Source organism: Caballeronia sp. dw_276, assembly GCF_018449635.1.
Lineage (GTDB): Bacteria > Pseudomonadota > Gammaproteobacteria > Burkholderiales > Burkholderiaceae > Caballeronia.
Genome location: NZ_JAAVUV010000011.1, coordinates 171,943 through 281,437 on the forward strand (window position 1 = coordinate 171,943; position 109,495 = coordinate 281,437).

The following is a 109,495-nucleotide window of genomic DNA, read 5'->3' on the forward strand; positions in this document are numbered from 1 at the left end:
TACATTCGACTTTCGCTCGGCCGAATCGCCTTGCTACGCCTGCGTGTTCCCGCCAGACGACGCGTTCGAGGAGGTCGCGTGCTCGACCATGGGCGTCTTCTCGCCGACAGTTGGGATCATCGGCACGATGCAGGCGGCCGAGGCGCTGCGCCTGATTGGCGGTTTCGGGACAACATTGCAAGGACGCCTGATGATGCTCGACTCGCTGCGCATGGAGTGGAACACGATGCGCATTGCACGGCAGACAGATTGTCCGGTCTGTGCAAGCGGAAGAGGCGCCTGATTTAAAAGCCACTGTCTCGATTAAGAGTTATCCAGTTCAGTTGAGTGGGTAACGGGTCTATGCTTTGCGCCCGTTTTTATCGAGAACACGTAGGTGAGCGAAGACACGAGATCAAGCAACCGCGGCAGGCCCGAAATGGACGAAGGACCTTCGATCCCGGTATTTAGCGCCCCGGAAGGTATTCTTTTCGATTTCAACTATGGCTGTCGTGTGCAGGTTCCTGTCAGCGGTTGGCGCGTCAAGATGATCGACCTGGACACGTTCAATATCCTGCTGAACGAACGGGTGGAAGCTGACGTTGTTATCGCGAGCAAGCGCAAGTACTACGTGCGCTTTCTTCTCGAAGTATTTGACGGTGACAGACTCGTTTTTTCGCACGCCTTCGATGCAACCGGCAAGCGCGTCCTGCTACGAATGGAACCGTGGGCACTAGGCGACTCATTAGCATGGATTCCAGTGATCGATGCATTCAGAAAACAGCACGATTGCGAGCTTTACCTGCCAATGGACGAAGACTTGCAGTCGCTTTTTCGGGCTGGCTATCCACGACTCCATTTCGCGACCGAGGAACAACTCGCGACTCGACCCGGTTCGTATTACGCAACTTACTATTGTGGCCTGACCTACCCATTCTCCGAGCGAGACCATCAACCTTCCGATCCACGCGTCAGCAGCCTTCAGGATACCGTCGCATATTTGCTTGGCGTTCCACGCGAGGAGCGCAGACCTGATGTGATTGTTGCCGACACAGCGCGCGTCATCGCCGAGAAGTATGTGTGTATCGCAACGCAAGCAACGGCACAGCATAAGTACTGGAATAACCCGGACGGTTGGCCAGCGCTCATTAATTATTTGCGGGCGCTTGGTTACCGTGTGTTGTGCATTGATCGCTATTGGAGGTTTGGCAACGATTCTCACGTCAATTACATGCCGGCCGAAGCGGAGGATTTCACCGGCAATCACACGTTGCAGCAGCGCGCCAGTCTTTTGCGGCATGCGGAGTTTTTCATTGGCCTGTCCAGCGGATTATCGTGGCTCGCATGGGCCGTAGGCGTCCCGGTAGTCATGATCAGCGGTTTCTCTCATCCTTCGAATGAGTTCCATACGCCGTATCGCGTGATCAACTTTCACGCCTGCAATAGCTGCCTCAACGACACCGCCGTACAAATCTACGCCGATGTATTCGTTCAATGCCCGCGCCGGGAGAACAACCCACAACCGTTTCAATGCACTGCATCGATCACACCGCAGTTTGTGATGCGTGTCGTTGACCGGCTGATTCGTGACCAACGTCAGGCGTCAACCGCGTCTCAAATTTAAGACTTCTCCAATTTTGCTGAGCGTTCGGCCGCTTTATCGTGGGCGCTGAACTTTAAAAGCGATTGGAGCAACACGTGAGCGAGACAGTAAACCGAAGCACGCAGCGCGGCCGGACCGAAACCGAATTTGCACATCCTGGCCCATTGGCATTGAACGGAGCCGAAGGAATCCGTTTCGATTTCAACTATGGATGCCGCGTGCAAGTGCCGGTGGATGGCTGGCGCGTTCGCATGACGGACCTCGATACGTTCAACGTGCTGCTGGACGAAGCTGTTGAAGCCAACACGGTGGTCACGAGTCGGCGCAAGTACTTCGTGCGCTTTCTGCTCGAAGTGTTCGACGGCCAGCGCCTCGTGTTCTCCCATGCCTTCAATGCAGCGAACAAGAAAGTTGCGCTACGCATGGCGCCGCTCGCGCTTGGTGATTCGCTGGCGTGGATGCCAATCATCGACGCGTTCCGCGAGCAGCACAATTGCGAACTCCACATGCCGCTGGCGGCGCATCTGCAGCCGCTTTTCCGCGAGGGTTATCCGCATCTGCATATCGAGACCGAGGCCGAACTCAATGGCCAGGCCGATACATTCTATGCAACGTACTACATCGGTTTGTTGAAACCGTTCTCGGAACGCGATCATCAACCCACCGATCCACGCGTGAGCAACATGCAGGACATGATTGCCTACCTGCTCGGTGTGCCTTGCGCGGAACGCCGCCCGAACGTTGTCATCGCCGATAAAACCCGCGCGATCAAGGACCGCTATGTTTGCATCGCGACGCAATCGACCGCGCAATGCAAGTACTGGAACAATCCACGCGGCTGGTCAACGTTGATTGCGCATTTGAAAACGCTCGGTTACCGCGTGCTGTGCATCGATAAAGAAAAGGCCTACGGCAACGCCGAATACACGAACACGATGCCCGAAGGCGCCGAGGATTTCACCGGCAACCGGCCGCTGCAGGAGCGCCTGAGCCTTCTGCTTCACGCGGATTTTTTTATTGGATTAGGAAGCGGCTTGTCGTGGCTCGCGTGGGCCGCCGGAACGCCCGTCGTTATGATCAGCGGGTTCTCGCATCCATCGACTGAATTTCGCACGCCGTATCGCGTAATCAACTTTCACGGCTGCAATAGCTGCTTCAACGACACGACCGCCGAGTTCGAAGCATCGGACTTCGCGTGGTGTCCGCGCCGGTCCGACCCGGCGCAGCGCTTCCAGTGCACGGCGATCATCACGCCGGAATTCGTGATGCGCGTCGTCGATAACCTGATCGCCGACCGGAAGCTGCTTGCTCAAGCCTTCTGAAGCACCGCCAAGGCAGCGAGCAACTCTGCGGGTTCATAAGCTGCAAGCACGTCCGCGACGGGCTTGTGCAAGGCCTTCAAATCAGCGCGCAAAATCTCCTGCTTCACGACCAGCAACTGGCTTGGGTGCATCGAGAACTCGGTCAGTCCCATGCCGAGAAGCAGGCGTGTCACGCTCGGGTCGCCGGCCATCTCGCCACATACCGAAACCGGCACCCCCGCCGCCTTCGCCTCGCGCAATGTGAACGCAATCAGGTGCAGCACTGCGGGATGCAGCGGGTCGTAAAGATGCGCGACCGCGTTATCGGCTCGATCGATGGCAAGCGTGTACTGGATCAAATCATTCGTGCCGATCGACAGAAAGTCGAGCCGCTTCAAGAACAGGCGCACCGCAATCGCCGCCGCCGGAATCTCGATCATCGCGCCGACCTGCACGTTGCGGTCGTAATCGATACCCGCATCGTCGAGCTGACGTTTTGCTTCGTGAATCAGGTCGAGCGTCTGATCGATTTCCTGCGCGTGCGCGAGCATGGGGATCAGGATCTTCGCCCGGCCAAACGCCGATGCGCGCAAGATTGCCCGCAATTGCGTCATGAACATCTGCGGCTCGGACAAGCTCCAGCGGATCGCGCGCAAGCCCAGCGCCGGGTTTTGCGCGGTCTCGTAGCCGTCGCCGCCGCTCATCGATTCAAGCGGTTTGTCGGCGCCCACATCGATTGTCCGGATGGTCACCGGGCGGCCGTTCATCAGTTCGATCGCCCGCTTGTACGCCTCGAATTGCTCTTCTTCTTCCGGCAGCTCGTCCTTGTGATTCATGAACAGGAATTCGCTGCGGAACAAGCCGACGCCCATCGCGCCGGCATCGAGCGCGGTCTTCGCGTCGTCGGGCAATTCGATGTTCGCGCACAAGTCGATCTTCGTGCCGTCGAGCGTCTGCGTGGGCGAGAACTTGAGGCGCTGCAGCTTGCGCTGCTCGAGCACCTTCTCGCTTTGCCGGTACGAATACTCTTCCAGCACGATCGGCGCGGGGTCCACGATCACAATGCCGTGATCGCCATCCACGATGATCAGGTCGTTCTGCCGGATCAGAGCGCTCGCCTGCTGCACGCCGACCGATGCCGGAATGCCCAGACTGCGCGCGACGATCGCCGTGTGCGATGTGCGCCCGCCCAGATCGGTGACAAAGCCCTTGAACGCCTGCGTCTTGAATTGCAGCATGTCGGCGGGCGCGATGTCATGCGCGACCACGATCATGTCGTTGTGACCATTGCTCGCGGCGCCATCGACCACGAGCGTCGCCGTGGACGGCGCGCCGGCGAGCGCCTTCAACACGCGCTCGACCACTTGCTGGATATCGGCCTTGCGCTCGCGCAAATATTCGTCTTCGATATCGTCGAAATGGCGGCTCAGGATTTCGAGTTGCTCGGTCAGCGCCCACTCCACGTTGTATCGGCGGGTACGCACGAGATCGATGGTTTCATGAACGAGCATGGCGTCGTTCAGGATCATCGAATGGACGTTGATGAACGCGCCCATTTCACTGGGAGCGTCGGCGGCAAGATCTTCACGCAGCGCGTCTAGCTCTGCGTGGACCTGCGCCTGGGCTGCGTGAAAGCGTTCGATTTCACCGTCGATACGATCTGGCTCGACCAGATAATGATCGACATCGAGCGCGGCGGCCGCGATCAGATAAGCACGGCCAATGGCAATGCCGCGGGAGACTGGAATTCCATGCAGCGTGAACGACACGCGCACCTCTCTGGTTATGGTGGATCGCGGTTGGTCGCATCCCGGCTGCTGATACTCCAAACACGGCCCGGCAATGCGATTGCGCGCCTCATTATAAATTCGAACGCGGTCCCTCACCGTTTGCGCTGCAGCAACGCATAAAAAAAGCCGCGTACGAACGCGGCTCTCTTCAAAATATTCACGACGGCAAGGTCATTGTCCTTCGCCGAATTTGTCGGCGATCAAGGCGAGGATGGCCTTCATGGCTTCGGCTTCGTCTGCGCCTTCGGTCTCGATGGTCACCGTACTGCCAATACCCGCTGCCAGCATCATCACGCCCATGATGCTTTTTGCGTTGATCCGGCGGCCGTTGCGGCTCATCCAGATCTCGCATTGAAAACTGCCTGCCAGTTGTGTGAGCTTCGCTGATGCACGTGCGTGCAGGCCCAGCTTGTTCACAATCGTTGTTTCTTGTTGCAGCATGATGCTCCGGGCGCTAGGTGAAAAGGGCTGACTCGTGCAAGTACTATGTTTTTAATGACTGACTACTTTCTCGGGTTCGCTGGCTGCCGCAGCCGTTTTTACCGCACAGCTCGCCGCCGCAGCGGCAGCAGCGCTGGCCATGGCGCAAGGATTGGCAGGCGTCGACGCATCCAGTTCCTGAATGCCCTTCGACCCACCCTGCAGCGACTTTTCAGCAAGCGTTTCGAGCGGCGTGGTCCGGTAACACACGGCGCGCACGAGCATGGGCAGGTTGACGCCGGCCAGAACGCGGACCGTATCGCTTGCCAGGCTCTGCGCAATATTCGCAGGCGTTGCACCGAAAACGTCAGTGAGAACGACGGCGCCGTTCTCTTCCTTCAGACGATCGATTTCGGAGCGTGCGAACGCACGGACCTCGACGGGATCGCAATCCGGCATCACATCGATTACGCCGATGCGCGCGGGCAAACCGCCGTAGATGTGGGAAATACACTCACGTAGCGCCGAAGCGAAAGGTGCGTGAGCAATGATCAGAATGCCAGCCATATCAGAGTGTGCTGCCCCAAAACGACGAGATACGTCGGAAATCGTGGGAACCTGCTTTATATGCGTGCGCTCAAAAACACGCCCGCAAACATCGATCCGGATGCGAAAACGCCAATAAACCGCATATTGCAAGCTTAGTCGGATTTCGCACGTCTTGCGCAACGCAATATGAAACACGTTGCGGCAAGTTCTCACTTTCAGTTTCGGGGCCGGATCGCGCCACGAAACGAATCTCATGAGTGGCAGATTGTAGCAGTCCGGACGGATTCAACAGCCCGGTTGCAACTCCGAACGGCGCCTCTAATTTCCGGCCGCGCGCTCCAGTGCATCGATAAACATGCCCGCCACATCAAAACCGGTCTGATCCATGATTTCGCGGAAGCATGTGGGGCTCGTCACGTTCACTTCGGTCAGATAGTCCCCGATGGCATCGAGTCCAACGAGCAACAAACCGCGATCGAAAAGCGTCTGCCCAAGCGTTTCCGCGATCTTGCGATCGTTTTCCGTAAGCGGCTGTGCGCGTCCCAAGCCACCGGCAGCCAGATTGCCGCGTACTTCGTTGCCCTGCGGAATTCGCGCGAGCGAATACGGCACCGGCTGGCCGCCGATGATCAAGATGCGTTTGTCGCCATCGGCGATTTGCGGGATGAACTTTTGCGCCATGACGCTGCGCGCGCCGTTGTCGCTCAGCATTTCCACGATCGTGCCCAGGTTCATGCCATCGGCCTTCACGCGGAACACACCCATGCCGCCCATGCCGTCGAGCGGCTTCAGGATCACATCGCCATGTTCTGCGTGGAATGCGCGGAGACGGCCGGCGTCGCGAGTCACCAGCGTCGGCACGACGAATTGCGGCCATTCGCCGATCGCCAGTTTTTCCGAGTGATCGCGGATCGCTTGCGGCTTGTTGAAGATGCGCGCGCCCGTGCGCTCGGCCAGTTCGAGCAGCCATGTGGACGTCACATATTCCATGTCGAACGGCGGGTCTTTGCGCATCAGGACGGCATCGAATTGCTTCAGGTCGCGCAGTTCAGGCGTTTCAGCCGCATACCAGGGCGAGCGTGCCGAATCGGCCACGTCGCCGACGATGGACACGCGCTGCACCAGCCCCTCGACCTTGCCCGACACCCATGCCAGGTGCTGCGGCTCGCACGCGTAAAGCGTGTGTCCGCGGCGTGCAGCTTCGGCCATCATCGCGTAGGTCGTGTCTTTGTAGATCTTGAAGTGATCGAGCGGATCAGCGATAAAAAGGATGTCCATAAGCGTCCAGAACGGCCGTTCGGCCTTGGTTTATTCGATATAAAGCGCAGCGACCTGCAACAGGCGATTTTTAACACGTTGCGTGCGTTCGCGCCTGACGTGCAAACGGCCGCAACTTCGTGCGGCCGTTGTCTTCCAGATTCAAAGCTTAAACCTGAATGGCTTCCGGATCTGTCTTTTCCAGTTCCACCGATGCCGCCAGCAACCCCAGCCGCGCCACCACGCCATACATGTAAAAGCGGTTCGGCGGCGCCGCTCCGGGTTTCGCGTGCGCGTCGGGCAGCGCGGTGTGCTCGAAGCCGAGCGGCACGAAATGCATGCCGGGCGCGTTCAGGTTCTGGTCGCGATCCCGCGAATCATGCACACGATAAAACCCGCCCACCACATACCGGTCGATCATATACACCACCGGCTCGGCGACCGCGTTTTCCACGCGCTCGAAGGTATGCACGCCTTCCTGGACGATCACGTCGTGCACTTCCAGGCCGTCCTTGGCGTCGTTCATCTTGACGCGTTCGCGCTTGGTCAGCGCGGCGACTTCGCTTGCGTCGTGCACGGTCATCACGCCCTTGCCGTAGGTGCCGGCATCGGCCTTGATCACCACGTACGGCTTCTCGCTGATTCCATACTCACGATACTTCTTCGCGATCTTCTTCAGCACGCCGTCGATTGCATCCGCCAATTCCTGTTCGCCCGTGCGCGCCTCGTAATCCACGCCTTCAACGTGCGCAAAATACGGGTTGATCATCCACGGATCGATTTCGACGAGCTTGGAAAATTTCTTCGCGACGTCGTCGTAGCAGGAAAAGTGATTCGATTTACGCCGTACCGCCCAGCCTGCGTGCAGCGGCGGAAGCAAATATTGCTCGTGCAAATTCTCGAGCACCGGCGGAATGCCGCCCGACAAATCGTTATTCAGCAGAATGGAACACGGATCGAAATTCTTCAGACCCAGGCGGCGCGGCGTGCGTTCGAGCGGCTCGAGCACGATCTTTTGCCCATCGGCCAACGCGATGGTGACAGGACCATGGATGTTTTCATCGAGCGTGCCGAAACGGATGTTCAACCCGGCCTGACGCATGATGGTCGCAAGCCGCGCAACATTTTCCAGATAAAACGCGTTGCGCGTATGGCGCTCGGGAATCACCAGAAGGTTCTTTGCGTCCGGACAGATCTTTTCGATCGATGCCATGGCCGCCTGCACGGCAAGCGGCAATACTTCAACCGGCAGGTTGTTGAATCCGCCGGGGAACAGGTTGGTATCGACCGGAGCGAGCTTGAAACCCGCATTGCGCAGGTCCACCGAGCAGTAAAACGGCGGCGTGTGTTCTTGCCACTCCAGCCGGAACCAGCGTTCAATGGACGGCGTCGCGTCGAGTATCTTCCGCTCGAGGTCGAGCAGGGGGCCGTTTAACGCCGTTACGAGATGCGGAACCATTGATGACTCGCGGACTTAAGAGGAAAGATTGTAGAGCAAATGCCTCATCTATTTGGGTATGAACTCCCTTTTCCCAAGCCTATTCGCACGGTTCATGCCGCCTTTCGCGAACATTTCAACTGATTTCGATCCTTCGTCGTGCACAAAAACGAGACAAAAAAATGCCCGCCTTAGGACGGGCGGGCAAAATCGCTGCGCTTATCTCGAAGCCATGCTGCTATTGCTTTCCACGTATTCGGATTGAAGCCACGGCCTCTCGCGCCCGGCCCCAACCCTTCTAAGACACTTTTATTCGACGTGTTCGCCATGCAGCGTTACGTCGAGGCCTTCGCGTTCCTCTTCTTCCGTGACACGCAGACCCATGACCATGTCGATGATCTTCAGCAGGACAAAGCTCATCACGCCGCTGTAGACCAGCGTGGTCAGAACGCCCTTGGCTTGCAGCAGGACGCTGCCGTCGAAGCCGCCGATGTCCTTCACCGCGAAGATACCCGTCAGCAACGCGCCGAGAATACCGCCCACGCCATGGACGCCGAACGCGTCGAGCGAGTCGTCGTAGCCGAGTTTCGTCTTGAGCCACGTTGCCGACCAGAAGCAGACCACACCGGCCAGAATGCCGATCACGATTGCACCGGTCACACCAACGAAGCCCGAAGCCGGCGTAATCGCCACCAGGCCAGCCACTGCGCCCGAGATGATGCCGAGCACCGAAGGCTTACCCTTCGCGAGCCACTCTGCGAACATCCAGCCGAATGCGGCGAACGCCGTTGCGATTTGCGTGGTGAGCATTGCGAAACCGGCACGGCCGTCAGCCGCCACTGCCGAACCCGCGTTGAAGCCGAACCAGCCGACCCACAGCATCGAAGCACCAATCAGCGAGAGCACCAGGTTGTGCGGCGCCATGACTTCACGGCCATAGCCAACACGCTTGCCAAGTACCAGACAGCAAACCAGACCAGCAATACCGGCGTTGATGTGAACCACCGTGCCGCCTGCGAAGTCCAGGATACCGGCCGTTGCCAGCCAGCCCGTCGGTTCCCACACCATGTGTGCGACCGGCGAGTAGACGATGATCGACCACAAGCCCATGAACACGAGCATCGCGGAGAACTTCATGCGGTCAGCGAACGCGCCGGCGATCAGCGCCGGGGTGATGATCGCGAACGTCATCTGATAGACGAAGTAGACCGATTCCGGGATCGTCGGAGCGAGGTGGCTGACGGTCAGCGTCGTGGCTTTGTCGCCCTTGATGTAGTTCATGCCGTGCAGGAACACGCGCGAGAATCCGCCGATGAACGAGTTACCCGGCGTGAACGCCAGCGAGTAGCCGACGACCGTCCAGATGATCGTGACCAGGCAGCAGATTGCGAACGACTGCATCACGGTTGCGAGCACGTTCTTCTTGCGCACCATGCCGGCGTAGAAAAGCGCGAGGCCCGGGACCGTCATGAACAGCACGAGGGCGGTTGAGGTCAGCATCCAGGCGGTATCGCCGGAACTGATCTTCGATGAATCCACAGAGAACGGTTCTGTCGGTGCGGCCGGCGCTGCTGCTGCGTCCGATGCGCCCGAAGCGGGTGCTGCCGCCGATGCTGCTTCCGTGCCGGAAGCCAGTGCCGTGTTGGCGCTGACCGGGGACGCGGAATCAGGCGCGCTTGCAGGCGCTGCCGCAGCGGATGCAGCCGCTGGCGCCGATGCATCCTGCGCCATCACGGTGCCGGCGCTCACTCCCAGCAGCGACCCCGCCATCAACAAGGACATCAATAATTTACGCATTCTTCTGTTTCCTCTTATCGCCGTTTCGTTTTTTCTTAGAGAGCGTCCGCGCCGGTCTCACCGGTGCGAATGCGAATGACTTGTTCAATCGGGGTGACGAAAATCTTGCCGTCGCCGATCTTGCCCGTGCGTGCCGCGCGCTCGACCGCTTCGATCGCCTGGTCGACGATATCGTCCGACACCGCTGCTTCAATCTTCACTTTCGGCAGAAAGTCGACCACGTACTCGGCGCCGCGATACAGCTCCGTGTGGCCCTTCTGGCGGCCGAAGCCTTTTACCTCGGTCACGGTGATGCCCGAGACGCCGATTGCCGACAACGCTTCGCGTGCTTCGTCGAGCTTGAACGGCTTGATGATTGCGGTAATGAGCTTCATGTATCCCTCGCGTGTGTGTCGAGCAGAGTGGGCGGGTTAGCGCCTTGCCCTGGTCCCATGCCTGATCCTGTGTTGCCTCGTGCCCATCGCGAGCGGCGTCTGACGCGCCACGCCGCATTGCCCATCGCCCGGAAAAGCGCGTGCGGACAAGGCCCGGGCCACATATGCAACTCGTATGCCATGCGAGCGTCCAGCATGCTCATCAGGGCTTTGCGGGGTGCTGGCCCAATCCCTAGACCGGATGGCTAACGGCGCTTCCATGTGCTGGCGTGCACCGTGGATCGTTGCTAGAGTGCACGCAAGGTCCGGCGAGAAGTTCAGGTTTTCGAGGCGCGGCGAAACGCCGCGTCGAGGTGCGATCCAGACGTTTCAGCTGTCAACTACCGGGGCGAAACGCACCAACTTGGATCATCGCGAATGCCGGGGCACTGAGCTAACAATGAATGCACTTTTATGGTGCGCAAGAGGAAAGACCGTATGAAACAACCGAACGACGTATTCAATGACTTCCAGGCCAAGATGAGCGAGTTGCTCAAGAATTCGCCGGCAAAGGACATTGAAAAGAATATGAAAGCGATGCTTTCACAGGGTTTCTCGAAGCTGGATCTGGTCACCCGCGAAGAATTCGATACCCAGACGCAAGTACTCGTACGCACGCGTACGCGGCTCGAAGAACTCGAACGCCGCGTGGCGCAACTGGAAGCGAAGCTGGGTGGCGCAACGTCATCGAGTGCCCAGGACTGACGTCTGAAGATTAAAAGCGTGTCATCGGCCAAGCGAGCCGTGATGTTGAATCAATAAACCAGCGTCCGCGTTTGCGTTTGCAATCACGAGGCGCGGGAAGCGGGGAAAAATCATGTCGCTTGCCGTGGTGCGCAGCCGCGCGCCCGCGCCTGGGCGCGCGCCCGAGGTGACCGTCGAGGTTCATCTCGCCAATGGATTACCTTCGTTTTCAATCGTCGGCTTGCCCGACCTCGAAGTCCGCGAAAGCCGTGAGCGCGTCCGCGCTGCGCTTCAGAACTGCGGCTTCGAATTCCCGGTCCGCCGGATCACCGTCAATCTGGCTCCCGCCGATCTGCCGAAGGAAAGCGGCCGGTTCGACCTGCCTATTGCGCTGGGCATACTGGCGGCGAGTGGCCAGATTCCTGTTGAAGCGCTGCTGCATCGCGAGTTCGCGGGCGAATTGTCGTTGACGGGTTCGATTCGTTCAATGCGCGGCGCGTTTGCAATGGCATGCGGCGCTGCGCGGCAATATGCGGCCGCCGTGACGCCGAAAGCTGCGTTCATTCGGGACGCCGACCTGCGTATGCCCGAAATGTATCTTCCGGCGGCAAGTGCTTCGGAAGCGGCGCTCGTGCCGGGAATCGAAGTGTATGGCGCGTCTGATTTGCCCACTTTATGTGCACATTTGTGCGGCTCGGAGGATGGCCGGCTTACGCCCGTTCGTGCCGCCGCACTCGACTCGCGGTCGGATCGTCGAACGCCGTTGCCCGATCTCGTCGATGTGATCGGCCATCCTGGCGCACGACGCGCGCTGGAAGTTGCGGCTGCCGGTGGGCATCATCTTCTGATGGTCGGACCGCCGGGCGCAGGCAAATCGATGCTCGCAGCGCGCTTGCCCAGCCTCCTACCGCCAATGACCGACGACGAAGCCTTGTCATCCGCCGCGATACTTTCCGCGAGCATGCTCGGATTCACCCCGGCTCAATGGCGTCAGCGGCCGTTCCGGGCGCCGCATCATTCATCGAGTTCGGTGGCGCTCGTTGGCGGGCGCAATCCTCCGCAGCCAGGCGAGATTACGCTGGCGCATCTGGGCGTGCTGTTTCTGGACGAGTTGCCGGAATTCGACCGGAAGGTGCTCGAAACGCTACGCGAACCGCTGGAAGCTGGCCGGATCACCATCTCACGCGCTGCGCATCAGGCGGACTTTCCGGCGGCGTGTCAATTGGTCGCAGCCATGAACCCGTGTCCGTGCGGCTGGCGCGGCGACCCAAATGGCCGTTGCCGCTGTACCCCGGAAATCGCGGCTCGATACCTACGCAAACTGTCCGGGCCTCTGCTGGATCGAATCGATATCCAGATCGAGCTGCCGGCATTGTCGCCGGCGGAGTTATCGGCGAGAAGCGCGTCGGTGGGTGAGACAAGCGCGGTCGTTGCGCGTCGTGTCGCCGCGGCTCGCGAGCGTCAGATTCAGCGCCAAGGCAAGACGAATCGCGAACTCGACGGACGTGAAGTCGATGCGGTATGCCGCCCCGACACGGCCGGCGAAACTCTGCTGCGCGAAGCGGGCGAACGCTTCGGCTGGTCGGCGCGCGCTTACTACCGCGTACTCAAGGTCGCGCGCACGATCGCGGATCTGGCGGCGGTTGAGTCACCTACGGCCGGGCATCTTGCTGAGGCGATTCAGTATCGGCGGGCTTTTGCCGCGGTATAGGGCTGCGAGGACGTTCGTTTGGAAAGAAAATCACGTGTCAAGACTTGACTTATACACACCGGAACGTTCCTTGTTTCCCTACCATCAGACCAAACCCTGTATTTCGCAATAATTCGCAGGCTCTTGATTTTATTGCAAATTTTCCAGTGCCGCGAATCAAGGCAAAGTAAGGAAAGCCGCGTCGGACGGGCACTTCCGGCTCACCAGCCGATCTTTTCCACAAAGTTATCCACAGCCTCTGTGGATAGTTCGAAAAAGTGAGATAAATCCTAGTTTTAGGCTCAAATCCTTGCCCAGATTCTCAGCCGTGAAACGTTGTCGTGGCGTCATTCGACTAATGAAATGGCGACTAAAGCGGAGTGACAAAGGCCTGCAAATACTTAATAAAGTTTGAATGACGAAAAAAACTGATCGACTTGCTCCGCCGGCGGCGCCTTGGTCGAGACGATCGCAACTTGGTACGCGTGCATGCCCTTCGCAATGAAACGTGCACGAATCTGGCGAGTCTCACGGTTCTGGCCGTCATCACCCGTGCCGTTCACTGCGATTTCGGAACCGGGCAGCCGGCCGCCTGCGGCAACTTCGATCTGAACCGGATGCGCAGCCGGCGCTGCATTCACGTTGCGCGCCAAACCGTGCTGGAGGAAGTCGAGGGCGGCTTGCTGCGTGGCGGCGTCGCTGTTGGGCAAGTCCACCGTTCCCACGGCGAAAACCGCGTCACCGGCTTCGGCGGTCTGCATTTTCATGTGCATCGGCTTGCCGGCGATGTCCATGTCACGCGCGTCCGAGCGGGGTTTCGCCGGGAATGTGACTTCGTAGGCGTCGTCGTTGTTCTGGATCGTGCGCCAGTCGTACGCAGGCGTGCAGGCGAGCAGCGCGGTAGCTGTAAACACCACTGACAAGGAAATGAGCAAAGATCGATTCATGGGTAATGCAGAAGGGAGAAAATGTAATTATCCGCTGCCCGGCCCGATGGCGCTGTAAGCCGCATCAGGAGCGGCTCCTCAGCAAAACGCTTTTCTGAGATTAGGGCTAAAATGCGCAGCATCCGGCCACGCCGACGCATTTGTCTTCAATCGAGCACGCTCGAGGTCTTCATGTCAGAGAATTCACAGGTTTCATCGGGGCGCAAAAGCCCGCTGCGCTATATCGTCATGGCGATCGTGGCGGGCGTGATTGCGTGTACCGGCTACTTCGCCTTCGGCGGCCAGCAACGCGTGCCGGATGCGACGTTCACCTTGTTGTCGGGGCAGAAGGTTTCGACATCGACGGATCTCAAGGGCAAGGTCTACCTGATCAACTTCTGGGCGACGAGCTGCGAAACGTGCATGAAAGAGATGCCGGAGATGATCAACACGTACAACCGCTTCAAGGGCCGTGGCCTGGAATTCGTGGCCGTTGCCATGAACTACGACGCGCCAATGTACGTGAACAACTACGCGCAGACGCGCAACTTGCCGTTCAAGGTCGCGATGGACGACGGCAGTGCGGCCAAGCAATTCGGCAATGTGCAACTCACACCGACCACCTTCGTGGTGGACAAGAACGGCAAGATCCTGAAGCGCTACGTGGGTGAGCCGACGTTCGCGGAACTCGATGCATTGCTCGACAAGGCATTGAACGCCGCCTGACATTCCCGCCTTCAAAGAAAACGCCCGGTCAGTTCCAAGCCGGGCGTTTTTTGTTGCTCAATCTCCCTTCGCTGCAAGCCCGTATCGTTTGATCTTCTCGTAGAGCGTGGCTTTGCCCAGTTGCAGCCGGTCTGCCGCCGCGGCCACCACGCCGCCGCATTGCTCGAGCGCCTCGCCAATCACCGCGCGTTCGAACTGCTCGGTGCGTTCCTTGAGCGATTGCGTGGCGGCATCGATAGGAACGCCGGTTTCATCAACGATCCCGAGCACCATCCGGTCCGCCGCGTTCCGTAATTCCCGCACGTTCCCCGGCCAATCGCGCTGCATGAGCTCTGCCCGCTGCCGGTCGCTCAGCAGCGGCGCGGCGCGCTCGTAGCGCACGGCGGCATCGAGAAGAAAATGTTCGAAGAGCGGCACCACGTCTTCGCGGCGTTCGGCGAGCGGCGGCAGCGTGATCGTCACCACATTCAGCCGATACATCAAATCGCGCCGGAATGTGCCCGCGGCAATGTGCTCCTCCATGTCGCCTTTCGCCGCGGCGATCACGCGGCAATTTGCACGGATCGGCTGGTTCGAGCCAAGCCGTTCGAGCACGCCGTCCTGCAGCACGCGCAAGAGTTTCACTTGCAACGCGAGCGGCATGCTTTCGATTTCATCGAGGAAAAGCGTGCCGCCCGACGCGTGTTCCAGCTTGCCGATACGCCGTTTCTGCGCGCCCGTGAACGCGCCGGCTTCGTAGCCGAACATCTCGGATTCGAACATCTGCTCGGGCAACGCGCCGCAATTGACTGCAATAAACGGCTTGTCGCGGCGCGGCGAAAGATCGTGGAGACTGCGCGCGATCAGTTCCTTGCCCGCGCCGGTGTCGCCGTTGATCAGCACGGAGGCATCGGTCGGCGCCACGTTTGCGATGAGTTTGCGAACCTGCTCGATCGCGGGGCTGCGGCCGATGATCCTCGGCGCCACACTGCTTTGTCCCGCGAGCTCACGACGCAACGCGCGATTTTCAAGCACCAGCTTGCGCCGTTCCAGCGCGCGGCGAACGGCTTCGATCAACCGTTCGGACGCAAACGGCTTTTCGATGAAATCGTAGGCGCCGTCGCGCATTGCCTGGACGGCCATGGATATATCGCCGTGTCCCGTGACGAGGATCACCGGCACTTCCGGCGCGCGTTCGTGACATTGCGCGAGCAGGTCAAGGCCGCTTGCGCCCGGCAAGCGGATGTCGCTGACGATCACGCCGGGAAAGCTGGCATCGATTGCACGCGCGGCGCCTTCCACGCTGCCGAACGCGGCGACATCGAAACCGGCGAGCTGGAGACTCTGCACGCTCGCGCGCCGCACCAGTTCGTCATCTTCGATAAAGATCACTTGAAGTCCTGCTGTCATGAATTCCTGCTCCTGCTTGATTCGCTCGGCCAGCACCCGGCCGGCGCTTAAGCGCGCAATAACGTGATCACGAATTCTGCGCCGTGCGATCGGTCCGCGTCGGCTTGCGTGCCGCCTTCGGGGCCATCGACTTCGATTTGCGGCGCCACGTTGCGCGCGACCAACGTACCACCATAATCGCGCGCGATCGCCGATGAAATCGCCAATCCAAGCCCCAACCCGTGCCCCATCTCCTTCGTCGTGAAAAACGGCTCGAACAGGCGCGGGAGGATATCGGGCGGAATGCCGGGACCGTTGTCGCGCACGACGATCTCGACCGTCGTCTCGTTCGTGACCAACTCGATCTCGATACGCGGAACATCGCAAGACACCACCGCGTCCAGCGCATTGCCGACCAGGTTGATCAGGATCTGCTCGAGCCGCAGATCCTCGCAGCGCACGTGGAGCGGCGGTTCATCCTGCGCGCTCAAAGCAACGATCACGTTCTTCATGCGCGGCTGGAGCATGGCGAGCACGTTGCGAAGCGCGCGGCGGACATCGGTACGCGCGTTTTTCGGCCGCGCCTTCGCCACGAACAACTTGAGCTGATTCGTGATCTTGCCCATGCGTTCGGTGAGCGCGGCGATCGCTTCGAGATTCTCGTTCGCCGCCACATGATCCCCACGTTCGATAAACACACGCGTGTTGTCCGAAAAACTGCGCAGCGCGGCAAGCGGCTGATTGAGCTCGTGCGTAATGCCCGCGGCCATTTGCCCCAAAGCGGCGAGTTTGCTCGCCTGGATGAGTTCATCATGGGCGGCGCGCAGGTCCTGCTCGGCGCGCGTGCGCTCGCTGACTTCCCTGGTCAACAACGCGTTCGCCTGCGATAAATCCGCCGTCCGCTCGGCCACGCGTTCGTTGAGTTCGGCATAAGCGGTCTGCAACAACGCGCGGCTGCGGATCATTTCGCGCACGCGCGCGCGCCGCATGCGCCAGTAGAAAGCCACCGAACACAGCGAGATGAACACCAGCGCCGTGACGATCGTGGCGCTGCGGGCGGCATCCACGGCGGGTGCAAGCGACACCATCGTCATCAAATGCCAGTCCGGTTCGCCGAGCGCGCGCTGGGTTGCGAGATAACTCGGCGCATCGCGGCCGCCGCCCACGCGCACGATTTGCGCGCCGCCTTCGAGCGTGCGCACTATCGTCATTGGCAACGGCGTCACCGGATGCTGGGCGTACTGGCGCGCCGTATAAACCGATGCTTCGATATCCTTCGGCAACGGCCGCAGCGTGTGATATTTCCACTCCGGCACGGAGGACAGGAAGATCACGCCGTGGTCATCGGTGACGAGAAGCGGTTCCGTGGAATCAACGCCTTGCAGCCATTCCAGATTCAGCTTCACGACCGCCACGCCGATGATCTCCCTGGTCCCCTCACGAAAAACCGGCTGCGAAATGAAATATCCCGGCTCCCGCGAGATGGTTCCCAGCCCGAAGAAGCGGCCGGTCCCGCCTTTGACGGCATCGACAAAATACGGGCGGAACAGATACTCCGCGCCCACGAAACTGTCCGGGCCGTTCCAGTTGCTCGCCGCCACGCAGCGCCCGTTCGCCTGGATGATGTAAGTCGCGGTCGCGCGTGCGTGCGTATTCAGGTCTTCCAGATAACGGTCGGCGCGCGCAGCGTAACGCGGGTTGGGATCGGCGAGAACTTCCTGGACGAACGGATGGCGCGAAAGCAGATACGGAAGATATTCGTAGCGGTCGAGCGTACTTTTCAGCTCTGCGGTCGTCCGGTCGACGCGCGTGGCCGCGTTCTGGCGCAGATCGTCGAGCCCGCGCTGCCACGCAATGCTCCACGTGAGCGCACACACGCCGCAAAGCGCCGCGAGAAGAACGATAAAAACCAGCAAACGCCGCGTCACGTGAACGGGTTCCAGTCGTTGAGATCCCCCGATTGTGGCACGCGCGGCTTCGAACGACGCCTCCGTTAACGCACGCGGCGAAGCATCCGCCAGAGAATGCTTCGCCGCTTTCATTGCCGTTGGTTCCTTTGTGCGATCGGTTGAATCGCTTCAGTGCTCGATCAGGAAACCGTCTCGGCTTCGGTATCGACCGCGCCGTGCTTGAGCTGGTCGCGCAGCTTGTCGCGGTCCAGTTCCTTTTCCCATGCCGACACAACCACCGTCGCCACGCCGTTACCCACGATGTTCGTCAGCGCACGGCACTCGCTCATGAACCGGTCAATGCCGAGAATCAGCACCATGCCCGACAGCGGAATGGTCGGCACCACGGCGAGCGTTGCGGCCAGTGTGATGAAACCCGCGCCGGTCACGCCGCTTGCGCCCTTCGACGTCAGCATGGTCACCGCGAGGAGCGTCAGTTGCTGCGTCCAGGTGAGATCCGTGTTGGTCGCCTGCGCGATGAACAGCACGGCCATCGTCATGTAGATGTTCGTGCCATCCAGGTTGAACGAGTAGCCGGTCGGCACCACGAGGCCCACCACCGAACGCGAGCAGCCGAGCTTTTCGAGCTTGAGCATCAGTTGCGGCAACGCAGCTTCAGACGAGCTCGTGCCCAGCACGATCAGCATCTCTTCCTTGATGTACGCGACAAAGCGCAGGATATTGAAGCCCACCATGCGCGCGATCAGGCCCAGCACCACGACCACGAAGATCACCGACGTCAGATAGAACGTGCCGATCAGCTTGAGCATGGGAATCAGCGAACCGATGCCGTACTTGCCAATGGTGAACGCCATCGCGCCGAACGCGCCGATCGGCGCCAGCTTCGTGATGATGCGCACGATGCCGAACAGGATGTGCGACAGCCCTTCGATGAAACCCGTCACCACGCGGCCCTTCTCGCCCGCCGTAGCCAGCACCGCGCCGAACAGCAGCGCGATCAGCAGGATCTGCAGAATCTCGCCTTGCGCGAACGCGGACGACATCGTGTCAGGGATGATGTGCAGCAGGAAGTCGGTCGTCGTCTGGCCGTGCGCCTTCGCGGCGTACGAAGCGACCGCCTTGCCGTCGAGCGTGGCCGGATCGATATTGAAGCCCACTCCCGGTTTCAAGATGTGCGTGGCGGCGAGGCCGAGCACGAGCGCGAACGTCGAGACGATTTCGAAGTACAGCAGCGCCTTGCCGCCCACGCGCCCGACCTTCTTCATGTCTTCCATGCCGGCAATCCCGGTCACGACCGTACAGAAGATGATCGGCCCGATCACCATTTTGATGAGCTTGATGAACGCGTCGCCGAGCGGCTTCATGTCGGTGGCGAGCGCGGGATAGTAATGCCCGAGCGCAATGCCAATGGCGATAGCCACAAGCACCTGCACATACAGGACTTTATAAAAAGGTTTCTTGACGGTTGTCACAGTTGTTCCGGGCATGGTCGGCGAGTAGCTAAAGGGTGAGACAAAAACGCGCCGGCGCTTGACTGCGGCGATGCGCGTCTGGCGTCGGCAAAATCAGGTCAGGCTGGATGGAATGGGCTTCATTTGAATCGTCTCCTGTTATTTTTCGGCTTTGTTGGCCTGCCTCTTACATTGCAAGGTCGATGCCAGTTTTTGGCACGCCTTGACCGTTGATTCCTATACGTTTTTTGTTACCTAGAAGCAGCGAGAGTCCGTGTTTCCGGAAAACCGGATAAACACAGTCCGACGATCCGGACGACATTCGGGTAATCCCTTAGAGGCTTTATCTACGGGCTTTCCCGAGGTTTTAGGCGGTTTCGGATTGCGGATCTTGCGCTCGGGAATTCCGGGCAAACAGACGTCGCCGGACATAAAAAAACCCACGTTTCCGTGGGTTCTATGCAGACGCTCGGGAGAAGCTTGAAAGCCTCAGACTGCCCCGACAAGTCCCGCGTCGTGCGCTTGTTGATCCGCGTGATAGCTCGAACGAACCATTGCGCCGACGGCCGCGTGCGTGAAGCCCATCTTGTACGCTTCTTCCTCGTACATCTTGAAGGTATCGGGATGAACGTACGAGCGCACCGGCAAGTGATGCTCGGAAGGCTGCAGATACTGGCCAATGGTCAACATATCCACGTCATGCGCACGCAGATCGCGCATTACCTGGAGAATTTCTTCTTCAGTCTCGCCCAAACCGACCATGAGGCCCGACTTGGTCGCGACTTCCGGATGCAGCGCCTTGAAGTCCTTCAGCAACTTCAGCGAATGCGCGTAATCCGAACCCGGACGCGCTTCCTTGTAAAGACGCGGCACGGTTTCGAGATTGTGGTTCATCACGTCGGGCGGCGCGGCGGTCAGGATTCCGATCGCGCGATCAAGGCGGCCGCGAAAATCCGGCGTCAAAATTTCGATACGCGTCAGCGGCGAATGCTCGCGCACCTGACGGATACATTCCACAAAATGCGCAGCGCCGCCGTCACGCAGATCATCGCGATCCACGCTCGTGATCACCACGTACTTCAACTTCAAAGCACCGATAGTGCGCGCCAGGTTCAGCGGTTCGTCGGCATCGAGCGGATCCGGGCGGCCGTGGCCCACGTCGCAGAACGGGCAGCGGCGCGTGCATTTGTCGCCCATGATCATGAACGTGGCCGTGCCCTTGCCGAAGCACTCGCCAATGTTCGGGCAGCTCGCTTCTTCACACACCGTATGCAGGTTGTGCTCGCGCAGGATCTGCTTGATTTCTGTGAAGCGCGAACTGCCGGTCGCGGCTTTCACGCGAATCCATTCCGGCTTCTTCAGCTTTTCAATGGGGATGATCTTGATCGGGATGCGCGCCGTTTTCGCTTGCGCCTTTTGCTTGGCGGTGGCGTCGTAGGGAACGGCGGGCGTTGCGCCCTGTGCAGCGATATTTCCGGTTACGTCAGTCATTCGGTCGGTCCATTCAGACGGCTTGCGTAGCCGTTCTGCGGTTGGGCGGCGGGAGCGCTTTGTCCGCCGATGTGGTGAGTAAGGTTTTCAGCCAGCGTTTGAGCCACGTCGTTCCAGCCGGCCATCACGCCGAGCGTGGCCATATCGACGGTTTCCAGTCCCGCGTAACCGCAAGGATTGATCGCGAGAAACGGTTGCAGATCCATCCTCACGTTGAGGCTCACGCCGTGATAACTGCAGCCGTTGCGGATTTTCAGGCCAAGCGCCGCGATTTTCGCGCCCGCGTGAGAATGCTGAGCGGGCGTCTCGGCGACATAAATGCCGGGCGCGCCCGCCTTGCGTTCCGTTTCCAGATTATACGATGCAAGGGTTTCGATCACGCCCTGCTCGATCCGTTGCACGAGTTCGCGGACCATCAGCTTGCGCCGGCGCAGGTCCAGCATCAGATACGCCACGACCTGGCCCGGCCCGTGATACGTAATCTGGCCGCCGCGATCGACTTTTACAAGGGGGATGTCGCTGTCGGGATTCAGGAGATGCGCGGGGTTACCGGCCAGACCGAGCGTGAAAACCGGCGGGTGCTCGACGAGCCAGATTTCATCGGCGGTTTCCGGCGTGCGGGCTTCCGTGAACGCGCGCATGGCGTCGAAGATTTCTGTGTACGGCTGGATGCCAAGCCAATTGACGTTGACCTTGGGCGTCGGCGCGCTTGAAACGCGTTCGAGGACAGCAGCGGGGGAAGTTGTTACCGGCGTGGCGGACATGATCCCGTTAGTTTACCGAAATCCCGCCGCCCTCGCCGGGGGACGAATCAAAGCGCAATCGCCCAACCTGATTTAAACCGTCCGCCAGCCCGACCGGAACCGCGCTGCGAGCCGCTCGATACCCCGAGCCAGCCAGCCAATTGCGGCTTGATCCGGGCGCGGCGCCAGCGTGAAGATCACTTGCGCCGTGCGGCCCTTTTCCGTGCTGAGCCAAAGCCGTTCACGCTGGCGCAGCTTCAGGGAATCGCCGGGAACGAGCCAGTAATCTTCAATATCGTTGCTCCGCGTGGCCCACACCGGCGCGCCTTGCACCGACAGCTTGACACTGTGACCGATGAGCATGGGCACCGTTTCGCCATCCGCTATTTCGAAAGTGATGCTTGTGGATATTTCTCGCATGACAGCCTCCGCCAAAAATCGTGTTGATGAGTAGAAGATAGACTCAGCAAGGCTTTAAGCAAAACGAGCAATTTTCTCCGGTATGTGAGTTATATTCACACATACACACATTTGAGCCGATGATCGTGGACCTACGCCAACTCCCCGCTCTCAATGCACTGCGCGCTTTCGAAGCCGCCGCGCGACACGAAAGTTTCTCTCGCGCCGCTGACGAACTCTTCGTCACGCACGGCGCCGTGAGCCATCAGATCCGGGCGCTCGAGGCGGATCTCGGCGTCACGCTCTTTGCCCGCGATGGAAAACGCGTGCGGCTGTCGGATATCGGCCGGCAGTACGCCACCGAGGTCCGCACGACGCTCGCCACGCTCGCCGAGGCCACGCGCCGCGTGCGTGCCGGGGATCGCGACCGGCGGCTGGTGGTATCGATGCTGTCGTCGTTTTCCGCACGCTGGGTGACGCCGCGCATTGGCGGGTTTATCGAGGAGCATCCGGAAATCAATCTCGAATTGCTGTCGACAAACGAGTTGACGGATTTCACGCGCGAAGATGTCGATGTCGCCATTCGTTTCGCCAGCATCGGGAAATACGCCGGATTGCATTCCGAAGAGCTGCTCGATGAAGTCTTTTTCCCCGCGTGTTCGCCGAACTTTCGTGGCGGGAAGTTACCGCGCACGCCCGCCGACATGGCCGACGCGCCCTTGCTGCGCTCGCACGACGAACTCTGGCGGCCATGGTTCGACGCAGCCGGGCTTGTGGACTTGCCCGAACCCAAGCGCGGAGTGCTGTACGAGGATTCGTCGAATTTGCTGCAGGCGGCCATTCAGGGCCAGGGGATTGCGCTCGTGCGCCGATCGCTCGCCATGCATGAAATCGTGGCGGGACGGCTTGTGAGGCTGTTCAATATTGATGGGCCGAGCCCGTGGAATTACTACTTTGTTTGTCCGCCGGCGCTGCTCGGGACGCAGCGCGTGCAGACGTTTCGTACGTGGCTGCTGGACGAAATCATGCAATTCAAACAGCTTTACGAACGCACGCCAGCCGTGTGCGACGGGCCCCGACGCACGCCCAAACCGCCGGGGGAACCGTCGCTGCAAGCGCTTAAAGCACCACTTTGACCATTGGGTGGCCGGTGAGCGCGCGATAAATATCGTCGAGATGCGCGCGGCTTTGAGCGCGCACGGTAAGCGTCAGGCCGGTGTATTTGCCACCCGACGACGGACGGGTTTCAATGCGCTCGATGTCGAACTGGTCGTCGAATTCGCGGATCACGGTGACGACGGCATCGCGGAATTCCGGATGCGTCGCGCCCATCACCTTGATCGGAAAATCGCAGGGGAAATCGAACAGGGCGTCGATATCAGGTGAGCTCATGGTGTTCTCCATCACAGGACGCCCGGGCCGTCCGGGCGTCTTACAGCAAGCATAGATGGAGCCGGATTCACCGATTCCAACTTGCCCGCTTCCCCGTTTACTTCTTCTTTTGCCACATCATCAACAGCGAATCCCACGTCCGGCCGACGAAACCGGCTTGCGGAACGTCCTGCAACGCGACCAGCGGGAATTGTGCGACTTCCTTGCCGTCGGCCATCATCTTGACGGTGCCGATCTGCTGGCCCTTCTTGATAGGCGCAACGATGCTGTCGTTGTGCGTGACGGTCGGCTTCACCTTTTCGCCCATGCCCTTCGGCACGGTGATGTACTGGTCCGTTTCCACGCCGGCCTTGAGCGCGTTTTCCGTGCCCTTGTACACGCGCGGCGAGTCGATCACCTGACCCGCCTTATAGAGACGCACCGCGTCGTAAGCCGTGTAGCCGTAGTTCAGCATCTTCAGGCTGTCCTGCACGCGGTTATGCTCTTTCGGCTCGCCCATCATAACGGCGACGAGACGGCGGCTGGCGTCGGGCACGCCTTCCAGCGGGCGCTTGGCCGTTGCGATCAGGCAATAACCTGCCGCCTTGGTATGGCCGGTCTTCAGGCCGTCGACGGTTGAATCGATCCACAGCAGGCGGTTGCGGTTCGGCTGCTTGATCTTGTTATAGGTGAAATCCTTCACCGAGAAGATGCTGTAGTACTCGGGGAAGTCGCGGATCAGGCGCGTGGACAGCACGGCCAGATCGCCCGCCGTGGTGTAGTGCTGCGGGTCGGGCATGCCGTTCACATCGGCGAAATGGGTATTTTTCATACCAATTTGCTTGGCCGCCGCGTTCATCAGCGTGACGAAGTTCCCTTCGCTTCCACCCACCAACTCGGCCAGCGCAATGGCGGCGTCGTTACCCGACTGGATGATCATGCCGTACACCAGATCGTGCACGGTCACCGGCTTGTTTGCCTCGATGAACATGCGCGACTCGTCCGTGCCCACGCGGCGCACGGCCTCGCTCGGCATGACGGTCTGGTCCATGTTGATCTTCTTCGACTTCAACGCGTCGAAGACGAGATACGCGGTCATCAGCTTGGTCAGCGACGCCGGTTCCGAGCGTTCGTCCGGGTTGCCGGAAGCGAGCACCTGGTTGCTGGTTGCATCGACGAGAACCCACGAGCGGGCCGTGACATCGGGCGGCGGAACCTGGGCGAACGCAGTTGCCGCGACGAGCGTCGCGGGCAATACGATCGCAGCAGTAACGGCACGATGAACGAGGGAGGGAGCAACGAAGGGCAAGCCGGAAGGGGAAAAGCGCATAAGTTCGGATCGGCAGAAAAGGCATCGGCGAGTCGGCGTTTTCCGGGTGTCCGAGGGAAAACGCGACTCGCGGGTTGTACAGGCGGAGGGTCAGTCCGGCGGAGCGCTTTGCTTCGATGCACGGCGCGACGATTCGTTCGGACCGACCTCCGCGCGCTTCGATACTCGAGCGGCGCATGAGCTGGACGCGATCATCGACTCAAACGGTGAATCGCGTGCTTCATGCGCAACGGCCAAGCGCCGGCCGACCAGGCGGCCGCGCAAAAGTCTGCGCCATTATACGCGTGCGCAAAGTTGCTTTTGCCGTGGAAGTGGCTTGATTTGCCGGGGATTCTTGAAAGCGAGTGTAAAAACGGACGCGGCGCAAAGCCGTTGAAAGCCTTGGCGCCGCGCGTTGAAACTGCAGAAGGTGACGGCTGGTTGAAACGTGGGCCTCAGTGGGCCTCAGTTGGCCTTAGCGCCACGCATCGACAATGATCTTCTTCAGCACATGCAGCTTTCGATGGAAGAAATGCTCGCCGCCCGGAATCACGACCACGGGCAATTCCTGCGGGCGCGCCCATTCGTAGACAGACGTGATCGGGACGGTATCGTCGACTTCGCCGTGGATCACGAGCGTGTTGTCCGGCACCTCGGCGACGGGCCAGTTGCTCGCCGCCGTGCCGACCATCACCATGCGCTCGATTGTTTCGCCCGACTCGCGCAATTGCTTCGCGACGTGCGACAGCACGAAGGTGCCGAACGAGAAACCGGCGAGCACGAGCGGGACATCGGCCTGGCCCGGCTGCGCGCGCATATGGGCGACGACTGCAAGCAGGTCGTCACGCTCGCCCGTGCCGTTGTCGTGTTCGCCTTGCGTTTGTCCCACGCCGCGAAAATTCGAGCGATACGTGATGTAGCCAAGCTGGACCATGGTGCGCGCAAGCGTCTGCGCAACCTTGTTGTCCATGGTGCCGCCATAGAGAGGATGCGGATGCGCGACGAGTGCAATGCCGCGCGAGGCGGTGCCTTCCGCCGGCCGATCCAGCGCGACGTCGATCTTGCCCACGGGGCCGTCGATCAGAAACTTTTCGGTCTGTGCGTTCATTCCCTGAGCCTCAGGCCGCCGGCTGATCGATGAGCAAACGCTCCACGATCTTGCCGTTCACCAGATGTGAATCGACGATTTCATCGATATCCGCTTCATCCACATACGTGTACCAGGTCCCTTCCGGATACACGACGATCACGGGTCCGAGTTCGCATCGTTCGAGGCATCCTGCCTTGTTTATGCGCACTTTTCCGTCGCCCGCAAGGCCGAGCTGCTTCACGCGTTTCTTCGCGTACTCCTGCATGGCCTGCGCGCCGCATTTCGCGCAGCTCGGGCGCGGGGCGTCGGGCGCGCGTTCGTTGAGGCAGAAGAACACGTGATACTTGTAGAAAGGGTCCATGTGCTTGGCCGGGGAATTGTGTGGGGGTTTGATTCGATTATAACGACCGGTGGCAACCTCAGCTTTTGACGCCGCCCCCGCGCCGCCGCGCAATAAACGCCCTCTCCGCCGTCGATGCCAGCCATCCAAGTGCGGCATACGGCCACACCCAGGCGAGCCAGTGCGCCAGACCGTTGAAATGCAGATACCGCCCCTGCCGCCAGTCCGCGACGACGATATCGAAATAAGGATTCACCGGCAGCAAGTTGACCAGCACGAGCGCGACGATCAGCGCAATGCCGGCGAGTGTTGCGCGCCACGCCCGCGAGCGCCGCAGGGAAAACAGGCCCACCGCCGTGCCTGCCGCGATGCCGTATACGGCGCCATCGGTGGCCCAGTCGAAGGTCAAACCCGAGCGCGATTGCAAGAAGGTCGCGCCGGCTTTCGCGCATAGCGTCGCGATCACGAGGCCAAGCAAAAGACGCACGCGCGGCGCGCGGGGACGCATGGGCAACGTGGTCAGCACCAGCGCCGCGAACAAGTTCAGCGATGTGATGAGCATTTCCCAGGCGTCATCGGGAAGCAGGTCGCCAAGACGCAGCGGCCATGCGGTCACGTTCCAAGCGACGGGTATCCACGAGAGCAGCGCGTCCTGCATGACGGGGTCGAGTTGCTGCCACAGCAAGCGCGGCAAATCGCCGACGGCAAAAAGAAAAGGTGCGGGGTACATTGTGGCGAAAGGCCAGAGCGCCGATAACCCCAGCATGTACGCCGCGTCACGCTCGAACCACATGAAGCGCAGGCGCCGCAACGCGCCGCGATCAAGCAGCATGCTCGTGGCCGGCGCGGTCAGCGCGGCGCCGAGCAGCGCGCCGAGCGCGTTCGCGGCGAGATCCAGATTCGACGAAACCCGCGTCGGCAAATACGTCTGCACCGCTTCCATTGCGCCCGACAACATCGCCCCGCCGATGAACGCGAAGCCCGCAGCCAGCACGCCGCGGTATCGCGGATACAACGCCAGCACGGCCAGCGCGCCAAACGGCATATAACCGAGCACGTTGGTGATGACATCGAACGCGGTGAGGTATTGCGGCAGCGGGTCGGTGAGATACGCGAACGGCCCGATGCCGAGCGAGCGCCAGCCGGAAAACGGATATAGCGAGCCGTAGACAATCAGCAGCGTATAAACGGCAAGCGCCTGCCGCGACAACGCCGACGGCCGGCGTTGCCAGTGCTTGACGATCATGCAGGCCGCCTTGAAAAATGCAGCGCTGCATTGTTCGCCCTCGACATCATTTCGATGCAACCAGCGGCTGCACGCCCAGCCACGCAGCCATTTGCGCGATCAGGTCATCGGACGCGGCGGCCAGCGCCCGGGCGCCGCCGGCGGCATCGGGCGTATAGGAAGGCGCACGCGCAATGAACGTGCGCTGGCTGACCACCTGGCCATGCTGCGACAACGTCACGCGCGCCGATACCTCGCCGTGACTCTTCTCGGGGGCATCGAAGACTTGTTCGAAGTCCGTCAGATCGACCTGCAACATGGGGGCGCGCACGGGATCGGAACCCGTCAGCACGGGACCGCGCGAGGCCAGCGCGACACGCAAACGCTGCGTCAAAAGATCGGCCGGCGACATGGTCCAGTGACTGTCGGAATAACGGCCGATGCGCTGTGCATCGGCGTATTTCAGGCGATACAGGAACGCATCCGTATCCAGATTCTTCGATGCGCTCACCGCCAACACCTTCACCGGCGGCATGGGCATGGTGTTGCCGAGCGGCGCGGGGTCGCCGAGGTCGTATCGAATATTCGATATCGCTGCAGGCGGCCCCGAAGCGCAACCGGCAAGCACTGCGGCCAGGGAAACAACAATAAAACCGGAGCGCGCTCGCGGCAGCGGGCGCACAGCGCGCTTGACCAAGCGCTTCGCCTGCAAGATCGTGTGTGGCATCTCAGTTTCCTGATTCAATTTGCAATAAAGCCCGGATGCCGAATGCAAGGTGCTGCGGCATCGGACACGAGGTTTACTTCGACGGCGCCGACGGCCATTTGAAACCCGGCTCACCCGGACCCGGCTCGGGCTGCGGCGAGCCGAACAGCACGCTGCGCGGGTTGCGGTTGAACGTGTCCGCAGCGCGATCCACAGAACGCGCCGCACTGCCCACGTCATCGGCCAGCGAATTCACGCGCGGCAAGGTTTCATAGCCGACTCGCGCCGACATCTCCTGTAACGACTCGCTCACTTCGTTCAGCACGCGGCCAGCGCGTTCAGCCGCGTCGCCCGCCTTGTTCATGTTGGTGACAAACGGACCGTCGGCGCGGCTCAGGTTGTTCGCCAGCGCGTTCGTGGAAGCGAGCGTGCGGTCCAGTTGAGTCAGCGTGCGCGGCAATTGTTCCGCCACCGGCGCCACTTGCTTGCTCAACAACGCAATGCCGTCCGCCGCGCCTTGCAGGCTTTTGGTGGTTTGCATCACCTGATCGCGCATGTCGTCGGACAGGAATCTGTCAGCGTCGTCGGCAATGCGTTCAAACTTTTTGATCAGGATGTCACCGCGCTGCTGCAACTGGTCGAACAAACCGGGACGCAAGGGCAGCGAAGCCACCTGAGCCGCCGATGACGGCAGCGGCGCGGGGTCCTTGCCGGTATCGTCGAGTTGCACGAACGCAATGCCTGTCACGCCCTGGAACCCGAGCGTGGCAAATGTGGATTGCGTGATCGGCGCGGTTTTGTCGACCATGATGCGAATCCGGATCTGGCCCGGATGGCCCTGATCGAACTTGATGGACTGCACCTTGCCTACTCCCAGGCCGCGATAGCGCACGTCGGCGTCGGTATAGAGCCCCGTCACGTTGGTCCGCGCGACCAGGTCGTACGGCACGCGCACCGTGCGGTCGACGTTGAAGAAGAACACCGCAACGCCGATCGCGACCATCAGTCCGATAGTGAATAGACCGGCCAAAAACGCATGGGATTTGTTTTCCATCAGCAGGTTCCTTTGTTACTGCTTACTGCCTGAGCGCAATACGAAGCCGCTCATGAGAACGCCTAGAGCGTCGGGCCGCATGGCACATCTTCGAGCGCGACCGCCGGTAACCTTTTGCGTCGTTCGGGTGGGAGCGCCTGCAACGCGCGCCTGCCGCGCCGCCCGAGAAAATACTCGCGGATAAACGGGTGATCGACCGCTACCGCTTCTTCGACCGGCGCCGCCACCAGCACGCGCCGGTCGGCGAGCACCGCAACGCGCGTGGAAAGCGCGACCATGGTGTCCAGATCGTGCGTGACAAGAACCACGGTCAACCCCAGCGCGCGATGCAGCGTGGCGATCAGGTCGACAAATTCATCCGATGCCTTCGGGTCGAGCCCGGCCGTGGGTTCATCGAGAAAAAGCAGTTCAGGTTCGAGCGCGATTGCCCGCGCAATGCCCACGCGCTTCACCATTCCGCCCGATAACGCCGAGGGCATCTTGCTCATGTTCTTGCAGGAAAGCCCGACCATCTCGAGCTTGAGCATGACAAACTCGCGGATCAGGTCTTCCGGGATCTTGCCGAGTTCGCGAAACGGCTGCGCGATGTTGTCGTACACCGACAGCGACGAGAACAACGCGCCCTGCTGGAACATCATGCCGGAGCGGGTGCGCAGCATCCGCGCGGTTTCCTCGTCCATCTTCGCCCACTCTTCGCTGAGCACGCGGATCGTGCCGGACGTGGGGGATTCGAGTCCCAGCATCTGCCGCACGAGCGTGGTCTTGCCGGAACCCGAACCGCCGAGCAGCGCGAGGATTTCGCCGCGCCTCACTTCGAGGTTCAGATGCTCGTGAATCACCGTGCTGCCGTAGCGCTTGGTCACGTCCACGACTTCGATGACAGGCTCCGCCGTCACCGGAGTCGGCTTGTCGCGAACGGCCGAAGCAAGCGTTGCCGACATCAGATTCCCACCCTCTGGAAAAGGATCGCGAACACGGCATCCGCCAATATCACGATGGTGATGGACGACACCACCGAGGTCGTCGTGCCTTCGCCGAGACTTTGCGAATTCGCCTTGATACGAAAGCCGAAATGACACGCGGCCAGCGCGATCAGCATGCCGAAAACCACGCCCTTGCCAAGCCCGATCCACAAGTTAGCAATGGGCACGACCGACGGCAGCGAGCGCGCAAAAAACGACAAATCGATACCCAACACCAGCTTCGCCGCCAGCGCGCCGCCAAGCAGCGAAACCATGTTGGTCCACATCACCAGCAACGGCATGGCAATACCCAGCGCCAGCACCCGCGGCAGCACGATGCGCAAGCCGTGCGGAATGCCCATGACCTGCATGGCGTCGAGTTCCTCCGTCACACGCATCACGCCGATCTGCGCGGTGATCGCAGACCCCGAGCGCCCGGCGACCAGAATGGCCGACAGCACCGGCCCCAGTTCGCGTATCACCGACAACCCCAGAATATTCACGATGTACTGGTTCGCGCCGAACATGCGCAATTGTTGCGCGGACAAATAACTCAGCACGATACCGATCAAGAACGCGACCAGCGCCGTAATGCCCAGCGCCTGCGTACCGGCGCTATAGATGTTCGCGGAAATCTCGGTCCACGGAATCCGTTTCGGACGACGCACCAGGCCGATCAGATCCAGCACGAAGCCGCCGAACATCGCAAGGCCACCGGCAAGATGCTCGAAGAACGAAAACAGGATCAGCCCGAAACGCGTGATGGGATCCGTTCGATCCACAACCTCGGGCTCTTCGCGATTTGCATCGAGCAGAGCGACGCGTTCAAAAATTTCCCGCTGCGTAGCTGAAAGCGAAACTTGCTCCGGCAGCTTCCTGCCCCAGACGCGCCACAACGCCTGTCCGCCCACGTGATCGAGCCGTTCGACCGGGAGCAGATCCCATTGCTTGATTGCCTCCTGACCAACGCCGCGCAACCGCTCCACCACGCCGCGCTTGGTCGTTGCGTGATCGCGCGCCAGTGCGAGCGCCGTCCACTGGCCGGAAAGCCGGACAACCTTGCCCTGCTGGCCGGCCTCGACCTTGAGGCCAGGCGGAGTATCGAAGTTCAAGGCTCTAAAACGCTCGCAGTAGGGTTTCAGGGAGCACTCATTGTAGCGAAGCTATTCTGGAATCTCGCGAAAGGCGACCGCGTTAGCCATTCGTCCGGGTTTTCCGCGCTCTGCCCCGTGCAACAACCGTCGCGAAGGTTTCCGGCGGCGCGCCCGGGTCCGCCACATCGCTACAATGCGCATATGAACTCATCCAATTCGTCTTTTCCTCTCGATGCCGCCTGGCGTATCGACCGCGAGCGGCTCACGCAGCTGGCCGCGCGGCCGGTGCGCGACTGGTCGATCGAGATCGTCGATGAAACGGGCTCCACGAACGCCGACCTCATGGCGCAGCTCAAGGCGCAGCCGCGCAACCAGACGTCTGCATCAGTGCCGGACTCGTTCTCGGCACGTTCCACGCTGAAGGCGGCCAATGGCGCCCCGTTCGTGCGCGTCGCGTACTTGCAGACCGCCGGGCGCGGCCGGCGCGGGCGCGCGTGGATTGCGCAGCCGGGCAACGCGCTGACGTTTTCCGTCGGCTGCGTGTTGCCGCGGCCGCTGGAAGGGCTGGCGGGTTTGAGCCTCGCGGTCGGCACCGCCGTGCTTGACGCGCTGAACACGTTGCCGCTGTCGGCATCGGCGAGACTTGCGCTGAAATGGCCGAACGACATATTGCTCGATGACGGCAAGCTCGCCGGCATCCTGATAGAAACCGCGTGGAACACGCCACGGGCGAGCGCCGTGGTGATCGGCATTGGAATCAACCTCCACGGCGCGGCGGAACTGGCGGCCGAACTGAACGAAGCTCAGCGCCGCAACGCGCTTCCCACGCCGGGGAATACACCAGCATCGTTGTCACGGGCCTGGGCCGACGCAAACCTCACCGATACCCTCGCCGCTGTCCTGAACGCGCTGGACGTTACGCTCGCGCGATTCGCCGCCGAGGGCTTCCGCCCATTCCGCCAGCAATGGCTGGCGGCGCACGCGTATGCAGGGCGCGAGGTCGTATTGCTTGAGCAGGGCGTGGAGGTCGCGCGCGGTCTGGCAGTGGGTATCGACGATAACGGCCAGTTGCAGATCGATACCGCCACCGGACTCAGGACCGCCAGCAACGGCGACGTCTCGTTGCGGCTTGCGGAGCAACGTCCGTGAACGAAGCGCCGTTTTTGCTTATCGATGCCGGCAACAGCCGGATCAAGTGGTCGATCGTGACGGCCATTGGCGAGACGCTGCATGAAGGCGCCTTCGAGCACAGCGACCAGAGCCTGCCGGACTGGCCGGGTGCCGTGACGCCGGCAAGTGCGTGGATTTCGAACGTGGCGGGAGCGGCTGTCACTGCGCGGATATCCGGTTTGATTGATGCAGTCTGGCCCGGCTTGCCGCATAAGCTCGTCCGCGCCCAGGCGCAACAATCGGGCGTGACGAACAGCTATTCGGAACCGTCATCGCTTGGCAGCGACCGCTGGTGCGGCATGATCGGCGCGCACGCCGCGTATCCCGGCGAAAACCTGTTGATCGCGACCTTCGGCACGGCGACAACGCTGGAAGCGCTGCTCGCGGACGGCACCTTCACCGGCGGCCTGATCGCGCCCGGCTGGCAATTGATGATGCAATCGCTCGGCAGTCATACGGCGCAGTTGCCCACCCTTCTCCCCGATACCGCCCGCCACGCGCTCGCGTCATCCGGAAGCGTTTTCGCAACGGATACGCGCGCGGCTTTATCGACGGGATGTTTGCTGGCGCAGGCCGGATTGATCGAGCGCGCGTGGCATGATCTGCGCGCGCAATGGAGCGTCGATTTTCGCCTGATCCTCGGCGGCGGCGCAGCCAGCGAAGTGGCGGGCGCGTTAAAGGTGCCGCATACTCGACACGACTCGCTGGTGCTCGCCGGACTCGCATTGATTGCGCGCGAGAGCGTTGCGCCTTCTGCACCAAACCGTTCAACCAACTGATGGAGCGCTATCAATGTTGCGCTGGCTGATCGCCCTATTGTTTCTCGCAAACCTGCTGATGTTCGTGGTCGTGCAAGGCGTGTTCGGACCGTTGCCGTCGGCCGGCGGACGCGAACCGCAACATCTCGACCGGCAGATTCATCCGGAACTCGTCCGCGTACGTCCGATCAGCCCTGAAGAAGCGGCTGATCAGGCTGTGGTTGGCGGTCCAGCGCCGGCGGCGGCGGTTCAGGCCGCGCCGCTTTCGCAGTAAAACGCCAGGCGCTCAACCCTGCGTGCGCACTTTCTTGAGCAGCGCGGTTGTTGAGCGATCATGCTCGAAGGGAATGGCGAGCGCCTTGCCGCCCCAACTACGTACCAACGCGGATTCGGCGAGCGTGTCCATGTCGTAATCGCCGCCTTTCACGAGCACATCCGGATGCAGTTCGCCGATCAGTTCAAGCGGCGTGAACTCTTCGAACTTCACCACCCAATCCACGCTTTCCAGCGCAGCCAGCAGCGCCATCCGGTCATCTTCGCGATTGATCGGACGGTCGTCGCCTTTGCCGAGCAAACGCACCGACGCGTCGCTATTCACGCCCACGATCAAGGTTGCGCCCAGCGCTTTGGCATCGGCGAGATAAGTCACATGTCCGCGATGCAGGATATCGAAGACGCCGTTCGTGAAGACCACGGGCGCGGTCAGTTGCGGGCGCAACGCGGCAAGCGCTTCGCGCGTCATGATCTTGCGTTCGAAAGGAGCGGCCATGGCAGGAACAATGAGGAATCGGGAAGGTGCGTAGTGTGCCACGCACCCGGTCGCGCTTCGAAAACAAAACAGCCCGCGGGTCGTCGACCAGCGGGCTGTTTATTCACCGATTAAGCAAAGCTCAGGCGGGCTGTTCCGACGGACCTTTCGCCGCCTGCAGCCGCAACACCACTTCCTTGCGATACCGGTTCAGTTCCTGAGCCGTCAGGAAGGAACGCTCGAACAAGATGGACAGGTTGTGCAGAATCCGTTCGACAACCTTCTTCTCCCAGCTGTCGTCGAAGCGAATCTGGTCGTCGAGCCAGCGTTCGAGCCATTCCGGATCAGGCAGGCGCGACTGGATGGTATCGCGCGGAAAGAGCGCCTGATTCACGTGGAGATTGGTCGGATGCAACGGCTTTTCCGTGCGTCGCGCCGACGCCATCAGAACACCGATCTTCGCAAAAGCCGCACGCGCGATGTCGCCGGTCTGCACCATCGCCTTTTTCATGTAGCGCAGATACGCGCCGCCGTGACGGGCTTCATCGCGGGAAATGGTTTCGTAGATATGCTTGATGACCGGCTCGGTATGCCATTCAGCCGCGCGCCGGTACCAGTGGTTCAGGCGGATCTCGCCGCAAAAATGCAGCATCAGCGTTTCAAGCGGCGGCGCCGGATCGAACTCGAAGCGCACTGCGTCGAGTTCAGCTTCGGTGGGCACCATTTCCGGCTTGAAGCGGCGCAGATATTCCATGAGGACGAGCGAATGTTTCTGCTCTTCGAAGAACCACACGCTGATGAACGCGGAGAAGTCGCTGTCATTGTGGTTGTCGCGCAGGAACATTTCCGTGGCGGGCAACGCAGACCATTCGGTGATGGCGTTCATCTTGATGGTCTTGGCTTGTTCGTCGGTCAAGAGCGCCGAGTCAAACTTGTCCCAGGGAATGTCTTTCTCCATGTCCCAACGAACCGATTCAAGCGATTTGTACAGTTCTGGATAAAGCATCGTGTTCATAGTCCACCCCTGGTTTGCAACATAGTGCGACGATTCTGTCTGTTGTTACTGTAGCCAGCCCGCGCGATGACGCGCGCCGCCAGCAGCGAAGCTTTCAATTTTACGCGGGAATCAGGCGCCCAGATGCAAAAGCGGTAAAGAAGCGCCTGTCGCGTCCATCTGCGACGATTTGCCCGTTGCCATTCCGCCGCACTGGACGGGAAGCAATGTCTACCGTGGGTGAGGAGCGAACCCTGTGCCTGAGGTAAGTACGAAGCGCGAGCTATTTGAAGCTCGATTGAAACTATTTAGAGACTTCTTAAAAGCTGTTCCGGGCGTTCGTGCAACAGCGTCCGAGCATGCCTTTCAGTTATGACAGGCGCAAGACGTGTGCCGTTCCCTTGCATGCGTTGGTAAGAACCCGCGGATGCCGCCTGCAAGCTCCGAAAGCAACTACAACGCAATACGGCAAACAGCCGCGCCGATCATAGCATGGCCCTATGACGCCACTCAGCAACAGCATCTTCGATCGGCGCAAGACCATTTACCGTGATGACGCCCTCGGGCAACTTGCGCCGCAGTGCGGGACTGCTCCCGCCAACCCAGATCGAAACTTTCGCCGGCAGCGCCTGCCGCAGATCGGTAAGCCCGTTGACCACGGACTGCACCGGCATCGAAGCCGAGAAAGACAACGCGAGGATGTCGACCTCATGGGCGGGAATCGCGTCGAGGATGTCTTGAGGCGGCGTCTGTGTGCCGAGCGCAATGCACTCGCACCCGGCGAGCGCGAACATGGCTTCGGCCATCAGGATGCCCAGGCCATGACCTTCACCCGGCATGGTCGTAAGCAATACACGCGGATGTGCGCCACGGCCGCGCAACGCTTCGGAGAGGGGACGCATCAGCGAACGCAGCGTGACCTGCATGGCTTCGCTGAAAAGGTGCTCGTGATAGACCTGCAGCGTCCCGGCAGCCCACGCATTGCCGATGCGCGCCGACAGCGGCGCCGCCACGTCCAGCACGAAATGCGCGAGGCCTTCTCGCGTGGCGCGCTTGAGCAATTCGAAGCGAAAGTCGTCGTATCGGCCCGAGCGCAGTAGTTCCACCATCCTGTCCAGCTCCACGTCCGGCGCATCCTGACCCACACCCGAGTCTTCGGCGAGTTGCTGCAACAACGCGATGGATTGCGGCAATACCTTGCTCGGCCGGTGACCCGCGTCGAGCAAACGCTTGACGAGTCTCAGCTTCGTGACCTGCTCCTGCGGATAAAGCCGCTCGCCGCCCGTTGAGCGCAGCGGTTGCGGGAAGCCGTAACGCCGCTCCCAGACACGCAACGTGTCCTTGGTCAGCCCGATCTCGTGCGCGATCGCTCCAATGCCTACCCCGATGCCGACAGCGCCTGACTGCGGCTCAACGCCTTCGCCGTCGCCCGCACCGAGGGCGCCGTTTTTAAGGGGCAGATTATTTTCCGACGTGTTTGTCATGGACAAAATTGCAACCCAATAAGTTTGGCAAAATCCCGTAAATCGCTAAAAACCTAATAAATATGGACATTCTCAGCGATTGGCAACATGATTGATCATAGACGAGTTTCACGTTTTGTACTGGACAAACCGCGCTTAGACGTGGACATTAATTCCTCAGCTTTGCATCCAGCCCAGTAGAGATTGCGTAAATCACCTTGACCGTCGAGGAGCGACGCCCGAAGTTCAGCGGCAAAAAAAGACGCCGGACGCAGAACATAAAGACACACGGAGCAACGTCATGAAGGTTGCGGTAATCGGAGCGGGGATATCGGGGTTGGCGTGCGCGTACAGGCTGGCCAAGTCCCAGACGGGTATCGATGTCACCTTGTTTGAAGCCAACGCCTATTTCGGCGGCCACACGAACACGGTGGATGTAACGCTGGACGGCGTCACGCATGGGGTGGACACAGGGTTCCTGGTGTTCAACCACCGCACCTATCCGAATCTGGTCAAGCTTTTCACGGAACTCGACGTTTCGACGACCGCGACGGATATGTCGTTTTCCGTAGCCGTCATCGACAAACACCTCGAATGGGCCGGTAGCGACCTGAACACGGTGTTCACGCAGCGGCGCAATCTGCTGCGCCCCGCGTTCCTGCGCATGCTCGCCGATATCCTGCGCTTCAACCGGACGACGACCGCCATGGCGCTCGCCGGCAAAGACGCCGAACTTGCCGAGCCGGTAAGTGGTTTTATCGAGCGGGAGAAGTATTCCGTGGCGTTTCGCGACTGGTATCTGCTGCCGATGATCGGCGCGATCTGGTCATGTTCGACCGCGCAGATGATGGCGTTTCCTATCGGCACGTTGATCCGCTTTTGTCATAACCACGGCCTGCTGCAAGTCAACGACCGGCCGCAATGGCACACGGTCAACGGTGGCGCGCGCGAATACGTACGGCGGATGTTGCCCGCCATTGGCGATGCGCATGCTGGCGTGCCGGTGACATCGGTGAAACGGGGTGTCCTGGGCGTCGAGATTCAAAGCGCGCGAGGTGTCGAGCAATTCGATCATGTCGTGCTTGCGTGCCACAGCGACCAGGCGCTCGCGCTGCTCGCCGATCCCTCCAACGATGAAACCGCGACCCTCGGCGCCATCGGCTATGCGCCCAATCGCGCGGTGCTGCATACGGACGCGTCGCTGTTGCCGGCCGAGCGCGCGTGGTCGGCTTGGAACTACGAAAGCCGGACCGGTGAACTCGGCGCCGAGCCGCAATTGTGCGTGCACTACCTCATCAACAAGTTGCAGCCGTTGCCGTTCAAAACCCCGGTGATCGTGTCGCTCAATCCGATTCGCGAACCGCGCGCCGGAACCGTGTTGCGTGAATTTTCGTACAGCCATCCCGTCTTCGATCAAGCCGCCGTGCAGGCTCAACGCGCTTTGCCATCGATACAAGGCGCGCGCAACACCTGGTTCGCGGGCGCATGGACGGGTTACGGTTTCCACGAAGACGGCCTGAAATCCGGGCTGGACGCGGCGGCCAGATTGACGGCTATCGCGTTGAATCGCGACGAACCGGCGCTCGCAGCATGAACCTGCCTTCATTCAATTCACCCGATCTGCTGCTTGTCGGTCCCGTGCGGCATACCCGGTTACGCCCTGCACGCAACGCGTTTTCATACGGCGTGTACACGTTGCGCCTGCCCCTTCGCGCTCGCGCTGCACGCCTCGCTCAAGGCACGTTGAAAGACTCGCGCATGTTCGCGTACAACCGCTTCGGCTTGCTGAGCTTTCATGACAGCGACCACGGCGCGCCTGGACAAACCGCGCTGCAATGGGTTGAATCGATGCTGCATGAAAACGGCATCCACGACGCCGACGGCGAGATCTACCTCCAAACGTTCCCGCGCGTTCTGGGCTACGTATTCAACCCCGTGAGCTTCTGGTTTTGCGAACGCGCGGATGGCTCGATGCGCGCCGTGGTGTGCGAAGTGAACAACACGTTCGGCGAGCGTCATTGCTATCTGCTCGATCCCGGCGGCGGCATCCTGAACGGCGCACCGCTCACCGCGCGCAAGGTCTTCCACGTTTCGCCGTTCTGCAAGGTCGAGGGGCGCTACACGTTCCGCTTCATGTTCGCGCCGCCCAAACACGGCAAGCCGATGCGCTCGCTTGCGCGTATCGACTATGAAGACAACGACGGTCCTCTTTTGCTGACGAGCATCGCGGGAAAAGCGCGTCCAATCGATGCAAGCAACGTGCTGCGCGTGTTCTTCGGTTATCCGCTGATGACGTTTGGCGTCGTCGCGAAAATTCACTGGCAAGCGATGAAGCTGTTCTTCAAACGCGTGCCGTTTCTGAGCAAACCCACTCCGCCGTCCGCGAATGTCTCGCACGAGCGGGCCGAACTGCCGACCAGGTGACTTGCAAATGTCGACACAGCCCTCTTCTCCTTCATCGCTTCGAAGTCCAGCAATTTCGTGGTTTATCCAGCCGCTCTTGCGCACGCGCCGCGCGCTGTACAAACCCGCGGCGGCGCGCATGGTTCTCCGGTTGCTCGGACAACTGCAATACGGCGTCCTCGATGTCCACCTCCCCGATGGCACCACGCGCCGCTACGGCCAGCCCGCCGATGAACCCGCAGCCGTAAATGCACCTCATGCGCGCGTCGTGCTGACGAACTGGAACGTCTGCGCGGCGGCGTTGAAAAGCGGGGATATCGGCTTTGCTGAAACCTATCTGGCGGGCGACTGGCACACGGACGACCTCGCCGCGCTGCTCGACATCATGGTCAGGAATCGCACGACCATCGAAGCCGTGATCTACGGTTCGTGGTTCGGCAAGCTCACGAACCGCCTGCGCCATTTGCGCAATGCGAACACGAAGGAAGGCAGCCGGCGCAACATCCACGCGCATTACGATCTGGGTAACGCGTTCTACAAGCTCTGGCTCGACAGCACGATGACCTATTCGAGCGCGCTCTTCGACGGCTCGCCCGACCAGACCCTCGCCGACGCCCAGCGCGCGAAATATCGGCGTCTCCTGAATGAGTTGAAGCTGGATGGCGTTGATTTGAACGTGCTGGAAATCGGCTGCGGCTGGGGCGGTTTTGCCGAACTCGCTGCGAGCGAAGCGAAAGCGCGTGTGACGGGCCTCACGCTTTCCACCGAACAGCTCGCGTTCGCGCAGCAACGCATGACCGACGCCGGCCTCGCCGATCGTTCGGATCTGCGCCTGCAGGATTACCGCGATACCCACGGCCAGTTCGACGCCATTGCGTCCATCGAAATGTTCGAGGCCGTGGGTGAGGAATACTGGCCGAGCTACTTCGAGTGCATCAAGCGCAACCTGAAGCGCGGCGGGCGCGCGTGCGTGCAGACAATCACAATAGATAACGCGTTGTTCGACCGTTACCGCACGAGCACCGACTTTATCCAGCAATATATTTTTCCGGGCGGCATGCTGCCTTCGCCGGCCGTCTTCGTGCAGGCCGCCGAACGCCACGGGCTGAAAGTGGTCAATCAGCTTTCGTTTGGCCACGACTATGCACGCACGCTCAAGCTGTGGCGTAATGCGTTTGTGGCGCGCCTCGACGAAATCCGCGCGCAACGCTTCGACGAACGTTTCATCCGCTTGTGGGACTTTTACCTATGTTATTGCGAGGCCGCGTTCGCGCACTCGAACACCGACGTGATTCAGTTCACGCTGGAACACGCCTGATACGGAACATCGTTGCAATTGCCTTGACGCTGCTCGTTTTGCCGCTTCAGGCATTCGCCTTCGATGCCGCCCCGCTCGTGCGTCAGACGATTCCGCAAGCGCGCGTTCAAGGCGAAGGCGAGCTGCGCATGTACGGCTTTCATATCTACGACGCCAGGCTTTACGTCGGGCCGACGGGTTTGTCGAGCAAGGAACTGACGGCGCGGCCGTTTGCGCTCGATATCGAATATGCGCGGGCCTTCAAGGGCGCATCCATTGCCAAGCGCGGCCGGGAAGAAATGGACGACCTCAAGCTCGCCAGCAAGTCGCAGACGCTGCAATGGCAACAGGAACTGGAGAAAATCTTCCCGGACGTTCAGCCTGGCGACCATGTGGTCGGCGTGTTCGTGCCCGAACGCGGCACGACGTTCTATGCTGACGACAAGGTCATCGGCACGATTCCCGGCGATGACTTCGCGCGCGCGTTTTTCTCGATATGGCTCGATCCGCGGACATCCGCGCCGGGTTTGCGTAATCAGTTGCTGGCGAATGGGGCGGCGCAGTAAGGCGCGCCGCTTTGAATCAATGCCGCTTCACAGCGGCTTTTTTTTCGCCGCCGGTTTGGCCGTGGCCGATTTCTTCGCAGCGGTTTTTCTCGGCGCTTTGGGCGCAGCGGCTTTTGGCGGTTCGGCGTCTTCGTTCGTTGTCTCAGCCGATCCCGGTTGCTGCGCCATCGCCATTGTCGCCAGATTGTTGAATTGCGACTGGAGCATGTTCCACCAGCCGGTGGGATCGAACGAAGCGTCGTTCGCGCTGGTTTCTTCGGTTGTTTCCGGCTCCGGCGCGGGCTGTTCGTCCTTCACAGGCGGCGCCGGCCAAGCCCCCGCCGCTGCACTCGCCGCACTTGCCGCGCCCGCATTCTTCGCGCTATCCACCGATGACTGCGCGAACGCGCCGAACGCACGCAGCGTGGCAAGCGTCGCGCGTTGCACTTCGAGCGCCTGAATTGCCGATTGCAACATGTTCAGGTTGAGCTTCAGCCATTGCTCGACGGCGCGCATGTCCTTGATGCGTTTATCGAGTTCCTCGACGTTCGTCAGCGGCGCGAGCATGTCCGACATCATGGAAAGCGAAGGCGATCCACTCGACGATACCGCCGCCGCGAACGGGTTCATCTTCATCATGTCCCACATCTTTTCCATCATGTCGCCCTGAGGAAATCCGGACATGCCGGGGAAACTTCCAAAGGGCGGCGTGCCGCTGGGTGTATCGGTCATGAAAATGGGCTCCTTTGCTGCAGGAAATATATGAGAAAACAGATCAGAACGGCGAACCGCCCGGGAAATCCGGCGCGCGCTTTTCGCGCAGCGACTTGATGCCTTCCTGCACATCAGGTCCGGCAAAGCCCATGAATTCGAGCGCGAGGGAAGTATCGAAGGCGGGGCCCGCCGATCGCAACCAGTTGTTCAACGCATACTTGGTCCAGCGTATGGCCGTTTGCGAACCTTGCGCCAGGCGATTCGCGACTTCGAACGCTTTCGGCAGCAACTCGCTCTCGTCCACCGCCAGCGACACCAGCCCGATCCGCTCCGCCTCTTCGCCACTGACAGGTTCGCACAGCAGCAAGTAATACTTCGCCTTCGCCATGCCGCACAGCAACGGCCACACGATTGCAGCATGATCGCCGGCGGCGACGCCGAGCCGCGTATGGCCATCGATAATGCGCGCCGTTTTCGCCGCAACCGAAATATCCGCAAGCAGCCCCGCGACCAGGCCCGCGCCGACTGCCGGGCCGTGCATGGCGGAGACGATCGGCTTGCTGCAATTGATCACGTTGTAGACGAGATCGCGCGCCTCGCGCCAGACACGGGCGCGGACATCGAAGTCGGATGCCATCTGTTCCACCAGATGCAGGTCGCCGCCACCGGAAAACCCTTTCCCCTCGCCGCGAATCAACGCCACGCGCGTGTCCGGATCACGATCTATATCACGCCAGATATCGGCGAGTTCGCGATGCGTATTCGCGTCCGCAGTAGCGAGGCCGCTTTTGTTCGCACCGGCGCCGTTCATGATGATTTCGAGCACGCCGTGATCATGCCGGCGCAATTCCAGCGACGTGTAGTGCGCGTAGAGAGAAAGATCGCTCATGGTTTTAGTTTGTCAGCGCGGTTGATAGACCCACTTGCCGTTCTCGATTTCCGCGATCACCCGAGCCCGCTGATCCAGGCCGATATGATCGTTCGCCGTCATGTTGACCTGGCCGTTCGTGTCAGAGAAATTCTTCGTGTTTTCCAGCGCATCGCGCAAGGCCGTGCGGAATTCGGGCGTACCCGGCGCGCCGGCTTTCATCGCGATGGGCACCGCCCGGTTCAGCAACATGCCCGCGTCCCACGCGTACGAACCGAACGCCGATACCGTACCCGCGCCGTACTTCGTTTCATAGAGCTTGATGTAGTCGAGCGCGAGACGTTTGGCCGGATGATCATCGGGCAATTGCGACGCGACGAGAACCGGGCTTGTCGGCAGGAAAGTGCCGTTGCAATCGGCGCCACAGACGCGCAGGAAATCTCGATTTCCCGTGCCGTGATTATGGTAGATCGGGCCCTTGAAACCGCGTTCGCGCAAGGTCTTCGGCGGCAACGCGGCCGGCGTTCCCGCCGCGCCCACCACTACCGCGTCGGGCTTCGCCGCAAGGATCTTCAGCACTTGTCCGGTCACGCTCGTGTCCGTGCGGTTGAAGCGCTCGTTGGCGACCATCGTGATCTTGTGAAGCTGCGCGAACTTCGATACTTCCGCGTAGAACGTCTCCCCAAGCGCGTCGGCCTGGCCGATGAACGCCATCGATTTGACGCCATGGTTGCTGGCATGTTCGGCGATGGCGGAGGCCATCATTGCGTCGGTTTGCGGCGTCTTGAAGACCCAATGGCGCTTGGCGTCGACGGGCTCGATGATCTTCGATGACGACGCGAGCGAAATCATGGGCGTCTTGCCATCGGCGACGACATCGATCATTGCGAGCGAATTCGGCGTGATCGATGACCCGATGATCGCGTCCACATGATCTTCGGAGATGAGCTTCTTCGTGGTCTGGACGGCTTGCGTGGTGTCCGATGCATCGTCGAGAACGATGTAATCCACCGGACGTCCGCCCATTTCCTTCGGCAACAACGCAACCGTATCGCGCGCCGGAATGCCGAGCGACGCGGCCGGTCCCGTCAGCGACAACACCAGCCCGATCTTCACGTGCGGCGTCTGCGCCCACGTTGCCGCCGAAAGCGTGATCAATGCACTTGCTGCCGCCCACCGCGTGAACGCCCCGCCCCATCCCCCGCCTGAATGCATTGAAATCTCCTTGTTATGGACAATGCGGCTAAGTGTAGGGCGGCGCGGCATTAGGGCGCATCGGGCGAAACCCGTTACCCCCATGCAGGGCGGCCCTTTATGCGCCTGACTGCTCGTGAAGCGCGACCACCGATTGATCGATGGCGCCGAAGATCGACTTGCCGGCGTCATCGAACATTTCGATCTTGACGCTGTCGCCGAACTTCATGAACTCGGTCGCGGGCGCGCCGTGCTCGATGGTCTCCAGGCAGCGCTTTTCCGCGATGCACGCATACCCGCGCCTGGCGTCCTTGTTCGAGATCGTGCCGGAACCCACGATCGATCCCGCTCGCACGTTGCGCGTCTTGGCCGCGTGCGCGATCAACTGGCCGAAGTTGAACACCATGTCCGTGCCGCAATCCGGCTGGCCGACTTTCTTGTTGTTCCAGTGAACGATCATCGGCCGATGCACGCGGCCTTCGCTCCACGCATCGCCGAGTTCGTCGGGCGTGACCGCAACCGGCGAGAACGCCGTGGCGGGTTTGCTCTGGAAGAAACCGAAACCCTTGCCCAATTCCGCAGGGATCAGGTTGCGCAACGAGACGTCGTTGACGAGCATCAGCAGGCGCACGTGCTTGAGCGCATCGGCGGGGGTGGCGGTCATCGGGACGTCGGTGGTGATCACGGCGACCTCGGCCTCGAAGTCGATCCCATAAGCCTCCGATGCACACACGATGTCGTCCGTTGGCCCCAGCAAATCGTCCGCGCCGCCCTGGTACATCAGCGGGTCGGTCCAGAATTCGGGCGGCATTTCCGCTTTGCGGGCGCGCCGGACGAGCTCGACGTGGTTCACGTATGCCGAGCCGTCGGCCCATTGGAACGCGCGCGGAAGCGGCGCCATGCAGGCTTTGGCATCGAACGAAAACGAATGGCGCGCGCGACCCTGATTCAGCGCATCGGACAAATCGAGCAATTGCGGCGCGTAGAAGTTCCAGTCGTCCAGCGCGCGTTGCAGCGTCGGCACGATTGCGTCAGCGATGGCCGCCGTGCGCAGATCGCGCGATACGACGACCAGCTGGCCGTCGCGTGTTCCGTCCTTCAGCGTGGCAAGTTTCATAGAGCGTTTCGACGTTTAGTGACGATAGAGGAAATCTATTTTACGATGGTGAATCGCGTTCAACCTCGTTTTTACCAACCGGTTTGCGCCGGAAACGATTTCTTCATGCCATCTTCCAGCCGTCCAGTATCGTCCTCTTCACCTGCTTCGCCCGAGTTCGAACAATCCGATGCAGAAGATTTAGCGGACACTGCCGAGGAAAAATCGCGTTCCGGCATTCAATCGATCGAGGTCGGGTTTCGCCTCCTGGACGTGCTGACCAACGAACCCCGCGCCATGATGCTGCGCGATCTCGCCCAGCGCGCGGGCATGAGTCCGGCGAAGGCGCACCGGTATCTGGTGAGTTTCCTGCGGCTCGGCGCGGTATCGCAGGATCCGGTTTCGGGCCGCTACGAACTCGGCGGCTTTGCGTTGCAGATGGGTTTGGCGCGCCTTGCCCGCGTTGATGGCGTGAAGCTCGCGCGCATTGCGTTGAACAGTTTGCGCGACCAGCTGGACCAGACGGTGGGTATCGCGGTGTGGGGCAATCAGGGCCCGACGGTCGTGCACTGGATGGAATCGAGTCATCCGGCGAAGGCGTCGTTGAAGCTCGGCGATGTGATGCCGCTGTTGTCATCGGCTACCGGTTTGCTGTTTGCCGCGTGCCTGCCGCGCAGCAAGACGCAGGTCATGCTCGATCGCGAACTCGCCGCCACGCGCCGGACCATGGCTGACATAGAACCCCATCTCGCCGATATCCGCGCGCACGGCGCGTCGCGCGTGGAAGGCATGTTGCTGCCGGGAATCCACGCGTTCTGCATGCCGGTATTCGATTCGACCGGCGACCTGGCGCTTGGGCTGATAGCGCTCGGTCACGAAGGATCATTCGATACCCGCTGGGGCGGCGAAATTGATACTGCATTGCGCGACTGCGCCAATCAGCTTTCTTACGAACTCGGGTACAAAGCGGGGGAACGGTAATATTTGAGCCATCCCGTTGTTTGACGCGAACGGAACGCCGCGAGCCTCGCGCGAGTCACATTGCAATCGTGCTCGCTAATGCATCGTGAGCAACACCAGCAACATGAAACTGTCCTTCCATGCGTGGCTTTCACGTGCTTGAACGCTTCCGACCTAATTGATGCCGTTTTCCCCGCTTCGCCGCCGCCGCGCCATATCCGGTGCATCGTCCGATGATTCATCCGCCGCTCCGTCCTTCCGATGGACCTTGTGGATCGCCGTACTGCTTGCGGTTCTGGCCCTGCATTGGGTCGCGGGACGCTGGGTGGACATGAGCCGGAACGTGTCGAATCCCGTGCCGGCCGAGCATGTTCCCGTGCAGGTCGAACTGCTGACGCCCAAGCCGGTGGCGCAAGCACCGGCGCCTGCTGTGCCGCCGCCTAAGCCCGCGCCCGCGTTGCATCCCGCTACACAACCAACTCGCGCCATCACGACAACGCAGCAAACTGCACAGGCCGCTGAGGCAGCAGCCGTTGCGGCGGCACAAGCAGATCAAGCCCAGCAAGCCGCGCAATCCGCTCAGGCCGCAGCAAAAGCAGCCAGCGATGCAGCCGCCGCCCAGGCAGCATCGGCCGCAGTTGCAAAAGCAGTTGCTTCCGGCGACAAGTTCGACGTCCCGCCCACGGGCGAGCTTCGCTACGACACGCTCATCAACGGCGTCATGAACCAGACCGGCACGATCCACTGGATCAATAGCGCGCAACACTACGAGATGGTCGTATCGATTCCATTGCCGTTCGTTGGACCGTATGTGTATTCGAGCAAGGGTCATATCGATGGCTTCGGCATCGCGCCCGAGCAATACTCCGAACAGCGCGGCCGTCGTGCGGCCGACATTACGGTCTTCGATCGCACCACGAAACAACTCGTCTACACGCGCACGCCGAACAGCCAGCCGCTCGCCGACGGCGCGCAGGATCGTTTCAGCGTCGTCATGCAACTTGCCAGCCTGGTGCGCGGTTCGCCCGATACCTATAAACCCGGTGTCGTGCGCCAGTTCAGCGTTGCCGACAACGACAGCAACGAGATCTGGCCGATAGAAACCGTCGGCGACGAAAACGTCCAGGCCCGTGACGGCAATGTTCAGGCACGCCATTTCACCCGCCTGGCAAGACGCGATGGCGACCGTCGCCGTCTCGATATCTGGCTAGCGCCATCGATTGGATGGTTGCCGGTTCGCATTGTGCAAACCGAGCCGAACGGCTTGCAGATGGAACTGCTTTGGCGCGGCAAACTCCAGCCGCCAACACCCGCGCCGAGTGCGGGCACGGCGGATGCGTCACAAGATGCAGCACCCGTCGCGCCCGCGCCCGACAAGCCTTGACCCGCAGCACGTCGCATGCAAGCGCAGCGAATTCAAACGGGTTAAAGATTGCAGCAGATGTATCCGTTAAAAAGGTACGCGGACGGGTTCAAACAAGTGGGCTGTACAACGAAGCGTTCGAGAGATTTATCGTTGTTAGATGTGCAGCGAACGTGCGGCAAAACGGCACGTCGGGTATCGTGGACGAAACAGTACAAAGTCTTCTGACAAAGCGGTACGGAAAGCGCATCCTGAAGAGGCGGGAATGTTGGCTGGATGGTTGCTGGAACGTCAACGATAGAGGCGCCCGGCTCGTTGTTATATGGAATGCAGGTTGTTTTACCGTCGTCGCCGCCGAAAGTGGTGGCAGATTCATACCTTGATGCAAAACTTGAAATACTTGACGCGGCACATCTGTCCCCGGTAGAAGAAACACTGCGTTTCGTGGCTCTTCTGGAAACATTTTTGCGGGAGAATGTCTAACAAAGGTCCTCGATGGGCTTTCGGAATCAACGTCGAGGCCACCCCTTGAATTCCAACCCAAACGCTCAATGTAAGACGCAGAAACGCCTTACGGGCAAACAGGAATAAGGAGTGTCGCCATGCAGATGATTTACAACAGCCCCAACTATTGCGTAGTCGAGTTCCCGCCGCAGGACAATCATCTCGCGATGAAAGCCGGCGGCTACGAGATCGTGGACAAGACCATGCAACGCGAAATCTTTATCGACGGCGCGCTTGCGGCTCGATTCCGCGAACATGTTCAGAAGTTGATGCAGGAAGAGCAATCACTTGAAGATGTCGATGAGTTTCTCGGCCAATTCGACATATTGATGAACCAGCCGGTGATCCTTCACTAAACGCTGTAACCCGGCTGAGCAGCACGAACACCGCGACACCCCTCAAAACCCCGTCACTTTTTGTGGCGGGGTTTTTTGTTCTTCGCAGCGTTTTGCGAAAGTGTCGTTAAAAAGCGTTTGTGCCCTACTACAGATACAATGCTGGGCTATTTAAGCCTGTTTGGAGCCATGTCCGTCATGAATCCGTCCCCTGCCCCGAAGTCAGCCGCCGAACGCCGCCCGTACACGCGCGGCGCCGTTTTGCCTGCCCTTTTGCAGCAGCGCATTCTCATCCTCGACGGCGCAATGGGCACCATGATCCAGCGCTACAAGCTCGACGAAGCGGCGTATCGGGGAGAACGTTTCGCGGACTATGACCGCGATATCAAGGGCAACAACGAGTTGCTGTCGATCACGCAGCCGCATGTGATTCGCGAGATTCACGACAAATACCTGGCGGCGGGCGCTGACATTATCGAAACGAACACGTTTGGTGCGACAACCGTCGCCCAGGCCGATTACGGCATGGAGTCGCTCGCGGACGAAATGAACGCGCAATCCGCGAAGCTCGCGCGTGAAGCATGTGATGCGTTCTCGACGCCGGATAAGCCACGCTTTGTCGCGGGCGCGATCGGACCGACGCCCAAGACCGCGAGCATTTCACCGGACGTGAATGATCCGGCCGCGCGCAACGTCACCTTCGACGAACTGCGCGAGGCGTATTACGCGCAGGCCAAGGCATTGATGGACGCGGGCTGCGATCTGTTCCTGGTCGAAACCATCTTCGACACCTTGAATGCAAAGGCTGCGCTTTTTGCGCTCGACCAGTTGTTCGAAGATACGGGCGAACTGTTGCCGATCATGATTTCGGGCACGGTTACCGACGCTTCCGGGCGCATCTTGTCCGGCCAGACGGTCGAGGCGTTCTGGAATTCGCTGCGTCACGCGCGGCCGTTGACCTTCGGCCTGAATTGCGCATTGGGCGCGGCGCTGATGAGGCCGTACATCGCGGAACTGGCGAAGCTTTGCGATACGTATGTTTCGTGCTATCCGAACGCGGGTTTGCCCAACCCCATGAGCGACACCGGTTTCGATGAAACCCCGGACGTCACGTCGAACCTGCTGAAGGAATTTGCGCAAGCCGGGTTGGTGAATCTTGCGGGTGGTTGCTGCGGAACGACGCCGGAACATATCGCGGAAATCGCGAAGGCGCTCGCCGATGTGAAGCCGAGGAAGTGGCCGTCGCATTATCGTGAAGATGAGGCCGAGACTGTTTGAAGTTTTGTTTCCGCGGGTTTCCTACTGGAACTGATCAATGGCCGCCGTCAAGAAACTGACGATCACAGGGTACAAGTCAATACGTGAATTGCGCGACTTCGAGTTGCGTAACTTGAACGTGTTGATTGGGGCCAATGGCGCGGGGAAATCGAACTTTATTAGCTTCTTCCGGATGCTGGCTGAGATTGTAGGAAAGCGGTTTCAGTTGTTCGTAGTGGTGCAGGGGGGGCCAGATGCGTTGCTGCATTTCTCACGGCAAACAACGTCTGAAATCCACGCAGAATTCAACGGTGAACAAGACTCGTATTACTTCACTCTGGTCCCCACCAACGACAATCGCCTCGTTTTTGAAGATGAAGGCCTTTACAACCGGACCGAAAGTTTTGTTGCAGGCGATACAGAAGGCTTTGCAGGACCGCATCCTGAGTCTCAGTTCGATAAAACGGGTGGCCGCTACACTTCATCTGTGCGTCTGGGTATGGATCGTTGGCGTGTCTACCACTTCCATGACACCGGCGCCACGGCAAAGGTAAAACAGCTCCACGCTCCCTTCGACACATTGCGCTTGCAAGTCGACGGCGGAAACCTGGCTGCCTACCTCGGCATGCTGCGCACGTCCCATCCGGACAGTTACCGCATGATCGTGGACACAATCAGACTCGTCGCCCCGTTTTTCGACGATTTCGTTCAGGCACGCGAAGAAAACAAACAGGTTCAACTCGAATGGCTGGAGACGGGAAAGCCAGACGTGGTCTTCAACGCCCACGCGCTATCCGACGGCACGCTTCGTTTCATCTGCTTGAGCACGCTTTTAATGCAGCCGTGGGACTTGATGCCGGACACCATTCTTATCGATGAACCGGAACTGGGCCTTCACCCCTATGCGATCAACATCCTCGCCGACTTATTGAAGCGCGCGGCCGAACGCAAGCAGGTCATCGTCTCCACTCAATCTGTGGAGCTGATGAATTTGATGGAGCCTGAAGATGTCGTCGTCGTGGATCGGGAAGACGGCGCATCTACGTTTCGACGCCTTGATTCAGAGCAACTCAAAGGTTGGCTCGAAGATTATTCGCTCGGTGAACTCTGGAATCAGAATGTGCTGGGCGGGAGACCATCGCGATGACGCGTTTGTTTATCGTCGGCGAGGGCCCGACTGAAGAGGCTTTTGTGAAATCCGTGCTGGCGCCCGTCCTGCGGTTATCCAACATCTTCGCGAAACCGTTGCTCATGGAAACGTCCCGCGGACATCGCGGCGGCGGACTCAATCTCGATCGCACAAGACGCGCCGTCCGAAACGTGCTGCTGGAGCACAACGATGCATACGTAAGCACCATGTTCGACCTCTACGCACTCGACAGGTCTTTTGCAGGCGTCACCGAATCTGCCGGCATGGCGCCGTCGAAACGCGCTGCGCACATCGAGCATTTGCTGCACGCGGACATAGTCGCGCGTGTCGGATGCCGCCCGGAGCGTTTCATTGCGCACATCCAGCCTCACGAGTTCGAGTCGTTGTTGTTCTCGGACATCGGCAAGCTTTGCGATGCAGAACCGGAGTGGGACAAACATCGCGCGGTGCTGGCAAAAGTTCGCGCTGAAGTAACGAATCCGGAGTGGATCAACGATTCACCGCATACCGCGCCATCAAAACGTCTTGAGATTCTTCGTCCGCGCTATAGAAAAACAACGCACGGCCCGGCGAGCGCAATAAAAATCACGCTCGATAAAATCCGCGAACAGTGTCCGCATTTCCGGCAGTGGTTTGAACGACTGCTGCAAATCGGCGCGCAGCCACTGGCCGTCCGAATCCCAGAATCCATAAGCTAAAACCCAGCCATGACCGATCACACCATGCGCCTTTCCGGCCTCGAGCCGTTCAACGTCACCGACGGTTCGCTCTTCATCAACGTGGGCGAGCGGACCAACGTGACGGGATCGAAGGCGTTCTCACGCATGATCCTCAACAACCAGTTCGACGAGGCGCTCGCCGTCGCGCGGCAACAGGTTGAGAACGGCGCGCAGATCATCGATATCAACATGGACGAAGCCATGCTCGATTCGAAGGCGGCCATGGTGCGGTTCCTGAACCTGATCGCCTCCGAACCGGACATTTCGCGCGTGCCGATCATGATCGATTCGTCGAAGTGGGACGTGATCGAAGCGGGTCTCAAATGCGTGCAGGGCAAGGCGATCGTGAACTCGATCTCGCTGAAAGAAGGCGAAGAGGCGTTCCGCCATCACGCCACGCTGATCCGCCGATACGGCGCCGCCGCCGTCGTCATGGCCTTCGACGAAGACGGCCAGGCCGATACCTACGAACGCAAGACGCAAATCTGCAAGCGCTCGTACGATTTCCTCGTGAACGAAGTCGGCTTTCCGCCGGAAGACATCATCTTCGATCCGAACATTTTCGCGATCGCGACCGGCATCGAAGAACACAACAACTACGCCGTCGACTTCATCAACGCCACGCGCTGGATCAAGGAGAACCTGCCGTTCGCCAAGATCAGCGGCGGTGTGTCGAACGTGTCGTTCTCGTTTCGCGGCAACGATCCGGTGCGCGAAGCCATCCATACCGTGTTCCTGTATCACGCGATCCAGGCGGGCATGGACATGGGCATCGTGAATGCGGGGCAGCTCGGCGTGTACGCGGATCTCGATCCCGAATTGCGCGAACGCGTGGAAGACGTGGTGCTGAATCGCCGGGAAGACGGCACGGACCGTCTGCTCGAAATCGCCGATAAATTCAAAACCGGCGCCGCGAAGAAAGAAGAGAACCTGGAATGGCGCAATCAGGACGTCGATAAACGCCTTGCCCACGCGCTCGTTCACGGCATCACGAACTTCATCGTGGAAGACACGGAGGAAGTCCGTCAGCGCATTGAAGCCGCGGGCGGCCGCCCGATCAACGTGATCGAAGGGCCGCTGATGGACGGCATGAACATCGTCGGCGACCTGTTCGGCGCGGGCAAGATGTTCCTGCCGCAAGTGGTCAAGTCGGCGCGCGTGATGAAGCAGGCTGTGGCGCACTTGATTCCGTACATCGAGGAAGAAAAGAAGCGCATGGCCGATGCCGGCGAAGACGTCCGCCCGAAAGGCAAGATCGTGATCGCGACCGTGAAGGGCGATGTGCACGACATCGGCAAGAACATCGTTTCGGTCGTGCTCCAGTGCAACAACTTCGAAGTGGTCAACATGGGCGTGATGGTGCCCTGCGCGACCATTTTGGCGAAGGCGAAGGAGGAAGGCGCCGACATCATCGGCTTGTCGGGGCTGATTACGCCGAGTCTCGAAGAGATGGCCTACGTTGCGTCGGAAATGCAGCGCGACGATTATTTCCGCGGCAAGCAGACGCCGCTGCTGATTGGGGGCGCAACGACCTCGCGCGTGCACACGGCCGTGAAAATCGCGCCGCACTACGATGGCCCCGTGGTTTATGTGCCGGATGCATCGCGGTCGGTGTCGGTGGCGTCGAGCCTGCTATCCGACGATGGCGCGACCAAATATCTCGCCGATCTGAAGACGGACTACGAACGCATCCGCACGCAGCACGCGAACCGCAAGGCCACGCCAATGGTTACCTACGCCGAGGCGCGCGCGAACAAAACGAAGATCGACTGGGCGAGTTACCAGCCGAAGAAACCGACGTTCATCGGGCGTCGCGTGTTCAAGAATTACGATCTGGCGGATCTGGCGAATTACATCGACTGGGCGCCGTTTTTCCAGACCTGGGATCTCGCCGGTCCGTATCCGGCGATTCTCAATGACGAGATCGTGGGTGAGTCGGCGCGGCGCGTTTTCTCCGATGGCAAGTCCATGCTCTCGCGCATCATCCAGGGCCGCTGGCTGCAGGCGAACGGCGTAGTGATGTTGCTGCCGGCGAATACGGTGAATGACGACGACATCGAAATCTACACCGACGATACCCGCACGCAAGTCGCCATGACGTGGCGCAACCTGCGTCAGCAAACGGTGCGTCCGATCGTGGACGGCGTGCAGCGCGCGAACCGCTCGCTGGCGGATTTCATCGCGCCGAAGGATTCGGGCGTGGCGGATTACATCGGCATGTTCGCGGTGACGGCGGGGCTTGGCGTCGAGAAAAAGGAAAAGCAGTTCGAAGCCGATAACGACGACTACAGCGCAATCATGCTCAAGGCGCTCGCCGACCGCTTCGCCGAAGCCTTCGCCGAAGCACTGCACGCGCGGGTGCGTCGCGAATTGTGGGGTTATGCGGCTGGCGAAACGCTCGATAACGCCGCGATGATCGACGAGAAGTATCGTGGGATTCGTCCGGCGCCGGGTTATCCGGCGTGCCCGGATCATCTGGTCAAGCAGGACATGTTCGACGTCCTGCAGGCCAACGAGATCGGCATGACGGTGACCGAGTCGCTCGCCATGTTGCCGGCGGCGAGCGTGTCGGGCTTTTACATCGCGCATCCGGAAAGTACGTACTTTTCGGTCGGCAAGATCGCGGACGATCAGGTGGAAAGTTTTGCGCAACGTATGGCTTTATCGAAGAACGATGCCGAGCGCGCGCTCGCACCGTTGCTCTAAAGCTGATACCGGGAATCACAACAGCGCAATTTTGGCGAAGTGCGTTACGGTTATTTTGGATTTCCTTACACTTGGGAGTGTGCGCAGGGTCGTCATGGCGACGGCCACGCACTCTTTAAACGTCTCGGAGAAAGTCGAAAATGATCAAGCTGACGCCTATCGTAGCCGTTGCGGTTGCCGTGCTGTGTACATCGTTGAGTCCGGCGGCATTTGCGCAGGCCCCCAAGCCCGGTACGGGAGCGAGTACGAGCACCGCATCGAGCTACTCGCCGCCGGTCACCGAGCACAAGAAAAAGCCCCGCAAGGCGAAAGCAAAGAAGCCGATGAGCGATATGGCGGCGTCGCAATAAGCGATTGCCAATCTGCATTGATCTGAACAAAAAACCCCGCAGTTGCGGGGTTTTTTATGTGTTGCCTTAATACCTGCTGCAACCGGAGCTCAAACGCCCCAGAGAATGTCGCCATTCGCCTGATGCGCTAGACGCATCATGTCGAGGAATGGATACGCCCGTTGCGACAATCCCACGGGAATCTCGTGCGGCTCATGGCCGGCTTCGCCTTCGTGGAAATGACCGTCGTGTTCGGCGCGTTCCTGCTTGTCGAAGGCAACCGCCGCTTCCAGCTTCTGGATGCATGCCGGCAGCTCGTCGTGCGTAATGACGCCGCGTTCGCCCAGCCGTTTTCCGATGATGCCAAGCAAATAGTCAGCGAGGTTATCGAGCATCTGCACGTCGGGTGCAGCGCTGGTTTTGAATGTGATCAGCATGGCAAGGTCCCTTCCTTTTGTTGGCCTGTTGTTCGGCTATGTATTTGCCTATGTATTCGGCAGTTCAGCGAGGTGCGCGGTGAAGTTCAGCCAATCGGTCCGGCGCGCCCGCGCATTGTTCCAACTCCTGATTCTTTTCCCCGACTCGACCCTGATTCGACATATTAGCACCTGCTAAAATCCCGAATTACCTGAGCAAATGTTGCGCCGGATACCAAACCCCTGGTTTATTGTTATCGCCGGGAACGGCTGCGGCCATGCCTCCAGACGCGAACATGCGCATGCGCGCGAGGCGGTCCAAACCGACTGCCCGACCTCTGTTTGTCGCGCTTTTTACCTGCGCGTGGTTTGAAATTACCCGCGCGTGGAACGAACAAACACATCACCGGATCAAGAATCAGCATGCTGCCCGCACAAAAACTTACCCTCGAAACGCTGCTGACCGATGCGGTCAAGCAGGTTGTACAGGCGTCGCAAGGCGCATCGGAAGCGAATTTCGTTACGCCGGCCATCGTGCTCGAGCGCCCGAAGGTCGCGGCGCATGGAGACGTGGCGTCGAACGTCGCCATGCAGCTTGCCAAGCCGCTGCGCGCGAATCCGCGACAACTGGCGCAGCAAATCGTCGATGCCGTGTTGAGCCTGCCCGCCGCGCTTGGTCTTGTCGAAGCGGCGGAAGTCGCCGGGCCGGGCTTCATCAATCTGCGGCTGGCGGCATCGGCGAAACAATCCGTGGTGCCGGCGGCGCTCGCCGAGGGCGTCAATTACGGTCGCAGCACGCGCGACGAAGGCAAGCAGGTGCTGATCGAATTCGTCTCGGCGAATCCGACCGGGCCGCTGCATGTAGGCCACGGCCGTCAGGCCACGCTCGGCGATGCCCTGGCCAACCTGCTCGCCACGCAAGGCAACGCGGTGCATCGCGAGTTCTATTACAACGATGCCGGCGTGCAGATCGGCAACCTGGCCACTTCCACGCAATTGCGTGCGCGCGGTTTCAAACCCGGCGACAAGGAATGGCCCGAGAACGCGTACAACGGCGAATACATTGCGGATATCGCGCGTGATTACTTGGCAGGCGCCACGGTCGCGGCCAAGGACGGCGCGCCCGTGACCGCGAAAGGTGACGTGGATGACCTCGACGCCATCCGCGTTTTCGCGGTTGCGTATCTGCGTCACGAACAGGATCTGGATTTGACCGCGTTCGGCGTGGCGTTCGACCAGTTTTATCTTGAGTCATCGCTGTATAACGAAGGCCGCGTCCAGTCGACCGTCGACGCGTTGATTGCTGCCGGCAAGACGTACGAGCAGGACGGCGCGCTGTGGCTGCGCACGACCGACGACGGCGACGACAAAGACCGCGTGATGCGCAAGTCGGACGGTACATACACGTACTTCGTGCCGGACGTCGCGTATCACGTGGCGAAGTGGCAGCGCGGTTTCACGAAGGTGATCAACGTGCAGGGTTCGGACCATCACGGCACTATCGCGCGGGTTCGTGCAGGTCTGCAGGGGCTTGGCATCGGCATTCCGAAGGGCTATCCCGACTACGTGCTGCACAAGATGGTCACGGTCATGCGCAACGGCGTGGAAGTGAAGATCTCGAAGCGCGCGGGCAGTTATGTGACGGTGCGCGATCTGATCGAATGGTCGGGTGGCATGACGCCGGGCGAGGAAGTTGCGCCGGATCAGATCGATGAAGACACCATCCGCCGTGGCCGCGATGCCGTGCGTTTTTTCCTGATTTCGCGCAAGGCCGACACGGAATTCGTCTTCGATATCGACCTGGCGCTCAAGCAAAGCGACGAGAACCCGGTGTATTACGTGCAGTACGCGCACGCGCGCATTTGCACGATCCTCGGCGACTGGAAAACGCGCTACGCGGGCGATCTCGCCACTTTGGCGAGCGTCGATCTCACGCCGCTTTCGAGCGAACACGCCATGGCCCTGCTCAACAAGCTCGCGGAATATCCGGACATGCTGTCGCACGCCGCCGACGAACTCGCGCCGCACGCCGTCGCCTTCTACTTGCGTGACCTCGCGGGCGAATTCCACTCGTTCTACAATGCGGAGCGCGTGCTGGTGGACGAAGACGGCGTGCGTAACGCGCGTATCGCGTTGCTGGCCGCCACGCGGCAAGTACTCGAAAACGGCCTTGCGCTGATCGGCGTATCGGCTCCCGTCAAGATGTGATTACGGCACAGGGCCGGATATAACCGGCCTGTTGTGCGACCGTTCGAGCCATGGCGCGCCTGAGGCCGCCGTTATAATCGACGCCCATTCAGAAGACTTTTTGCAGGTGATTCATACGATGGCAAAACCACGCAGCACGTCGAAGCAGTCGAAGCAAACCGGGGGCACCTTTCTCGGTATCGTGCTGGGCTTGATTGTCGGCCTCGCAATTGCAGTGATCGTGGCGTTGTACATCACGCGCGCGCCCACCCCGTTCGTCGCGAAAGTGGCGCCCGCTCCGAGCGAGTCGGGTTCCGCGCAGGCAACCGGCCAGCCCTACGATCCGAACCGCCCGCTGCAAGGCAAGACACCGGGGCAGGCCGTGCCGCAAGCCGCACAGCCCGCGCCGCCGAATACCGCTCCGGGTCAGACGAACAACCAGACGCAATCGTCGGGCGTGCAGGACGAGCCGCAGATCGTTGAAGTTCCGCCGGGTGAAGGCGGCGCGGTCGTAGCGCCCAAGCCCGCCGCACCGAAGCCGGCCTCACCGGCCACGGCGCCGAACGGTTCATCGACCGCCGCAACGGCGAAGAAGCCGGCGGATGCACAGCCTTCATCGACGGCGAAGGTCACGCCGCCCGCTCCCGGCGACGTGAACACCGGCTACTTCCTGCAAGTCGGCGCCTACAAGACCCAGGCCGATGCCGAACAGCAGCGCGCCCGTCTCGGCTTCCAGGGGTTCGAGTCGAAGGTCACGCAGCGCGATGCCGGCAACGTCACGTATTACCGCGTGCGGATCGGACCGTTCACGAAGTTCGAGGACATGAACAACGTGCGCCAACGGCTCTCCGATGCAGGCGTCGATACCGCCGTGATCCGCTTCTCGAAGCAGTGAGTTCGATGAACCACACGCGCCCTGAGAACGATCGGGGCGCGTGCGGTTCGCGACCGGCCAGCCGGTCATCATGGGCCCTTAAGCTTCCCTTAAGCGTCGTGTGTTCCCCTTTTGCCTCTCACGCACATTCTCGGTCACCATGAAAAAACTCTTCAGCGCCCTCGCTCTTTCCCTCGGCCTTGCTGCCGGCTCCATGAGCTTCATGAGCGCAGCTCATGCATCGCCGGCCGCGCCTGTCGCGGGCACCGACTACACTGTGTTGCAGGCAGCGCAGCCGGTTGAAGCGCAGGGCAAGATCGAGGTGATCGAATTCATGTGGTACGGCTGCCCGCACTGCAACGAATTCGACCCGTACCTGGAAGCATGGATCAAGAAGCAAGGTCCTGACGTGGTGTTCAAGCGCGTGCCGGTTGCCTTCCGCGACGACTTCATCCCGCATTCGAAGATGTTCCACGCGCTCGATGCACTCGGCCTGGCTGACAAGCTCACGCCCGCCGTGTTCAACGAAATCCACGTGAAGAAGGACTATCTGCTGACGCCTGAAGCGCAGGCTACGTTCCTCGCCACGCAAGGCGTGGACAAGAAGAAATACATGGACGCGTACAACTCGTTCTCGACGCAAAGCAATCTGCAGCGCGACAAGAAGCTGCTCGATGCCTACAAGATCGACGGCGTGCCGACCATCGCGATTCAGGGCAAGTACGAAACGGGTCCGGCGACCACGAACAGTCTGCCGGGCACCATCCAGGTGATGGATTTCATCGTGAATCAGGTTCGCGCGAAGAAGATGTAAAGACGTGAACGCCGCCACGAACGACACGCCGGCCCGGCTGAGGGTTTTCATCACCGGCGCGTCGAGCGGCATTGGACTCGCGCTCGCCGAAGAATATCTGAGGCGCGGCGCGGTGCTTGGCCTCGTTGCCCGTCGCGGCGACACGCTCGCGGCTTTCGCCGCGCGCTTTCCTTCTGCATCGATCTCCATTTATCCTGCGGATGTCCGCGATGCCGCAGCCCTCGCTGCCGCAGCCGTGGACTTCTGCGCATTGCATGGCGGCGCCGATGTCGTCATCGCAAACGCGGGAATCAGCCGCGGCGCGCTGACCGGTCATGGCGATCTGGATGCGTTTCGCGAAGTGATGGACGTCAACTACTTCGGCATGGTCGCGACGTTCGAGCCGTTCGTCGCGCGGATGGTTGCCGGGCGGCGTGGGACGCTTGTGGGGATTGCGAGCGTGGCGGGTGTGCGTGGGCTGCCGGGATCGGGCGCGTACAGCGCATCGAAGTCGGCGGCGTTGAAGTATCTCGAAGCGCTGCGGGTGGAGATGCGGCCAATGGGGGTATCGGTGGTGACGATCGCGCCGGGATATATCCGCACAGAAATGACGCGCCGCAATCCCTATCCGATGCCCTTTCTCATGGACGCCGATGTATTCGCGAGGAAGACGGCCGATGCCATCGGGAAGAAGACGCGCTTCGCCACGTTTCCATGGCAGATGCGCGTGGCCGGCGCGTTACTGCACGTCGTGCCGCGATGGCTCTACGACCGGGCGATGGAAAAAGCGCCGAGGAAACCTCGCGCGGGTGAGTGAGATATGGCGCGGCCAAAGAAAGCTATGGTCAACCCGTTTCACAGTACCGATCTTGCCGTTGTAATTCGCTTGCCGAAACCTTTCCGGCGTCGGTGTTGTTACATTTGCGGTTGAACCCGCATTAACTTAGAGCAAGGAGCCTTTGTGTATCTCGGAGCGGCTCACTCCGAAGCCCGCTGGATTGCGTGGCGCACAGCTCACCGATACCCCTCCGGATTGCACCGTGAATCCCGCTCCCACGGGTCACTCGGTTCAATCTTGCAAGCGGCTTCGACTTCTGCAGGCCAAAGTGGGACTTTAGTAACCAGCCGGTTAAACATGCGGCCAATGAACTGCAGGATGTGGAACGGCGTCATGATCCATTTGTACAGCGGATTCCAGCCGTCACTCGCACGAATGCCGGTCCAGGCTTGCAGAATCGGTTCGCGCTTGTCGGCGATGGGCAGGTAAAAGCGCATGCCATCGGCGTCCGCCACGGCTTGTGGGCCATCTTCCATGTACCGACGTACAAACTCCCAATACCGATAGACATACTCTTTAGTACCGGAGCTGTAGCCAAAGATGAACCAGTCCTGCACGGTTTTAGGATCTTTAAGCACCAGCCCGGCGATGCCGTAAAAGGGAAGCGGGCCTATTTGCTTGATTGTGCGAACGGTAAAGAAAGTGCTGTCCCACGGGACTTCGAGATAAGTGCCTTTGTCACGATAGACATACACCATGCGGTTCTTGCGATCGAGGCGGATCGGGTAGTGCGTGTAGCCGAACCATTCGTCCGTTTTTCTTGAAAGGAAAATAGCAATCGCTATTAATGCTCCGGAGTAAAGGATCGAAAAGATGGGGTCAAGAATCGGGTCATAACCGATATAATCATTTAGATGAGTAATATCGTAAAAAAACGAATAAAATCCTAGACTCAGAAAGAAGAAGCAAAAAATGCTGGCATATCCTCTAATATCAAAATTTCCGTCTACAACCTCTAGGTATGTTGAACTCATCCTAATCGCCGTCATCGAAGCGTGCGGTTTTCCGGAACTAATTTGCTTCACGCTGAGCCGATTTCTAACTTCTTCTTCGGTAATGAAACGCTCTTTTCTTTTACTGTATAAACCCATGATTAACCTCCGCAGATATCAGGGTTAACTTTTCAAAGTCTTCCTGCTCTGTCTTTGAATTTTCAGTTCGCGTCCCATCAGGCAGCGCTCCCCAGTAGCAATGCTCCAGCCATTGCGCAATTTCATCGCCTTTGATGGCATCAATCACTTTGCCAATTGCAAATAATGCTACAGCGAGAACCAAACCCCATCCGGTAAGAGTAAGTGCTAACGCGGCTTCGGCGAATGCGGCCCAGATCGCCAGAGCAGCCGCCACCCCTCCCAGTACACCGCTAGCAAGTTGTAACCTTCTGAGGGCCCATTTTTGTTGTTTTGCGCTTTCCCTAGAATCCACAGCATCCATCAACGCCTGCACCGCCCCAATCACCGCGCCCACCACACTAAAACCCTTCACCAATTTATCGGTGAATCCCAACAGCCTTTGCGCACTCTGCATCTCCACCATGCCAACGGCATAAAGGTTGCGCCATTTGGCGGCGGCATCGGCAACGGTCGCCACGTTGTTGCCAACTCCAGCGGCGAACGCCATCAACCCGACGGTGACGCGAATATCCGTAGTCCCGCCACGGTTAAAGCTCATGGCCTTGGCTTCATCGCTCAGCAGGCGTTGCCACGATGCACCCTTGATGATGGTGTCGAACAGGGCAATGACTGCACCACTCGTGGCGCTGATGCTGGGGCTGACCTGCCCGAGCTTGAAAGCGTTCCAATCCTGCACGCTCCGGAAGCTGCGAGTGGTTTTGCTCAAGGCGGTGATCTGTTCCACCGGATCCTGGCTGACTTGAAGCGCAGTGGCGAGCGCCGGGTCCCGGCTGCCCTGGATCAGAATCCGGGTGGTGATGTGCTGGCCTTGGTTGGCTCCAAAGCCGGCCAGATTGCCATTGGCGTAGTTGATTCTGGCTTCACGCATGGCTTGTGCTTCCAGCCGCGCCAGTTGTCCTTTGCTGAGTTTGGTGCCGTTTGCTTCGGCGGCGCTCGCCACCATGCCTGCATAGAATCTAGCCAGGGTGCGGCACATTTCTCCGGCCGTGCCTTTGAGTTCAAGAACGCCGACCGGAGCACGGGTGAGCACGCCCATCAAGACCAATCCTTGACTGAGTTTGGCGTTCCCGGCCGCAGCGGCCATGCCGGCAAGTGAAGCGTTGGCCAGGCCAGTCAGCGAATGGCTTAGCATGGCAACAAGATAAGACACACTATCCGGCATGGCCCTGGCAGCGGTTGCGTTCACGCCAGAGGCTTTGGCCGCATCCACCTTGTCGCGCGCCGCGGCAACCGGAGCAAGCTGCTCTGCCGTAGCCGGTACAGCAGCCTGCAGGCTGACCATCTTCAGATAGTCTTTCTGAGCCTTGTCGTAAGCTGCCTGCGCATTCGCCACTTTCGTATTAGCCTGTTTTCTGGCGTGGAATTTTTCGTCGGCAGTGAGCTCCAGCAAGGCTTTGAAGTGGCTGGCATAAGTGCTGTTCAGCGCCGACCATGGCACCTCGGCCGGGGCCAACGGCGAACTGGTCAACGCGTCTATCAACGCCTTCTGATTACAGGCCATGGCACGCAAGGCCAAGTTGTTCTTATTGGTAATGTCGCCTTTGAGCCAGTTCAAATAAACCTCGGCGCAGCCCGGAACCTCTGCCGTGCCCGCGATACAGCGCGCCAGAATGGCGGTGTAGACATCGCCACTCTTCGGGTCGTTCGCGTCGTGCGTGCATTCCAGCTTGTTGGCGAGCTGGTTGCTTTGCATCCACTCTGCGTGAGCCTGCGCCACCGCTGTGGTGTATTTGGCGTCGTACGCGTTGGCAGCAGCGTCGCGGTCTTTGTGCCATTGATCCCAAATCCGCGCTGAAATGGCCGTCTTCGCCACTGCGCCAGAATATTTGCGCTGCATCTCGACTTTATGCTGCTCGATGGCTCTCAAGCGATCCAGTGCGGAATCGAAGTGAGTCATCTCCAGATGCCGCACCCATGTCTGTTCTTCTTTGAGGCGTTGCTGATCGGAAGACGAGGAAGCAACCGGCAACGGTCCGGCGATTCGCGCCAAGTACTCATTCCATTTTTTGTCTTGCGCAACCTTGATCCGAGCCAGGGTGGGCAAGTAACAATCGTCTAATTTCTGACTGATCTTGGCCGCCTGATCGAGGCTGGCCTTGGAAGGAAACGGGTTCGAATAGGCCCCTTGGTTAGCATAGGCCTGCGATACGTCCGTTTTGAATTGCGCCGATTGTTTTACGTCCTGTTTGGCCGCGTTGTCGCTCGCGCCGTGCAGCGTGGCAATCATGCCGTCCAGCCCGATCAGGTGACGGTAATTGGTAGCGTAGCCGCCAGCCTTTGGACGGTATTTGCCTTCAGGCACCTGGGTATCGAGAAATTTCTCTCGACGTGCCGCGAGCAGTTTTGCCAAGTCTTGCGCAATGCCAACCGGATCATCCAAAGCAATCACCACGCTCTGGATGGTGTTGTCCTGACGCATGCAGAACGCTTCCTGAGCCTTGGCATCGTGTTTGGCGACACCGTTCAGTATGTGAGCTGGAACCTTGGTATCGGCGTATTCCAGCACATGATCTGCCAGTTTATTTATGGGTGCGGCGTGGTCGGCGGTGGCGTCGCTTCCTTTGGCGCCCTTGCCCAGCGGGTGAGCCTTGGCCCAAGCCGCCACATTGAACTTGCGCATGTGCAGCTTGCGTACGTCGGCGCGCTCGATGTGCAGCTTGATCACGGCATCGGTCCACTGCACATCGGAAAACGCCAGCCAGACTTCCACGGCTTCCTGCGGATGTTCAATGGTGATGCAACTCGCAGCCTCCAGGTGCCCCGTCTCGCTACACGGAATGACCTCTTTACCCGCTTGCGGCATGGGCGCGAGCGTGTACCGCGGCAGAGGCAGGAAATAGCCGCCGGAACTGACGCTATAACCCTGGAGTTTGAGGGCGGATTTTTCGTTATAAACGTAGAGGTAACCTGCACGCATGCGCCGCAATGTGTAGCTGGCGCTTTCCCCGGAACCCAGGCTCGCCAGCTGCTTGCGGGGCGCGGCTGTTCCGAATCCGCTCGGAGCATCTTCAATCCTGAATGGCGCTGACATCTTCGGGGCCGGAGCCTCGCCGGGGACGACAGCGTAACGGACCGGCATGATGGCCAAGCCTTCTTTTTTGCAAAGATTGCAGGACTTTTCTGTGGACATGAAAGGGCGTTCAGATATGAGATTGCTCAGGGGAGATTACCCAGCCGTCTGTGTCATCCATACGGAACAGGCACATCAACGAGGTATGGCGCTGGCATGTGTTCCAGCTGTTCCCGTTGTTTAGCCGGGACAGCATCCAGGAGCCGATCAAAGCTGTACCGGGTTTGATCCCAGATGCTCCGGTCCGGCAAAGGGGTCAACTGGGGCAAGCCGGTGAAGGCCCGGCCATATCGGACGGCATAAAACCCGTACTCGATGGCGTCTTCGCCCGCCAGCCAGTACGACTGGTCTGCAATCGCAAGCGCCTTTTGCGCCTGGTCGGCCAAGACAAGACGCTGGCTGCCCGATACGGATTCGGGCAACGCCAGTCGCGTCAGAATCTGGTTGATCTGAGGGGCGCGCTCAAGCTCGGTCCAGAGCACAAGGCTTATTTCATTGAGGGTGTTGTCGCGCTCTGCTTTAGGAAAAGCCTTGGGAAACGGGCTTTCAATCAGCGCATCTCGCTGGCATTCGTACCAGTTCCCCAGCCACTGAAACTGCCAGCGGCTAATTGGGCCCATGAGCGAGGCCAACTGATCCGGCGACAACAAGCGGCACACATGCGGAAAAATGCGAGGATCGTAAAAACGCCAGAACGATGCGGAACCTTGCAGGCCGCTCGCTCGATCAACCGGCAGCACTTTCAGCAGATATCGCAGGTGATCGGCCGTGTTGCTTGCATCTTGATCGGTATCCAGCCACGCACAGAATCCGACATGCGCGAGCGGCATGCTCTGGGAAAACGCGTTCTGTTCTGCCAGGGCGTACTCAAGCCATTCCAACTCATCGGCAGCGCAGCGGCTCAATTCCAGAACGCGCGGCAGCGCGGTCTTTGCAAGAAGCCCCCAGTTCACGGGTTCACAAACCCGGGCAGGGAGTTGCTCGGCGTGGCCGACGTCGGAGAACCCGGATGCATCGAACAGCATGACATTGTTGAAGAGGTTGTCCGGCGGGATGCTTCCCTGGAGCCAAGGATAAGAAACGGTCATGGTCATGGATTTGCGCCCAGGTGTTCAGGTAACGAGGATCTAAACAGTTACGCTGAAACGACCAAGGACAACCTATCGTGGAAATTGTAGAAAGCGGGAAAGCAAGCTACGTGTAAATTGACGATCGCCCGTGCGAGGGCTGCAGACTGCCCTATTCTTCTATTCGCCTCCATCAGTAAAATCTGAAATGAGGGTGAAGAAAGGTGTGGTTTCGAGCAGTTGCACTGAGAAGATGCCCCAAAAATATTCCATTTTCAGGCCATGCGATGTATGCAGGCTCAGCGAGCCTGCGGGTGCGGAATGTAGCGAAATTTGCGAGATCGATGCCGACCCGTGTTACGTCCAGCGCAACGGTCTCTAAAAACAAAAACACCCCACAGCGTAGCCCGCGTGCAGGGTGGGAGTGACTATCTCAGAAAGCCCGGCAGACTAAAAATCCGCCGGGCTTTTTTTATTTACGTCGCGAGTTCAGAACGCCACGAAAGGCGCATTGCCGTTGTTGCCGAACCCGAAGTACACATGACGTCCGAAGAAGAACGGCAGACCGAAGTCGAACAGCGTCGGGAACGAACCGATGTTCCCAGCCAGCCCGTTCAACGCGTAGTTCGTGCCGCTGCCGGCCAGCGTCTTGGCGTTGGCGACCGTGAAGTTCACCGTGGCCGACGTGCCGTCCTGGCCGATCACCGTCGAGGACAACGCCGTCGAACTCGCCGGACAGTAAAAGTCCGTGAAGCTCGTCGTGCAATTTGGCAAGGACGTGTCGTTGAAAAACAAGCCGTTCGAACCGGAATCGACGATCGTCGTCACCGACGCGCCTTTGTACGAACCGCTCAAATTACCGAACGCCGAGGATTTGAAGGACGTCGCGCCGGTCAGCGTGTTGTTGCTCTGCGTCCCGATACCAAACACCAGCGTGCCCGTCACCGACGCAGCCGCGCTCGCCACCGGCGGCAATTGCACGATCACGCCGTTGTTGTCCACGGCGAACTTCGTCACGGGATTCACAACCTGGTTCGCGACTGCCACCGCGGTTTGCGAGCAATTCGTCCCCGACGGACACGAGTAGTAGTTGCTGGTCGCGGCGTTGGCGCAAGCGGCCCCGCAGTCCGTCGCCGATACACCCACGCCCAGGATCCCGTTCGCGCCGAGTTGCCGCGACGTGCTCTCGTTGCTGCCATTGATACAGCCCGATGCCGGAACCGTCGAATTCGCCAGATCGCCTACGATCTGAATCGGAATGGCGCTCGCCGTTTCGCCGCCGATCTTCACGTCGGCGGTACGCACGGTGCCCCACGTGAAGCCATCGGCGAATTGCGTGCACTGCGCGAGCTGGCCGCCGCTCGTCGACTGGTTGATCGGCAGGTTCGTGATGATTTGCGCGGCGGCGTCGCTGGCAAGACGCAGGCCGTACGAGCCGGTATCAACCTGAATGTTGTCGATGGTCTGGCACACGCTGGTTCCAGGCGCGCAAACGGTCACGGTCACGTTCGGAATATTGACGAAGTTCTGCGCGCCGGGGCCAACGGTGATTGGCACCGTGTTCGCAGCCGTCGATGCAATCGGCTGCGCGTTCGGCGCGCCGCCCACGTTCCCGCCACTGCCACTTCCGCCGCTGCCGCTACCGCTGCCGGAGCTGCCGCCACTGCTGACTGAACTGTTGCCGGAGTCGCCGCCTCCGCCGCCGCAGGCAGCGAGAAACACGGACAGGCTGAGCACGGCGAGGCATCGGAACAAGCCGGACTTCAAAGAGAAAAAAGACGATGAAAACGTCGGACGCATCATGAAAGTCTCCGTCCGTTATTGGATGTCGCTGGCGCTGACGCCGGCGGGCAAGGCTTGTGGAAGATAAGCCTGGCCGACAAACGCGCCCATGTGGCCACCGGAACGGACGACCAGCGCACTGCCGGCAACGCTCACCGGCCCGCGACCGCCGCCATTGGCGCGCTGGTTCTGGATACCCTGGACGTATTGCGGAAAGTAGCTGCCGAGCAGCGTCGGCAAATCGGGGATTCGCGGGCCTTGCCACGCAATGCCGAAGACCGTTCCGTCCGCGCCCACATACTCATTGACGACGGTGCCGACTGCGAGCGTCGTGGTGCGTACGGTGAAAGCGCTCGTGGACGCCGCAGCCGCGGAACCCGCCGGCACCGATGCCGCATGCGACACCGAATTGCTGACAGTAGCGCCCGCGGGCGCCGTCATGGGCGCGCCGCCGAGCACTGCGTAGGCAGGTGCTACGGCCAATACGCTGAACGTCAATCCTGCTGCCAGACTTGCGAGCGCGCGAGCGCGCCGAAAGCCGAATGAAATGATCGAAGTGTCCACTTCAATTCTCCGTTTCGATTATTTCAAGCGATGCACTGTTTCGTCTGCTGAAACCCCGCGAGCGTGCGAGGCGTTCGCCGAGACGTAAGTATGCCAGTCGAATGCGTCGATCTCGGGAAAGTGAACATATGTTGCAACGCGAAATCAGCCGAAATGGGTGTTGTTTTGACCCGCGCGGGTAGCGTGCGCGTCGGCGTTGCCTGGCGCGCACGTGGGTAAGCGCTGCGTCAGAAACCCAGGCTGGCCAGAAGGTCGTCGACTTGCGTCTGGTCCTGAACGACGTCGGTGCGGCCTTCGGGGTTGATCTGCGGGCCGTTCAGCAGCGTTTCCGGCGTACCCGAAACCGTCGATGCCGCCAACGCCGCCGCCTGCGCCGCGAACTGTTCACGCCGCTCGGGCGCAATGTTTTCCAGCAGCACGCCGAGCAATTGCTGCTCGATCACATACACCACGTCGGTGATCTTTTTGATCACCTGACCGGTCAGATCCTGGAAATCCTGCGCGAGCATGATTTCGAGCAATTGCGCGTTGGTCGCGACCGTGTGTACCGGCACTTGCTGCAGGAACCCGCGGGTATCGGCGAGCAGGGTTTTTACGTTCGCGTTGTCCAGCGGCGCGCCATACCACTGCTCCCAGCGGGCATCGAGCGCTTCTGCGTCGCGCTGCATGGTTTCCTGCATCGGCTTGGCGAGTTCGATGGCGTTCAGCGCGCGATCTGCAGCCTGTTCGGTCATCGTCGCGACGTATTTCAGGCGGTCGCGTGCGTCCGGAACCATTTCGGCGGCGGCTTCGACTTGTTTGTCGAGGCCGAGTTCGCGCATGGAATCGCGCAGCGTGCGCGTCAGTTGGCCAATGCGCGCCAAAATCCGGTCGCTCGATGCATCCCCGTCCTGCTCGATCGCCGTCAGCGCTTCCTGGGTTGTCATTTCGTTCACGATTCAGCTCCCGGCCTTGGCCATCTTTTCGAGAATCTTCGTGAGCTTCTCGTCGAGGGTCGCGGCCGTGAACGGCTTGACCACGTATCCGCTCGCGCCAGCCTGCGCTGCGGCAATGATGTTTTCCTTCTTCGATTCCGCCGTCACCATCAGCACCGGCAAGTGCGAAAGGGCGGCATCGGCGCGAATCTGCTTGAGCATTTCCAGGCCATCGAGGTTCGGCATGTTCCAGTCGGAAATGACGAACTCGAAACCGCCGCCACGCAGGCGCGCGAGACCGGCTGCGCCGTCCTCGGCTTCATCGACGTTTGAAAAACCCAGTTCCTTCAGCAGGTTTCGCACGATACGGCGCATCGTCGGGAAGTCATCGACGACCAAAATCTTCATGTTCTTGTCCATCTTCACTGCTCCTTGTATTCCCGTTGTTTCTTCAGGCGGCGCGCACGCCGCGTGGGTATTCGAATTGGTGAGGCGGTTCAGACGCGCTGCGCGCGCTCGCCCATGGAATTGAGGCGCGCCATCACGCGCCGGGTCATTTCCGATAACGGCGCGATCTCGCTGACGCCGCCAGTTGCAACGGCTTCGCGCGGCATGCCGTAGACCACGCAGCTGGCTTCGTCCTGCGCGAACGTATAGGCGCCCGCCTGCTGCATTTCCAGCATGCCCTGCGCGCCGTCGCGGCCCATGCCGGTCAGGATCACGCCGAGCGCGTTCTTGCCGGCGTGCTGCGCGGCGGAACGGAACAACACATCCACCGACGGCCGATGCCGGTTGACCGGCGGGGCATCCGAGAGATGCGCGACGTAGTTGGCGCCGCTGCGGGCAAGCACGAGGTGCGCGTCGCCCGGCGCGATATACGCGTGGCCCGGCAGCACGCGCTCGCCGTGCTCCGCTTCTTTCACCGCGATGCGGCACAGGCCGTTCAGACGTTGCGCGAACGACTTCGTGAAGCCCGGCGGCATGTGCTGCGCGATCATCACGCCGGGTGCATCGGGCGGAAGGGGAAGCAGGAGTTCGCGGATCGCTTCGGTGCCGCCCGTCGATGCCCCGACGATGATCAGCTTCTCCGTACTCACCAGCGGATTGTTCAGGTTCGGCGTGGGTTTCTGCGCCACGGATGCACCGCTCGAACCCGCCGCAGCGTGCACGACGTGAGGCGTTTGCCGAACCCGGGCGCGTGCGGCGGCGCGGATTTTATCGGCGAGCTTTTCCGAGTATTCGAGCATGCCGTCGCGAATGCCCACGCGCGGTTTCGTCACGAAATCCACCGCACCGAGTTCGAGCGCGCGCAGCGTGATTTCCGAACCGCGTTCCGTCAGCGACGACACCATCACCACCGGCATGGGCCGAAGCCGCATCAGCTTTTCGAGGAAATCGAGGCCATCCATGCGCGGCATTTCCACGTCGAGCGTGAGCACGTCCGGGTTGTGCTGCTTGATCAAGTCGCGCGCGACCAGCGGATCAGGCGCGGTGGCGCACACGTGCATGTCGGGCTGCGAATTGATGATCTCGGTCATCAGGCTGCGCACCAGCGCCGAGTCATCGACGCACAACACGCTGATCTTCGGTTCCGTGCTCCGGGCCGTTGTCATGCTTCCTCCGCCGTCTTCATGCGGACGGTTCGCTGCAGGCCGGCTGCGGCACCGAATAGTTCGATGCGGGGTTTATCGGTTGTTTTCGCTTTTGGCTGGCTGAACAGTTCGACGCGCGCACGCGCCTTCGCCAGCCGTTCGCTGCGTGCTTCGGGCGTTTGGCGCACCAGCGCCTGTTCGCGTTCGACCACGCTCGGGTCTTGATGCGTGATCAGTTTCTTGACCATTGCCTGGCCGGTTCGCGGCATGAACGCGACCTTGCGCGGATACATGCCCTGCAAATCCTCAGCCACGATACGAATCTTTTCCAGCGCGAGATACCGGCGCACGAACTCGGAATTCCTGTCGCCGATATTGATCGTCGTCATGCCGGCCAGCACCGCGCCGCCGCCGAATACCTTGGCTTCGAAGCGTTCGCGCCGGCCGCCGCGCTTGATCATCTCGTTGATCAGCACTTCCATGGCGTACGCGCCGTAGCGCATGGAATCCGAACTCGATTGCGATGCGTCCGCGCCGTCGTCGGGCAGCATGAAATGGTTCATGCCGCCAATGCCGGCCGTCCGGTCCGTAATGCACGCCGCCACGCACGAACCGAGCACCGTGACGAGGACCATGTTCTCGCCCGTCATGTAGAACTCGTTCGGCAACAACTTCACGCCCGGGAGCTTGAAGTGGTTGTCGAAATAAAGGTTCGTCGCGATCGGCAATGCGCTCATGCCAGCTCTCCGGCGAGCGCCTTCTTCTTCGCGGGTCCAGCAACGGAATCACGCGACAGCGCGTACACCGTCTGGCCGCGCAACTTGAACGCCTGCGTCACGTACGTGAAGTTTTCCGAATGCCCGGCGAACAGCAAACCGCCGCTTTTCATCAGCGGTTCGAAGCGCGCGAGAACTTGCGCTTGCGTGGGTTTATCGAAGTAGATCATCACGTTGCGACAGAAAATCGCGTCGAACTGGCCGGGCAGCGCGTACTTGGAATCTGTCAGGTTCAGTTGCTCGAACTTCACCATCGCGCGCACTTCGGGACGGATCTTCACCATGCCCGCGTGTGCGCCCGTGCCCTTCAGGAAGAAGCGCTTCAGGCGATCGTTGCCAAGCGTCTTCACCGAATCGAGCGAATACACGCCTGCGTCGGCCTTCTGCAATACCTGGCTGTCGATATCCGTTGCGATCACCGTGCATTGACGCGCGGCCGAATCGCCAAGCGTTTCCATCAACGTCATGGCGATGGAATACGGTTCCTCGCCTGTCGATGCCGCCGAGCACCACACCGAGAACGGCTGCGGCCGGCTTTTCGCGAACGTGGCGAGAATCGGAAAGTGATGCGATTCGCGGAAGAACGCGGTCAGGTTCGTGGTCAGCGCGTTGGTGAACGCCTCCCATTCGGCGCTGTCCGGCTGCGCTTCGAGACGATCGAGATAAAGGCGAAAGGTATCGATATTGCACGCGCGCAGGCGTCGCGCGAGACGGCTGTACGCCATGTCACGTTTATGCTCGGACAGCGAAATCCCCGCGCGACGATGAATCAGGTCGCGAATGCGGCCGAAATCGGCGCTGGTGAATTCGAAGTCGCGTTCCACTTCCGAACCGTTGCGGGTCCGGTCGCGGGGTGTATCGACGGGTGAGCGCGTTGCCATTTTCTAGCCTTCGTTCTGCTGGAACGTGCGGTGAACCTGCATGATTTTCTGCCACTGCCTTAGAAGGTTTCCCAGTCGCCAGCTGCAGCGAGCTTTGGCGCCTTGGCCGACGGTTGGGCTTTTTCAGCCGCGGTAGCCTCGGCCATGACCTTCGCATCTACCTTCGCATCTACCTTATTAACGGCGCGATTGGCCGCGACGTTAGGCCGCGAAACAACTTTTATCGGGGCGATGGCGCGGTTTGCGTTCGAGCTCGTCGCAACCGACGGTTCAACGCGTCCCGGCTGGGCCGTGTCGCCGCTGACTTGCCAATGCCCGACCACGTCCTTGAGCTTGCGCGTCTGTTCTTCAAGCGATGCCGCCGCAGCCGCCGCTTCTTCAACCAGCGCGGCGTTCTGCTGCGTGACTTCGTCCATCTGCCCGACGGCGCGGCTGACCTGTTCGATGCCCTGCGATTGTTCGTCCGATGCCGCGCTGATCTCGCCCATGATGTCCGTCACGCGACGTACCGCCTGGACGATTTCATCCATGGTCGTGCCGGCGCGCGCCACGAGTTGCGAGCCGCTTTCCACCTTCGCCGTCGAGTCGCCGATCAGCGATTTGATCTCTTTTGCCGCCGCCGCGCTGCGTTGCGCGAGGCTGCGCACTTCGCCGGCCACGACCGCGAATCCGCGCCCTTCTTCGCCGGCACGCGCCGCTTCGACCGCCGCATTCAGCGCGAGAATATTCGTCTGGAAAGCGATCCCCTCGATCACGCCGATGATGTCCACCACCTTGCTCGAACTCGATGAAATCGCGTTCATGGTATCCACGACCTGCTCGACGACTTCACCGCCGCGCGATGCAATATCGGATGCGTTGACGGCGAGTTGCGACGCCTGACGTGCGTTCTCGGCGTTCTGCTTAACCGTGCTCGTCAACTGCTCCATGCTCGACGCCGTTTCCTGCAGCGACGCCGCCTGTTCCTCGGTACGTTGCGACAAATCCGTGTTGCCGCTCGCGATCTCACGCGCGCCGACATCGATGGATTCCGCGCCGTGATGCACCGACCCCACCATCGCGGTCAGATTCACGCGCATCCGTTCGATCCCCGCAAACAAGCGGCCGATCTCGTTGGTTTTATCGGTATGGGCGGAGCGCGTCAGGTCGCCGCGCGCAATGCGTTCGAAGTGATCGACCGCGTCGTTGATCGGCTGCACGATCATGCCGCCCATGGCGAAGCGCGTGCCGATCAGCGTCAGCACGGCCAGCACCATCACGCCGGTGATCACCTCGATCAGCAACGTGATATTCGCCTGCGTATCCGCGCGCAAGGTATCGGCGTGCTTTTGCGTGAAGTCCACGACCGCGGATGCCGCCGTGTCCAGCGCAACGAACATCGGGCTGATTTTTGTGTCGGCGATGGCGTGATATGCCGGCAGGTCGTTCGCACGGATCGCGACGAACTCAGGATCCACGCCCTCGCGCATCAGCGTGTCGCGCTTGGCCACGACTTCGTCCAGCATGGCTTGCGGCAAAGTGGGCTTCGGCGTGGACAGGAAAAGCTTCCAGTTCTCGTTGGATTTATCGAGCAGGAACTGGCCGCGATCGATCGCCTTCTTGGCTTCGTCGGTCTTGCCGGCTTCATCGAGTGAACGCACGCGGTCGAGCGTCACACGGGCGCGCAGCAAGTACGACGACGCATCGTTCAGCGCGCGCACCGAGACCATGTCGCTGTCCGCCAGCATGGACAGCGAATTGCCCGCCGAGCGCAAGCCATTCAGCGAAAGCGCGGCCACGACAGCGGCAAAGCCGACGAACAGCAAGCCCACGAGCGTCAGCGTGGTACGAATCGACCAGTTCTTAAGCATGTCTTTCTTCCAGACGGTTCAAACAGTTCAAACGTGGGATCAAGCCGCGACGGAGTCGATCAACTCCATCTCCTTGCTTGTCATCAACTTTTCGATGTCCATCAGGATCAGCATGCGGCCATCGACCGTGCCGAGTCCCGTCAGATATTCGGTCGTGAGCGTGGCGCCGAATTCCGGCGCGGGCATGACCTGATCAGCTTGCAGCGTGAGGACGTCGGATACGCCGTCGACCACCATGCCCACCACGCGATGCGCCACGTTCAGGATGATCACGACCGTCTGGTTGTCGTACTCGACGCGGCCGAGGTTGAACTTGATGCGCATATCGACGATCGGCACGATGATGCCGCGCAGGTTGATCACGCCCTTGATGAACGCCGGCGCATTCGCGATGCGCGTGACGTTGTCGTAGCCGCGAATTTCCTGCACCTTCAGGATGTCGATGCCGTACTCTTCCGCGCCCAGCGTGAAGACGAGGAATTCCTGGCCGGCCGCTTCAGCCTGAGTCGAAACGCGTTGAACATCGCGGCGCTGCGCCGCGGAGGTGATCGATTGGATGTCTGCTGCCATTTTTAGCTCCCGTCCGTTGTCTGGTTAATGCTTAATGAGTAAGCGACGCCACAGCGCCATGCGCGGTGCGGTTTTCGCGGTTCAGCGCCGCCACGTCCACGATCAACGCAACGCTGCCGTCGCCGAGAATGGTTGCGGCCGAAATGCCGTGCACCTTGCGGTAATTCGTTTCGAGGTTCTTCACCACTACTTGCTGCTGGCCGACGAGTTCATCGATCAACATCGCAAAGCGCCGTCCCTCGGACTGGATGATCGTGATGATTCCCTGCGTGGGTTCGGTGCGGGCATCGCTGACTTCGAAGACCTGGTGCAGCGCGACCAGCGGCAGATATTCGCCACGCACCCGCACCACGCGCTCGCCGCCGGCGACGGTGTAGATATCGTCGGCAACGGGTTGCAGCGACTCCATCACGAAGTTCAGCGGCAAGATGAAAATCTCGCTGCCGACCTTCACCGACATGCCGTCGAGAATCGCCAGCGTCAGCGGCAATACAATCTTGGTGGTCGTGCCACGGCCTTCGCGCGACTGGATTTCGACGTGACCGCCCATTGCCTGTATGTTGCGTTTCACCACGTCCATGCCCACGCCGCGGCCGGAGATATCCGTGACCTGATCGGCGGTCGAAAACCCCGGCATGAAGATGAGTTGCCAGACTTCGTCGTCGGACATCGATTCGCTGACCTGCATGCCCTGCTTCACGGCCTTCGCGAGAATCTTGTCGCGGCGCAGGCCCGCGCCGTCGTCGCTGACTTCAATCACGATGTTGCCGCCGTGATGCGCCGCCGACAGCACCAGTTGCCCAGCCGCAGCTTTACCGGCCGCACGGCGCGCTTCAACGGTTTCGATGCCGTGATCGAGCGAGTTGCGCACGAGGTGCGTCAACGGATCGATGATGCGTTCAATCAAGCTCTTGTCCAGTTCGGTCGCCTGACCGAACGTGACGAGTTCGACTTCCTTGCCGAGCTTCGCGGCGAGATCGCGCACGAGACGCGGGAAACGGCTGAAGACGTAATCCATCGGCATCATGCGGATGGACATCACGGCTTCCTGCAAGTCGCGCGCATTGCGTTCGAGCTGCGCCATGCCGTTGAACAGGCGATCGTGCAAGGCGGGATCGAACGTGCTGGTGGTTTCGGCGAGCATGGCTTGCGTGATCACGAGTTCGCCAACGAGGTTGATCAGCTGATCGACCTTCTCCACGCCCACGCGAATCGAACTTCCTTCCGATGCAGCCGGCGCCGCTGCCGCACGTACCTTGGGCGCTTCGGCCGGAGCCGCTGCCGCCGCAGTGTTCACGCGGGACTCGGCGGCAGCGGTCGAGGCCGCCGCCGGTTCCGTCTTCTCTACTTCAGGTGCTTTTTGCGCCACCTCTTTGGTTTCTTCTACGGCTGCAACCGGCGTTTCAACCACTGATGCGTTTGCTGCATTGCCACGGCCAATCGCAATCTGCGATTCATCGATAACAAAACAGCACACGGCAACAATGTCATCCGCCGATACATCCGAGTCCAGCCACAACGTCAGGTCGCCGCCCGACTTCTTTTCCCCGACGACAGTCCCCAGGTTTCCAAGCTCCTCGGTCAACAGAGCCTGGTCCTTCTCCCCTACCCCACGTAACGTAATCTTCAGATGCGGGCCGTCTTCAGCACTTGCGTCCGTACCTTCCGGCGCGCCTGGAAACTCCGTCCAGTCACCCTCTTCTTCCACGGCTTCATTGGCCTGCTCGACCACATGCGCGGGCGGCTCGTTCGGTCCTAGCGCCATCGCGACTTGCGCAAGATCCTGGGCGATAGCGGCTCGATCGGCGAAAGATGGTGCCGGTTCCGCAGCGGCTTCGGGCGCATGGCCCACGTCCTTACGCGCGTCGCCTGAATCGTTGTCACGCAGGAACTCGAGCTTCGCGCAGATCGCCTTCGCGGCCGCCGCATCCGGCTCGGCACTCGCACGATACGCACCCAGCTGATCCGACAACACGTCCTTGGTTTCAAGGAACGTGTCGATCATGTCGCGGCGCAAGACCAGCTCGTTGTTACGCGCCCGGTCGAGCAGCGATTCGAGGATGTGCGTGGTCTCGGTCAGCGCCGAGAAACCAAACGTCGCCGCTCCGCCCTTGATGGAGTGTGCCGCGCGGAAGATCGCGCCGAGGTCCTCGGGATCGGGGTTCGCCAGATCCAGCGCGAGCAGCAACTGCTCCATGTCGGCGAGCAGCTCGTCGGCTTCATCGAAGAAAGTTTGATAGAACTGCGTAATGTCGAGTGTCATGCCTGGGTCACCACCGGATGCCTTGTCTGTCGTCGCTGTGCGCGTCGTAACTGCTTGTGCTTTGTCTTGTGCTGCGTGCTTCGGTGCTTCTGTGTTTCAGGTGCTTCAGTGCGATTGTTCGGCGTCCGACAAGGTCGCGACCAGCTCGGTCAGCATGTCGGGATCGATCGGCTTTTCAATCCAGCCCGTCGCGCCCGCTTCGCGCGCCGCCACCTTGAACTGCTCGCTGGATTCGGTCGTGAGCACGAGGATCGGCGTGTTCGCGTACGCACGATGTCCGCGCAATTTCACGATCAGATCGAGTCCGCTCATGGCCGGCATGTTCTGGTCGGTCACGATGAGATCGAATTGCTCGGCGAGCGCAGCTTCGTAGCCTTCGGCGCCATCCGCGGCAACTTCCACGCGATACCCCGCCGCCACAAACGTCGCCGATAAAACCTTGCGCATGGAAGCGGAATCGTCGATTGTCAGAATGTTCTTGATCATGGTTTTGTCGTACCTGTCCGATGTCTTGATGCGTGTCCTGAAGCTGGTTATTTCGCCGCCGGTCTGCCCGGCACGAGCGCGCCGAGTCCGAGCGTGGCGTTGCCAGCGTTGAGGGGATTGCTGGTGATCGTGGTCGCTTGCGAGTCGTCGCGCGTCATCGACTCTTCCGATTTGTGATTCAGGACGAGAATGCTGATGCGGCGGTTTTCCGGATCGAAGGCGTCCTTCTTGTTCAGGTTTTGCGTCGATGCCAGTCCGATCACGCGCAACACCTTCGCTTCATCCATGCCGCCCGAAATCAATTCGCGGCGCGATGCGTTTGCCCGATCCGCCGACAATTCCCAGTTGCTGTAACCCTTCTCGCCGCCCGCGTATTGCGTGGCGTCGGTGTGTCCCTGCACGACGATGCGATTCGGCACGTCGTTGAGCGCCTTGCCGATTTCGCGCAGGATGTCGCGCATGTACGGCTGCACGGAGTTGCTTGCGAGGGCGAACATCGGGCGCTTTTGTGTATCTACAATTTCGATGCGCAGACCTTGCTGCGTCGAATCAATGCGAATTTGCTGGCGGAACTGGCGCAACACCGGATTCGCTTCGATCGCCGACATCAGCTTGACCTGGAGGTCGTGCAAACGCGCCTGGTCACGGCGTTCGAGTTCGCCTTGCGCGTCTTTCAGCGTTTGTTCATCGATTCGATTCGAGCGCCGCGTGCCGTCGCTCATGCGTGTCGTGCCTTGCTCGGGGCTGGAGATATCGCGTCCGCCGCCGTTTAGGATGCTCGAATCCATGCCCGAGCTCTGCCCGCCCATGATCGCGTTCTTGAGCGGCATGTTGAAATATTCCGCGATGCCCTGGCGCTGCACCGGCGACACCGCGCTCAGCAGCCACATCAGCAGGAAGAACGCCATCATCGCTGTCATGAAGTCGGCGTAAGCGAGCTTCCACGCGCCGCCGTGATGCGCTTTCTTGCTCGATATGATCCGTTTGATGAAGATCGGGCGGTCGTTCTTGGTGGACATGGCGGTTTCTCCGGGAGCGCGTGTTCGCTTGAAAGCGTTACTTCGCCTTCACGCGGCGCACGTGTTCTTCCAGTTCGGAAAACGACGGACGCTCGGTGGAGAAAAGCACCTTGCGGCCAAACTCGACCGCAATAGCCGGGGCATAGCCATTCAGGCTCGCGAGAATCGTGACCTTGATGCACTGGAACATCTTCGTGGACTCGGCCACGCGCTGTTCCGCGACGCTCGCCAGCGGTCCAATCAGTCCGTATGACAACAAGATGCCGAGGAACGTACCCACCAAGGCCTGCGCGATCATTTCGCCGAGAATGGCCGGCGGCTGATCGGCCGATGCCATCGTGTGGACCACGCCCATCACGGCCGCGACAATGCCGAACGCCGGCATTGCGTCGCCGACTTTGTGCAGCGCTTGCGCCGGGCCTTCGCCTTCGGCGTGATGCGTCTCGATTTCCTCGTCCATCAGGCTTTCGATCTCGAACGCGTTCATGTTGCCGCCCACCATCAGGCGCAAATAATCGGTCAGGAATTCGACAATGTGGTGATCGGCCAGGATCTTGGGATACTGGGCAAAGATCGGGCTCTTAGCCGGATCATCGATATCCGATTCCAGCGTCAACGTGCCTTCCTTGCGCGCCTTGGCAAGCAGCACGTAAAGAAGCGCCATCAACTCCATGTACACATCCTTGTTGTACTTGGAGCCCTTGAAGAGCGTCGGAATCACGCGCAGCGTGGCCTTGATCGTCTTCATGCCGTTGCCCAGGATGAAAGCGCCAACGCCCGCGCCGGCGATCATCAGGATTTCAACGGGCTGGACCAGCGCGCCCAGATGCCCGCCTTCCAGCGCATAACCGCCGAAAACCGACAAAAGCGTCACTAGTGTTCCGATGAAAATCAGCACAATCGAATCCTCATGGTTGCATCGGCGAAACCGCCGTTAAGTGGTTTACGGCAGGAGGCTGGAAAACTTTGAAGGGAAATGGGAGGCGCGAATTCGGCCGCGGCTTTATTGGCGGGGCGTTTACCCGTGTAAGGTGAATTGGGGCAAGGCGGATTTCAGGAAAAAATCGGGCAAAGCTGCCGATTCATCGCGTGATCCTGACGAGACCCGCAATCAAATTACCTATGAAGTCGGACTTTTCTTACAAGACGGTTGCTGTGACGGTTTAACGGCACGACGCGGGGTTACTTCACCAAATCGCGCAAGACCGCTCGGTTTTTCTGAGTGAATCCCATACGAGCCGGGCGTCCGCGCCTCCTCACACTTGGCACAGGCATTGCTCTCTCTTGCGTCCTGGGGCATCGCATCGTATTCATTGCAAAACGATGATATGAGCGCAATCGCCCGCCAGGCAAGGACTTTAGCCGCTGTTTCTGTTTCGTAACCGGCGGTGTTTCGCCCTGTAACAAGGTTAAGCGTTTGAAAAATGACTCGGTGATCGCCGGAGTCATCTCGATAATGGGTCGTAAGGGATAACCCGATTCACCCGGGTCCGATTTCCAACGGGGGCGGCAGCATAGAGGCTGGCCCGTCCGCAAGGCTTCAGCGGTTTTCTATCGGAAATCCGTTTTTGGAAGCCGTAACGAACAGGAGAGTCACGTTATGCGTATCGCACAAATTGCACCCTTGCACGAAGCAGTTCCTCCGAAGTTTTACGGCGGTACCGAGCGCGTTGTCTCGTATTTGAGCGATGCCCTGGTTGATCTCGGTCACGACGTGACGCTCTTCGCAAGCGGGGATTCGGAAACCAAGGCGACGCTGGACGCGGCGTGGCCGCGTGCGTTGCGCCTCGACCCGACCATTCGCGACTGGAACGCGCCGCATGCGCTCCTGCTGGAAAAAGTGCGCCGCCGCGCGCATGAGTTCGACGTGCTGCACTTCCACCTCGACTACATGCCGTTCTCGACGTTCTCGCAAATGGACACGCCCTTCGTGACCACGCTGCACGGCCGCCTCGATTTGCCCGAACTACAACCGGTTTTCGATGCATTCCCAGAAGCGCCGGTCATCTCGATCTCGGATTCGCAGCGCCAGCCGTTGCCGCAGGCCGCTTGGCTCAACACGATTTATCACGGGCTGCCGCAGAATCTTTTGACGCCGCAGACGCACAAGAAGCCTGAATATCTCGCGTTCCTCGGCCGTATTTGCCCGGAAAAGCGTGCCGATCTGGCCATCCAGATTGCAGCGCAAACGGGTCTGCCGCTGAAGATCGCGGCCAAGGTAGACAAGGTCGACCAGGAATACTTCAAGAGCACGATCGAACCGTTGTTGTCGAGCGCGAATGTGGAATTCGTCGGCGAAATCAACGAGCAACAAAAGCCCGAGTTTCTGTCTGGCGCGAAGGCCTTGCTGTTCCCGATCGACTGGTCAGAGCCGTTTGGCCTGGTGATGATCGAAGCCATGGCGTGTGGTACGCCGGTGATCGCGTTCAATCGCGGTTCGGTGCCGGAGGTGATCGATCACGGCGTGACGGGTTTCATTTGTGAAGACGTGCAGGGTGCGGTTGGCGCGCTGCAACGACTGGACGAATTGTCGCGCACAGAAATCCGCGCGCAATTTGAACGCCGCTTCTGTGCAAGCACGATGGCACAGAATTACGTGGATAGTTATACGGCGCTCCTTCAAGCGGCAAAGCGTCCGATGCTGCGTCAAGTCGCAGTAGGTTGAATCGGAAAGGCTTTGATCAGGCCGATGTCGCTTACATGCTTCAACGCGACATCCGACCGGATTTAATGTATCCACCAGAAATGCATTGATTTATTGCAGCGCAAAAAAGTCCACCCGCATGGGTGGACTTTTTTTTGCCATCGGACACGCCGGTCGCAATCTTTTCGCTGCCTGTCTCAATACCCGGCCATGTCAAGAATGGTCCTGGTTAATCAAGAATCGCTCGCGGCTTTTACCTACGATCCATTTCGGCGGTTTACCACGGCCGCTCCACGTATTACCTGACTTGGGATCTTGATAGACGGGCGGCAATGGCTCCTTCTTCGGCGGCCGACCACGACGTACAACCGTCAATCCAAGATCCTGCGCCGTAAGACCATATTCAACGATCTTCCGCCGGATATCGGCGAGTACCGCTTCCAGCTCCGCGCGCCGCGCTTCTTCAGCCTGCTCCTGAAGTTTGGCGATCTGCGCCTTCAACTCAATGTATTGCGACATTTCCGTTCCTTTCTAATAGGCAGCGATTATTGAGAAGCCTAACGGCATTGAATAAAAGATGCAACGGTCGCTAATGCAATTGCAGAAAGTCTGAAACCAAATAAGAAAATTCCTGAAACTATAGATCAATCTTAATAGGAGTTCCCTTAGTTATGGCTTATTTAACAATTGTTGACAACTACTCCTGATACTCGGATTACACTGCCTACCCGCTGCTCTGGTCGAACAAATTAACGGCGATCATAAGCAACGGGAGTGTTTCAGTTTTTTATATATTTTTAGGACTTCGAATCATGCGATTAGGACAGCGCCTCGGCGCAGAAATGTTTGGTACGTTCTGGCTCGTGCTGGGCGGCTGCGGAAGCGCAGTGCTCGCCGCGGGATTTCCTCAACTTGGTATCGGTTTTGTGGGCGTCTCGCTCGCGTTTGGTTTGACCGTGCTGACCATGGCGTATGCCATCGGTCATATTTCGGGTTGCCACCTGAACCCGGCCGTGAGCGTTGGCTTGACCGTCGCGGGCCGCTTCCCGGTGCGCGAACTGGCTCCGTACATTGTCGCGCAAGTGATCGGCGGCATTCTCGGCGCCTACGTGTTGTCGGTTATCGCAAGCGGCGCGCCGGGCTTCGACCTGGTTGCAAGCGGTTTCGCGACCAACGGCTTCGGTGATCAGTCGCCGGGTCACTACTCGATGATGGCTGCACTCGTCTGCGAAGTGGTCATGACGTTCTTCTTCTTGTTCGTCATCCTTGGCGCGACGGATAGCCGCGCGCCTGCCGGCTTTGCACCGATCGCCATCGGCCTGTGCCTGACGCTGATCCACCTGATCTCGATCCCGGTTACGAATACGTCGGTCAACCCGGCTCGCTCGACCGGCCCGGCGTTGTTCGTGGGCGGCGCGGCTGTGGAACAACTCTGGTTGTTCTGGGTTGCTCCGATCATCGGCGCAATCATCGCTGGCGTGGTTTATCCTCTGCTGACCGGCGCAAAGAACCGGGCGCTTGCATCGGCCTGACTTAAAGCCACTCAAGCTGCATAGAAAAACGGGCGCCTGGCGCCCGTTTTTTTGTTGCTTCCGGGCCTATTCGTTATATATCCAGTTGGCCATTATGAATTGGCTGCGACAAATGTAATGTGTGATTACTGGTTTTCGAATCCGGAAACGCGGAATGCAACCGCCGTATCTTAGCCATTGACCCGCAAAGCTTTACTCATCAATGCTTTCGCGTACCTTCGCCCGGCGTTTTGATGCAGCAGATTCCCTTTCGCGATACTTTCACCCGGTAACAACTCGTCGATACTCGTAAGACTACGGTTGCGTACATTGGATTCATGCGACACGCGTCGCCCAAAACGGAGAACACCATGAAACGCATCGTTACTCACTTGCTCGTTGCAGCCGGTCTTGCGATGGGCGCAGTCGGAGCCGCGCAAGCGCATACGGATCTGAATATCGGCTTGTCGCTGGGCGCACCGGTTTATTCGCGGCCGGCTCCGGTTTATGTACAACCGGCTCCGTATTATCGCGCTGCACCGCCGGCATGGCGTCACCACGACGAACCCCGTTGGGGAGGGCCGGATCGGGGACGTTGGGATCGTACGGGCTGGGACCATCGGGACAATTATCGCGGTGATAATCGCGGCGGATGGAATCATCGCGGATAAAAATGCCCGTTCGGTAAGGTACGGTACACAGCTTAAAAATAAAGGGAGCGGCCATTACCGGCGCTCCCTTTATTGTTACTTGCGTTGATCGCCTGCGGTGAGTTTGTCGTTCATGCTGAACAAACTACGTAATTGATGCGCAACACCCGCTTCAAAGTTATTACCGGTTCGCGGAATATTCGGTAATAGCCTGGCCAGATCGGGATTGGCATTTTTCATCATGAACGGCCGGCCGGCCGTTTCAAGCAAGTCGATGTCATTCATGTTGTCGCCGAATGCCACGCAATGCGCGGTATCGATATCGAGCCGGTTCAGCACAAATTTCAACGCCCTTCCCTTCGATACATCCGACGTCATCACTTCCAGACAATCCGGCATTGAGAAGGTGACGTAGATGGAATCGCCAAACTCACGCTCGAGATTCGCCGCGGTCACCTTCAGATCATCTGGCTCCCCGATATACAGCACTTTCGCAATGTTCTCGCCGTCGTGCTGGCGCAGGTCCATCACGTCGTAGTTGAAACCGGAGTCCTGATGGAATTCGAGCAAGTTTGGCGCGTGCCGGTCGATCAACCAGGCGTCGTCGGCAAAAAGATTGACGATCACGCGCTCGCTGCCTGCCAGATCCGGCTGGACGAGCCGGCGCACGGCTGACGGCGTAATGTCGCGGGCATAGATACGCTCGTTGTCAGGCGCATGAATACGCGCGCCGTTCGAAGTGATCAGGTAAGCGTTGATACCCAGTACCATGCGAATCCCTACCACGTCCCTGTAATGCCGCCCCGTAGCGATGATGAAGCGCACGCCTTGTGCTTCCAGTTCGCGGACCGTTTCGACTGTGAACGGATCGACCTGATGGTCGTTGTTGAGCAAGGTGCCGTCGAGATCGGTTGCGATGATCGAATACATGGGAAGCCGCATCCTTTAAGCCGTTAGGAACCTGGCATTCTAGCGCGCTGGGCGAGGTTTTCCGGTGGCGGCGCGGTGAGCGAGTTGCAGCGCGCCCATGGCGGAGTCGGCGATCGGGGGGCGCAACCGGGCGCGAAGTGCCTCGGGCACAAACGGCTCAAGCGGGATTGCAAGGCCACCGCACAACGCGGCCGGCATGACCTGCCCCGGGTCGAGTGCCCGTACCATTTTCTCGATCTCGCGGCCGGCCTCTTGAAGCAGGCGCTCAGCAAACGGATGACTCTGGTGCTCAAAGATGGTCGGCGCGAGCGTGGCATAGGAAGTCTGGTTGGCGGCGCTTAGCCAGACCACCAGGCCATCGCGGTCAGCGGCCTTGGTGCATTCGAGCAGCGCGCGAGACCAGTCATCGGCGGGCGCGCGGCCGTCCAGGACCTGCTGCAAGTGCACCGCTGCGCGCATACCGAGCCATGCGCCACTGGCTTCGTCGCCGCTAGGAAAACCGTAGCCGCCCGCGATCCGGACCCGGCCCTCTGCGTCGAGCGACGCCGCGATACTGCCCGTGCCCAGCGCCACGATCACACCGGGCTCGCCGCCGTGGGCGCCCAAAAGCGTAGTCAACGCGTCGCTTTCTACGGCAAGCGCGCATCCGTGGGGGGCGGTCTCGTGGAACTGCGCCAGCCAACCTGGGTGGTTCACGCCAGCCAGACCGCAACCGAGCGCGCACGCACTCCATTCGAACTGCAAGCCGGCCGAACCGAAGGCGCGAGAAATCGTCGCATCGATTGCTTTCCAGGCGCGCTCGACACCAAGCCCGAGGCCCGATGGTCCGCCTGATGCGCGAGCGAGTTCCATGCCGTTTGCATCGGCCAGGACGACGCGCGTGCCGCTGCCGCCGCCGTCGACGCCAACGAGATAAGTGTAGGAAGGGTTTGAAGTAGTCATGCCGGAAGCTTAACGGCACGGCGGGCGCACCGCCACTCAGCCGAATGGGGCAACACTTGAGTGCGCGGCTGCAATCACCGGCCAGGCCAATCGGCCGACTATTCCGCAAGCGGCCTTGCCCCTATGCTGATTGAACGCCCACATGCTCTCCCGAATCAGCCATGACCAGCAAAAAGAACGCATCCAAGCCCCGAAAAAATCCCGAGCCGCACCGCTGCGGTTGGGTGAGTACACCGGCACTTGCCCATTACCACGACACGGAATGGGGCGTTCCCTCACACGACGATCGTCACCTTTTCGAAATGCTCGTGCTCGAAGGCGCACAGGCTGGCCTGTCCTGGGCCACGATCCTCAACAAGCGCGAAGGCTACAAGACGCTGTTTCACAACTTCGATATCGACAAGGTCGCCGCCTTCACTGAAGAGGACGCCGCAAAACTCCTGCTCGATGCACGCATCATCCGGAACCGCGCGAAGATTGCGTCCGCCGTCGCCAACGCGCGCGCGGTTCAGCGAATCCAGGCTGAGCACGGCTCCCTGGCTGCATTCGTGTGGTCGTTTGTTGGCGGCACGACTATAGACAATCCACACGCGTCGTATTCGCAGGCTCCTGCGTCCACCGATATATCAGACGCGCTGAGCCGTGCGCTCAAGAAATTCGGCTGCAGGTTCGTGGGGTCGACCACGTGCTACGCCTTCATGCAGGCAACAGGCATGGTGAACGACCACGAATCGGCCTGTTTCTGCCGCGTACATCGGGATACTGGAGCAGCGAAGCGCCCATCCGCCAAAAAATCATCGGATTAGGAAATTCATTGGCACGGCCTTGCCACGCGAATATTGCGTTTTCGCAACAATTTTCGCTGTTTTACGCATCCTCAGGGAAAATCCCGACCACAAGGCTTTTTGGCGGGTGAATAACGCTCTGAAGCCTTTACTACAAAGACTTCAAGGCCGGTCACGGTCCGTGCAGAAATGCGAGCACCATGTCAATATTGCGACCTACTGCGCGCCAGCACCCACTTTTTACCGGAAAGAACCGCTATAAATCAAGTGCGAGCCGGCCTTGCGGCGAGTCGCCGGCCAAGCGCCGGCGGTTAGGGCGCACGACTTGGCCGAAGCGTGCTTGAGTCCTGGCGGGCGGTATTGCAGGAAGCGAATGACGAATCGAAAAACGCGGATTGTGTGGTTAACCGCGCTAAGACGATCGGATTCGCGGCCGATACTAATAACGCTGTTTGATGACACCCACGAAGCGCCGCGATGTCGGTGCAGGGGAAAGCAGAATGAAAAACCTCAACTTTTTGACGCATCAGGAAATCTTCGATCGCGCCGTGCATCACCTCTTTGGCCAAGGTCAAGCTGCGCTACTGCCGCGGGGCGGCGGTGCGTATCGCGGGTACTGCGGCGGATGTCCTGTCGGCAGCTTCATCAAGCCGCGCGACTACATGACGGCAATGGAAGGCGTGCCTATCCGCTACATCGACAAGGGTCCCGAGTCCGTGCCGTCGTATATGGATGTCGGCGTAACGGCGCTGAAGCGCGCGTTGTTGCGCTCGAATATCAATGTCTACGATCCGACCACAGTCGAACTGCTCAGTTGCCTGCAGAACGTGCATGACGTGTTTGGCAAATGGGAATGGCGCGAGCGGTTTGCATCGATTGCGCGCCAGTTCAACCTGTCGGCAGACCGCTTGAAGTCGGCGGCTTGAGCCGAAAGGACATTGCCTGATTCCTTCGAGTTTTCGGGCAACGCTTTATTTAGAACAACGAGTAACGCAATGTTAACGGCAAGAGACATCTACGAACGCGTGAGCGCGCATCTGCTCACGCAGCGGGCCGTGTCGGAGGATGACAACGGTTCGTGCCGGCTACGCAGCAGCGATGGCCGCAAGTGCGCTATCGGGTCGCTGATCGCAGACGATGTGTACCGGCCGGATATTGAAGGCGTTGGCATTTCCTACTACCGGAACGCGCGAGATGGGTCGCTGTTGCGCGCGCTGTATGCGTCGGAAGTGAATGCTTACGATCCCGAGATTGCCGAGTTGTTGATCGAGCTGGAAGAAGTCCACGACGATTTCAGCGTGGACGAATGGCCGCAGTTGCTGGCACGCCTGGCGGAGCGCCACGCATTCGTCTGAAGCCTCGTCTAAACCTCGTTTGAAACCTGAGCACAAAGCAAAACGGCGATGCAACCCTTCCGGGCGGCATCGCCGTTTTGCTTTGTCACGACCTCAACAAACAAGGCCGCGACATGCCAAGACTTAGTGAAGCTTCTTGGGCAGCATCTGGCTGCGCAGACGCTTGCGCAGGCGGCTAACTGCAGCCGCTTTCTTGCGCTTGCGTGCTGTCGTCGGCTTCTCGTACGACTGGCGTTCGCGAAGTTCGGCGATCAGGCCGTTCTTTTCGATGGTCCGGCGAAAGCGACGGATCGCAACGTCGAACGGCTCGTTTTCTTTCAAAACAATAGTGGTCATGGAAGTCCTAAATCGCTAATACGTTTTTCTGACTGCGCGGCGAAGCGTAACCAAGCGGGCTTACGCCGCGCGCCGGCACTCCGATCGTCCACCCAACGCGGCGAACACGAGCAAAGCGGCCACGGAGGCCGGAAAAGAGAGAGGTGGGATTTCACCGCCGATCACGGCATGCGCATTCCCTGGAATCCGGAACAGCGCACTTCGGGCCGCCAGACGTCGCGAAAAAATGCGGCGTCATCGGGCAAAAATCTCGATTCGGGCGAGATGTTATCAGATCGTCGACGTATCGCCAACCCCGCAAACCCGGTCTGCGGGGTGCAACTCTATGAAAATCCGCGGTTTTTCAGGCTTTTATGCAAAAACTCATGCCGGATTGCTGACCTCGTTCAGCAACGCGATGTCTTCCGGCGTAAGCGTGATACGCGTGGCTTGCGCAAGACTTTCGATCTGTTTGACCGATGTCGCGCTGGCAATCGGCGCCGTCACGCTAGGACGCGCGATCAGCCAGGCGAGCGCGATTGTAGCGGGGGCCACGCCGTGCCGGTCGGCGACTTTGACGAGCGCATCGATGATCGCCAGGCCGCGATCGTTTAGATAACCCGACACTTTCGAGCCGCGCGCGGCGTTCTCGGTATCGGCTTTGGAGCGATATTTCCCGCTCAGAAAGCCGCTCGCCAGGCTGTAGTACGTCACAACCGAGACTTTATGCGCCGTCGCGACCGGTTCCTGGTCGCCTTCGTAACCCGCGCGATCGTAGAGGTTGTATTCCGGTTGCAGCACCTGATAGCCCGGAATTCCCTCCTTTGCGGAGATTTTCAGCGCCTCTTCCAGCCGTTCGCCCGTGTAGTTCGATGCCCCGATCACCCGCACCTTGCCGGCCGCGATCAGCTTCTGGTATGCGCCGAGAGTGTCGATGAGCGGCGTTTTATCGTCGTCGCGATGGGAAAAATAGACGTCGATGTAATCCGTCTTCAGCCGCTTGAGCGAGTCGTTCACGGCCGCCTCGATGTTCGCCGCCGTCAACCCCGGCCGCGTGCTCAGCATGCCGACCTTCGTGGCGAGCACGACTTTGTCGCGCTTGCCGCTTTCCTTCAGCCACTTGCCGATGATCGTCTCGGATTCGCCGCCCTGGTGGCCCTCGACCCAGGCGGAATAGACGTCGGCGGTATCGATGAAATTGAGGCCATGGTCCACGAAAGCGTCAAGCAGCGAGAAGGACGTGCGCTCGTCGGCGGTCCAGCCGAACACGTTGCCGCCAAAGACGAGCGGCGCGACCTTGAGGTCCGACGTACCGATGGTGCGATGTTGCATGGGTTTCTCCTGTCGGTGGCATTGAGACGAAAAAGCATACGCGTTAACCGCAATGCCCGCCGGCGCACGGATGACAGGAAAAGCGTCGCGTGCCGTGTCTGGATCGTGTGAACAGAGTGACTTTTCCTGCCTAGTTCCCCGAATTCGATTGCCTTTCGCGGCCGGATAATTCTCTTAACAAATTCCGTCCGCGTACACACATGACCCCTTCGACCGTTCTCTCCGATACACAGGTATCCAGCACCGGCAACGGCGCCGATCCCGAGTTCGAGCAGGCGCTCGCCGAAGTGCTCGCGGCTGCGATCGGGCACCATCACGCAAACGAAATCAATGAAGCGGAGGCGCTTTATAAGATTATCGTCGAAGCCCAGCCGACGCAGCCCGACGCCAATCACAACCTGGGTGTCATCGCATTGCAACGCGGCGAGTTCGAGCGTGCCGTCGGCTGTTTCGAGGTGGCGATCGGCGCGAATCCCGAGCAGAATCAGTATTGGGCAAGTTATATCAATGCGCTGAACCAAAGTGGCCAGACGTCTGCCGCTTGGGTTGCGTTGGAACTGGCGCAGCAGCGCGGAATGAACGGTCCCGCTGTGGATACGCTGATCCAGCAAATGGTGCAAGGCGTAGCGGCGCCAGCCAAGCCTGACGCCACCGAGCAAGCGACCGGGAATCAGATGGCTGCGCTGGACGCTGCCTCGACTACCGCCGCTGATGTCTCGTCTGCACGCGCTCGCAAGGAACTGAGTCCCGTTCCGCCGCCGCAGCAAATCAACCGGTTGACTGCCCTATATAACCAGGGACGCACAGCCGAGGCGCTGGAACTGGCCCGCGCCATGACCGTACGTTTTCCAACCTACCCGCTTGGGTGGAAAGCAATCGGTACGGCGTTGCACAGCCAAGGCAAGATCCCAGAATCGCTTGCGCCGCTTCGACGGGCTGTTGAACTCGCGCCGCAGGATTTGGACGCGCGCAAAGTGCTGGCAGACTGCTTGCGTATTGTCGGGGAATACGCGGAAGCGGAAGCCGAGTGCCGGACGATCATCTCGCAAGCGCCCGCGCATGGAGAAGCGCACCGGATTCTCGGCGTCACGCGGCTCGCCATGGGGCAGATTTCGGAGGCGGAAGCGTATTGCCGAAAAGCCGTGGAACTGATGCCGAACTCGGACGTTGCTTACAGCACGCTGGGTGTGATGCTGCTTGATCAGGGCAAGCTCGCGGATGCCGAGGCACAGTTCCGGCGGTCGCTCGAGATCAAGCCGGACGCACCGATCTCGCACGAAAACATCCTGTTTTGTCTTAGCCACAACGACGAAGTCACGCCGGAAGCCTTGCTCGCGCAACATCTGCAATTCGGCCAGCAGTGCGAGACTCCGCTGCGCAAGCTGTGGAAAAGGCACCAGAATTCCCGAAAGCCTGACAAACAATTGCGCGTTGGCTTCGTCTCAGGCGACCTTTATCAGCACGCAGTTGCCACCTTCGTGGAACCGGTGCTGGCGTATCTGGCGCGCGACCCAAGCATCGCAATCCATGTCTACTACAACCATTCGATAACCGATGAAGTCAACGCACGGCTGCGCAGCCACGTCGGGCACTGGAACAGTGTTCCGGGCATGACGGACGCGCAACTCGCCGACAAGATCCGCGCCGATGGAATCGATGTCCTGATCGATCTGTCCGGGCATACCGGACGCAACCGCTTGCTTACGTTCGCGCGCAAACCTGCGCCTATCCAGGCTAGCTGGATGGGCTATCCGGGAACCACCGGCCTGCGCGCAATGGATTACTACTTCGCCGACGCGTGGCATGTGCCGATGGAGTTCGCGAACGGACAGTTCATCGAGAAGATTGCGCACTTGCCTGCCAATGCGCCATTCCAGCCTGCTACGCTTGCTCCGCCGATCAACGGCCTCCCCGCGCTGCATAACGGCTTTATCACGTTTGGCAGTTTCAACCGCGTGAGCAAGCTGCGCCCGAGCGCGATCGTGTTGTGGTCCCGGTTGCTGCGTGCGTTGCCGGATTCGCGCATGGTGTTGGGAGCAATGCCGCGGGATGCCAGCGTCGACACCTTGATTGAATGGTTCGCCAACGAAGGCATTTCGAGGGACCGCCTCGATTTCCGCACTCGATCGAGCATTCCCGTGTATCTGCAGCAACATCATCACGTCGATATTTGTCTCGATACCTTCCCGTACGCAGGCGGCACCACCACCCTGCACGCCATGTGGATGGGCGTTCCCACGCTGACGCTCCCTGGCCGCGCGATGCCAAGCCGTGGCAGCACCGCGGCGCTCGTCATGGCGGGACTCGACGGATTTATTGCCGCAGATAGCGACGACTTCGTGGAAAAAGGCCGCGCCTGGGCCGCCGATCTGCCGGCGCTGGCCGCTTTGCGCGCAGGCATGCGCGAACGCTGCGCGACCTCGCCGATGTTCCAGCCTGAAATCATTGCCACAGGACTTTCGAACGCGTTGCGCGAGATGTGGCGCCGCTGGTGCGCAGGCGACGAGCCCACGCCAATTGAAGCGCCGGCGCGTTCCGCCGCATAAGTTCCAACCCTTAGCCTGATCCTGGAAAAACGATGAGCAGCCTTCCTGTTCGCCTTGTAGAGCCGGTTATCGACGATCGTATTTTCGTCACCCAGCCGCACCTTGCACCGCTTGCCGAGTTCTTGCCGTATCTCGAGAAAATCTGGAGCAGCAAGGTGTTGACCAATGGCGGCCCTTTCCATCAGCAACTTGAGCAGGCGCTTTGCGAATATCTCGGCGTCGAGCATCTGGCGCTGTTCACAAACGGTACGCTGGCGCTCGTCACCGCGTTGCAGGCCCATCGGATCACTGGCGAGGTCATCACCACGCCTTACTCGTTCGTCGCGACGGCGCATTCACTGTTGTGGAACGGCATCAAGCCAGTTTTCGTGGACGTCGATCCGGACACGCTGAACCTCGATCCTGAAAAGATCGAAGCCGCGATCACGCCGCAGACCACAGCCATCTTGCCGGTGCATTGCTATGGCCGCCCGTGCAATCTCGACGCAATCCAGAAGATTGCCGATAACTACAACCTGAAGGTGATCTACGACGCCGCGCATGCGTTCGGCGTAAAAACCGATGTAGGCAGCGTGCTTGCCCACGGCGATCTTTCAGTGCTCAGTTTCCATGCCACCAAGGTGTTCAACACGTTCGAGGGCGGCGCCGTTGTCTGCCCCGATGCAAAGACCAAGCAGCGCATTGATCATCTGAAGAACTTTGGTTTCGTGGATGAAGTGACCGTGGTCGCGCCCGGCATCAACGGCAAGATGAGCGAGATCAACGCCGCGTTCGGCATGTTGCAGTTGAAGCATATTGACGAAGCACTCGAACGCCGCGCGGCGATTGACGCGACTTATCGGCGGCTGCTTGCGGACGTCAAGGGAGTGCGCTGTATTTCAGCGCTGGAAGGGCCGTCGGGATACGTGGCGAATCACGCGTATTTCCCGATTTTGCTGTCCGACGAATATCCGGTCGAGCGCGATACGCTTTTCAACTTAATGCGCGAGCACAACATCTTTGCGCGCCGGTATTTCTATCCGCTGATTTCCGATTTCCCGATGTATCGCGGCTTGCCGTCCGCACAAAGCTCCAATCTGCCTGTTGCAGCCGATGCCGCCCGGCGCGTTTTATGTCTGCCGATTTACCCGGCGCTCGCCGATCACGATATTGAACGTATCGTGGATCTGGTCGCACATCCGCTCGGCGGCGCGCACTGATATGAACGACCAAGCCATTGTGCTTCGCGAGATCACGGCGGAAGATCTGCCTGCAATCAACGCGTGGCGTGCAAAACGGGAAGTCGTCGATGCGCTGGTGGGCAGTTTTCGCCATGTGAACGCCGATATTGACCGGCGCTGGTACGAGTCGTATCTCGCCAGCCGCGCGAGCAACGTCCGCCTCGCGATTTGCCACCGCGAAAGCGGAGAATGCGTGGGCGTCGTGTATCTGCTCAAGATTGACTGGATCAATCGCAGCGCGGAATTCGGCATCCAGATCGGCGATACAGCCGCGCAGGGACAAGGCATAGGCGACGCGGCGACGCAACTCGCGCTCCGTCATGCGTTCGGCGATCTCAACCTGCGCCGTGTTTATCTGTCTGTTCTGGCAACCAACGGACGCGCCATCAAGCTATATGAGAAGACCGGCTTTCGTCACGAAGGCGTCTTGCGCGAGGCGGCGTTCAAGTCGGGCCGCTATATAGACTTGCTCCTCATGGCCATCCTCGACCACGAATTCGACGCGCCGGCTGCTCGCCAGGACCGTCGAGAGGGCTGACGACATGGACATCACAACCTTCGATCAGGAAATGGATGCCAAAGGCTGGGTCATTCTTCGTGATGCACTCGAACCCGGTCTGGTCGACCGGCTGCGTAGCGACTGCCTCAAATGGATCGATATCTGCACGCAATATCAGGTCGCCAGCGGTATCAACGCACAAGGCGACGGCACCGCGCATCACAGCGTGGGCGCAGAAGACAGCATTGACGAATTCATCCGGCTGCATCTTTTTCATGCGTGGCTGCAGCATTACTTCGACAGCAAACCGTACATCCTGCACGCCTGCAATCCCGTGGGCGGATTTCCGCGTGTGCAGAACTATGTGCACCGCGTGCACAGGGACGTTGCGACGTTCATTCCCGACTACCGGCTGCGCATCAACATGCTCGTGATGCTCGACGATTTCACGCTTGAAAACGGCGCAACTCGTGTATTGAGCGGTTCGCATTGGCAGCCCGTTCAACCCGCCGATGACGAATTCAACGCACGCAGCGAGCCGTTGACAGGCCGCGCCGGTTCCGTGATCTTGTTCAACTCATATTTGTGGCACAAGGGCACGCTGAATACGACGTCACGCAATCGTGTGGCGTTGACGCTCAGCTACGGTCCGGCATTCGTCAAGCCGCAGATGGACTACGCGCGGCTGATTGGCGAAGACCGGGGCGCGGCGCTTTCACCGCTGACGCGCCAAGTGCTCGGCTTCAATTCGCGCGTGCCGGTCAGTCTGGCCGAGTGGTATCGGCCACGGCCCGACAGATTGTATTTGCCCGATCAGGGCTAGTTCCAACCCAACACCAAAGGCAAGCGATGCGCGATTACAACTCAGAGGCCCAGTCGAGGCCGGAAAAAAGGTACGACTACAACTTCGACGAAATCGTTCGCGGCTACATGATGAAGCGCTTCGCGCCGCATTTTCAAAGCGGGCCGGCGCTCGAACTGGGCTGCCACGAAGGCCGGTCCACGCAACTATTGTCGCAGCACTTCCCTGATCTCACCGTGGTCGAAGCGTCTTCGGACGCGCTTGCAGTCGCGAAGCGCAACGCTCCGGAGACCGTCACGTTTATCAACTCGACCTTCGAAGAAGCAAAGTTTGACAAAACGTTTCGCTCGATCTTCCTGATCAACACGCTTGAACACCTGGAAGAAACCGGTCCGGTGCTGCGCAATATTAGCGAATGGCTGGCGCCCGACGGCCAGTTCTATGTGCTGGTGCCGAATGCGGATGCGCCGTCCCGCCAGATTGCCGTGCAGATGCGGCTGATTGAATCGAACAATGCGGTTACGTCGGGCGAGTGGGCTCACGGACATAGACGGACTTATTCGTTCGACACCCTGGAAGCCGATGTCCGCGCGGCCGGAATGAAAATCGAACAACGCGGCGGCTTGATGTTCAAGGCGCTGGCAAATTTTCAGTTCGACCGCGCGCTCGCGGCCGGGATAATCGACGAGAAATACCTCGAGGGAATCTACAACCTCGGCATGATCTATCCCGCTATGTGTGCCAGCATTTTCCTGATCTGCTCGCGCGCGCAATGATCCTGATCGCGACGTTGTTCGAGATGCTGATCGACTTCGCGATGCGGAGGCGCTCGTGAAGGTCGCGATCATGCAGCCTTACTTCTTGCCGTACATCGGCTATTTCCAGCTGATGAAATCGGCCGACGTATTCGTGGTCTACGACAACATCAAGTACACCAAGAAAGGCTGGTTCAACCGCAATCGCTTCCTGCAAAACGGCAGCGATGCATGGTTCAGCCTGCCGTTGCAAAGTGATTCGGACTCGCTGGACGTGATCGAGCGCAAGCTCGACCCAGCTTTCGATAAACGCAAGCTGCTGAACCAGCTGAGCGCGGCGTACAAAAAAGCCCCGCATTTTGCGAACGGCTTCGAATTGCTGCGCGAATGCGTGGAGTATGAAGAAAGCAATCTCTTCCGCTTTATCCATCACGCGATTCTCACGACCGCCGCGCGCTTGCAGATCGATACGCGCGTGGTCGTTTCGTCGTCCATTCCGATCGATCATTCGTTGCGCGCGCAGGACAAGGTGCTGGCGATTTGCGAGGCGCTGGGCGCAACGACTTATATCAACGCAATCGGCGGGACCGAGTTGTATTCGGCCGAAGCTTTCGAGCGGCGCGGCATGGCGTTGCGCTTCATCAAGCCAAGAGCGCTGGAATACCGGCAATTTGGCGCGCCATTTGTGCCGTGGCTTTCGATCCTCGACCTGTTCATGTTTATCGACGAGAACACGATCCGGCAAAGCGTGGTTGAGTTCGACCTCATTCCGGCGCAAGAGCCTGACGCGTGCCATGCACATAAATAGTGCATAAGTCTTTGAAACTGAGTAAAGCTTGAACCTCAATCCTATGAACAATCTTTCTGATTCATAGATTGACTGCCTAAAGTTTCCTCCAACCCCGCCGAAAACCTAAACAAGCGGCCAAACAACTAGCCGCTTCAACCAGATACGGCGTTGTTACTGACACAACCGCCAGGCCCACGGAGAATGAAATGATCGGTATCAATAGCAATATCAACTCGCTGGTCGCCCAGCAAAACCTGAACGGCACGCAAAGCGCATTATCGTCGGCAATCACCCGCCTCTCGTCGGGCAAGCGCATTAACAGCGCAGCTGATGATGCAGCAGGCCAGGCAATTGCCTCGCGCATGACGTCTCAGATCAACGGCTTGAACCAAGGTGTTTCGAACGCCAATGACGGCGTGTCGATGACCCAAACGGCTTCGAGCGGTTTGAACCAGATCACGGACAACCTGCAACGTATTCGTCAACTCGCCGTGCAAGCGTCGACCGGTTCCCTGTCGGCAAGCGACCAGGCCGCTCTGCAGAAGGAAGTTGCACAACGTATTTCGGAAGTGAACCGTATTGCCTCGCAAACGACGTACAACGGCACGAACGTGCTGGATGGCTCGGCAGGCAACGTCAGCTTCCAGGTTGGTGCGAACGTCGGCCAGACCATTTCGGTCGACTTGAGCCAAGGCGTTTCGGCCGCGAAGCTTGGCGGTGGCTTTGCACAATCCGGCACGGCGATCGGCTCGGTTTCCGGCCTGAGCCTGAACGCGTCGGGTGCATCGACGACCGGCACGGCCGCCATCACGACCATCAACGTGCTGGCAGACGGCAAGGGCGGTTTCACGTACACCGACCAGAACAACCAAAGCATCTCTGCGACCGTCGCAACGAGCTCGGTGTTCTCGGCAACGGCTGCATCGGGCACGACGGCTGGTTCGCTGGCATTCCAGGCGACCTTCGCATCGTCCGCTTCGACCTCACAAACGAGCTCGTTGGCGTCCCTGAATTCGAATAACACGCCGCCGCTTGTGTCGGCTATCGACATCAGTACGGCAAACGGCGCGAATGGTGCAATTGAATCGATCGACAACGCGCTTCAAGCGGTGAACTCGATTCAAGCTAACCTCGGCGCTGCGCAAAACCGCTTCACGTCGATCGCTTCGACGCAAACGCAACAGTCGACCAACCTGTCGTCTGCTCAGTCGCAAATCACCGACGCAAACTTCGCGCAGGAAACGGCGAACTTGAGCAAGGCGCAAGTGTTGCAACAAGCTGGTATCTCGGTGCTGGCACAGGCCAACTCGCTGCCGCAGCAAGTTCTGAAGCTCCTCGGCTAAGCATCCTCGCCGAACACGTAGCCGGCGCGCGGCGTCTAAAGCGCGCGCCGGTTGGAACACCTGGCAGCACAGCGGTACTTGCAGCATCGGAGAAGCAAAAAACCGCTGGGAGGCTTGCCTCCCAGTTCGCGTTTCCGCATTTTTATCCATCGGTTAAGACCTACGCACGAGCGGAGTAATGCATGAGCACGATACCCACATCAACCGGTTCGACCGTTGACCCGAACAGCGCCATCCAGCAGGCTGCACAGTCGATCATCAGCGGCTCAACCGGCTCGACGATGGACGTGAACTCTCTCGTCACGGCGATCGTCAACGCGAAGGTCGCGCCTCAAACCGACGCCATCAACAACAAAACAACATCCGACAACACGCAATTGACCGCGATCGGTCAGTTGAAGTCGGTCATGTCTCTCCTGCAAAGCTCCCTCACGTCGCTGTCCGACGGCACGGCCATGTCGGCCTTCACGGCCACGGGCGATGGCAAGGGCATTACCGCGAAGGGCACGACAGGCGCAGTCGCGGGATCGTATTCCGTGAAGGTATCGAATATTGCGACTTCGCAGTCGATCACCTCCGGCGCATTCACCACTGGCCAGACGCTTGGCACCGGCACGATGACAATATCGGTCGGCGGCAAGAGCATGGCGGTGAACGTCGACTCGACCAACAACACGCTCGCGGGAATCGCAGCCGCCATCAACTCCGGCACAGGCAATCCGGGCGTGACCGCCGCAATTGTGAATGGCACGGACGGCGCGCATCTGGTATTGCGTTCGGCGGCAACGGGCGTGTCGAATGGTATCAACGTATCGATTTCCGGCTCCGGTTCGTCGGACGCGCTGAACAATCTTGCTGTCACTTCCGGAACGGTCCCGGCGCCCGCGAGCAGCACGGAAACAGCAGGCAACTACACCGGCTCTACAACCAGCGTGACGTCGGGCGCGTGGACTCAGAGCGTGGCAGGACAAGACGCCAATTTCTCGATTGCGGGAACGCCCGGCACGAGCGCGAGCAACACCATCACCACAGCGCTCAGCGGTGTGTCCATGACTCTGGACTCCACGTCTGTTGGCACCACGCAAACGCTGACGGTGGCGCCGGACACGACCGGCCAGACCACGGCGATCACGGCGTTCGTCACTGCCTACAACAACTTTGTCACGACAGCCACCACGCTATCGTCATTCGATGCAACCCAGGCAAAGGGCTCGCAGGGTGGCGTGCTGCTCGGCGACTCCATGCTCAACACCATTCGCAACACGCTCGCCAGCGCGATCAGCGGCGGCGTGGGCACAGGTTCGTCGGCGGTTAATCTTGGTTCTATCGGCATTACGCTGCAGCCCGACGGCACGCTGAAGACCGACTCCGACGCACTGACCGCCGCTCTGACCAGTAATCCGGGTATGGTCTCGAACCTGTTCAACCAAACCAACGGCGTAGGCGCCACGATGAACAACAACCTGACGGCGTTCCTGTCGGTTGGAGGTATCGTGGATTCGCGCACGACGGCGCTTAATAGCGATCTTTCCAGCCTCAAGGACCAGCAAACGCAGCTGACCGCCTACACGGCTCAATTGACCACGTCATACAACGACCAATTCACCGCGTTGAACACGCTGATGTCGCAATCGACGAGCAACGCCAATTATCTGACGGCGCTCTTCGGCGGCACCAACAGCGCTGGCGCGCTCGCGACCAACAAGTAAGGGGCCATGCGATGAACCAGCAAGAACTGATCGCCCAGGCGTGGGCCTTGACGGAAGCCATAGAAAGCGCGGCCGCAAATAATGACTGGCCGCGCGCCGCGGAACTTTCGCTCGCGCGCTCGCCGCTGTTGATGGGCTTGCAAGCCGACCAGCCCGCCGATTCCATGGTTACGATCCGCCGGATTCAGGCGAGCATTGCCGCGATGATGAACGTGGCGACATCGGCGGAAACAGCGTTGATGAAGAGTCACCGGCAAGCGCTGAATCAGGCAAGCGCCGCCGGCCGATATCAGCAGGCAGCGCAATTCTGAAGCGGCAATAAAGAGACAACACAGAACAACAACAGATGCGCGGTAGGCACGACGCGCGATGTTATTGATGCCCGCTTCGGCGGGCTTTTTTTATGCGCGTACGAAGTCTTTATCGCCCGAGCGTCAGTCCGAGATAAAGCGCGTACAACCCGCCGTTCACAAGCAGGGCCCACAACACGATTCCGCCCTTCCTCGCGTTGAAACGCAGCCACGCAGCGGCGGCAAGCGTGATAAAAACGCCGGTCAGCACTTCGACCCGCGGCTCCCACGGCGTCAGCATGATGCCGATACCCGGCAGCAACGTGCCTTGAAAAACCATCGCGCCGGTGATGTTGCCGAACGCGAGCGTGTCCTTGCCGCGGCGCGCCCAGATGATGCTGTTGACCTTTTCGGGCAGTTCGGTCGCGATCGGGATGATGATCAGCGAAAGCAGCAGCGCCGATATCCCCAGCACGTGCGACACGCCTTCCACGCCTGCGATAAACCCCTTCGCCCCGCCAACCAGCAGCGCAGTCCCAATCACCATCTGCAAGATGATGGTCGCAAGCGTCGTCGGCAAGCCCAAACGGGCGACGAGAAGACGCTCCGGCGCCTCGGTGCCGTGACCCTTCTCGACCAGACTGGCCGATGCACGAAACGTCGTGATCACATACACCACATACACGCCGACCAGCCCGGCCGCGAACAGTGCGCGGACCGGCCACGCGTGATGCGGGACGAACATCGCGCCGGCGGCAATCACAAACGCGCAGAGGAAGAAATTGAGATCGCGGGTAAAGCCAGTGTGTTCGGGCGTGACGAGACCTTTAAGGCCGCGCATCTTGAGAACGGCGATGGCCATCAGGCAGGTGGAGAGCGTCGCGAGCATCAGCGGTGCGCCAAGGATGGCGCCCACGCCAATTTCCTCGTTCACCGAACGATTGGCCGTGGCGCCCAGCAAGGCGATGATCGGCACCGTGGTTTCGGGCAAGGCCGTGCCAATGGCCGCAAACAGCGAGCCCGTGACGCCTTCGGAGATACCGAGTTTTTCGCCGAGATGTTCGAGTGCGTTCGTGAACAATTCCGATGCCGCCAGAATCATCACGAGCATGATTGCAAGTTGCAGGAAAAGCATGGTCATGCCGCACCTCGCAATGAGGCGCACTGGCGAATGCAACGCAAGGAGAAGCTTGTGACCGGAGTGGGGTATTTTTGTTTTGGAGACACGATGATTTCACGGTCGGACGTCAGCGAACCAGGGTGCTATCCCGCGCCGTCCGACCGTGAACGACAAGATGCACCCATGGTCTCGCCAAACCGGACCGGTCGAACGCGCCACGGCACCAGCCGAGTATGTTGACGCGTCCTCCTCCCATTGCGGAAGGAAGGCTACTCCCCAAAGACGGGCATGAGTTTAGCGTGAGGCCGTGGATTAGGCAAGGCGGCGAGGCCAGGCGGGAGCGTCCACATATCGATATCCCCAATCGGTCGTTGTAGCGGAAATAACGATTCAGTAAGCTACGCCGACGCGGGTTTGTTGCGCAGAACCGCGCACCCGGGCGCGCCGTACAATAAGTCGCAACGCAGCCTGCATCAAAAATGACCAAATTAACCGACTAACCGAAAACAGCATCAAAACGGGAGATTCCATGCGCTTCAGAATGCTCGCAGCCGCAGTCCTGGCTTTATCGCCAATGCTTGCGATAGCAAAACCGCTCACGGTATGCACGGAATCGAGCCCGGACGGCTTCGACGTCGTGCAGTTCAACTCGCTCGTGACGACCAACGCGTCGGCGGATGTGATCTTCAACACGCTCGTTTCCTACGATGAAGTCGCGAAGAAAGTCACGCCCGCGCTCGCCGAGAAGTGGGACGTCAGCGCCGACGGCCTGACCTACACGTTCCATCTGCGCCCGAACGTGGCGTTCCAGAGCACGGACTACTTCAAGCCATCGAGGAAATTGACGGCCGATGACGTCGTGTTCTCGTTCGACCGCATGCTTTCCGACAGCAACCCGTGGCACAAGATTGCGGGCGCAAGCGGCTTCCCGCACGCGCAATCAATGGGCTTGGTGAAGCTGATCAAGTCGGTCTCCAAAGTCGATGACAACACCGTGACGTTCGTGCTGAACACGCCGAACGCGACCTTCGTGCCTATTCTGACGATGGGTTTTGCATCGATCTATTCCGCCGAATATGCCGATCAATTGCTCAAGGCCGGCAAGGAAACTGACCTCAACGCAAAGCCCATCGGAACGGGTCCGTTCGTGTTGAGGAGCTACACCAAAGACGCCGTGATCCGCTACGACGTGAATCCGACTTTCTGGGGCGCGAAGCCCAAGGTTGATCGGTTGATCTACGCCATCACGCCGGACGCCTCCGTGCGCGCGCAGAAAATCAAGGCGGGTGAATGTCAGATCGCGTTGTCGCCGAAGCCGCAGGATGTGATCGATGCAAAGAAAGGCGGATCCATCAAAGTGGTCGAGACGCCGGCCTTCATGACGGCGTTCGTAGCACTGAACACGCAGAAAAAGCCGCTCGATAACCCCAAGGTGCGGCAAGCGCTGAACGAAGCATTCGATCGCACGACGTACCTGAAAACGGTCTTCGAAAACACGGCGACGGCCGCTGTCAATCCGTTCCCGCCCAACACGTGGAGCTATGACAAGCAGGTCACGCCCTACGCGTATTCGGTCGATCGCGCGAAAAAACTCCTCGCCGATGCAGGCTATCCCAAGGGCTTCGATACCACCATCTGGGTACGTCCGAACGGCAGCGTGCTGAACCCGAACCCGAAGGCCGGCGCGGAATTGCTGCAGGCGGATCTGGCGAAGATCGGCGTGAAGGCGCAGGTCAAGGTGATCGAATGGGGCGAACTGATCAAGGAAGCCAAGCAAGGCCAGCACGACATTTTGTTCATGGGCTGGGCCGGCGACAACGGCGATCCGGACAACTATCTGTCGCCGCTCTTCAGTTGCGCTGCGGTGCGTTCGGGCATCAACTTCGCGCGTTTTTGCGACCCGACGCTGGATCGTTTGATCGATGAAGGCAAGGCATCGGCGGATATTGGCAAGCGGACGAAGGCTTACACGGAAGCGCAGCAAATCATCCACGATCAGGCGTTGTGGATTCCGCTCGGGTATCCGACCGCGTCCGCGCTTACGCAGGGCAATGTGAGCGGGTATCGCGTGAGTCCGTTTGGACGGCAGAACTTCGCGAACGTGTCCGTGCAGTAATTGCTGTTCTCATGAAAAGCCGGGCGCCTTGGAAAAAGCGCCCGGCTTTTTTATGCCGGCGCGAAGCGGATCACGCCATCCTCTTCCTGCGTACGGCGCACCAGGCTGCCCTCCAGCCAGAGCAAATGCAAATGCGCCAATGCCTCGCCCAGCGCGAAGGTCATCTGGTGGACATCGAGGGGACGCTTGAACATGATCGGCACGATGTCCGCCGCGCTGTGCGGCTTGATCGCGCAGGCCTCGCGCACTTCCGCCAAACGCGCGGCGTGATGATCGCGAAGCTGCCCGATGCGCGTATGCATGCCGCGAAACGGCTTGCCATGCGAAGGCAGGACCAGGGCATCGGCGGGTAAGGTTTCGTAGCGGCCGAGGGATTCCAGGAACAACGCCACCGGATTGCTTTCAGGTTCGATCGCAAACACCGACACGTTAGTGGAGATGCGCGGCAGCACCATATCGCCGGAAATCAGCACGTTGGTTTCCGCGCAATAAAACGCGCAATGTTCGGGCGAATGGCCGAAGCCCGTGATCACTTCCCAGTCGCGGCCGCCGATTTTGACCTTGTCGCCATCGCGCAAACGGCGGAAATGCGGGGGTATCGATGGAACCAGTTTCGGGTAATACGTATCGCGCTTGCGCAACGCTTCAAGCGATGCAGTGTCCGTCATGCCATGCCGCGCGAAGTGTTGCGCGGCGCGCTCGCCGCCGGCGTCCGAGCCGTCGCCGCTCGACATCACGCGGCCCATCGCGTATTCGCCATGCGACATCCAGAGCCTGAGCGGACCCCAGCGTTTTTGCTCGCCGCCGTTGCAGATCCAGTCGGCGAGACCCAGGTGATCCGGGTGGCAATGCGTGACGATCACGCGCAACACCGGCAGACCGTCGAGCAAGGAATCGAAGACACTTTCCCAATTGGCGCGGATGGTTTCGTCTGAAATCCCGCAATCGATGATGGTCCAGCCCTTGATGCCATCGATTTCATCGTGCATGACCCAGACGTTGATGTGATCGAGCGCGAACGGCAGCGGCATGCGCACCCAGAACACGCCGGGCGAGACTTCCATGGCGTGACCGGGTTCGGGAAGCCGGTCGGCGAAAACGTAATCCAGTTGTTGTTCGAGCGGATTCATGCGGGTGGGTCTCCGGGTTGTCGATTCTTGCAATGCCGCCAAGTTGACGCTAACGTTAACCTGCATTTTACAGCGGATGTAAAAAGCCGTTCAGCGCTCCCTTACGTACATATGACAGATACGCGTTACACCATCACTGAACTGGCTCGCGAATTCGACATCACGCCGCGCGCGATCCGCTTCTACGAGAATCAGGGTTTGCTTGCGCCGGCGCGTGAAGGCACGAACGGCGTGCGGCGCGTTTATTCGGCGCGCGACCGCACGCGTTTGAGGCTGACGCTGCGGGGAAAGCGACTGGGGTTCACGCTCTCGGAGATCAGCCGGCTGCTCGATCTCTACGATTCACCCACGGGTACGGTTGCGCAGTTGCACGCGTTCCTAGACACCATCGCTGAACATCGCGCGGTGCTGGAGCGACAACTGGAGGACCTGAACGCGACGCTCGCGGAGCTTGCCGCGTATGAAAAGCAAGGCCGTGCGCTGCTTTCGGCGAACGCTGAAAAGCGCGTGCGGAAGGTTGCTTCAGCGGCTCTGGCGGTGCAGAAAACCGCGAAGGCCCTTTGACGCGGCGGCCGGGAACAGCCATGGCGATACAATATCGCCCGGTTTTAAAGCACAAACGCGACACCACACGAAGTGCAGGGTCGATATGAATCACTTTCCCAAATTGCTGTCGTCGCAGATTGGCTTCGATGTCGCGCAAACGCTGCTCGAAGGGTTCGATCGTCACTATCGCGTTTTTCGCGATGCCGCGATCGCGGCGAGGCATATGTTCGAGGAAGGCGACTGGCACGCGCTGCAACGTCTGGCGCGGGAACGCATCACGTCATATGACGATCGCGTGGAAGAATGCGTGATGCGTCTGCAGGACGAATACGACGCCGAAAACATAGACAATGAAGTCTGGCAGCAGATCAAGCTGCATTACATCGGATTGTTGACGGCGCACCAGCAGCCCGAATGCGCGGAGACGTTCTTCAATTCCGTGTGCTGCAAGATCCTGCACAGGTCGTACTTCAAGAACGACTTCATTTTCGTACGGCCGGCCATATCGACGGAATACATAGAAAACGATGAACCCGCGGCCAAGCCGACGTATCGCGCGTATTACCCAAGCAAGGACGGACTTGCCGCGACGCTCGAGCGCATTGTCACGAACTTCCAGCTCGAACCTGCTTTCGAAGACCTCGAACGCGATATCCAATGCGTGATGCAGGCCATTCGCGACGCCTTCGGCGAGTTCAAGGCCGCGCCGAATTTTCAGATTCACGTATTGTCGTCATTGTTTTTTCGCAACAAGGCGGCGTACATAGTTGGGCGCATCATCAACGGCGATCTGACCGTACCGTTCGCCATGCCCGTGCGTCACGCACAGCCGGGTCTGCTCGCGCTCGATACCGTCTTGCTGCAACGCGAACAACTGCTGATCATCTTCAGCTTCTCGCATTCGTACTTTCTCGTCGATATGGAAGTGCCGTCGGCGTACGTGCGGTTTCTGCGGACCATCATGCCGGGCAAGCCGAAGGCGGAGATCTATACGTCGGTTGGATTGCAGAAGCAGGGCAAGAATCTGTTTTATCGTGACTTGCTGCATCATCTCTCGCATTCCAGCGATAAATTCGCCATCGCGCCCGGCATCAAGGGCATGGTCATGCTCGTGTTCACGCTGCCGTCGTTCCCGTACGTGTTCAAGCTGATCAAGGATAATTTTCCGCCGCCGAAGGAAACCACGCGCGAAAAGGTCGAGGATAGATACCGGTTGGTGAAGCGGCACGATCGCCTCGGACGCATGGCCGATACGCTCGAATATTCGAGCGTCGCGTTGCCGCTGTCGCGTCTCGACGATGCATTACTCAAGGAGCTCAAGAAAGAAGTCCCGTCGATGATCGAATACGAAGGCGACAAGCTGGTGATCCGTCATTTGTATATCGAACGCCGCATGACGCCGCTCAACCTGTATTTGCAGAACGGCTCGCCGCATGAGATCGAGCACGGCATCAGGGAATACGGCGACGCCATCAAGCAATTGATGCAGGCGAACATCTTCCCCGGCGACATGTTGTACAAAAATTTTGGCGTGACGCGCCATGGTCGCGTCGTGTTCTACGATTACGATGAAATCGAATACCTGACCGACTGCAACGTGCGCCACGTGCCGCAAGCGCGCACGGAAGAAGACGAGATGTCGGGCGAGCCGTGGTACACCGTCGGCCCGCACGACATCTTTCCGGAAACGTACGGCACGTTCCTGCTCGGCGATCCACGCGTGCGCGATGTCTTCATGAAACACCACGCCGATTTCTTCGATCCGGCGCTGTGGCAAAAGCACAAGGAACAGATTCTCAACGGCGAACTTGCCGATTTTTTTCCCTACGAACGCAGCATCCGTTTCAGCGTTCGATACCCCGAGCGTTTTCTCGACGGCGCACCGGCTGCACGCGCCGCCGCATGAAACCCGCGTGACCCACTAGCAATCAATGCCATGTCCAACATCGACAACCCAGCAAGTCCCGACACCAACCCGCTTTCGCACCTGTTCAACAACAACCTGCAATGGGTCGAGCGCAAGCTTTCCGAAGATGCCGAGTATTTCTCCCGCCTGGCTCACCAGCAAGCACCGGAATATTTGTGGATCGGCTGTTCCGATTCGCGCGTGCCGGCGAACCAGATCATCGGCTTGCCGCCGGGTGAGGTGTTCGTGCACAGGAACATCGCGAACGTGGTGGTGCACTCGGATCTGAATTGTTTGTCGGTGATCCAGTTTGCGGTCGATCTGCTGAAGGTGAAGCACATCATGGTCGTCGGCCACTATGGATGTTCCGGCGTGGGCGCGGCGCTGGTTGGAACGCGCGTCGGTCTGGCCGATAACTGGCTGCGTCACGTGGAAGATGTGCGCGACAAACACGCAGCGCTGCTCGAAGAATGGCCGATGGGCGTCGCGCGCAATCGCCGGCTGGTGGAACTGAATACGATTGAACAGACGGTGAATGTCTGCCACACGACCATCCTGCGCGACGCCTGGGCGCGTGGTCAGGAAATCACCGTGCACGGCTGGACCTACGGCGTTCACGACGGCCGCGTGCGCAACATGGGCATGATGATCAGCGGGCCGGAAGAGGTTGAACCGACTTATCAGAAATGCATCGCGGCGCTCGCGCGCGGTGGCGCGCATTCAGCCGAGAACGATGTGCTTGCAGGCGACGCTGCCCGTCTCGGCGATGTCCCGGCTATTGTGAAAGGTGTGATCAAGGAGCTAAAGCATGAATGATTTCGTAGCTGATCCTGTGGTGATCGTCTCGGCTGCACGCACGCCGATGGCCGCTTTCCAGGGCGATTTCGCGAGCGTCACGGCGCCGCAACTCGGCTCGGTCGCGATCCGTGCGGCGGTTGAACGGGCCGGGCTCAAACCCGAACAAATCGAAGAAGCCGTGATGGGTTGCGTGCTGCCCGCAGGTCTCGGACAAGCGCCCGCGCGCCAGGCCGCGCTCGGCGCGGGTTTGCCGTTATCGACCGGAAGCACGACCGTCAACAAGATGTGCGGCTCGGGCATGCGCGCCGCCATGTTCGCGCACGACATGCTGCTCGCCGGGTCCGCCGATGTGATCGTCGCGGGCGGCATGGAAAGCATGACCAACGCGCCCTACCTGTTGCCGAAAGCGCGCGGCGGCATGCGCATGGGTCACGGTCAGGTGCTCGATCACATGTTTCTCGACGGCCTTGAAGACGCGTACGAAAAAGGCCGCCTGATGGGCACGTTCGCCGAGCAATGCGCGGGTTCGTACAAGTTCACGCGCGAAGCGCAGGATGCGTTTGCCATCGAATCGCTGAAGCGCGCCAAGCGTGCGAACGAAGACGGTTCGTTCGGCTGGGAGATCGCGCCGGTGACGGTGTCGGGGCGCAAGGGCGATACGGTGATCGATCACGATGAACAGCCGGCAAAGGCGAACATCGAAAAGATTTCGACGCTCAAGCCCGCCTTCGCCAAGGACGGCACGGTGACGGCGGCGAATGCATCGTCCATTTCCGATGGCGCCGCCGCGCTCGTGATGATGCGCGAATCCACGGCCAAACGGCTCGGTCTCACGCCGCTCGCGCGCGTGGTCGGCCACAGCACGTTCGCGCAAGAACCGGCGTTGTTCACCACGGCGCCCGTCGGCGCAATCCGCAAGCTGTTCGAGAAGAACGGCTGGCGCGCGAATGATGTCGACCTGTACGAGATCAACGAGGCGTTTGCCGTCGTCGCCATGGCCGCCATGCGCGAACACGATCTTCCCCACGACAAGGTCAACGTCCACGGCGGCGCGTGCGCGCTGGGACATCCTATTGGCGCATCGGGCGCGCGGATTCTCGTCACGCTGATCGGCGCATTGCGTCAGCGCGGCCTGAAGCGCGGCGTGGCGAGCTTGTGCATCGGCGGCGGCGAAGCGACCGCGATGGGCATTGAACTCATCTGAAGGTGACGGCATGAAAACGGTATTGATCGTGGGTGCATCGCGCGGACTCGGGCATGAGTTCGCGCGCGAATATTGTCGCGATGGCTGGCGGGTGCTCGCCACGGCGCGCGACGCGGCATCCATCAGCGCACTCGAAGCGATGGGCGCCAAGACCTTCTCGCTCGATACAACTAAACCCGACCAGATTGCCGCGCTCGGCTTGCAACTCGATGGCGAAAAGCTGGACGCGGCGATCATCGTGTCGGGCGTTTATGGGCCGAGAACGGAGGACGTCGAAACCATCCTCGCCGAAGATTTCGATGAAGTCATGCACACGAACGTCCGTGGTCCCATGCAACTGCTGCCGATTATTCTGCCGCTAACCGACGCCGCCCACGGCGTGCTCGCGGTCGTGTCGAGCAAGATGGGCAGCATCGCGGAAATGAATGCGACGACGGGCTGGTTGTATCGGGCGAGCAAGGCCGCGTTGAACGCAGCGCTCAAGGCAGCGTCGCTGCAAGCGCGCGGCGCGACCTGCGTTTCGTTGCATCCGGGCTGGGTTCGGACCGACATGGGCGGATCGTCGGCCGCGATCGATCCCGCGCATAGCGTGACCGGCATGCGCGCAGTGATCGCCGCAGCCGCGGCGGATCACACGAAGTTCAACGGCAGTTTCATCCAGTACGACGGCACGCCGATCAAGTGGTGATCTTGCGTCCCGGCGCAGGCGTTTCGACTGAACAAGAGGACATGAAGTGACGTATCAAGTGCATGGCGTGGCGTCATCGGGAAATTGCTACAAGGTCCGGCTCGCGCTCGAACAACTCAACTTGCCGTATGTCTGGCACGAAGTGGACATGATGAACGGCGCCACGCGCACGGATTTGTTTCGTCGGATGAACCCGAACGGCAAGGTGCCGGTGCTTCAGATCGACGAGAACACGTGCCTGTTCGAATCCGATGCCATTCTGTATTACCTGGCCGAAGGCACAGCGCTCTTGCCCACGGATCGGCTCGCAAGGGCGCGCGTTTTGCAGTGGATGTTCTTCGAGCAATACAGCCACGAGCCGAACGGCGCGGTCGCGCGCTTCATCCTGCAGTTCGCGAAAAAGCCGGACGATCCACGCTTGCCCGAGAAAACCGCCGGTTCGTATCGGGCGCTCGACGTGATGGAAACGCATCTCGCCTCGCGTACGTATTTCGTCGATGAGCAATACAGCATCGCGGACATTGCGCTCTACGCGTACACCCATGTCGCCGATGAAGCCAATCTCGATCTCGGCCAATATCCCGCAGTCCGCGCGTGGCTGGCGCGCGTGAAGGCGCAGCCGGGTCACATCGAGATGCCGGGTGTCGACGCATGACAACGCCCGTCGAATGTCCTTGCGGTGGCGCGTCGCCGGAAGCAAACCTTAAGCGTCCGCCTAAGTACGCGCAATGTTGCGGACGCTTCATAGAGGTCGGCGAAGCACCGGCTACCGCAATGGAACTGATGCGTTCGCGCTACACCGCGTATGTGATCGGCAACACCGCGTATTTGTGCGCGACGTGGAGCGAAGCCACTTGTCCGCGCGACCTTGACGCATCGGCCGATCCCGCCACGCGCTGGCTTGGCTTGCAGATCAAACGCCACGTATCAATCGATGCAACCCACGCCGAAGTCGAGTTCGTGGCCCGCTACAAGGTCGCCGGACGTGCGCATCGTTTGCATGAAACCAGCCGTTTCGAACGCGATAACGCCGGTCACTGGCGCTATATAGACGGCGATGTCCGCGAATAAATATGCACGGCAAATATTTCCTTAACGAGTGCTTTCGTTAAAAAAATTGTGCAGTGCACGGGTACTTTCTAATTGCGCCAAATGATTTTGTCCGGGTACTCTGTCTTTTAGCCAGCCGTTGGCGAATCGGTAGCAAGCTATTGTTTCATAAGCTAATTACCGGTCCACGGACTGACGTTGCATATTGAAGCCCATTGTCATGTCTATTCGGGACATGACTTCACGGACCGCCAGGCGATACTGTGTAAACAGTACAAACGCGCGGAACTGATGGATCGTGACAATAAGCCGGCCCGCGTCTAGCTAACCAGCAGCGGGGTCGAAAGCAGGCGGAGTTTCGGGGATGGCGTTCAGGCAAGTGATGTCGGGTTGTTTCGCTGTATGCGCGGTGGCGGCAACGTTGGTGGCCATGTCCACTCGCGCGTCCGCAGAGCCATTTCCCGGTGCGCAGCAATATGCATCGCTCGATGCACCCGCGTTCGGCACGGTGAAGCCGGCGTTCGATCCTTCGCTGCCGTTAGTCGACCCCAGCCTCAACGAGTCGGTCATCGAAATTCCGTCGGGCGATGTCACGCTCCAAACCACCATCTTCAAACCCAACGGCACGGGCCCGTTCCCGATGGTCGTTTTCAATCACGGCAAACTTCCTGGCAATGCACATGACCAACCGCGTGCGCGTCCTCTGGCGCTGGCACGCGAGTTCGTGCGTCATGGCTACGTGGTCGTTGTGCCGAATCGCCGCGGCTTTGCCGAATCCGGCGGCGAGTACACCGGCAACGGCTGCAATGTCGAAGCCAACGGCTTCACGCAGGCCAATGACGTTGCGGCGACCGTGGCTTATATGGACAAGCAACCGTTTGTCGACAGCAAGCATGTGGTTGTTGCGGGCGCGTCGCATGGCGGTCTGGTCACGATGGCCTACGGCGCGCGCGATGCACGCTCGGACGCGGGCGTTCGTGGCCTGATCAATTTCTCCGGCGGTCTTCGCCAGGATGAATGCCCGAACTGGCAGAAGAATTTGACGAGCGCGTTCGGCGAATATGGCGAGCACGTGAAGTTGCCGTCGCTGTGGATGTACGGCAGCAATGATTCGGTGTGGCAGGGTTCGCTTCCCGATGACATGTTCGCGTCGTACACCGCGCACGGCGCGCGCGCCGACATGGTGGATTTCGGCGCGTACAAAAACGATGCGCATCGGCTGGTTGGAGATCGCGATGGCGTGCCGATCTGGTGGCCGCGCGTGAAGGCGTTCTTGGCGGATATCGGCATGCCGGCGGATTTGCAGTATCAGGTTTCGTATCCGCAGGCGCCTTCGCCGACGGGTTATGCGAATGTGGATGCGGTGGCGGCAGTTCCTTTCCTCGATGAGCACGGCCGCGAGGGTTACGAGAATTTCCTGCATCAGTATTCGAGCCGTGCGTTTGCGGTGTCGGATTCGGGCGCGTGGTCGTGGGCGGAGGGCGGTGACGATCCGATGGCCGTCGCGCTGGATGGTTGCCAGAAGCAGAGCACGGAGCCGTGCAGGCTTTATGCGGTTAATAATGCCGTGGTGTGGGATGAGCGCAGTGCGGCGCAGACGCAGACGGCTTCGCGGTAGGGGTTTGCCTTTGTTCAGCTAAAGGCTGGGAGCTGGGGTTTGGAGTGGTGGTTGGGGGGTGGTGCCGGGTTGCTGCTTTTTAGGTTTTCGCGCGTTCCGTCTTAGCTGATTTCTTTAGCACTGTTAGCCACTGTGCGTGGCGGCACTGTAGTGGTCAAGTAATCATG

At 59.9% G+C, this 109,495-nt stretch carries 104 protein-coding genes and 1 riboswitch (1 of these 105 cut by a window edge); of the genes, 50 read left to right on the forward strand and 54 right to left on the reverse strand.

What is annotated here, in order from left to right:
- From moeB to HB633_RS22795, 3 genes are all read left to right on the forward strand, one after another.
- Positions 1-283, forward strand: the 3' portion of a protein-coding gene (gene moeB, locus HB633_RS22785) for a molybdopterin-synthase adenylyltransferase MoeB (RefSeq protein WP_213780395.1). It extends 476 nt beyond the left edge of the window; 283 of the gene's 759 nt are visible here — the last part of the coding sequence; the start codon falls outside the window, past its left edge; it ends in the stop codon at positions 281-283.
- A gap of 93 nt (positions 284-376) precedes the next feature.
- Positions 377-1,603 (forward strand): autotransporter strand-loop-strand O-heptosyltransferase, encoded by a 1,227-nt coding sequence (locus HB633_RS22790; protein WP_213780396.1) that lies wholly within the window; start codon positions 377-379, stop codon positions 1,601-1,603.
- Between the two features lie 74 nt (positions 1,604-1,677).
- Positions 1,678-2,904, forward strand: a complete 1,227-nt coding sequence (locus tag HB633_RS22795; RefSeq protein ID WP_213780397.1) for an autotransporter strand-loop-strand O-heptosyltransferase — start codon at positions 1,678-1,680, stop codon at positions 2,902-2,904.
- Here HB633_RS22795 and ptsP read toward each other — a convergent pair.
- The 7 genes from ptsP to HB633_RS22830 all read right to left on the reverse strand — a co-directional run bounded on the left by ptsP (position 2,892) and on the right by HB633_RS22830 (position 10,508).
- Positions 2,892-4,652 carry a phosphoenolpyruvate--protein phosphotransferase gene (gene ptsP / locus HB633_RS22800; RefSeq protein WP_213780398.1) on the reverse strand — a complete coding sequence of 587 codons (1,761 nt, stop codon included), beginning with the start codon at positions 4,650-4,652 and terminating at the stop codon, positions 2,892-2,894. The genes HB633_RS22795 and ptsP overlap by 13 nt on opposite strands.
- Before the next feature lie 192 nt (positions 4,653-4,844).
- Positions 4,845-5,114, reverse strand: coding sequence for an HPr family phosphocarrier protein (locus HB633_RS22805; protein WP_056358108.1), 270 nt, complete (start codon positions 5,112-5,114; stop codon positions 4,845-4,847).
- 51 nt (positions 5,115-5,165) lie between these two features.
- Positions 5,166-5,660, reverse strand: a complete 495-nt coding sequence (locus HB633_RS22810; protein ID WP_213780399.1) for a PTS sugar transporter subunit IIB — start codon at positions 5,658-5,660, stop codon at positions 5,166-5,168.
- Positions 5,661-5,960: 300 nt separating this feature from the next.
- Positions 5,961-6,920 carry a glutathione synthase gene (gshB, locus tag HB633_RS22815; protein ID WP_213780400.1) on the reverse strand — a complete coding sequence of 320 codons (960 nt, stop codon included), beginning with the start codon at positions 6,918-6,920 and terminating at the stop codon, positions 5,961-5,963.
- 148 nt (positions 6,921-7,068) lie between these two features.
- Positions 7,069-8,358 carry a glutamate--cysteine ligase gene (gene gshA / locus HB633_RS22820; protein ID WP_056358120.1) on the reverse strand — a complete coding sequence of 430 codons (1,290 nt, stop codon included), beginning with the start codon at positions 8,356-8,358 and terminating at the stop codon, positions 7,069-7,071.
- Between the two features lie 288 nt (positions 8,359-8,646).
- Complete coding sequence (locus HB633_RS22825; protein ID WP_213780401.1) at positions 8,647-10,134, reverse strand: ammonium transporter; 1,488 nt, start codon at positions 10,132-10,134, stop codon at positions 8,647-8,649.
- 35 nt (positions 10,135-10,169) lie between these two features.
- Positions 10,170-10,508, reverse strand: a complete 339-nt coding sequence (locus HB633_RS22830; protein WP_031364354.1) for a P-II family nitrogen regulator — start codon at positions 10,506-10,508, stop codon at positions 10,170-10,172.
- Positions 10,509-10,985: 477 nt separating this feature from the next.
- Here HB633_RS22830 and HB633_RS22835 point away from each other — a divergent pair, with 477 nt between their 5' ends.
- Positions 10,986-11,252, forward strand: coding sequence for an accessory factor UbiK family protein (locus tag HB633_RS22835; RefSeq protein ID WP_213780402.1), 267 nt, complete (start codon positions 10,986-10,988; stop codon positions 11,250-11,252).
- A gap of 112 nt (positions 11,253-11,364) precedes the next feature.
- Positions 11,365-12,942, forward strand: a complete 1,578-nt coding sequence (locus HB633_RS22840) for a YifB family Mg chelatase-like AAA ATPase (protein WP_213780403.1) — start codon at positions 11,365-11,367, stop codon at positions 12,940-12,942.
- Between the two features lie 380 nt (positions 12,943-13,322).
- On the opposite strand, the gene HB633_RS22845 is transcribed toward HB633_RS22840, so the two are convergent.
- Positions 13,323-13,868 carry a hypothetical protein gene (locus HB633_RS22845; protein WP_213780404.1) on the reverse strand — a complete coding sequence of 182 codons (546 nt, stop codon included), beginning with the start codon at positions 13,866-13,868 and terminating at the stop codon, positions 13,323-13,325.
- A gap of 171 nt (positions 13,869-14,039) precedes the next feature.
- On the opposite strand from HB633_RS22845, the gene HB633_RS22850 reads away from it, so the two are divergent.
- Complete coding sequence (locus tag HB633_RS22850) at positions 14,040-14,573, forward strand: TlpA disulfide reductase family protein (RefSeq protein ID WP_213780405.1); 534 nt, start codon at positions 14,040-14,042, stop codon at positions 14,571-14,573.
- A 57-nt stretch (positions 14,574-14,630) separates the two neighbouring features.
- On the opposite strand, the gene HB633_RS22855 is transcribed toward HB633_RS22850, so the two are convergent.
- The 6 genes from HB633_RS22855 to HB633_RS22880 all read right to left on the reverse strand — a co-directional run bounded on the left by HB633_RS22855 (position 14,631) and on the right by HB633_RS22880 (position 21,956).
- Positions 14,631-15,962 carry a sigma-54 dependent transcriptional regulator gene (locus HB633_RS22855; RefSeq protein ID WP_213780406.1) on the reverse strand — a complete coding sequence of 444 codons (1,332 nt, stop codon included), beginning with the start codon at positions 15,960-15,962 and terminating at the stop codon, positions 14,631-14,633.
- Between the two features lie 47 nt (positions 15,963-16,009).
- Entirely contained in the window at positions 16,010-17,983 is a 1,974-nt protein-coding gene (locus tag HB633_RS22860) for a sensor histidine kinase (RefSeq protein ID WP_213780407.1), read from the reverse strand.
- A gap of 47 nt (positions 17,984-18,030) precedes the next feature.
- Complete coding sequence (locus tag HB633_RS22865; protein ID WP_235527547.1) at positions 18,031-19,323, reverse strand: dicarboxylate/amino acid:cation symporter; 1,293 nt, start codon at positions 19,321-19,323, stop codon at positions 18,031-18,033.
- A gap of 468 nt (positions 19,324-19,791) precedes the next feature.
- Positions 19,792-20,793, reverse strand: coding sequence for a lipoyl synthase (gene lipA / locus HB633_RS22870; protein ID WP_056358143.1), 1,002 nt, complete (start codon positions 20,791-20,793; stop codon positions 19,792-19,794).
- Positions 20,790-21,557, reverse strand: coding sequence for a lipoyl(octanoyl) transferase LipB (lipB, locus tag HB633_RS22875; RefSeq protein WP_213780408.1), 768 nt, complete (start codon positions 21,555-21,557; stop codon positions 20,790-20,792). Before lipB ends, lipA begins: the two co-directional genes overlap by 4 nt.
- Positions 21,558-21,629: 72 nt before the next feature.
- Entirely contained in the window at positions 21,630-21,956 is a 327-nt protein-coding gene (locus tag HB633_RS22880; RefSeq protein ID WP_213780409.1) for a DUF2917 domain-containing protein, read from the reverse strand.
- 125 nt (positions 21,957-22,081) lie between these two features.
- Between HB633_RS22880 and HB633_RS22885 the strand changes: the two genes are divergently transcribed.
- Positions 22,082-23,071 carry a transcriptional regulator GcvA gene (locus tag HB633_RS22885; protein ID WP_213780410.1) on the forward strand — a complete coding sequence of 330 codons (990 nt, stop codon included), beginning with the start codon at positions 22,082-22,084 and terminating at the stop codon, positions 23,069-23,071.
- On the opposite strand, the gene HB633_RS22890 is transcribed toward HB633_RS22885, so the two are convergent.
- The 9 genes from HB633_RS22890 to HB633_RS22930 form a co-directional block, all read right to left on the reverse strand.
- On the reverse strand, positions 23,055-23,327 hold the full coding sequence (locus HB633_RS22890) for a DUF493 family protein (protein WP_056358839.1): 273 nt from the start codon (positions 23,325-23,327) through the stop codon (positions 23,055-23,057). The genes HB633_RS22885 and HB633_RS22890 overlap by 17 nt on opposite strands.
- A 97-nt stretch (positions 23,328-23,424) precedes the next feature.
- Complete coding sequence (locus tag HB633_RS22895) at positions 23,425-24,636, reverse strand: D-alanyl-D-alanine carboxypeptidase family protein (protein ID WP_213780411.1); 1,212 nt, start codon at positions 24,634-24,636, stop codon at positions 23,425-23,427.
- Positions 24,637-25,090: 454 nt separating this feature from the next.
- Positions 25,091-25,723, reverse strand: coding sequence for an alpha/beta hydrolase (locus HB633_RS22900; RefSeq protein WP_213780412.1), 633 nt, complete (start codon positions 25,721-25,723; stop codon positions 25,091-25,093).
- Positions 25,724-25,733: 10 nt separating this feature from the next.
- Positions 25,734-26,066: an NAD(P)H-dependent oxidoreductase subunit E gene (locus HB633_RS22905; protein ID WP_056358159.1), complete on the reverse strand. Its 333-nt coding sequence runs from the start codon at positions 26,064-26,066 to the stop codon at positions 25,734-25,736.
- A 58-nt stretch (positions 26,067-26,124) separates the two neighbouring features.
- The gene (locus HB633_RS22910; protein WP_213780413.1) at positions 26,125-27,291 is read right to left on the reverse strand and encodes a VanZ family protein; all 1,167 of its coding nucleotides are present in this window, start codon (positions 27,289-27,291) and stop codon (positions 26,125-26,127) included.
- Between the two features lie 46 nt (positions 27,292-27,337).
- Positions 27,338-27,997 (reverse strand): ABC-type transport auxiliary lipoprotein family protein, encoded by a 660-nt coding sequence (locus tag HB633_RS22915; RefSeq protein ID WP_213780414.1) that lies wholly within the window; start codon positions 27,995-27,997, stop codon positions 27,338-27,340.
- A 73-nt stretch (positions 27,998-28,070) separates the two neighbouring features.
- Positions 28,071-29,030 (reverse strand): MlaD family protein, encoded by a 960-nt coding sequence (locus tag HB633_RS22920; RefSeq protein ID WP_213780415.1) that lies wholly within the window; start codon positions 29,028-29,030, stop codon positions 28,071-28,073.
- 62 nt (positions 29,031-29,092) lie between these two features.
- Entirely contained in the window at positions 29,093-29,971 is an 879-nt protein-coding gene (locus HB633_RS22925; protein WP_213780416.1) for an ATP-binding cassette domain-containing protein, read from the reverse strand.
- Positions 29,971-31,104: an ABC transporter permease gene (locus HB633_RS22930; RefSeq protein WP_213780417.1), complete on the reverse strand. Its 1,134-nt coding sequence runs from the start codon at positions 31,102-31,104 to the stop codon at positions 29,971-29,973. The genes HB633_RS22925 and HB633_RS22930 overlap by 1 nt, the downstream gene beginning before the upstream one ends.
- Positions 31,105-31,287: 183 nt before the next feature.
- On the opposite strand from HB633_RS22930, the gene HB633_RS22935 reads away from it, so the two are divergent.
- From HB633_RS22935 to HB633_RS22945, 3 genes are read left to right on the forward strand one after another with little or no spacing between them, the layout of a single operon-like run.
- Positions 31,288-32,235, forward strand: a complete 948-nt coding sequence (locus tag HB633_RS22935; protein WP_213780418.1) for a biotin--[acetyl-CoA-carboxylase] ligase — start codon at positions 31,288-31,290, stop codon at positions 32,233-32,235.
- Positions 32,232-33,035 (forward strand): type III pantothenate kinase, encoded by an 804-nt coding sequence (locus tag HB633_RS22940; RefSeq protein ID WP_213780419.1) that lies wholly within the window; start codon positions 32,232-32,234, stop codon positions 33,033-33,035. The genes HB633_RS22935 and HB633_RS22940 overlap by 4 nt, the downstream gene beginning before the upstream one ends.
- Before the next feature lie 13 nt (positions 33,036-33,048).
- On the forward strand, positions 33,049-33,288 hold the full coding sequence (locus HB633_RS22945) for a hypothetical protein (protein WP_213780420.1): 240 nt from the start codon (positions 33,049-33,051) through the stop codon (positions 33,286-33,288).
- A gap of 12 nt (positions 33,289-33,300) precedes the next feature.
- Here the strand turns inward: HB633_RS22945 and rfaE2 are convergent, their stop codons facing one another.
- From rfaE2 to HB633_RS22960, 3 genes are all read right to left on the reverse strand, one after another.
- Complete coding sequence (gene rfaE2, locus HB633_RS22950) at positions 33,301-33,783, reverse strand: D-glycero-beta-D-manno-heptose 1-phosphate adenylyltransferase (protein ID WP_213780421.1); 483 nt, start codon at positions 33,781-33,783, stop codon at positions 33,301-33,303.
- 121 nt (positions 33,784-33,904) lie between these two features.
- Positions 33,905-34,777 carry a ferritin-like domain-containing protein gene (locus tag HB633_RS22955; protein ID WP_213780422.1) on the reverse strand — a complete coding sequence of 291 codons (873 nt, stop codon included), beginning with the start codon at positions 34,775-34,777 and terminating at the stop codon, positions 33,905-33,907.
- A 464-nt stretch (positions 34,778-35,241) separates the two neighbouring features.
- A complete protein-coding gene (locus tag HB633_RS22960; protein WP_213780423.1) occupies positions 35,242-36,240 on the reverse strand; it encodes a MerR family transcriptional regulator in 999 nt (332 codons plus the stop codon).
- Positions 36,241-36,520: 280 nt separating this feature from the next.
- On the opposite strand from HB633_RS22960, the gene HB633_RS22965 reads away from it, so the two are divergent.
- The 4 genes from HB633_RS22965 to HB633_RS22980 are packed head-to-tail and all read left to right on the forward strand — an operon-like array spanning position 36,521 to position 40,485.
- Positions 36,521-37,813, forward strand: a complete 1,293-nt coding sequence (locus tag HB633_RS22965) for an FAD-dependent oxidoreductase (RefSeq protein ID WP_213780424.1) — start codon at positions 36,521-36,523, stop codon at positions 37,811-37,813.
- On the forward strand, positions 37,810-38,643 hold the full coding sequence (locus tag HB633_RS22970; RefSeq protein ID WP_213780425.1) for a DUF1365 domain-containing protein: 834 nt from the start codon (positions 37,810-37,812) through the stop codon (positions 38,641-38,643). The genes HB633_RS22965 and HB633_RS22970 overlap by 4 nt, the downstream gene beginning before the upstream one ends.
- A gap of 7 nt (positions 38,644-38,650) precedes the next feature.
- Complete coding sequence (locus HB633_RS22975) at positions 38,651-39,940, forward strand: cyclopropane-fatty-acyl-phospholipid synthase family protein (RefSeq protein ID WP_213780426.1); 1,290 nt, start codon at positions 38,651-38,653, stop codon at positions 39,938-39,940.
- A 23-nt stretch (positions 39,941-39,963) separates the two neighbouring features.
- A complete protein-coding gene (locus tag HB633_RS22980) occupies positions 39,964-40,485 on the forward strand; it encodes a chalcone isomerase family protein (RefSeq protein WP_213780427.1) in 522 nt (173 codons plus the stop codon).
- Between the two features lie 27 nt (positions 40,486-40,512).
- Here the strand turns inward: HB633_RS22980 and HB633_RS22985 are convergent, their stop codons facing one another.
- The 4 genes from HB633_RS22985 to HB633_RS23000 form a co-directional block, all read right to left on the reverse strand.
- The gene (locus tag HB633_RS22985; protein WP_213780428.1) at positions 40,513-41,196 is read right to left on the reverse strand and encodes a PhaM family polyhydroxyalkanoate granule multifunctional regulatory protein; all 684 of its coding nucleotides are present in this window, start codon (positions 41,194-41,196) and stop codon (positions 40,513-40,515) included.
- Between the two features lie 43 nt (positions 41,197-41,239).
- The gene (locus tag HB633_RS22990) at positions 41,240-42,067 is read right to left on the reverse strand and encodes an enoyl-CoA hydratase/isomerase family protein (RefSeq protein ID WP_213780429.1); all 828 of its coding nucleotides are present in this window, start codon (positions 42,065-42,067) and stop codon (positions 41,240-41,242) included.
- Positions 42,068-42,079: 12 nt separating this feature from the next.
- Positions 42,080-43,261, reverse strand: coding sequence for an ABC transporter substrate-binding protein (locus HB633_RS22995; protein WP_255581074.1), 1,182 nt, complete (start codon positions 43,259-43,261; stop codon positions 42,080-42,082).
- A 97-nt stretch (positions 43,262-43,358) separates the two neighbouring features.
- Complete coding sequence (locus HB633_RS23000) at positions 43,359-44,357, reverse strand: fumarylacetoacetate hydrolase family protein (RefSeq protein WP_213780431.1); 999 nt, start codon at positions 44,355-44,357, stop codon at positions 43,359-43,361.
- Between the two features lie 105 nt (positions 44,358-44,462).
- Here HB633_RS23000 and HB633_RS23005 point away from each other — a divergent pair, with 105 nt between their 5' ends.
- The 8 genes from HB633_RS23005 (at position 44,463) to HB633_RS23040 (ending at position 53,680) form a co-directional block, all read left to right on the forward strand.
- Entirely contained in the window at positions 44,463-45,317 is an 855-nt protein-coding gene (locus tag HB633_RS23005) for an IclR family transcriptional regulator (RefSeq protein ID WP_255581075.1), read from the forward strand.
- Positions 45,318-45,477: 160 nt separating this feature from the next.
- Complete coding sequence (locus HB633_RS23010) at positions 45,478-46,680, forward strand: DUF3108 domain-containing protein (protein ID WP_213780433.1); 1,203 nt, start codon at positions 45,478-45,480, stop codon at positions 46,678-46,680.
- Between the two features lie 581 nt (positions 46,681-47,261).
- Positions 47,262-47,519, forward strand: coding sequence for a DUF3567 domain-containing protein (locus HB633_RS23015; protein ID WP_056358215.1), 258 nt, complete (start codon positions 47,262-47,264; stop codon positions 47,517-47,519).
- 177 nt (positions 47,520-47,696) lie between these two features.
- The gene (locus HB633_RS23020; protein ID WP_213780434.1) at positions 47,697-48,776 is read left to right on the forward strand and encodes a homocysteine S-methyltransferase family protein; all 1,080 of its coding nucleotides are present in this window, start codon (positions 47,697-47,699) and stop codon (positions 48,774-48,776) included.
- Between the two features lie 37 nt (positions 48,777-48,813).
- Positions 48,814-49,902 carry an AAA family ATPase gene (locus HB633_RS23025; RefSeq protein ID WP_213780435.1) on the forward strand — a complete coding sequence of 363 codons (1,089 nt, stop codon included), beginning with the start codon at positions 48,814-48,816 and terminating at the stop codon, positions 49,900-49,902.
- On the forward strand, positions 49,899-50,603 hold the full coding sequence (locus tag HB633_RS23030) for a DUF4276 family protein (protein WP_213780436.1): 705 nt from the start codon (positions 49,899-49,901) through the stop codon (positions 50,601-50,603). The genes HB633_RS23025 and HB633_RS23030 overlap by 4 nt, the downstream gene beginning before the upstream one ends.
- Before the next feature lie 9 nt (positions 50,604-50,612).
- Positions 50,613-53,330 (forward strand): methionine synthase, encoded by a 2,718-nt coding sequence (gene metH, locus HB633_RS23035; protein ID WP_213780437.1) that lies wholly within the window; start codon positions 50,613-50,615, stop codon positions 53,328-53,330.
- Between the two features lie 140 nt (positions 53,331-53,470).
- Positions 53,471-53,680, forward strand: a complete 210-nt coding sequence (locus HB633_RS23040; protein WP_213780438.1) for a hypothetical protein — start codon at positions 53,471-53,473, stop codon at positions 53,678-53,680.
- Between the two features lie 89 nt (positions 53,681-53,769).
- On the opposite strand, the gene HB633_RS23045 is transcribed toward HB633_RS23040, so the two are convergent.
- A complete protein-coding gene (locus HB633_RS23045) occupies positions 53,770-54,096 on the reverse strand; it encodes a DUF1840 domain-containing protein (RefSeq protein ID WP_213780439.1) in 327 nt (108 codons plus the stop codon).
- A 402-nt stretch (positions 54,097-54,498) separates the two neighbouring features.
- Between HB633_RS23045 and argS the strand changes: the two genes are divergently transcribed.
- The 4 genes from argS (at position 54,499) to HB633_RS23065 (ending at position 58,746) form a co-directional block, all read left to right on the forward strand.
- On the forward strand, positions 54,499-56,283 hold the full coding sequence (gene argS / locus HB633_RS23050; RefSeq protein ID WP_213780440.1) for an arginine--tRNA ligase: 1,785 nt from the start codon (positions 54,499-54,501) through the stop codon (positions 56,281-56,283).
- Between the two features lie 118 nt (positions 56,284-56,401).
- A complete protein-coding gene (locus tag HB633_RS23055) occupies positions 56,402-57,157 on the forward strand; it encodes an SPOR domain-containing protein (protein ID WP_213780441.1) in 756 nt (251 codons plus the stop codon).
- Positions 57,158-57,296: 139 nt separating this feature from the next.
- Positions 57,297-57,950 carry a thiol:disulfide interchange protein DsbA/DsbL gene (locus HB633_RS23060; RefSeq protein ID WP_213780442.1) on the forward strand — a complete coding sequence of 218 codons (654 nt, stop codon included), beginning with the start codon at positions 57,297-57,299 and terminating at the stop codon, positions 57,948-57,950.
- 4 nt (positions 57,951-57,954) lie between these two features.
- Complete coding sequence (locus HB633_RS23065; RefSeq protein ID WP_213780443.1) at positions 57,955-58,746, forward strand: SDR family oxidoreductase; 792 nt, start codon at positions 57,955-57,957, stop codon at positions 58,744-58,746.
- 197 nt (positions 58,747-58,943) lie between these two features.
- Here HB633_RS23065 and HB633_RS23070 read toward each other — a convergent pair whose 3' ends face one another.
- From HB633_RS23070 to motA, 16 genes are all read right to left on the reverse strand, one after another.
- Entirely contained in the window at positions 58,944-59,858 is a 915-nt protein-coding gene (locus HB633_RS23070; RefSeq protein ID WP_213780444.1) for a DUF6708 domain-containing protein, read from the reverse strand.
- Positions 59,842-63,030, reverse strand: a complete 3,189-nt coding sequence (locus HB633_RS23075) for a T6SS effector BTH_I2691 family protein (protein ID WP_213780445.1) — start codon at positions 63,028-63,030, stop codon at positions 59,842-59,844. The genes HB633_RS23070 and HB633_RS23075 overlap by 17 nt, the downstream gene beginning before the upstream one ends.
- Before the next feature lie 53 nt (positions 63,031-63,083).
- Positions 63,084-64,064, reverse strand: coding sequence for a DUF4123 domain-containing protein (locus HB633_RS23080; protein WP_213780446.1), 981 nt, complete (start codon positions 64,062-64,064; stop codon positions 63,084-63,086).
- A 462-nt stretch (positions 64,065-64,526) separates the two neighbouring features.
- Positions 64,527-65,840, reverse strand: coding sequence for a DUF3443 domain-containing protein (locus HB633_RS23085; RefSeq protein WP_346730350.1), 1,314 nt, complete (start codon positions 65,838-65,840; stop codon positions 64,527-64,529).
- Between the two features lie 15 nt (positions 65,841-65,855).
- On the reverse strand, positions 65,856-66,383 hold the full coding sequence (locus HB633_RS23090) for a DUF2844 domain-containing protein (RefSeq protein WP_346730351.1): 528 nt from the start codon (positions 66,381-66,383) through the stop codon (positions 65,856-65,858).
- 227 nt (positions 66,384-66,610) lie between these two features.
- Complete coding sequence (cheZ, locus tag HB633_RS23095) at positions 66,611-67,309, reverse strand: protein phosphatase CheZ (protein ID WP_213780495.1); 699 nt, start codon at positions 67,307-67,309, stop codon at positions 66,611-66,613.
- 12 nt (positions 67,310-67,321) lie between these two features.
- Positions 67,322-67,717 carry a chemotaxis response regulator CheY gene (cheY, locus tag HB633_RS23100; protein ID WP_061998280.1) on the reverse strand — a complete coding sequence of 132 codons (396 nt, stop codon included), beginning with the start codon at positions 67,715-67,717 and terminating at the stop codon, positions 67,322-67,324.
- A 77-nt stretch (positions 67,718-67,794) separates the two neighbouring features.
- The gene (locus HB633_RS23105) at positions 67,795-68,910 is read right to left on the reverse strand and encodes a chemotaxis response regulator protein-glutamate methylesterase (protein ID WP_213780447.1); all 1,116 of its coding nucleotides are present in this window, start codon (positions 68,908-68,910) and stop codon (positions 67,795-67,797) included.
- A complete protein-coding gene (gene cheD, locus HB633_RS23110) occupies positions 68,907-69,626 on the reverse strand; it encodes a chemoreceptor glutamine deamidase CheD (RefSeq protein ID WP_213780448.1) in 720 nt (239 codons plus the stop codon). Before cheD ends, HB633_RS23105 begins: the two co-directional genes overlap by 4 nt.
- Complete coding sequence (locus tag HB633_RS23115) at positions 69,623-70,546, reverse strand: CheR family methyltransferase (protein ID WP_213780449.1); 924 nt, start codon at positions 70,544-70,546, stop codon at positions 69,623-69,625. Before HB633_RS23115 ends, cheD begins: the two co-directional genes overlap by 4 nt.
- A 59-nt stretch (positions 70,547-70,605) precedes the next feature.
- The gene (locus tag HB633_RS23120) at positions 70,606-72,396 is read right to left on the reverse strand and encodes a methyl-accepting chemotaxis protein (protein ID WP_213780450.1); all 1,791 of its coding nucleotides are present in this window, start codon (positions 72,394-72,396) and stop codon (positions 70,606-70,608) included.
- A gap of 39 nt (positions 72,397-72,435) precedes the next feature.
- Positions 72,436-72,966 carry a chemotaxis protein CheW gene (gene cheW, locus HB633_RS23125; RefSeq protein ID WP_060817391.1) on the reverse strand — a complete coding sequence of 177 codons (531 nt, stop codon included), beginning with the start codon at positions 72,964-72,966 and terminating at the stop codon, positions 72,436-72,438.
- 31 nt (positions 72,967-72,997) lie between these two features.
- A complete protein-coding gene (gene cheA, locus HB633_RS23130; protein WP_213780451.1) occupies positions 72,998-75,229 on the reverse strand; it encodes a chemotaxis protein CheA in 2,232 nt (743 codons plus the stop codon).
- A gap of 105 nt (positions 75,230-75,334) precedes the next feature.
- Complete coding sequence (locus HB633_RS23135; protein ID WP_213780452.1) at positions 75,335-75,715, reverse strand: response regulator; 381 nt, start codon at positions 75,713-75,715, stop codon at positions 75,335-75,337.
- Between the two features lie 47 nt (positions 75,716-75,762).
- A complete protein-coding gene (motB, locus tag HB633_RS23140) occupies positions 75,763-76,734 on the reverse strand; it encodes a flagellar motor protein MotB (RefSeq protein WP_213780453.1) in 972 nt (323 codons plus the stop codon).
- 37 nt (positions 76,735-76,771) lie between these two features.
- Complete coding sequence (gene motA, locus HB633_RS23145) at positions 76,772-77,632, reverse strand: flagellar motor stator protein MotA (RefSeq protein ID WP_061998271.1); 861 nt, start codon at positions 77,630-77,632, stop codon at positions 76,772-76,774.
- Between the two features lie 702 nt (positions 77,633-78,334).
- On the opposite strand from motA, the gene HB633_RS23150 reads away from it, so the two are divergent.
- Positions 78,335-79,399: a glycosyltransferase family 4 protein gene (locus tag HB633_RS23150; RefSeq protein WP_213780454.1), complete on the forward strand. Its 1,065-nt coding sequence runs from the start codon at positions 78,335-78,337 to the stop codon at positions 79,397-79,399.
- Between the two features lie 192 nt (positions 79,400-79,591).
- On the opposite strand, the gene HB633_RS23155 is transcribed toward HB633_RS23150, so the two are convergent.
- Positions 79,592-79,897, reverse strand: coding sequence for an H-NS histone family protein (locus HB633_RS23155; RefSeq protein WP_213780455.1), 306 nt, complete (start codon positions 79,895-79,897; stop codon positions 79,592-79,594).
- Positions 79,898-80,190: 293 nt separating this feature from the next.
- On the opposite strand from HB633_RS23155, the gene aqpZ reads away from it, so the two are divergent.
- Positions 80,191-80,910 (forward strand): aquaporin Z, encoded by a 720-nt coding sequence (gene aqpZ / locus HB633_RS23160; RefSeq protein WP_056358277.1) that lies wholly within the window; start codon positions 80,191-80,193, stop codon positions 80,908-80,910.
- Between the two features lie 350 nt (positions 80,911-81,260).
- Positions 81,261-81,560 (forward strand): PXPV repeat protein, encoded by a 300-nt coding sequence (locus tag HB633_RS23165; RefSeq protein ID WP_213780456.1) that lies wholly within the window; start codon positions 81,261-81,263, stop codon positions 81,558-81,560.
- A 75-nt stretch (positions 81,561-81,635) separates the two neighbouring features.
- On the opposite strand, the gene HB633_RS23170 is transcribed toward HB633_RS23165, so the two are convergent.
- Positions 81,636-82,469, reverse strand: a complete 834-nt coding sequence (locus tag HB633_RS23170; RefSeq protein ID WP_213780457.1) for a Cof-type HAD-IIB family hydrolase — start codon at positions 82,467-82,469, stop codon at positions 81,636-81,638.
- 39 nt (positions 82,470-82,508) lie between these two features.
- Positions 82,509-83,411: a BadF/BadG/BcrA/BcrD ATPase family protein gene (locus HB633_RS23175; RefSeq protein ID WP_213780458.1), complete on the reverse strand. Its 903-nt coding sequence runs from the start codon at positions 83,409-83,411 to the stop codon at positions 82,509-82,511.
- Between the two features lie 161 nt (positions 83,412-83,572).
- Here HB633_RS23175 and HB633_RS23180 point away from each other — a divergent pair, with 161 nt between their 5' ends.
- The 3 genes from HB633_RS23180 to HB633_RS23190 all read left to right on the forward strand — a co-directional run bounded on the left by HB633_RS23180 (position 83,573) and on the right by HB633_RS23190 (position 85,551).
- Positions 83,573-84,217 carry a DNA-3-methyladenine glycosylase I gene (locus HB633_RS23180; RefSeq protein WP_213780459.1) on the forward strand — a complete coding sequence of 215 codons (645 nt, stop codon included), beginning with the start codon at positions 83,573-83,575 and terminating at the stop codon, positions 84,215-84,217.
- 479 nt (positions 84,218-84,696) lie between these two features.
- Complete coding sequence (locus tag HB633_RS23185) at positions 84,697-85,122, forward strand: hypothetical protein (RefSeq protein WP_213780460.1); 426 nt, start codon at positions 84,697-84,699, stop codon at positions 85,120-85,122.
- Positions 85,123-85,191: 69 nt separating this feature from the next.
- Positions 85,192-85,551 (forward strand): hypothetical protein, encoded by a 360-nt coding sequence (locus tag HB633_RS23190; RefSeq protein ID WP_213780461.1) that lies wholly within the window; start codon positions 85,192-85,194, stop codon positions 85,549-85,551.
- 123 nt (positions 85,552-85,674) lie between these two features.
- On the opposite strand, the gene rpsU is transcribed toward HB633_RS23190, so the two are convergent.
- Together rpsU and HB633_RS23200 are read right to left on the reverse strand one after the other, a co-directional pair.
- Positions 85,675-85,887, reverse strand: coding sequence for a 30S ribosomal protein S21 (rpsU, locus tag HB633_RS23195; protein WP_031357080.1), 213 nt, complete (start codon positions 85,885-85,887; stop codon positions 85,675-85,677).
- A 363-nt stretch (positions 85,888-86,250) separates the two neighbouring features.
- Entirely contained in the window at positions 86,251-87,198 is a 948-nt protein-coding gene (locus tag HB633_RS23200; RefSeq protein WP_213780462.1) for an aldo/keto reductase, read from the reverse strand.
- A gap of 200 nt (positions 87,199-87,398) precedes the next feature.
- Between HB633_RS23200 and HB633_RS23205 the strand changes: the two genes are divergently transcribed.
- The 9 genes from HB633_RS23205 (at position 87,399) to HB633_RS23245 (ending at position 97,173) form a co-directional block, all read left to right on the forward strand.
- Positions 87,399-89,744, forward strand: a complete 2,346-nt coding sequence (locus tag HB633_RS23205; RefSeq protein WP_213780463.1) for a tetratricopeptide repeat protein — start codon at positions 87,399-87,401, stop codon at positions 89,742-89,744.
- A gap of 32 nt (positions 89,745-89,776) precedes the next feature.
- Complete coding sequence (locus HB633_RS23210; RefSeq protein ID WP_213780464.1) at positions 89,777-90,943, forward strand: DegT/DnrJ/EryC1/StrS family aminotransferase; 1,167 nt, start codon at positions 89,777-89,779, stop codon at positions 90,941-90,943.
- A 1-nt stretch (position 90,944) separates the two neighbouring features.
- The gene (locus tag HB633_RS23215; RefSeq protein ID WP_213780465.1) at positions 90,945-91,502 is read left to right on the forward strand and encodes a GNAT family protein; all 558 of its coding nucleotides are present in this window, start codon (positions 90,945-90,947) and stop codon (positions 91,500-91,502) included.
- A 4-nt stretch (positions 91,503-91,506) separates the two neighbouring features.
- A complete protein-coding gene (locus HB633_RS23220) occupies positions 91,507-92,286 on the forward strand; it encodes a phytanoyl-CoA dioxygenase family protein (RefSeq protein ID WP_213780466.1) in 780 nt (259 codons plus the stop codon).
- A gap of 26 nt (positions 92,287-92,312) precedes the next feature.
- The gene (locus HB633_RS23225) at positions 92,313-93,041 is read left to right on the forward strand and encodes a class I SAM-dependent methyltransferase (RefSeq protein WP_213780467.1); all 729 of its coding nucleotides are present in this window, start codon (positions 92,313-92,315) and stop codon (positions 93,039-93,041) included.
- Between the two features lie 55 nt (positions 93,042-93,096).
- Positions 93,097-93,828 (forward strand): WbqC family protein, encoded by a 732-nt coding sequence (locus HB633_RS23230; RefSeq protein WP_213780468.1) that lies wholly within the window; start codon positions 93,097-93,099, stop codon positions 93,826-93,828.
- Positions 93,829-94,016: 188 nt separating this feature from the next.
- Positions 94,017-95,153, forward strand: a complete 1,137-nt coding sequence (locus tag HB633_RS23235) for a flagellin (RefSeq protein WP_213780469.1) — start codon at positions 94,017-94,019, stop codon at positions 95,151-95,153.
- A gap of 182 nt (positions 95,154-95,335) precedes the next feature.
- Complete coding sequence (gene fliD / locus HB633_RS23240) at positions 95,336-96,862, forward strand: flagellar filament capping protein FliD (protein ID WP_213780470.1); 1,527 nt, start codon at positions 95,336-95,338, stop codon at positions 96,860-96,862.
- A gap of 11 nt (positions 96,863-96,873) precedes the next feature.
- On the forward strand, positions 96,874-97,173 hold the full coding sequence (locus HB633_RS23245) for a flagellar protein FliT (protein ID WP_213780471.1): 300 nt from the start codon (positions 96,874-96,876) through the stop codon (positions 97,171-97,173).
- A gap of 109 nt (positions 97,174-97,282) precedes the next feature.
- Here HB633_RS23245 and HB633_RS23250 read toward each other — a convergent pair whose 3' ends face one another.
- Positions 97,283-98,293 (reverse strand): sodium:calcium antiporter, encoded by a 1,011-nt coding sequence (locus HB633_RS23250; RefSeq protein ID WP_213780472.1) that lies wholly within the window; start codon positions 98,291-98,293, stop codon positions 97,283-97,285.
- Between the two features lie 100 nt (positions 98,294-98,393).
- A riboswitch (yybP-ykoY riboswitch) is annotated at positions 98,394-98,562 on the reverse strand.
- Positions 98,563-98,801: 239 nt separating this feature from the next.
- Between HB633_RS23250 and HB633_RS23255 the strand changes: the two genes are divergently transcribed.
- On the forward strand, positions 98,802-100,388 hold the full coding sequence (locus HB633_RS23255) for an ABC transporter substrate-binding protein (protein ID WP_213780473.1): 1,587 nt from the start codon (positions 98,802-98,804) through the stop codon (positions 100,386-100,388).
- 50 nt (positions 100,389-100,438) lie between these two features.
- Here HB633_RS23255 and HB633_RS23260 read toward each other — a convergent pair whose 3' ends face one another.
- On the reverse strand, positions 100,439-101,518 hold the full coding sequence (locus HB633_RS23260; RefSeq protein WP_213780474.1) for an MBL fold metallo-hydrolase: 1,080 nt from the start codon (positions 101,516-101,518) through the stop codon (positions 100,439-100,441).
- Between the two features lie 111 nt (positions 101,519-101,629).
- Between HB633_RS23260 and HB633_RS23265 the strand changes: the two genes are divergently transcribed.
- The 8 genes from HB633_RS23265 to HB633_RS23300 all read left to right on the forward strand — a co-directional run bounded on the left by HB633_RS23265 (position 101,630) and on the right by HB633_RS23300 (position 109,328).
- Positions 101,630-102,082 carry a MerR family DNA-binding transcriptional regulator gene (locus tag HB633_RS23265; RefSeq protein ID WP_213780475.1) on the forward strand — a complete coding sequence of 151 codons (453 nt, stop codon included), beginning with the start codon at positions 101,630-101,632 and terminating at the stop codon, positions 102,080-102,082.
- Between the two features lie 85 nt (positions 102,083-102,167).
- Positions 102,168-103,970: a bifunctional isocitrate dehydrogenase kinase/phosphatase gene (aceK, locus tag HB633_RS23270; protein ID WP_213780476.1), complete on the forward strand. Its 1,803-nt coding sequence runs from the start codon at positions 102,168-102,170 to the stop codon at positions 103,968-103,970.
- 30 nt (positions 103,971-104,000) lie between these two features.
- On the forward strand, positions 104,001-104,786 hold the full coding sequence (can, locus tag HB633_RS23275; RefSeq protein WP_213780477.1) for a carbonate dehydratase: 786 nt from the start codon (positions 104,001-104,003) through the stop codon (positions 104,784-104,786).
- The gene (locus HB633_RS23280) at positions 104,779-105,972 is read left to right on the forward strand and encodes an acetyl-CoA C-acetyltransferase (protein WP_213780478.1); all 1,194 of its coding nucleotides are present in this window, start codon (positions 104,779-104,781) and stop codon (positions 105,970-105,972) included. The genes can and HB633_RS23280 overlap by 8 nt, the downstream gene beginning before the upstream one ends.
- 10 nt (positions 105,973-105,982) lie before the next feature.
- The gene (locus HB633_RS23285) at positions 105,983-106,660 is read left to right on the forward strand and encodes an SDR family oxidoreductase (protein ID WP_213780479.1); all 678 of its coding nucleotides are present in this window, start codon (positions 105,983-105,985) and stop codon (positions 106,658-106,660) included.
- Positions 106,661-106,706: 46 nt separating this feature from the next.
- Complete coding sequence (locus HB633_RS31155) at positions 106,707-107,315, forward strand: glutathione S-transferase N-terminal domain-containing protein (protein WP_213780480.1); 609 nt, start codon at positions 106,707-106,709, stop codon at positions 107,313-107,315.
- Entirely contained in the window at positions 107,312-107,731 is a 420-nt protein-coding gene (locus HB633_RS23295; RefSeq protein ID WP_213780481.1) for a YchJ family protein, read from the forward strand. Before HB633_RS31155 ends, HB633_RS23295 begins: the two co-directional genes overlap by 4 nt.
- Positions 107,732-108,074: 343 nt before the next feature.
- Complete coding sequence (locus HB633_RS23300) at positions 108,075-109,328, forward strand: CocE/NonD family hydrolase (protein WP_213780482.1); 1,254 nt, start codon at positions 108,075-108,077, stop codon at positions 109,326-109,328.
- The last annotated feature ends 167 nt before the right edge of the window (positions 109,329-109,495 follow it).

Coding starts and splice junctions, on each gene's coding strand:
- HB633_RS23005 (WP_255581075.1), top strand. CDS start 44,463: ATGCCATCTTCCAGCCGTCCAGTATCGTCCTCTTCACCTGCTTCGCCC.
- HB633_RS22895 (WP_213780411.1), bottom strand. CDS start 24,636: ATGCGCTTTTCCCCTTCCGGCTTGCCCTTCGTTGCTCCCTCCCTCGTT.
- aqpZ (WP_056358277.1), top strand. CDS start 80,191: ATGCGATTAGGACAGCGCCTCGGCGCAGAAATGTTTGGTACGTTCTGG.
- HB633_RS22805 (WP_056358108.1), bottom strand. CDS start 5,114: ATGCTGCAACAAGAAACAACGATTGTGAACAAGCTGGGCCTGCACGCA.
- cheA (WP_213780451.1), bottom strand. CDS start 75,229: ATGACACTCGACATTACGCAGTTCTATCAAACTTTCTTCGATGAAGCC.
- HB633_RS23190 (WP_213780461.1), top strand. CDS start 85,192: ATGTTAACGGCAAGAGACATCTACGAACGCGTGAGCGCGCATCTGCTC.
- HB633_RS22970 (WP_213780425.1), top strand. CDS start 37,810: ATGAACCTGCCTTCATTCAATTCACCCGATCTGCTGCTTGTCGGTCCC.
- HB633_RS22850 (WP_213780405.1), top strand. CDS start 14,040: ATGTCAGAGAATTCACAGGTTTCATCGGGGCGCAAAAGCCCGCTGCGC.
- HB633_RS23150 (WP_213780454.1), top strand. CDS start 78,335: ATGCGTATCGCACAAATTGCACCCTTGCACGAAGCAGTTCCTCCGAAG.
- gshA (WP_056358120.1), bottom strand. CDS start 8,358: ATGGTTCCGCATCTCGTAACGGCGTTAAACGGCCCCCTGCTCGACCTC.
- HB633_RS22985 (WP_213780428.1), bottom strand. CDS start 41,196: ATGACCGATACACCCAGCGGCACGCCGCCCTTTGGAAGTTTCCCCGGC.
- HB633_RS23075 (WP_213780445.1), bottom strand. CDS start 63,030: ATGTCCACAGAAAAGTCCTGCAATCTTTGCAAAAAAGAAGGCTTGGCC.
- HB633_RS23180 (WP_213780459.1), top strand. CDS start 83,573: ATGACCAGCAAAAAGAACGCATCCAAGCCCCGAAAAAATCCCGAGCCG.
- HB633_RS23040 (WP_213780438.1), top strand. CDS start 53,471: ATGATCAAGCTGACGCCTATCGTAGCCGTTGCGGTTGCCGTGCTGTGT.
- HB633_RS23300 (WP_213780482.1), top strand. CDS start 108,075: ATGGCGTTCAGGCAAGTGATGTCGGGTTGTTTCGCTGTATGCGCGGTG.
- HB633_RS23070 (WP_213780444.1), bottom strand. CDS start 59,858: ATGGGTTTATACAGTAAAAGAAAAGAGCGTTTCATTACCGAAGAAGAA.
- HB633_RS23000 (WP_213780431.1), bottom strand. CDS start 44,357: ATGAAACTTGCCACGCTGAAGGACGGAACACGCGACGGCCAGCTGGTC.
- HB633_RS22890 (WP_056358839.1), bottom strand. CDS start 23,327: ATGAGCTCACCTGATATCGACGCCCTGTTCGATTTCCCCTGCGATTTT.
- HB633_RS23215 (WP_213780465.1), top strand. CDS start 90,945: ATGAACGACCAAGCCATTGTGCTTCGCGAGATCACGGCGGAAGATCTG.
- can (WP_213780477.1), top strand. CDS start 104,001: ATGTCCAACATCGACAACCCAGCAAGTCCCGACACCAACCCGCTTTCG.
- HB633_RS22925 (WP_213780416.1), bottom strand. CDS start 29,971: ATGTCGGCAACGCTTGCTTCGGCCGTTCGCGACAAGCCGACTCCGGTG.
- HB633_RS22905 (WP_056358159.1), bottom strand. CDS start 26,066: ATGGACCCTTTCTACAAGTATCACGTGTTCTTCTGCCTCAACGAACGC.
- motB (WP_213780453.1), bottom strand. CDS start 76,734: ATGTCCACCAAGAACGACCGCCCGATCTTCATCAAACGGATCATATCG.
- HB633_RS22990 (WP_213780429.1), bottom strand. CDS start 42,067: ATGAGCGATCTTTCTCTCTACGCGCACTACACGTCGCTGGAATTGCGC.
- HB633_RS22840 (WP_213780403.1), top strand. CDS start 11,365: ATGTCGCTTGCCGTGGTGCGCAGCCGCGCGCCCGCGCCTGGGCGCGCG.
- metH (WP_213780437.1), top strand. CDS start 50,613: ATGACCGATCACACCATGCGCCTTTCCGGCCTCGAGCCGTTCAACGTC.
- HB633_RS23205 (WP_213780463.1), top strand. CDS start 87,399: ATGACCCCTTCGACCGTTCTCTCCGATACACAGGTATCCAGCACCGGC.
- HB633_RS22995 (WP_255581074.1), bottom strand. CDS start 43,261: ATGCATTCAGGCGGGGGATGGGGCGGGGCGTTCACGCGGTGGGCGGCA.
- HB633_RS23245 (WP_213780471.1), top strand. CDS start 96,874: ATGAACCAGCAAGAACTGATCGCCCAGGCGTGGGCCTTGACGGAAGCC.
- HB633_RS22825 (WP_213780401.1), bottom strand. CDS start 10,134: ATGCGTAAATTATTGATGTCCTTGTTGATGGCGGGGTCGCTGCTGGGA.
- cheY (WP_061998280.1), bottom strand. CDS start 67,717: ATGGACAAGAACATGAAGATTTTGGTCGTCGATGACTTCCCGACGATG.
- HB633_RS23185 (WP_213780460.1), top strand. CDS start 84,697: ATGAAAAACCTCAACTTTTTGACGCATCAGGAAATCTTCGATCGCGCC.
- HB633_RS23080 (WP_213780446.1), bottom strand. CDS start 64,064: ATGACCATGACCGTTTCTTATCCTTGGCTCCAGGGAAGCATCCCGCCG.
- HB633_RS23260 (WP_213780474.1), bottom strand. CDS start 101,518: ATGAATCCGCTCGAACAACAACTGGATTACGTTTTCGCCGACCGGCTT.
- HB633_RS22975 (WP_213780426.1), top strand. CDS start 38,651: ATGTCGACACAGCCCTCTTCTCCTTCATCGCTTCGAAGTCCAGCAATT.
- HB633_RS23030 (WP_213780436.1), top strand. CDS start 49,899: ATGACGCGTTTGTTTATCGTCGGCGAGGGCCCGACTGAAGAGGCTTTT.
- HB633_RS22900 (WP_213780412.1), bottom strand. CDS start 25,723: ATGAACGCACAGACCGAAAAGTTTCTGATCGACGGCCCCGTGGGCAAG.
- HB633_RS22830 (WP_031364354.1), bottom strand. CDS start 10,508: ATGAAGCTCATTACCGCAATCATCAAGCCGTTCAAGCTCGACGAAGCA.
- HB633_RS22955 (WP_213780422.1), bottom strand. CDS start 34,777: ATGAACACGATGCTTTATCCAGAACTGTACAAATCGCTTGAATCGGTT.
- HB633_RS22945 (WP_213780420.1), top strand. CDS start 33,049: ATGTTGCGCTGGCTGATCGCCCTATTGTTTCTCGCAAACCTGCTGATG.
- HB633_RS23255 (WP_213780473.1), top strand. CDS start 98,802: ATGCGCTTCAGAATGCTCGCAGCCGCAGTCCTGGCTTTATCGCCAATG.
- HB633_RS23155 (WP_213780455.1), bottom strand. CDS start 79,897: ATGTCGCAATACATTGAGTTGAAGGCGCAGATCGCCAAACTTCAGGAG.
- HB633_RS22935 (WP_213780418.1), top strand. CDS start 31,288: ATGAACTCATCCAATTCGTCTTTTCCTCTCGATGCCGCCTGGCGTATC.
- argS (WP_213780440.1), top strand. CDS start 54,499: ATGCTGCCCGCACAAAAACTTACCCTCGAAACGCTGCTGACCGATGCG.
- rfaE2 (WP_213780421.1), bottom strand. CDS start 33,783: ATGGCCGCTCCTTTCGAACGCAAGATCATGACGCGCGAAGCGCTTGCC.
- HB633_RS22920 (WP_213780415.1), bottom strand. CDS start 29,030: ATGGAAAACAAATCCCATGCGTTTTTGGCCGGTCTATTCACTATCGGA.
- HB633_RS23120 (WP_213780450.1), bottom strand. CDS start 72,396: ATGCTTAAGAACTGGTCGATTCGTACCACGCTGACGCTCGTGGGCTTG.
- HB633_RS23285 (WP_213780479.1), top strand. CDS start 105,983: ATGAAAACGGTATTGATCGTGGGTGCATCGCGCGGACTCGGGCATGAG.
- HB633_RS23015 (WP_056358215.1), top strand. CDS start 47,262: ATGCAGATGATTTACAACAGCCCCAACTATTGCGTAGTCGAGTTCCCG.
- HB633_RS23135 (WP_213780452.1), bottom strand. CDS start 75,715: ATGATCAAGAACATTCTGACAATCGACGATTCCGCTTCCATGCGCAAG.
- lipA (WP_056358143.1), bottom strand. CDS start 20,793: ATGACTGACGTAACCGGAAATATCGCTGCACAGGGCGCAACGCCCGCC.
- HB633_RS22810 (WP_213780399.1), bottom strand. CDS start 5,660: ATGGCTGGCATTCTGATCATTGCTCACGCACCTTTCGCTTCGGCGCTA.
- HB633_RS22880 (WP_213780409.1), bottom strand. CDS start 21,956: ATGCGAGAAATATCCACAAGCATCACTTTCGAAATAGCGGATGGCGAA.
- HB633_RS23295 (WP_213780481.1), top strand. CDS start 107,312: ATGACAACGCCCGTCGAATGTCCTTGCGGTGGCGCGTCGCCGGAAGCA.
- HB633_RS22845 (WP_213780404.1), bottom strand. CDS start 13,868: ATGAATCGATCTTTGCTCATTTCCTTGTCAGTGGTGTTTACAGCTACC.
- HB633_RS23045 (WP_213780439.1), bottom strand. CDS start 54,096: ATGCTGATCACATTCAAAACCAGCGCTGCACCCGACGTGCAGATGCTC.
- HB633_RS23115 (WP_213780449.1), bottom strand. CDS start 70,546: ATGGCAACGCGCTCACCCGTCGATACACCCCGCGACCGGACCCGCAAC.
- HB633_RS22915 (WP_213780414.1), bottom strand. CDS start 27,997: ATGCCACACACGATCTTGCAGGCGAAGCGCTTGGTCAAGCGCGCTGTG.
- HB633_RS22835 (WP_213780402.1), top strand. CDS start 10,986: ATGAAACAACCGAACGACGTATTCAATGACTTCCAGGCCAAGATGAGC.
- HB633_RS22860 (WP_213780407.1), bottom strand. CDS start 17,983: ATGAAAGCGGCGAAGCATTCTCTGGCGGATGCTTCGCCGCGTGCGTTA.
- HB633_RS23265 (WP_213780475.1), top strand. CDS start 101,630: ATGACAGATACGCGTTACACCATCACTGAACTGGCTCGCGAATTCGAC.
- HB633_RS23105 (WP_213780447.1), bottom strand. CDS start 68,910: ATGACAACGGCCCGGAGCACGGAACCGAAGATCAGCGTGTTGTGCGTC.
- HB633_RS22910 (WP_213780413.1), bottom strand. CDS start 27,291: ATGATCGTCAAGCACTGGCAACGCCGGCCGTCGGCGTTGTCGCGGCAG.
- HB633_RS23010 (WP_213780433.1), top strand. CDS start 45,478: ATGCCGTTTTCCCCGCTTCGCCGCCGCCGCGCCATATCCGGTGCATCG.
- HB633_RS23165 (WP_213780456.1), top strand. CDS start 81,261: ATGAAACGCATCGTTACTCACTTGCTCGTTGCAGCCGGTCTTGCGATG.
- lipB (WP_213780408.1), bottom strand. CDS start 21,557: ATGTCCGCCACGCCGGTAACAACTTCCCCCGCTGCTGTCCTCGAACGC.
- cheZ (WP_213780495.1), bottom strand. CDS start 67,309: ATGACAACCCAGGAAGCGCTGACGGCGATCGAGCAGGACGGGGATGCA.
- HB633_RS23225 (WP_213780467.1), top strand. CDS start 92,313: ATGCGCGATTACAACTCAGAGGCCCAGTCGAGGCCGGAAAAAAGGTAC.
- HB633_RS23210 (WP_213780464.1), top strand. CDS start 89,777: ATGAGCAGCCTTCCTGTTCGCCTTGTAGAGCCGGTTATCGACGATCGT.
- HB633_RS23175 (WP_213780458.1), bottom strand. CDS start 83,411: ATGACTACTTCAAACCCTTCCTACACTTATCTCGTTGGCGTCGACGGC.
- HB633_RS23220 (WP_213780466.1), top strand. CDS start 91,507: ATGGACATCACAACCTTCGATCAGGAAATGGATGCCAAAGGCTGGGTC.
- fliD (WP_213780470.1), top strand. CDS start 95,336: ATGAGCACGATACCCACATCAACCGGTTCGACCGTTGACCCGAACAGC.
- HB633_RS23060 (WP_213780442.1), top strand. CDS start 57,297: ATGAAAAAACTCTTCAGCGCCCTCGCTCTTTCCCTCGGCCTTGCTGCC.
- aceK (WP_213780476.1), top strand. CDS start 102,168: ATGAATCACTTTCCCAAATTGCTGTCGTCGCAGATTGGCTTCGATGTC.
- HB633_RS23020 (WP_213780434.1), top strand. CDS start 47,697: ATGAATCCGTCCCCTGCCCCGAAGTCAGCCGCCGAACGCCGCCCGTAC.
- HB633_RS23280 (WP_213780478.1), top strand. CDS start 104,779: ATGAATGATTTCGTAGCTGATCCTGTGGTGATCGTCTCGGCTGCACGC.
- HB633_RS23025 (WP_213780435.1), top strand. CDS start 48,814: ATGGCCGCCGTCAAGAAACTGACGATCACAGGGTACAAGTCAATACGT.
- HB633_RS23200 (WP_213780462.1), bottom strand. CDS start 87,198: ATGCAACATCGCACCATCGGTACGTCGGACCTCAAGGTCGCGCCGCTC.
- cheW (WP_060817391.1), bottom strand. CDS start 72,966: ATGGCAGCAGACATCCAATCGATCACCTCCGCGGCGCAGCGCCGCGAT.
- cheD (WP_213780448.1), bottom strand. CDS start 69,626: ATGAGCGCATTGCCGATCGCGACGAACCTTTATTTCGACAACCACTTC.
- HB633_RS23250 (WP_213780472.1), bottom strand. CDS start 98,293: ATGACCATGCTTTTCCTGCAACTTGCAATCATGCTCGTGATGATTCTG.
- HB633_RS22965 (WP_213780424.1), top strand. CDS start 36,521: ATGAAGGTTGCGGTAATCGGAGCGGGGATATCGGGGTTGGCGTGCGCG.
- HB633_RS23235 (WP_213780469.1), top strand. CDS start 94,017: ATGATCGGTATCAATAGCAATATCAACTCGCTGGTCGCCCAGCAAAAC.
- HB633_RS23170 (WP_213780457.1), bottom strand. CDS start 82,469: ATGTATTCGATCATCGCAACCGATCTCGACGGCACCTTGCTCAACAAC.
- gshB (WP_213780400.1), bottom strand. CDS start 6,920: ATGGACATCCTTTTTATCGCTGATCCGCTCGATCACTTCAAGATCTAC.
- HB633_RS23055 (WP_213780441.1), top strand. CDS start 56,402: ATGGCAAAACCACGCAGCACGTCGAAGCAGTCGAAGCAAACCGGGGGC.
- HB633_RS22960 (WP_213780423.1), bottom strand. CDS start 36,240: ATGACAAACACGTCGGAAAATAATCTGCCCCTTAAAAACGGCGCCCTC.
- rpsU (WP_031357080.1), bottom strand. CDS start 85,887: ATGACCACTATTGTTTTGAAAGAAAACGAGCCGTTCGACGTTGCGATC.
- HB633_RS23085 (WP_346730350.1), bottom strand. CDS start 65,840: ATGATGCGTCCGACGTTTTCATCGTCTTTTTTCTCTTTGAAGTCCGGC.
- HB633_RS22855 (WP_213780406.1), bottom strand. CDS start 15,962: ATGACAGCAGGACTTCAAGTGATCTTTATCGAAGATGACGAACTGGTG.